A 109,761-nucleotide genomic window follows, 5' to 3' on the forward strand; every position below is an offset into this window, starting at 1 on the left:
CGACTGCTCGACGGTCGCAGCGCGTCGGCCGCCAGACTCGGCAACGCCAGGTTGATCGCGGCTACCAGCGCGATGGTCAGCACCGTGCAGGCCGACATCAGCGCGAGGATCGCGGTGCGCCGGGGGTGGCCCGTCTCCGGCGGTTTCAGGGCAGCGTGAACAGACATCGAGAACCCTTGTGAAGTGGGATGGGATCGCACCGGCGGGGTACCCGGGCCGCGGCGCCGGTGCGTGTCTCCCAACCTAGAAGCGCCGACGACTAACGGCAACTGCAACTTCCGCAGCGGTAAAGTGCACGGCGTGCACTCCAAACTCGACCTGAACCTCCTCGTCGCCCTCGACGCGCTCCTGGAGGAGGGGAGCGTGAACGGAGCCGCCGCGAGGCTCCATCTCTCCGGCCCCGCCATGAGCCGCGCGCTCGGCCGCGTCCGCAAGGCGATCTGCGACCCGGTGCTCGTCCGCTCGGGCCGGACCATGGTCCGCACCCCGCACGCCGAGGCGATCCGCGCCGAGGTGCACGCCCTCGTCGCCCGCGCGACGCGGCTGTTCGATCGGACCGGTCCGCTGGACCTGTCGACGCTGGAGCGCACCTTCACGATCCAGGCCGACGACTCGACCTTCGCCGTCGTCGGTGCGGCTCTGCTCACCCGGATCCGTCGTGACGCGCCCGGCGTGACGATCCGCTTTCTCGGCGAGGGCCCACGCGACAACAACCCGCCGCTGCGCGACGGCACCGCCGATCTGGAGATCGGCGTCATCGACCGCCGCACACCCGAGACGCGGGTCGAGCGGCTGGTCAGCGAGGAGAGCGTCGTCGTGGTGCGCCGCGGCCACCCGCTGGCCACCGGCACCCCCGTCAGCCTGCGCGACTATGCCGCCGCCGAGCATCTCACCGTGTCCCGCCGGGGCATCCTGCGCGGCCCCATCGACGACTTCCTCGCCGGGCACGGCCTCGCCCGCGAGGTCGTCGTCTCGGTGCCGACCGCTTCCATCGCGATGCTCATGGTCGCCGACAGCGACCTCGTCGGCCGCGCGGCCCGGCGCATGCACCGCCCGCTCGTCGACCGCCTCGGCCTCGTCGTGCTCGAAACGCCGCTGGTGCTGCCGAGCCTGGACATCTCGCAGGGGTGGCACGCGAAGTTCGATGCCGACGAGGGCCACGCGTGGCTGCGCGAGCGGGTCCGCGAGGTGTTCGGGGCACTGACGGCCGACGGCCCCGGTCCGCGGGGGACCGGGGCCGTACGAACGAACGAGGGTCAGTCCCGCTTGTAGCCCACCACGAGTTCGGTGGCGAGCTGCTCAAGGAACAGGCCGATGTCGGTGATGACGCCGGTGGCCTGGGCGCTGCCCCGGTCGGCGAGCTTCGTGACCGTCGCCGGGTTGATGTCGACCGAGACGAGCGGCGTGGTGGCCGGCAGCAGATTGCCGGTCGCGATGGAGTGCAGCATGGTGGCGACCATGATCGCGAAGCCGACGCCGGGCAGGGCGGCGCGCATCGCGCGCTGACCGGCGATGACGTCGGTGTAGACGTCGGGGAGGGGGCCGTCGTCGCGGACCGAGCCGACGAGCACGAATTCCTTCTTCTGGTTGACCAGCGCGTGCATGACGCCGCTGGTGAGCACACCCTGCTCGACGGCCTCGCCGATCGAGCCGCAGCGGCGGATGGTGTTGATCGCGCGGATGTGGTGCTCGTGCCCGTGCGGGACGCCGTGCCCTTGCGAGAGGTCGACGCCCAGGGAGGTGCCGAAGAGTGAGGCCTCGATGTCGTGAGTGGCGAGCGCGTTGCCGGCGAAGAGCACGTCGACGTAGCCGTCCTCGACGAGCGCCACCATCGCCGGGGCGGCGCCGGTGTGCACGATCGCCGGTCCGCCGACCCACAGGATCTTCTTGCCGGCCGACTTGACCTCGCGCATCTGGTCGGCGATGCGGCGCACGAGCAGGGCCTGCGGCTTTTCGCTGGAGACCTCGCTGGACATGAACTCGAAGTTGGTGCTGCCGGGCTCGGCGCGCTTCGGTTCGGGGAGCGGCTTGACCTTCACGCCACTGGCGCCGCACACGACGGGGTCGTCGCGGCGGATGTCGGACACGGCGATGGTGCGGGCGTGCCCGTCGACGATGATGACGCCGCAGTCCATCTCGGGGTTGGCGACCTCGATCCAGACGCTGTTGAGGCGCACCTGGGTCGGGAGGTTGGTGGTGGAGTAGAAGTCGTCCGGGAAGACACCGTCGGCCGGAGCCGGTCGCAGGAGCACCTCACCTGGATCGATCTGGTTGGTGCCGTGCGTCTGCAGCCGCATGAGGATCCGGGCGAGCTGCTCGGCGTCTTCGGCGCCGATCGTCAGCTGCGCGTACGTGTCGTCGGTGTGGGTGCGGCCGACATCGAGCTTGTCGATGCGGTAGTCCCCACCGTATTCGAGCACGTCATCGAGGATCCGGGCGAATACTCCGGAGTCGAGGATGTGGCCTCGGACCTCGACGGTCTCGGTGTGCTTCACGGGAAAATGCCTCCTGACAGGTACAACGTAGATCCGCGCTGATCTACACCCGAAGGACGGTAGCCGTCACCGATGATGACGGCCACCGTGGGGGCGTTTCCAGCCGATTACGCGACCGGGGGATCCCGGCCGTGCATTTGTGAGGCGTTCAGGCGCCGCTCAGGCGAGCATGGAGTCGCCGGTGGCGCCCGGCATGGCCCCGCCGACGCGGTCGAGCAGCGAGGTCGCGAGCATGGGCGAGCACAGGTCGTTCGGCGTGTACACCGGCACCGACAGTCCGGCGGCGGCTTCCCGCATCGCCAGCGGCGAGCAGGTGAGCAGGCCGCTGACGGCGAGTACCGGCAGGCCGAGGGCCTGGAGCCGGGCGACGCCGAACAGGGCGCCGGCGGCCTCACCGGAGGCGAAGACCATTCCGTCGACGAGGCGCCGCATCTCGGGCCGGTCGAGCAGGGCGGCGGTCTCGGCCTGGAGCACGCCGTCGGCGATCTCCAGGACCACCGCGTCGACCGCCTGTGCCGCGAGGTGCCCGTGCAGCAGCTGCGAGCTCTCGACGAGGTCGTCGAGGGGCACGCGGAAGGTCGTCGGGTAACCGGCGTCGGTGAAGTCGTAGGCGGCGACCGCCCCGGCGTCGCGGAACAGCCACGGGTCCCCGCCGGCACCGGTGCCGGTCAGCTTCGCCGTGCCGACACGCAGGCCGGCCAGGGTCAGTCCGCGCACGATCGCGGCGACCGTGGTGGTCTTTCCGGAGTTCATCGACGTGCCGACCACGACGATCGTCGTCGGCGGGCGCAGTGCGGTCGGCGGTTCCGGCAGGCGGAAGTCGCGCAGGTTGAGGACCCGGCCGTCGGCGTCGCCGAGCAGGCCGATCGGGTCGAGCCGCGTCGGCGCGCCGATCGCGGAGTGCCGGCTGTGCACTTTGCCGAGCACGCCGCCGGCGGCGACGAGGTCGGCGGGGCCGAGGTCCTCGGGGAGTTCTGCCTCGAACTGGTCGGGGGCGTAACGTGCCCCGCAGGCGAGCAGGAGTTCGTCGCCGACGTACAGCGTCGCGCGTCGGCCGCTCGGCAGTTCCACCCACGTGTGGTGTCCGAGCGCGCTGACCCTCGCGATGACGAGATCCCCGCGGCCGGGGATGGCGTCTTCGATGAGGGTGTACTCCTGGCTGAGGTCCACGTGTCGGACCGTGTAAGCGGCCTTTAGGTGAGCAGCACGCTCGGCCGGAAGAACATTGACGTACACCGACGCTCCTTGAGAATGCGCATGTGAGGGCCGCCGGAATCGGCGAGGTGAGCGAAGCTTACGACCCGACTCGACGTTACGGAAGAGCGCGGGTCGGTAATTCTTCGGCGTGTTGCGGGGGATTCTATTCAACGCCCGGGGATACGGGCGGTATCCGCGCGCTGACCAGCCGCGAGGCCTGCTCGAGGAGGTGTGTTCCGGTCGCTATGACGTCGGTGAACGCCGAGATCGTCGCCAGTTCGGGCGCGGTGTACCACCCGAACGGGTGAGCCCCTTTCGTAGTGGGTCGCGGGTCGTCGGCGACGGCGACGAACTGGTGGTCGACGTGGACGTGGCGCTCGGGGAGCGAGCGGTCGCGAGGGATGTCGAATTCGACGATCCACCAGGGCAGTGGCACGTGGCCGGTGTAGTCCTCGTGGCCCGCGGGCGGAAAGTCGGCGGGGACTTCGGGGGAGTGCGGCGACAGCAGGCGCAGTCCGGTGAGTCCGGTCTCCTCGGACGCTTCGCGCAGCGCGGCCTCCGCGGCGTTCTCGTCGTTTTCGACATGTCCGCCCGCGGGCACCCATTTGCCCCACAGGGGGTGTTCGATCAGCCCGACCTTCCATTGAGAGTCATCGAACCGGTGCAGTACGTACACGGTCGCGGTCGAGTGTTTGATCATGTCCGTGGGCCTCCAGGGATCCGTTGTGGGCGAACGAAACCGTGCCGCGCGGCCTCGCTATCCTCGCACTCTCCGGCGGGGCGCCGCGACTTTATCGTGCACGGTTCTTTCAATAGCATGGCCGCTGCCGGGATCACTGAAACGGCGGGTGTCGCGCGGGCATGCGCCAGGCAGGGACGGAGAGTCAAGTGTCCGAGGGCCAGTTCGACGCCTACAGCGTGGACGCCGCATACGACCGTGGGGAGGCAGTCTGCGTCATCGGCGCGGGCATGGCCGGCCTCCTGGCGGTGAAGAACCTGCGCGAGCAGGGGTTCACCGTGGACTGCTACGAACGCGAGACCGCCGTCGGCGGCTCGTGGAACTGGAGGCACGACCGCAGTCCGGTGTACTCGAGCACGCACCTCGTCTCCTCGCGTACGCACACCGAGTTCCCCGACTTCCCGATGCCCGACGACTGGCCGGACTATCCGCACCACAGCCAGGTACTCGCCTATCTCGAGCGCTACACCGACCACTTCGGCCTGCGTGAGCACATCTGGTTCGGCAGCGAGATCGCGCGGATCGAGCCGACCGGTGAGGGCCGCTGGGACGTGATCGTCAAGCCGGTCAGCGGCAACGCGGCGCGGCGACTGCGCTACTCGGCGGTCGTCATCGCCAACGGGCACAACTGGGATCCGCGGATGCCGTCCTACAAGGGCCAGGAGGAGTTCCGGGGAGAGATCGTGCACTCCTCGGCCTACAAGGACCCGTCGAAGGTGCGCGGACGCAAGGTCCTCGTCGTCGGCGCGGGCAACTCCGGCTGCGACATCGCCGGCGAGATCGCGGTCAACGCCGAGAAGTGCTGGCACTCGACCCGCCGCGGCTACTGGTTCATTCCGAAGTACATGTTCGGGCGCCCCGGCGACCAGACGATGGCGCGCCTGTCGTGGCTGCCTTTCGGACTGCGGCAGAAGGTCTCCGAGTTCGCCATCCGCCGTGTCGTCGGCGACCCTCGGCGTTTCGGCCTCAAGCGGCCCGAGCACGCCCTGTTCGCCTCGCACCCGATCGTCAACAGCCACCTGCTGCACCACATCGGGCACGGCGCGATCACCCCGAAGCCCGACATCGAGTACTTCACCGAGGACGCCGTCCACTTCACCGACGGGACCAGCGTCAAGCCGCAGACGGTGGTCATGGCGACCGGTTACCGGACGACGTTCGACTTCTGCGACCCGGCGCTGCTGGGGATGCAGGGCGCCGACGCGGCGCCGAGCCTCATCGGCCACATGTTCGCCTCCAAGACGCCGACCCTGGCCGTCGCGGGCCTGCTCCAGGCCGACGGCGGGATCTTCCCGCTGGTGCACTGGCAGACCGTGGCGATCGCCAAATGGCTGCGCCTGCGGCAGAGCGACCCCGAGGCCGCCCGGCAGTTCTGGGCGAAGGTCTCTCCCGACGCCGGCCGCCGCTACGTGCACGGGAAGCTCAACGACAGTCCCCGCCACCGCCTGGAGATCTCCTACGAGGTCTACCTGAAGGCGCTCGGGCGGATGATCGAGGAACTGGACGGTGTGAAATGAGTCGGCTCGACCTGCTGCGCCTGAGCGATCGGCGCGAACCGGTCCCGCACGCGGCCCGCGAACTGCTCACCAGCGAACCCGACGAACCGGCCGGGAAGCCGACGCTGCTGTTCGTCGGCGGCGACAGGCGGGGCGCCCAGATCTTCGCCGAGCACTGGCTCGCCCACGCCGCCGGCCGCGGTTTCCCCGCCTACGCCCTCAGCGTGCGCGGTCAGGGCAAGTCCGCCGGAATCAAGGGCGACCTGCGCGCCTGGGCCAGCGACGTCGCCCAGACCGCCGCCTCGCTGCCCGCGCAACCGGTCCTCATCGGCCACTCGAAAGGCGCGCGGATCCTTGCCGAGGCACTCGGCCGATACCCGGCACGCGCGGCGGTGTTCGTCGCCCCGCGTCTCGGCCGCCTCGTTCCGCCCACCCCGGCGGGCTCCCCGCCCACCCTCATCGTGGGGGACCCCGACGACAAGCGCGCCCCGCGCCAGTCGCTGGAGAAGGCCGCCGCGCACTACGGTGTCGCGCCCCTGTTCTTCCAGGGCGCCGGGCACGAGATGATGCTCGCCGCCGCCTGGCGTGAACCGCTCGACGCGATCCTCGACTGGCTGGACGGCACCGTGGTCAAGGAGTGAGTACCACGCACATCGAAGCGCCGCCGGTCTGTGACCGGCGGCGTTTTCGCGTCACGAGCTAGACCACGGCCCCGTCGTCGGGATCGTAGGGATCCTCCTCGTCGCCCGGCCGCAGCCGCCAGATCAGCACACCGACGCCGGCCAGGACGGTCGCCGCCCCCAGCAGGATCCCCACGTCGGAGCCGAGCCCCAGCAGCGTCGGCTGAACGAACAGCACGACGCCCACCGCGATCAGCACCAGACCGAACACGGCGGGCCGGGAGGGCTTCGGAACCGGCGGGGGCGGAGGCGGCTCGTACTTGGCGGCCTTCTCCTCCTCGTCCTCCGGGAGATCGGCGTCCCACAGCTCCAGGAGAGTCGGCTCCTCCTTCGGGGCAGCCGCGGCGGGACGCGGTTCGGGATCGGGTTCGTCCTCGGGCCACTTGGGCGTCTCAAGGCCGGCGATCAGTTCGGAGAAGCGGCGCTTCAGGTTGTCACCGCTGAGGTCGGCGTCGGTGAGGCCGTCCTCGGACTTGTGGTCCGGTTCCTCGTCCGGGCGCTCGGTGGTCATCGTCCCGGCCCGGACTCGGCCGCGCCGAGCGCGGCGAGCCGTTCGGCTATGAACGACGCGCTGCCCTCGAACAGGGCGGGAGCGTCGTTGTCGAGGGTCATCACGTGGTAACTGCGGTCCATGACGTACTCGGCCACATCCTCACTGGCGATGCCGGCCAGCAGCATCTTCGAGTTGGCCGGTTCGACCACATGGTCGACGGCGCTACGGTAAACGCGCACCGGCACCGTGACCTTCCCGAGGTCGGCACGTGTCAGGCGCCACAATTCCGTCAGTGAGCGCAGCGCCCCGAGCGGCACCTTGTCGTAGGCGACCTCGACGCTTCCGGGCTTGGCGATGTCGCTGCTGATCCCGGCGGCCGTGCGCCGCACCCGCGACAGCAGGGGCAGGAGGTGGTTCACCGCGAAGCGCTGCGACATGATCGAGGGATTCGACAGCACGATCCCGGCCAGTTCGGCCCCGCGCTGCTGCGCCAGGCGCAGCACGAGCGTCCCGCCCATGGAGATGCCCATCGCGAAGACGGGTTTCCCGCGTCCGAGAGCCTCGTCGAAGGCGCGTTCGAGCTCGCCGTACCAGTCCTGCCACCTGGTGACGGCGAGATCCTGCCAGCGCGTGCCGTGGCCGGGGAGTCTCGGCCCGATCGCGGTGTAACCCGCCTCGTGCATCGCCTCACCCCAAGGACGCACGGTCTGCGGCGATCCGGTGAAACCGTGCGAGAGCACCACGGTGGCCGGAGCGTCGGCTCCGGCGTCGAGAAGGAAAGATTGGGCACCGGGAAGGACGGGCACCGGACACCTCCCAGAAGGGGACAGCGATACTCCGTAATCCTGGCACGAGCCGGGCCGAATGGCACGGCGGTCCCGGAGTGCCCGTGCCGGGATGCGCACTCGTGCCCGATGACGCAATACTTAGACGACAACGTGACCGGGCTCATGCTGCGGAGGTGCCGGTGCTCTACTGGTGGTTGAAGTATGTCTTCGTCGGTTGGTGGCTGCGGCTGATCTACCGCCCGAAGGTGGAGGGCCTGTCGAACATCCCGAAGACGGGACCGGCGATCGTGGCCAGCAACCACCTGTCGTTCTCCGACTCGATCTTCCTGCCCCTCGTGGTGCCCAGGAAGATCACGTTCATCGCCAAGGCCGAGTACTTCACCGGCAGTGGCGTCAAGGGCCTGTTCAGCAGGTTCTTCTTCACCGGCGTCGGGGCCATCCCGGTCGACCGGACCGGCGGCCGCGCGGCCGCCGGCGCCCTGGAGACCGGCAAACGGGTCCTGGCCGCCGGCGAACTCTTCGGCATCTACCCCGAGGGCACGCGCTCGCCCGACGGGAAGCTCTACCGGGGCAAGACCGGCGTGGCGCGCCTGGCGCTGGAGTCCGGCGCGAAGGTCATCCCGGCGGCGATGATGAACACCGGTGAACTACAGCCGATCGGCAAGAAGCTGCCCAAGATCGGCCGGGTGCACATCAAGATCGGCGAGCCGATCGACTTCCAGCGCTACGCGGGCCTGGCCGGCGACCGGCTCGTCGAGCGGGCCATCACCGACGAGATCATGTACGAGCTGATGGACCTGTCGGGCCAGGAGTACATCGACACCTACGCCGCCAAGCTCAAGACCGTCGCGGCGGCCGAGCCCGAGCAGAAGGGCACTCCGGCGGCCTCGTAGCCCGAACGGCACATCGCCGGCGCGTCCGACGGGCGCTTCGGTGCCGTTCGGCACCTCCTCACGCTCCTCGCCGCCACCAAGGATGGACACGACAAGACGTCCACCGGTGTGAAGGAGCGGTAATGGTTTCCCGTGTGCTGCGAGCCTGGCCGGCCTGGTCGGGGTACGCGGCGGCCGCGTGGTCGCTGCTGTACGGCCTGGCCGGCCTGTACTGGTCCCTGGGAGGCGCCGCGTACCCGTACGCGGCCGAGGTGGAGGACCTCTCGGCCGGATCGGTGCTGGAGCCCAGCCGCGCCGAGGTGGTCGGCCCGTTCATCGCCGCGGTCGGCGCCGTCGGCGCGATCTGCGGTGTCCTGGCCGCACGCCGGTGGGGGAGCGGCGTGTCGCGCCGGGTCCTGCTCGGCCTGGCCTGGGCGCAGGCGGTGGCCTTCACCGCCCTCATCCCCGACTACACGATCATCGCGCTGATCGCGTTCGCCCCGGCACTGCTCGTCTTCGCCTTCACCGGCGTGCCCGGCCCACAAGAAGGCATCGGCGACATCATCTACTGGCACCGCGGGAACCTGATCATCGTCTTCATCGGCGGTCTCCTGTGGGCACTGGCGGCCCTGTCCTACCAGCGCCGCACCCGCCACGCCTGCGAGCGCTGCGGCCGCGACGACCGGCCCGCCTCACACCTGACGAGCCCGGCCTCGGCGATGCGCTGGGGAAGGTGGGCGGTGTGGATCGCGCTCGCCGCGACCATCCCCTACGACCTGACCCGCCTCGCCTGGTACTTCGGCTACCCGCTGGGCATCACCCCGGAGTTCCTCACCGACATGCAGAACACGCCGGGCATGCTCGAAATGGGCCTCGCGCTCGGAGTCGCCTCCGGCATCGGCAGCGTCCTCTCGCACGGTCTCGTGGCCCGCTGGGGCGAGGTGTGGCCACGCTGGGTCCCCTTCAAGGCCGGCCGCCGCATCCACCCGGCGACCGTGATCATCCCGGCTGCGACCGTGTCGATCGCGCTCGTACCCGGCGGCATGATGGGCTTTCACCAGCTCACCTCGTGGGAGACTTGGGGCGTCGTCGGACCGGTGCTGCTCTGGGCCGTGTGGGGCCTCGCGCTCGGCGCGGCGACCCTCGGCTACCACCTGCGCCGGCGAGGGAGGTGCCACGCCTGCGGACGCGGATCGACGCCCGTCGAGAGACTCGTTCAGGCGGCCTGAACCGGCGGGAAAAGGGCACCGGGCTCCCACGTTCGTGGTGGCCCGGCGCCGTCGTCTACTTGTCCTCGAGCCCCGCCCTGCGACGCAGCGCGGGCACGTCGGTGACCACGATGCGGCGGCCCTCCGTACGCAGCCAGCCCCGGCCGGCGAAAGAACCGATGGCCTGGTTCACGCTCTGCCGCGACCCTCCCGCCATCTCGGCGAGCTGGCTCTGGTTGAGCTCGATGGTGACCATCGCGGCCGTCGAGTTCCCGGCCAGCCGCACCAGGGTCTTGGCCACCCTGCCGGGCAGATCCAGGAAGACATGGTCGGCGTTCTGGTCGGTCAGCCGCCGCACCAGCACGCCCATCGCGCGCAGGACCACGTCGACCATCCGGGGGTTGGCGTGCACGAGGTCGATGAACGCGACCCGGGACAGCGCCAGCGCCGAGGTGTCCTCGATCGCCTCCGCCGAGGCCGAGCGCGGCGAACCGTCGAGGAGCGACACCTCGCCCAGCACGTCCGGCGGACGCATCACGTTGAGCATCGCGCGCTCACCGGTCGGGGCGGTGCGGAACACCGAGACCGCGCCGGAGCGGATCATGATGAGCGACTCGCCGGGGTCTCCCTCGACGAAGACGAGCTGTCCGCGCCGGTACTGCCGCGGCACCGACACCGAGGCGATGCGCTTGCGCGCCTCGGGTTCGAGACCGGAGAACATCGCTACACCGGCGAGCGGATCATCGGACGAACGGTTGTCCACCTGCACACCCCCTACCGGGAGGACCGTCTCCACGGGCACCCCCGATCATGGCTGGAATTACCTCGCTTGTACAGCCCCGCAATCGTCTGTCCGATGTTGTCGGCTCCCTCACCGCACGCGTTCGATGCACACCTGAGACCGTTTCCGGCGACGTACGGTAAGCATCCATGAGAGCTTTATACCCTAGTGTCCGCATTGACGCCAGACCCTGTTCGGTCCCGCCCGGTCGCCCGGTAAGACGGTGGCGCGGTCGCGTACCGTCGGGTACGGGTGTGAGCCGCGATCGGGGGCGGGTGGGACCGACCGATCGACCGAGCCGCCGCTCACCGAAGTAGACGGTCAGCTCCTCTGAAAGGGCAGGGCTCCCTTGAACTGTCAAGGCGTGGAAGGTCGACGGCACCGATGACCTACCGATACTTCTACGACTGCGAATTCATCGAGGACGGCCTCACCATCGACCTCGTCTCGATCGGCGTCGTCGACGAGCACGGCCGCGAGTTCTACGCCGTGTCCACCGAGTTCGACCCCGACAAAGCGATCCCGTGGGTGCGCCGCAACGTCCTCGACAAGCTCCCCTCGCCCGCCGACCCCGCCTGGCGCAGCCGCGAGCGAATCCGCGAGGACCTCTACGAATTTCTCGTCGCCCCACTGCGCGGCCGCTCGCAACTGCGCATGGAACTGTGGGCCTGGTACGGCGCCTACGACCACGTCGCCCTCGCCCAGCTCTGGGGCGCCATGCCCGCCCTCCCGCGCGCACTGCCCCGCATGACCAAGGACCTCAAGCAGATGTGGGACGACCTCGGCCGACCCTCCCTGCCCAGCATCGAGGGCAGCCAGCACGACGCGCTCGCCGACGCCCGGCACAACCTGGCGCGCTGGAACACCATGCGGCCGGGTCCCACTACCTGATCGTCGGCGGTCCTCCCGAGAGTCGCCGGGCCGAGCGGCTAAAGTGCACCACGTGGCGGCACGCCCGGACCGGCAATGAGGCCGCAGGTCGCATATGGACCGGCGTCCGAGGCAGACAGCCCCGCACAACACACAGGGAGTGAGAGCACATGCGCGTTGGCGTGCTCACCGGCGGGGGCGACTGCCCCGGTCTCAACGCGGTCATCCGCGCCGTCGTCCGCAAGGGCGTGTCCACCTACGGCCACGAGTTCGTCGGCTTCCGGGACGGATGGCGCGGTCCGCTGGAGAACGTCACGATGCCCCTGGGCATCAAGGAGGTGCGCGGCATCCTTCCCCGCGGCGGCACCATCCTGCGGTCGTCGCGCACGAACCCCTTCAAGATCGACGGCGGGGTCGAGCGCATCAAGGAGAACCTGGCCGCCACCGGCGTCGACGCGCTGGTCGCGATCGGCGGTGAGGACACCCTCGGCGTCGCCAAGAAGCTCGCCGACCTCGACGTGCACGTCGTCGGCGTCCCCAAGACGATCGACAACGACCTGGGCGCCACCGACTACACCTTCGGCTTCGACACCTCGGTGAACATCGCCATGGAGGCCATCGACCGCCTGCACACCACCGCCGAGAGCCACCACCGCGCGGTCGTGGTCGAGGTCATGGGCCGCCACGCCGGCTGGATCGCCCTGCACTCCGGCCTGGCCGGCGGCGCCAACGTGATCCTGCTGCCCGAGCGGCGCTTCGACCTCGACCAGGTCGTCGCGCACGTTCGCTCGCGCTTCGAGATCGACTACTCGCCGATCATCGTCGTCGCCGAGGGCGCCATGCCCAGCGAGGGCGAGATGGTCACCCAGACCGGCGAACTCGACGCCTTCGGGCACGTCCGCCTCGGCGGCATCGGCAACTGGCTCGCCGGGCAGATCGAGAAGCAGACCGGCAAGGAGGCCCGCGCGGTCGTCCTCGGCCACGTCCAGCGCGGCGGCACCCCCACGGCCTTCGACCGGGTCCTGGCGACCCGCTTCGGCCTGCACGCGATCGACGCGGTCAACGACGGTGACTGGGGCAAGATGGTCGCCCTGCAGGGCACCGACATCGTCCGGGTCCCGCTCGAGGACGCCACCCGCGAACTCAAGACCGTGCCGGTCGAGCGCTACAAGGAGGCCGAGGTCTTCTTCGGCTGACACCCGACTGGATGAAAATCCAGGAGAGTGACGATTTATACGGGCCGGGTACGCGACCAAAGCGTGTCCGGCTCGTTGTACGTGGTGTGAACACCGCTTTGCCGGATCTGGCCGGTTTCGTCCTGAACAAGGTCGTCGAGAACATCGACTTCGAAGGTGTGGCGGTCCCCGGTCTCGACGGGTGGTTCTATCGCCGGCAGGAAGGCGAACGGGTCGCCTCCGCGGGTATTTACAAGTTCTCCGGCGACGAGCTCTTCCGTGCCTGGGGTTTCGTCGGCGAGAGCCACTGTCGTGCCAGCGCCCTGCTCCGCGATGACGGGGAGTGGGAGGGGCCGCACGGAGACTGCCCCGAGATCCGCGTGCACCGGCGCGGCCAGGACGTCATCGGCTTCTCGGTGCGGGTGGGGGAGGCCGAACCGCGTTACGTCCGTGTCGAGGGCGTCCGCGATGGCGAGCCCGGCCCGGCTCGCTACGCCCACGCCGCCGGCTAGACATGCGACTGCCGTCGGCCCGGGTGCCACCACACACCGGGGCCGACGGCAGCGCTTCGGCAGGGTCTACGAGGTCACCGGTCGGTGGAGCGGTGACCGATCATCGTCATCGATCGGCGACGGGCACCGGCCGGCGCGCACGCGCGGCCGCGCGGACGTACCAGATCGAGGTCGCTGTCACCGTCAGGCCGGCCGAGAGGGCCACGACGTGCAGGACCGGGTCGGGGATCGGAACGAACGCGAAGACCGCTGCCGGGATCTGCACGATCCCCATCAGCGCGAGCATCAGCGTCCGGCGTTCCTTCCCCCAGAAGTAAGCCGTCCACAGTGGCGCCGTCACGATCGCCAGGGTCAAGACGTCCAGGACTGCGTGCATGGCCGGGTTGGCCACCCTGTCGTGGGCGTAAGCCTGAGCGGGTGATGAGACGGCGAGAACTGTGAGGACGGCGCCGAGGATCAACGCAACTCTCCGCATGCCGCACCTCCATTTCTGGCATGGTCGTGTGTTCACTCCCTGTGCCGACCGTACGGGTGGATTCGGCCCGCGGGTGTCGTGTAGTTGCCAGAAGGGACAGATTTCGCGGCTTCGCCCGTTTACGGCCCGAGCCGGGTGGTCTCGACCCGCCGCCGCGCCTGTTCGCGCCTCCGCCGGCACCGTTCGGCCCGGTGTGACCGCTTTCATCTGTTGAGATGGCCCACCTGCCATCTGAGACGCCGAACCGCGACCGTAAGCTTTCCCCGTGACACTCCAGTGGCAGCATCTCCGCAACCCAGGCCTGACCGCAGACGGCGCCCCCGTCGACGCGACCTCGCTCGGACTGGACCGTTGGCGCGATCTTCCGCGCGACCAGATGCCACCGTGGACCGACTATGCCGCCGTGGACGAGGTGTGCGACACGCTCTCCAGCGTCCCCCCGATCGTCGCGCCCCATGAGGTCGACCAGCTCCGGGAACGGCTCGCACTCGTCTGCGAGGGCAAGGCGTTCCTGCTCCAGGGCGGCGACTGCGCCGAGACCTTCGACGACAACACCGAGGCGCACCTGCTGGCCAACGCCCGCACGCTGCTCCAGATGGCCGTCGTTCTTACCTACGGCGCCAGCCTCCCGGTCATCAAGGTCGGCCGGGTCGCCGGGCAGTACACCAAGCCCCGCTCGGCGGCGCTCGACGCGCTGGGCCTGCCGGTCTACCGCGGCGACATGATCAACTCGCTGAAGGCCGATGCCGACGCCCGCGTCGCCGACCCCCAGCGCATGGTCCGCGCCTACGCCAACGCCGCGGCCGCGATGAACATGCTCCGCGCGTTCCTCACCGGCGGCATCGCCGACCTGCGCGCGGTCCACGACTGGAACAAGGACTTCGTCAAGCAGTCCCCGGCCGGCGAGCGCTACGACGCCATCGGCCGTGAGATCGATCGCGCGCTCGCCTTCATGGCCGCCTGCGGCGTCGACGACGAGGCCCTGCACACGGTGACCGTGTACGCCAGCCACGAGGCCCTCGCGCTCGAGTACGACCGGGCGCTGACCCGCGTGGTCGGCGAGGAGGCCTACGGCCTGTCGGGCCACTTCCTGTGGATCGGGGAGCGCACCCGCCGCCTCGACGGCGCCCACATCGACTTCATCTCCCGCATCGCCAACCCGATCGGCGTGAAGATCGGCCCGGGCACCAGCCCCGAGTGGGCCGTCGAGGCCTGCGAGAAGCTCAACCCGGACAACGTCCCCGGCCGTCTGACACTGATCAGCCGGATGGGCAACCAGAAGATCCGCGACGTGCTCCCGGCGATCGTGGAGAAGGTCGACGCCGCCGGGCAGAAGGTCATCTGGCAGTGCGACCCGATGCACGGCAACACCATCGAGTCGGCGAGCGGGTACAAGACCCGCCAGTTCGACCGGATCGTCGACGAGGTCCTCGGCTTCTTCGAGGTGCACCGCGGCCTGGGCACCCACCCGGGCGGCATCCACATCGAGCTCACCGGCGAGGACGTCACCGAGTGCCTCGGCGGGGCCCAGGCCATCGCCGACGCCGACCTCTCGACTCGTTACGAGACCGCCTGCGACCCGCGACTGAACACGCAGCAGTCGCTGGAGCTGGCCTTCCTCGTCGCCGAGATGCTGCGCCACTGACGCGCGGACCCACCGATCATCACGGGCATGCGGCCCTCACTAAGCTGGGCCGCATGCCCGTTGATCTACGCAGCGACACCGTCACCAGGCCCACTCCCGAGATGCGGGAGGCGATGGCCCGAGCCGAGGTCGGCGACGACGTGTACGGCGAGGACCCCGCCGTCAACGCCCTGGAGAACGAGGTCGCCGAGCTCTTCGGTCACGAGGCGGCCGTGTTCTGTCCCTCGGGCAGCATGGCCAACCAGGTCGCCGTGCAGACCCTCGGCGGTCCCGGTGGCGAGCTCCTGTGCGACTCCGACGCGCACGTGGTCACCTTCGAGGGGGGAGCGGCCGCCGCTTACGGCGGCATCTCCTCGCGCACCTGGCCGACCCGCGGTGGGCACCTCGACGTCGACACCGTGGCCGCGTTCATTCGGCCCGGCGGCGGCTACGCCGTGCCCACCGTGGCGATCGCGGTGGAGAACACCCACAATCTGGGCGGCGGGCGTGTCATCCCGATCGCGAAGCTGCGCAGGCTCCGCGAGATCGCCGACGAGCGCGGGATCGCCCTCCACCTCGACGGCGCCCGCATTTGGAACGCGCACGTCGCCGACGGTGTGCCCCTCCACGAGTACGGGGAACTGTTCGACACCGTCTCGGTGTGCCTCTCGAAGGGACTGGGCGCCCCCGTCGGCTCCCTGATGATCTCGAACCGCGAGCGCGTGGCGGCCGGCCGTGTCGTCCGCAAGCGTCTGGGCGGCGGGATGCGGCAGGCGGGGATCCTGGCCGAAGCGGGCCGTCACGCGCTGCGGCACCACATCGCACGCCTCGCCGACGACCATGTCCACGCGCAGCGGCTGGCCGAGGCTCTGGCGCCCTACGGCGTCTGCGAAGCCTCCGACACGCAGACGAACATCGTGGTGCTGACGGTCCCCGATGCGGGGGGTCTGGCCGCGGCGGCGAGGGAGGAGGGCGTCCTCGTGTCGGCTCTCGGCCCGAACCTGCTGCGGATGGTGACCCACATGGACGTCGACGAGGCCGGTGTCGCGCACGCTGTGAAGGTCCTCACATCCCTGCTCAGCAGGGGTGAAAGGGCCGCCGAAAGCTGACAGCACGGACTATGGCGGTCGGACGAACGGTCGGTTATGTTAGGCAAGCCTTCGTTAGGGCAGGCTTTCCTTGGAGGACCGTTGTACGTCTGTATCTGCCACCGTGTGCGCGAGTGCGAGGTTCGCGACTCCATCCGCGCCGGCGCGCGCACCGAAGAGGCCGTCGGGGACGCATGTGAGGCCGGCACGAGCTGCGGCACGTGCCTCGACCGCATCTGCGAGATGATCGAGTCGGAGTCCCCGGTCGCGGCCCTCGTCGGCGGCGCCTGAACCCCGCATGGGTCCACGCAGCCTTGCCTAAGAGAGCGCAGGCTGACCTTATTTAGGCGTTCCTGACTAAGCGTCCGATTTCTCCCGGTAATACGCTCAGGTGATTACCTTTAAGACCGGGAGGCATGGCTATGCAGGGCGACAAGAAGGTCATCGAGTTCCTCAACGAGCAGCTCACGGCCGAGCTGACCGCGATCAACCAGTACTTCCTGCACGCGAAGATGCAGGAGAACTGGGGGTACAACAAGCTCGCCGCGCACACCCGCGCGGAGTCGATGGACGAGATGCGGCATGCCGAGGTCCTCACCGACAGGATCCTCTTCCTCGACGGCATGCCGAACTACCAGCGGCTCTTCCCGCTGCGGATCGGCGAGAACGTCCCCGAGCAGTTCCGCTGCGACATGAAGATCGAGGCGGAGGCCGTTGACCGCCTTCGACGCGGCGTGGTCCACATGCGCGAGGTCGGCGACATCACCTCCGCGAAGATCTTCGAGGCGATCCTCGCCGACGAAGAGGAGCACATCGACTACCTGGAGACTCAGCTCGAACTCATCGAGAAGCTGGGTGAGCAGCTCTACCTCCAGACCCTCATCGAGCCGCCGAAGTAGCGGCGCATGCGAAAAAGCCCCCTCGGCCACCGGCCGAGGGGGCTTTCGGTCGCTTGCTCAGCAGACGCACTCGCTGTCGTCCTGGCAGCCGACCTGGTTGCCGTTGCAGTCGTAGTAGCAGTACTTCTGGCAGCGTCCGGTCCGCAGGCCGCTGCAAGCGGTCCAGCGGGGCGTGATCGCGCACGCCGAGGCGTCCTCGGCCGGAACGATGCTGTCGAGCAGACGGTCACTGAGCTTGGCCACCAGTCGGATCATGGCGTTTCCCCTCTAGAGCGATCGGCGTCGATCGGCTGCTGCGAAATCTCGCATCTGCCCCAGGGGAAGTCAATGAGCCCGGACCCGGTTATGCGCTCGTATATGCGGACGCCGTACAGGAGACCGGCATGATCGGGATAGACCGGTGATCAGTACGTGTAAAGGGTGATCTTGCTGCCCTTGGGCTGCGTCGTGCCGCCGTCGGGGCTCATGTCCCACACCGAGTCGTCCCCCAGCGGCAGATCGAAGCGGTCGACCTCGAAGCCGAGCCGCTGCAGTTCGCTGCGCGCTTCGTCGAAGGACATGCCCGTCACGTCCGGCAGAGCCACCGGCTCGGGCCCCTTGCTCACGGTGAGAGTGACCGTCGTGCCGGATCCGACACCCGTGTCCGGCGCGGGGTCCTGGGCGAAGATCTCGCCGGCGTCGACCTGGTCGTGATAAGCCTCGACGACCGAGACCCCGAGGCCCAGCGCCGCCACCTGCGCCCGACCCTCGTCGGCCTTGAGACCGACGAGCTTGGGGACCTTCACCGGCGCGGGGCCGAGGCTGACGACCAGCTCGACCGCCGAGTCGCGGCGGACCTCGGTGCCCGGTGGCGGCGAGACCGCGACGACCTGGTCGGCGGGCACGGTGTCGTCGTAGCGCTCGACCACGCCGACCCGCAGGTGCATCGACTCGAGCTGGTCGACCGCGGTGACGCCGTCGGTGCCGCTCAGGGCCGGGATGATGTAGCGCTCCGGTCCCAGTGACAGGGTCAGGGTGATCGGCTCGCCGTCGAGGATCTTCTCGCCCGGCTGCGGGTTCTGGCCGAGCACGGTGTCCTTGGGGACGTTCTCGGAGAAGCCGCCACCGTCGAAGCGGACCGTGAAGCCCTCACCGGCGGCGAAGTCCTCCGCCTCGTCGGCGGTCATGGTCAGCAGGGACGGCGTCTGCTCGTAGCGGCCGACGGAGAACCACCAGCCGGTGGCGCCGACGAGCAGCATCGCCACCGCGACCGCCCCGAGCGCCAGCGCCGTCCGGTGCGGGATGTTGCGCAAGCGGAGCAGCGTCTTCGGCGGGGTTCGCGGTGGCGGGGGAGTGGGAGTCGCGCTGCGCCCTTGGTAGACCGGCTCGGTGGGCAGGGCGGTCGTGGCCCGGTCGGGCCTGCGCGCGATCGGTGTCGGCGCCTGTTCGGGTAGCTCGGCGAGGCGCGCGGCGAACTCGGTGGCGTCGGCGGGGCGCGCCGCGCGGTCGCGGCGGGTCGCCGAGACCACGAGCGCGTCGAGGCCGGGCGGGATCCCGGTGGTCAGCGCCGACGGCGGCGGGATGTCCTCGTGGAGGTGGCGACCGGCGACCTCGGCGGCGTCCGGGCCGTCGTAGGGCACGGTCCCGGTGAGCAGTTCGAACAGCACGATCCCGGCGGAGTACACGTCGGAGCGGGCGTCGGCCACACCATCGGCGACCAGCTCGGGCGGCACGTAGGCGACCGTCGCCAGCAGCTGACCGCCGTCCTCGTCGGACTCGGCCTCGCCCTCGACGATGCGCGCCAGGCCGAAGTCGGCGACCTTCACCGCGCCCGACTCGGCGATCAGCACGTTCTCGGGTTTGACGTCGCGGTGGACGAGCCCGATCCGGTGCGCCGCCGAGAGCGCATCCAGCAGCTTCCCGGCGATGCGCATCGAGTGCCGCACGGGGAGCCGTTCGTGCTCGTTGAGGACGTCGCGCAGGGTGCGTCCGGGCACGAACTCCATCACCAGGTACGGCAGCCCGTCGTGACTTCCGGTGTCGTATACGCCGACGACGTTGGGGTGGGACAGGCGCGCGATGATCTTCGCCTCGCGCTCGAAGCGGGTCAGGAAGGCGGCGTCGTCGGCCTGGGAGCGCTGGATCATCTTCACGGCGACCACGCGGTCGAGGCGCTCGTCGACGGCCCGGTAGACCGTGGCCATGCCCCCGGTGGCGACATGCTCGGTCACTCGGTAGCGCCCTTCGAGGGTCGCTCCGATCAGCGGGTCGGTGACGGTGGTGTCCATTGCACCCGAGTGTACGAGTGGCATGCGAGGGTTGCGGGCCGCCGCGCGGGACCGCGACACGCCGCGTGACGTGGGACACCATGACACGCGGCGGCCGGCGCGGGTTTCGGCCGCCCGCCTCTCGCGCAGAACTACGTGGAGCTCCCCTTCGGCTCTCGGACCCGTGCGGTGAGCCAGCGCGCGATCCGGTGCACGACCGGTGGCGTCATGCCCGCCTCGGCGTGCCCGACGCCCTTCTCGATCCACAGCTCCTTCGGCTCGGCGGCCGCGTCGTAGAGCTCGTGGGCGTGGCGGACCGGGAAGTACTTGTCGGCGTCGCCGTGCACCACGAGGAACGGGATCGGCGAGATCCGCGCGGCGGCCTGCCACGGAGGCAGCGGTTCCTCGGCCCAGCCGCCGTCGGCGATCCGGGTCCGCAGCACCGTCCGGCTCACCAGCCGGCCGAGCCGCAGTTCCACCGCGCGGTGCAGCCACCGCATGGGCGGGGTCCCCTTGTAGTACCAGCGGCTGGGCCCGCTGACGGCCGCTACGGCGTCCACGTCGCCGTAGAGACCGGCGTAGCGAACGACCACCGCCGAGCCCATGGAGAACCCGAGGAGCGCGACCTTGGTGTAGCCCAGCCCGCGCGCGTGGACGACGGCGGCGTCGAGGTCGAGGACCTCCCGGTCGCCGAGCGTCGAGAGGCCCGTCGAGCGGCCGTGCCCGCGGAACTGGAAGCTCATCACGCCGCCGTAGCCGCGCAGGACCTCCATGATGTTGCGGAAGCGCGGGCTGCGCCAGGTCCCGGTGAACCCGTGCGCGGCCACGATGACCAGGTCGGAGTCCTGGCGGGGCGGAAGGTGCACCGCGTCCAGGCGGACCCCGTCGTCGGTGTGGAGGGTCAGCGCCCCCTCGTCAGGCCGCCTCAACACGGCATCGCCCGGATCATGCCGAGGTGGTTGCTGAAGGTGAACGCCCCCTCGCGCGCCACGATGTCGGTGACGATCTCGGCCGCGCGGTCGCGGACGGCGTCGAAGGCCGGGGCGCTGTTCAGGTGACGGGTCGAGTCGATGAAGGCGATGACCGGGCCGGGATCGGGCACGACCGTACGGCCGAAGTACTCGATGCGCTCGACCGTGGGGAAGACCTCGCCGGCCAGCTTCTCCATGCCGCCGAAGTGCAGGATGTGCGGTCCGAAGATGCCGACCTCGTCGCGGCCGGTGACCTCGCGGGTGGCGCGGCTCCAGACCTCGTTGAACTCGACCTTGTCACCGGGACCGTTGCCGATGATCAGGCAGCTGCCGTCGGCGCGCAGGACTCGCCCGTACTCGGCGACGGCGGCAGCCGGGTCCGGCACGTGGTAGAGCATGTGCAGTGCGAGGACGGCCGAGCAGGAGTCGTCGGCGAGCGGAAGCGTCATGGCGTCGGCGACGAACCCGGGCTGACCGGCGACGCCGACCATGCCGGAGGACAGGTCGACGGCGAGCACGTCGAGGTCGGCCCGCGCGGCGCGCAGCGCCTTCGTGTAGGCGCCGGAGCCGCAGCCGACATCGGCCACGACCCCGGCTGGGATATCGCGCAGACGGTGGACGACCTCACCGACCAGGTCGAGGCGAGGGCGGCGGTAGTCGTAGATCGCCCGGCGCGTCTCCAGTGGACGCTCGTCGACGTATGCGGCGGTGCTCAGTGCGGTCCGGTCGGTGAAGGCGGTCGTCATGGTCCACAACCTACCGGGCGGAGCTCAGTTCCCGGGGGCGCTCGGTGCCGGATCTGACGGTGACGGCGACTCCGTGGGGGAGGCCGAGTCGGTCGGTGTCGGGCTCGGCGAGGACGTCGGTGTCTTCGACGTCTCGGTCGGGCGCGGGCCGGGGCTCGGCCTGTGATCCGAGGGCAAGGCCGAAGGCCGCGACGACGAGCGCGAGGGGGAGGAGGCGGGGGAGCCCAGGTAGGGGAACCCCGCGCTGGCCTGCGGGTTGAGGTACTGCTCGGCCATGCCCGCGGGTTGCCCGCTGTGGCCGTTGCCGTCCTCGGCCGCCTCGTTCGTGGCTCCACCACCGCTGAGCCTGCCGAGCAGTCCGGTGGCGATGACGAGCGCGGTCGCGGCCACCAGCACCACGACGGCGCCGAGCAGGCGGATCGAGCCGCGGCGGTTGCGCAGGTCGTAGCGCAGCGATCTGCCCGCGACGCGGAACTCCCTGGTCAAAGTGCGCAAAGGTCTCACGAGTGTCCTTCCAGCATGGATCGTCCGGAGTCCACGGGCCGGGAGGAGTGCCGCCGAGTTCTGCGAAGGATGGTGACGGCCGACCGTGATATACGACGGTCCACTCGCGACGAGCGCGAGTGGACCGACAGGAGGTATGTAACTGACGTCGCCGCGCGAACGTGATCGCCCGGAGAGGGGGTTCGTGGTGGGCACCTGCGTCGCCTCGACCGGTGCAATCCCCTCAGATGCACAGGTCCGGCGCCGCGCGGGTGCCCACCGTCCCCCGCCTCTCCGCGCAATCACGTTCTTGCGCGACACTGAGTTCAACGAGCCGCGGCGGGATAGGTCGCTGGTGTGAGGGCAAAAGAACGGGAATCAACGTGATGGATGAGGCTGCATCGTCTGAACGGGCGAGGGAGTAGTCATGCGGTCACTCATCTATCTCGGAGTCCTGCTCGGATGCCTCGCCTGCGCCGGATGGCTCGAACCGGTCCTCAAGGTCGGTGTTCTCGCGCGCCACCGGCGCGTGCTGCGCACGATTTCGCTGGTGGCGGTGCCGTTCCTGCTCATCGACGTCGCCGCGATCCTGGCCGGCTGGTGGTGGTTCGACACCGGCGCGGTCCTCGGACTCGTCCTCCCGGGCGGCATCCCGCTCGAAGAGGTCCTGTTCTTCCTCGTCGTGCCCGTCTGCGCGATCCTCGGCTTCGAGGCGGTCCGTACGGTGCTCGGCCGGCTCGGGAAGGCCGGGCGATGACGGCCGCCTACACCGTCACCGCCGCCGCGATGGTCCTCGTTGCGGTCGTGGTCGACCTCTTCGTGCTGCGGACCCGGCTCCTGGGCAGCTTGACGTGGTGGCTGACCTACCCGATCGTGCTGGTCTTCCAGCTGCTGTCGAACGGTGTGCTGTCCTCGGCCGGCGTCGTCCACTACCGGCCGGACACGATTCTCGGCCTGCGCGTGTTCCACGCGCCGGTCGAGGATCTCGGTTTCGGTTTCGCGCTGGTGCTGGCGACCCTGTCGGTGTGGGTGTGGCGCGAACGCCGTGAGTCGAAGGCCTGAGCCCTAGAGGACCCGCTGGATCGCGGCGGTGGCCAGGTGCTCCAGCACAGGGCGGGCGGCGTCGTCGACGTCGGCTCCGGCCAGCGCCGATGCGGCCTCCTCGGCGAGGCGGGTGATCCGGTCCTCGGTGCGCGTCAGGGCGCCGGTGTCGCTGATGACCTCGCGCAGCGCGGCCACGCCTTCGGCGTCGAGCCCCGCGTCGCCCAGCCTCGCGTCGAGCAGGGCGCGCTGGGGCGCGTCGGCGGTCTGGTAGGCGGCCGCGATCAAGTAGGTGCGCTTGCCCTCGCGCAGATCGTCGCCGGCGGGCTTGCCGGTGCGGACCGGGTCGCCGAACACGCCGAGGACGTCGTCGCGCATCTGGAAGGCCTCGCCCAGGGGGAGTCCGTACGCCGAGTACGCCGCCGACAGGGTGGGCGGGGCGTCGGCCAGGGCGGCGCCGATCAGCAGCGGCCGCTCGACGGTGTACTTCGCCGACTTGTAGCGCGCCACCTTCCCCGCGCGCTCGAGGGTCGTGTCCCGCGAGGCCTGCGCGAGCACGTCGAGATACTGCCCCGCCATGACCTCGGTGCGCATCGCGTCGAAGACCGGCCGTGCCCGCATCACCGCGTCGACGGGCAGGCCGGCGTCGCAGAACAGCTCGTCGGACCACGACAGGCACAGGTCGCCGAGCAGGATCGCCGCGGCCGCGCCGAACTCCCCGGCCGAACCCGACCAGCCGTTGGCGACGTGCTGGCCGGCGAAGCGCCGGTGCAGCGCCGGTTCGCCGCGGCGGGTGTCGGAGGCGTCGATCAGGTCGTCGTGGATCAGGGCGGACGCCTGCAGGAGTTCGAGGGAGGCCACACAGGCGACCAGCTGCTCGCTGTCGGTCCCGCCGGCGCCCCGGAAGCCCCAGTACGCGAACGCCGGGCGCATGCGCTTGCCGCCGCCGAGAACGAAGCTCTCGAGGGCTTCGGCGACAGGGAGGAGCGCGCCGTCGATGTCGGTCAGGCGAGGACGCTGCCGCGCGAGGAACTCCTCGAGGGCCTTCTCGACACGGGCGCCCAGGTTGGCGGTGTCGAGGGGGGAGGAAGGCCGTCCGGTGCCTGCGTTGGTCACGTATTGACGCTATCCGTTGCGATCACGACCGCCGCAGCGGGTGGCGCCAAGATGAAAGCGGCGTCACCGAACGGCGACGGCGAGGCGAAGCGCTCACCCGGACCTGAACGCGAGGTTCCGCCCGGCGCGGTGAGAACGCCGGGCGGAAAGGCGTGAGCTTTCACTGGTCTAGGATCCCGCCTTCAGCGCGGCCATCCGGGCCTCGATCTCGGCCTCGTCGCCGAGCTTGTCGAGGCTCTCGAACTGAGAGTCCAGCGACGACGCCGCCAGCTCCTGCGCGCCGCGGGCCTGCGCCTCCTCGCGGCGGATCTTGTCCTCGAAGCGGCTGATCTCGCTCGTGGGGTCGAGGATGTTGACGCTCTTGACGGCGTCGTTGACCTTGTTCTGCGCCTGTGCCGACTTCTGCCGCGCCACCAGGCTGTCGCGCTTGCCCTTGAGCTCGGTGAGCTTGATCTTCATCTGCTCCAGGCCCGACTTGAGCTTGTCGACCACGTCGCGCTGCGCGGCGATGTTCGGCTCGGCGGCCTTGACCTCGTTCTCGGCGTCGATCTGGCGGCCGAGGGCGACCCGGGCGAGGTTGTCGAACTTGTCGGCCTCCTCGGTCTTGCCGGACGTGCGCAGCTCGTCGGCCTTCGAGCTGGCCGAGCTCGCCTTCGCGCCCCACTCCTTGGCGGCCTGCACGTCGGCGTTGTAGTCGTCCTCGGCGAGGCGCAGGTTGCCGATGGTCGTGGCGACGGCTTGTTCGGCCTCGCTGATGTTGTTGGAGTAGTCGCGGATCATCTGGTCGAGCATCCTGGCCGGATCCTCGGCCGAGTCGAGCAATGCGTTGATGTTGGCCTTCGCCAGCTGCGCGACGCGCCCGAAGATCGTCTGTTTCTCACCCATGTCCTCATCCTCTGTTCGTCGAGTGCTCAGAAACGTCCACCGGCGCCGCGGCGGCCACGCGTGCCGCCACCGCCGAAACTGCCGGGCGTCATCCGCGGACCGCCGCCCGAACCGCCGCGACCCCCGCCGCCACCGCCGAGGAGACCGCCGATGAGGATCCCGCCGAGAACGGCCGCGGTCGAACCGCCGCCGCTCCCTCCGCCGCCGAAACCGCCGGGCATCGACGGGGTCTGGTAACCGCGCACGTCGCTTTCGGCCAGGTCGCGGGCCGAGGCGGCGAGTTGGTCGGCCTGCTGTGCGGCGGCGAGTGCGGCCATGGGGTCGGTGCCGCTGAGTTCCACGGCCCGGTCGTACTGGCGGCGGGCTTCGGCGAGGCGTGTGCGGGCCTCGGAGCCGACGCCGCCGCGGTTGGTGTTGATGAAGTCCTCGGCGGCGGCGATCTGGCTGCGCGCGGCCAGGGCGGCCTGTTCCAGGCTGGTGCGGGCGCGCTGCCGGCGGGCTTCGAGGTCGCGGATGTCGGCGAGCGCCTTGTCGAGGGCGGTGTCGGCCTCCTCTAGACGGCGGAGGGCGTCGAGCGGGTCGTAGGAGCCCGAGGCGACCTCCCTCCGGACGCCTTCGGCGACGCTCTCGGTGCGGGCCAGCGACTGGGCGAGCCCGGCGCCTTCCTTTCCGGCGGCCACGGCGGCACGGGCTTCGGCGAGGTCGCTGTCGGTCTCGGTGAGCAGCCCGCTCAGCCCGGTCTCGGCCTGCTCCAGTTCGGTGACGCGGCGCTCGACGGCCTCGATGAGCTGCCCGGTCTGGCCGAGCGCCTCTTCGGCGGCGCGAACGAGGACGGCGGCCTTGTTGCCGTCTCCGGTGCCGAGCGCCTTTCCGGCGAGGTTGAGCTGCTCGTCGGCGAAGGCGAGTCGGGCGGCGGCCTGGTCGGGGTTTTCCGCGACGGTGGCGACGGCGCCGGGCGGGTAGCGGCCGGTGAGCGTGGCGAGGGTGCCGCGAGCGCCTTCGAGTCGTTTGGTGAGCGTCTGCGCGGTGCCCTCCAGTTCGCCGATCGCCTCGGGCGCGCGTCTGCCGAGGTCGCGGAGGCGGTCGAAGTCGGCGGCCTCGGCGTCCAGTTGGGTGTTGGCCTCCTGGCAGCGGGCGATGATCTCGGTGAGCATCTGGCGCCGGGCGGCGTCGTCCTCGGGTTCGGAGTCGTCGAGGCGCTGGCGCAGGCGGAAGGAGACGTTGAGGTGCTCCTTGGCCGCGGCGACGGTCTCGCCGAAGCGGGCGGTGGCCTCCTCGCCGAACTGCGCGGTGGCGAAGCCGAGTTCCTGTTCGCTGGTGCGCACGGCGTCGTCGGTGTCGATGAGCAGCTGGCTGGCCTGCTTGTCGAGTTCGGGCAGCGGCACGCCGGTGAGGTCGGCGGTGCCGGTCGCGGCACGGGTGGTCTGGGTGGTGCGCTTGCGCATGAACCACCAGATGAGCGCGGCGAGCACGGCGATCACCAGCACCACGAGCAGGCACAGCCAGGCACTGGCGGCGCTGTCCCCGCCGCCTGGGTCGGCCTCGCCGGGCTGGATGGCCACGCCCGGCACGGGCAGGCCGGAGAGGGTGGCGTCGTAGCCGTTGGCGGCGCCGATCGCCGCGCCCGCCCAGTCGTTCTGCTGGAGGGGAGGCTCGATCGCGACCCGCGCGACCTCGTCGAGCTGGGCGTCGCTGAGCGCGAAGTCGGCGTCGACGGAGACGGCGTACTGGCGCACCGAGGTGCCCACCGCCATGAGCATGTCGCGGCGGCCGAGGCCGTTCTGCGTCGCGGTGTCGTCGGCCCACGTCTGTGCGTTGCGCCCGGAGAAGTCGGCGACGTAGACGACGAAGAGCTGGACGCCGTGGGCCGCGTTGAGCCGGTCGAGGGCCGAGGTGACCTCGCCCTCGCGCGACCCCAGTGCGTCGACCTTGTCGGTGATCTGGCCGGAGGACAGCGTCACGGGCTCCTCGGCCGACGCGGCACCCGTGGGAATGAGCGTCGACAGGACGAGAAGAACCACCGCGACCAGCCTTATTAGCCCGCGCAGCGCCATAGCTCCCCTTCACCCGCACACGAGCGGACAATTCCGAATGAGACTAACAATTCGGTCATGTCCCGGACGGTGAAACGAATGATCACTCCACCCGGTGCGGACCGGACGAGGGCGCTCGGGACCACCGGAAACGCCCCGTCCCACCAGTTGACCAAGTCCTCACCGGTCGCCTCGCCGCGGCGCCCCGCCCGTTACTCTCAGTGGGTGACACTCGGTGCCCCGTCGGTGATGCCCGGCCAGCCCCCCGCCATCGGGGATCTGGTCGCCGCAGCCGAGCCCACATTCTCCTTCGAGTTCTTCCCGCCGCGCAGCGAGAAGGGCGAGACGACACTGTGGACGGCGCTGCGCGAACTCGAACCGCTTCAGCCGTCCTTCGTCTCGGTCACCTACGGCGCCGGCGGCGGCAACCGCGTCAAGACCGTTGAGACCACCGACCGCATCGCCACCGAGACCACCATGCTCCCCATGGCGCACCTGACGGCCGTCAACCACAGCGTCGCCGAACTGCGCAATCTCATCGGCCACTTCGCCGCGGTCGGCGTCCGCAACATCCTCGCGCTGCGCGGCGACCCGCCCGGTGACGTCCGCGGCGAATGGGTCGAACATCCCGACGGTCTCGCCCACGCCCACGAACTCGTGTCGCTCATCAAGGAGTCGGGCGACTTCAGCGTCGGCGTCGCCGCGTTCCCCGAACGCCACCCGCGCTCACCGGACTGGGACAGCGAGATCCGCCACTTCGTCGCCAAATGCCGCGCCGGCGCCGACTTCGCCATCACCCAGATGTTCTACAACTGGGCCGACTGGGCCCGCCTGCGCGACGCCACCGTCGCCGCCGGCTGCGACGTCCCGATCGTCCCCGGCGTCATGCCGGTCATCAACGTCCGCAACCTCGAACGCATCGCCGAACTCTCCGGCGCCCACATCCCCAAGACCGTCGGCGACCGTTTCCACGCCGTCGCCGACGACCCCGTCGCCGTACGCGAGATCGGCGTCGAGATCGCCACCGAACTGTGCGAACGGCTCCTCGCCGAAGGCGCGCCGGGCATCCACTTCATCACCATGAACCGCTCGCCCGCCACGCGCGAGATCTGGCAAAACCTGCGTTCGGTCGCCCACGTCTGATATCCAAATGCCATGAGTGCGTTGGCGGCCGCGGGCAGCTTGACCGGTCGAGCCCTATCGGCGATGCGGATACGACCGGGAACCCTCACGGCGATCGGGGTGACCGCCGGGATCGTCACACCACTGATAACGCGCAGAGGCGGCGTCTTCGTCGCCGTCGCCGCGGTACTCGTGCTGACCACCGCCGGCACCGACGTCGCCCGCAGCGCCCTGACGGTCCACACCGGACGCCGCGGCGCCCGCGGCCAGGTCTTCGACGCCCTGGGCGCCCGGATCGCCGAAGGCGCCTGGCTGTGGGCCTTCTACGTCCTGGGCGCCATGGGCGGCGTCGTGGTCCTCGCCGGCGCCTTGTCCTGGATGCACGAGTACGTCCGCGCCAAGGCCGTCGGCGAAGGCATGACCGAACCGGGCATGCAGACACTCGGCGAACGCAACATGCGCGTCCTCATCGCCGTCATCGGCTTCGTGGTCGCCGGAGCCGCGGTCGTCCTCGGCGACGGCATGTCGGCCGGCTTCGCCACCGGCATCGCCAGCCTCGCCGCGACCGCGTGGGCACTGCTCGGCGCCCTCGGCTTCGTACAGCTGCTGATCGTCGTCGGCTCGACCTTGCGCTAGAGCGCGGCCGGCGGACCCACGAGACGAGCCTAGAGGTCGCGCCCCAGGATCGCGAACGGCCGATCGTCCCCCGGGAACAGGCGGTGCCTGGCCAGGTCGACGAAACCCGTCCGCCGGTACAGCCGCCACGCCCGCGACTTCGACTCGTCGGCCTCCGGCGTCGACAGCACCACCGTCGACCCCGGCGCGTCCCCGAGCAGCTCCGCCAGCAACCGCGCGCCGAGCCCTCGGCCCTGAGCCTCCGGACGCACCTGCAACTCCACCAGCTCGAACACGTCGCTCATCCACCGCCGGTACTCCTCCGGCGTCAGCCACTCACCGACCTGATCGTGCCACCACTGCCCGGGCCCGCCCAGATAGCCGTAGCCGAACCCGAGCAGCCGGTCGTCGGCCGCCGTCACCGCCACCGCCCGCAACCCCTCACGCTGCGAATGCGACACCACGAAACCCTGCCGCATCCGCGCCACCTCGGCCGGATAACCCATGGCCTCGGCGTACACCGAGAGCACCTCGTCGACCCGCGACGAGAGGTCCTCCGGTGTCCAATGTGTCAGCGTCATCAACGTACGGCTCCTCACCAGCTACCCCAGGTCTCGGCTGCACGCTACGCGATGGCCGCCCGCGTCACCCACCGGCCGGATCGGTGACGAGCACCCGCGACCGTCGGGTAGAACAGACCCCGACCGCAAGATTTCGCCGACCCTGGAGCCCGACGTGTCCACCCACATCCTCGCCCTCACCGGCGGACGTGTCCTGCCGATCGACGCCGAACCCATCGACGAAGGCGTCGTCGTCATCACCGACGGCCGCATCACCGCCGTCGGCGACTCCGGAACACCCGTCCCCGACGGCGCCGACATCGTCGACGCCACCGGCAAATGGATCGTCCCCGGCCTCATCGACGCCCACGTCCACCTCGGCGTCCACGAAGAAGGAGAAGGCTGGGCCGGCCAGGACACCAACGAGATGACCGACCCGGTCACCTCCCACGTCCGCGCCCTCGACGCGATCAACCCCGCCGAGATCGGGTTCGCCGACGCCGTCGCCGCCGGAGTCCTCGCCGTCAACGTCAACCCCGGCAGCGGCAACCCCATCGGCGGCCAGACCGTCGCCATCAAATGCGTCGGCCGCACCGTCGACGAGATGGCCATGCGCGCCCCCAGCGGCCTCAAGTCCGCCCTCGGCGAGAACCCCAAGCGCGTCTACGGCGACAAGAAGCAGACCCCCTCCACCCGCCTGGGCACCGCCGCCGTCATCCGCGGAGCCTTCGTCGACGCCGCCAACTACAAGGCCAAACTCGCCGCCGCCGAAGACGGCAAACCCGTCGACCGCGACCTCAAACTCGAAGCCCTCGTCCGCGTCCTCGACCGCGAGATCCCATGGCGCCAGCACTGCCACCGCGCCGACGACATCGCCACCGCCATGCGCATCGCCGAGGAGTTCGGCTACGAACTCGTCATCGACCACGGCACCGAGGCGCACCTGCTCGCCGACGTCATCGCCGGCAAGGGCATCCCCGTCATCATCGGCCCCCTCATGGTCTCCCGCAGCAAGGTCGAGGTCCGCAACCGCTCCATCCAGAACCCCGGCCTCCTCGCCGCCGCGGGCGTCACCATCGCCATCACCACCGACCACCCCGTCGTACCCATCAGCCACCTCGTCCACCAAGCCGCCTTCGCGGTCAAGGAAGGCCTCGACCGCACCACCGCGCTGGAGTCGCTCACGATCAACCCGGCGCGGATCATGGGCGTCGACAGCCGCCTCGGCTCGCTCACCGTCGGCAAGGACGGCGACCTCTGCGTCTGGTCGGGCGACCCGCTCGACGTCTACTCACGCGTCGAGGTCGCCTACATCGAGGGCGAAGAGGTCTACCGGCACCAGCCCTGAACAGAACACGAAACGGCCCCCACCGTGGCGGTGGGGGCCGTTTCCGTGCCGATGTCTAGCGGGTGCGGTCGTTGTAGCTCGGACGGTCCTTGCGACCGCCCTGACCCCGGTAGCCGCCCGACGTACGCGGGTGGCCGTCACGCGGGTGACGGTCGTCGCGCTTGCCGTGGCCACCGCGCTCGCCGCCACCATAGGACGAGCTGCGCTCGCCGTAGCCGCGACCGGTCCCACCGCGCTGCTCACGTGGCTTGCGGTCCCAGCCACCGCTCTTGCTCTGCGAGCGGTGCGGGCGGTGCTCACGCTCGACCTCGGGCGTGATCGTGCCGTTGCGAACGCCCTCGGCGTATTCGGCGGCGCGACGCGCGCGGTCCTGAAGGTCGATGAGGCGGTCCTCGGCGGCCTGCAGCTTGCGCGTCAGGGCCACGATCTCGCCCTCGGCGTCCTCGACCGCCCGGGTGGCCGCGTCGGCGCGCATGTCCGCGATCGAACGGGCACCGGTGATCTTGGTCAGCTCCGGGGTGAACGCGCCTTCGACCCGGTGGCGGACGGCGTCGACGCCGGCCTCCTCCAGGAGCTTGAACATCCCGCGGCGCTGGTGGGGGAGCACCAGGGTCGCCACGGTGCCGCTCTCACCGGCACGCGCCGTACGGCCCGCGCGGTGCAGGTAGTCCTTGGCGGTACCCGCCGGGTCGATGTGCAGCACCATGTCGACACCGTCGACGTGGATGCCGCGCGCGGCCACACCGGTGGCGACGAGCAGCGGAACCCGGCCGTCCTTGAAGTCGGCGAGGGTCTTGGTGCGCGCGGCCTGGTTCATGCCGCCGTGCAGGGCCAGCGCCCGGACACCGCCGGCGTTGAGCTCCTCCACGACCCGCTCGCAGCCCAGCTGCGTACGCACGAACGCGATCGTCCGGCCGGTGCGGGCGGCGACCATGGCCGTCACCGCGGCCTTGTCGCCGGGCTTCACGACGAGGATGTGGTGCTCCATCGTCGAGACCGCCCCGGCGGACGGGTCGACCTCGTGGGTGACCGGCTCGCGCAGGTAACGCTTGACGAGCGTGTCGATCTCGTTCTCGAGGGTCGCCGAGAACAGCATGCGCTGCCCACCGGGCGGGACCTTGTCGAGGATCTCGATGACCTCGGGCAGGAAGCCCATGTCGGCCATCTGGTCGGCCTCGTCGAGGACGGCGATGTCGACCTCGGAGAGGTCGGCGACACCGCGCGCCATGAGGTCGCGCAGGCGGCCCGGCGTGGCCACGAGGACGTCGACGCCGCGCTGGAGCGCGAAGATCTGACGCTGCATGGACGTGCCGCCACAGACGACCTTGATGTCGAGGTTGAAAACGTTGCCGTAGGGCTCCAGCGCGTCGGCGACCTGCATCGCCAGTTCACGCGTGGGGACCAGGACGATGCCCCGCGGCTTGCGGGCCTTCGAGCGCTTGCCGTTCAGGCGCGTCAGCAGCGGCAGGCCGAAGCTGAGCGTCTTGCCGGAGCCGGTACGGCCACGGCCCAGGATGTCGCGTCCCGCGAGAGCGTCGGGGATGCTGGCGGCCTGGATCGGGAAGGGGGTGGTCACGCCTCGCTCGGCGAGCGCGTCGACGACACCCTGCGGCAGACCCAGTTCGGAGAACGTGGGCATGTCGGTATTGACAGTCAAGAATGAACCTTTCGGGATCTAAAGCACGCGCCAAAGTCCCGTCCGGTTCCCAATCCCATTGGGAAGGACCGCCTGTATGCGATCAGCGACGGATGCTCGGTACGCGCCTGGGCGCCACCGGCATGGTGATACCCAATCGAATGCGGCCGCGATGGCGGCCGGAATCAAAGTGTACGGGCAGGACGCGGCAAACATGACACGCAGGGGGATAAGCGTGGGGGAGCACACCTTTTCGGGTATGGCCCGCACGACCGCCGGCGGCTGTGGGCAGGCATCCTGACCAGGGGATGAACAATACTCGGCGTCCCGGGTGAACGGCCGGCGTACTTTCGCCGGCGGCCCTCGGCAGCGCTCGCGCGCGCCATCGCAGGTCCGCGCCGGTACCGTGTCGGTGTGGAGGAACTGGACCGCTTGATCGTGGCCGCACTCACCGAGGACGGCCGCATGTCCTATACCGAACTCGCCGAACGCGTAGGACTGTCGACCTCGGCGGTTCATCAGCGCGTGAAGCGCCTGGAGGAGCGCGGGGTCATTCTCGGCTACACCGCGCAGCTCGACTACGAGAAGGCCGGTCTCCCGCTGACGGCCTTCGTCGCCATACGCCCGATCGACCCGGCCGCCGACGATGACGCGCCGCTGCGACTTTCCGCCCTGCCCGAGATCGAGGACTGCCATTCGGTGGCGGGGGAGGACTTCTATCTGCTGAAGGTCCGGGTGTCCGGACCGACCGCGCTGGAACGCCTGCTCGCCCGCATCCGATCCGAAGCGGGAGTCACCCACCGCACGACGATCGTTCTGTCGACCCCTTACGAAGGCCGGGTGCCCAACCTGGCGGGGGCTAAGAAGACCGCGTCCTGAGGGCGAGGATCTGGCAGAAGCCCTGCTCAGAGGCTAGATCCGAACCAATATAAAGAGGCAGCCGAAGGGCTGCCTCTTTCAGGTTGAACTTCTAGAGTGATAAGCCTATATTATGTCATTCCGCAGCGCGGGAAGCGACACCTGACAGGCAAACCCTTCTCCAAAGAACAGGGCGCCTGGCGTTGATCTTGCGCTGCCGGGGGCGACGGGCGGTCATGGCCTTTAGTGAGGGATGCACTGCCGGCCGGCTCAGCGTGGCGGTCGGGGGCCGCGGGGGCGTTCCAAGCCGGGCGGTCCGGACCTTCGTCGACACCTGAGCTCCTCGATCGCTACAAGCGCTGACCGGCTTCGTGGCCCTGTTACCTTCTCCTGCCGGCGCTCGTCATAGGTGCGAGGACCGAGAACCGACGGTCCACGCACACACGGGTGAATGGAGAACAGGATGCTCAGCGACATCATGTACGCGACGATCTACGTCACCGATCAGGACCGCGCGCTGGAGTTCTACACCGGGGGACTGGGGCTGGAGAAGCGGCTCGACTTCCCCGGCCCCGACGGCCGGTTCCTCACCGTCGGGGTCCCCGACAGTCCGGTGCAGATCATCCTGTGGTCGCACCCGGCCGCCGCCGGGCAACCGGGTGGCACCGGCGCGCCCGGACCGGTGATCCTGGAGTCCGGCGATCTGCGCAACGACTTCGAGATCATGCGCCGGCGGGGCGTCGTCTTCGAGGAGTCCGAGCCCGTGGAGTACCCGTTCGGGGTTCGCGTCGAGGCGGTCGATCCGGACGGCAACCGGATCTCGCTGCGGCAGCGGCCCCGGCCGTGACCCCGCAGCCCTCCGACCTCATCGCCGAGGCGTTCGAAGCCCAGCGCGATCGGTTGCGCACCGTCGCCTACCGCGTGCTGGGCTCGCACGCCGACGCCGAGGACGCCGTCCAGGAAGCCTGGATGCGCCTCGTCCGGCAGGACGAGACGGCGATCGAGAACCTGGCGGGCTGGCTCACCACCGTGGTCGGCCGCATCAGCCTCGATCTCTTGAGGTCCCGCAAAGCGCGTCCCGAGCCCGTCTTCGAGCACGAGTTCGCCGAGCTCGTGGTGACGCCCGCCGACGAACCCGCACCGGACGAGCGGGCGGCGCTGGCCGATTCGGTCGGACTCGCCCTGCTCGTCGTGCTCGACTCCCTCACCCCGAGCGAGCGCCTGGCGTTCGTGCTGCATGACATGTTCGCGGTCTCGTTCGCCGAGATCGGGGAGATTTTGGGCAGGTCGGCGGACGCGGCGAAGATGGTGGCGAGCCGGGCCCGTCGGAAGGTGCGGTCTGCGGATCGGGTGGTGGGTGCGGGGCGGGAGCATCGGGAGGTGGTGCGGGCGTTCAGTGCGGCGGCTGTGGGTGGGGATTTCGAGGCGCTGTTGCGTGTTCTCGATCCGGATGTGAAGTTGACGGTCGATACGGCCGAGGGGGTGGTGGTGACGCTGGGGGCGACGCGTGTGGCGGCGGGTGCGCGGATGTTCTCCGGTGCGGTCGCGGTGTCGCGGGCTGTGCTGGTGGACGGGGTGCCGGGGCATATGTCGTGGGGGCCGGACGGTTCGCCTTTGTCGGTGATCTCCTTCGCTGTCGTGGGGGGTCGGATCACGGGGATTCGCATCGTGGTGGATCCGGTGAAGCTCGCGGCGATCGGTGTGGCGCCGCCGGTGTGAGGCGGCGTGCTCGGGCGGTGCGGTGCCTGGTTGTGGGTTGGGTGCCGTGCGGGCCGCACAGGGCGGTACAGAGGGCCGATTCAGGGGAGGTGTTATTCCCTAAGCTTCTCTATCTGCCGCATGTTAGGGTGCGATAGAGAAGCTTAGGGAATGTTCGCGTCGTGAGAGGGATCCGTGTCCGCACCGCTGTACTCCGTCGACCAGGTCGCCGATCTGCTCGGGTTGCACGTCAAGACCATCCGCAACTATGTGCGCGACGGTCGACTGAAGGCCACGCGGATCGGCAAGCAGTACCGGATCGCGAGCGCCGACCTCGAGGCTTTCACCGGTCAGCCGGCCCCGGCGTCGCCCCGTGAGGGCGTGTCGCGGGTTAGGACGGTGGAGGTGTCGGCGGTGGTGCAGGTCGAGGCGATCGGCCGTGAGGAGGTCTCGTGGCTGGCTAACGCCATTACCGGCTTCACCTTCGGTCCGCCTCCCGACGAGGAGAGGCTCCGCGTGGAGAACGTCTACGACGAGGAGCGGGCCGTCCTGAGGATCATCGTGCACGGCGGCGTGGGCCGCTGCGCCGAACTTCTCGGGGTCGTCGAGAGTCTACTGAAGGAGCGCCGTCATGCCTGATCGTTTGGAAGTCATCGGGGGAGTCCGTGTCCTCGCCTGCGCCGCCGACGGTGAACACGTCGCGAGCGCTCGTGACGCGGCGGATCTGCTGGGTGCGGCGTATGGGGTGGAGGCGGACTGGATCGTGTTGCCGGTGGAGCGGTTGAGTCCGGATTTCTTCGTGTTGCGGACGCGGGTGGCCGGTGAGGTGTTGGGGAAGTTCGCGGACTACCGGATGGGGTTGGTGGTGGTCGGGGACATCTCGGCGTGGGTGGAGGGGAGTTCGGCGTTGCGGGATTTGGTGCGGGAGTGCAATCGGGGGCGTCAGGCGTGGTTCGTGGGGGACATGGGGGAGGCGGAGCGGCGTTTGGCGGTGGTGGGTGCGGCTTTGGCGAAGGTTGAGGAGAACGGCAGGTAGAAGAAGAGCTGAACCTCTACTTGAGGGTTAGGTTGAGGGTTCGTCATTGCTCCGGCAGCCTCGAAGGCCCTCGGTGGGGGTCTGAGCGTGTTTCGGCGCGCGGTTTCCCGTGGGGGCCGCGCGCCGGTTCGTGTCAGGCGGTGGGGAGCGCTCGGGCGGCGTCGGTCGCGGCACGGACGAAGGCCGCGATGGCGGGGCCGCGGGAGCCTTCGCGCCAGATGGCGGCGATGACGTAGGGGCTGGCGACGGCGAGTTCGCGGTAGGCGATGTCCTCGCGCTGGTTTGTGGCGGCGAGGGAGGCGGGGACCAGGGCGGCGATTTGGCCGAGGGCGACGGCTTCCAGGAGGTGTGAGGTGTCGCCGGTGAGTGGGCCGGGTGTGGCGCGGGTGGTGAGGTTGACGGCTGTGGTGAGGGCTTCGAATACGCGAGGTGCTTCGACTTGCAGGGTGAGTCCGGCGGGGGTGAGTGTGAGGCGGCCGCCGGTTGGTGTACGCCAAAGCGCTGTCGACGCGGCCCGCCTCGCCTCGGCGGGAACCATCGACCTGCGGTTCGAGCCGCCCACCCCGGTCCTCGCTCCCGGCCAGGTGAACATCGCTTACGGGCTCTATCCGGACTGGCGCGGGCACGGTTTCGCCACCCGCGCGGTCGGACTGGTCTGCGCCTACGCTGCCTCCCAGGGCGCCGCCCAGGCCGTGATCCGCGCCAGTCGCGAGAACTTGAGTTCGCAGGCCGTCGCGCGCAGGGCGCGCGCCGGTGACGGAAAGCGCGGTGTCCCCGCCCTCACCGGGCTGGGGACACCGCGCGCTTTCTCGCCTGTACGACGTGCGGCTCGCCGTGTGCCGGCCGTCGTGGTCGTGCTTTCTACAAACTGGCCTTGCGTGAGGCCGCCGCGGCCTTCTTGGCCTTGTCGGCGACGTCGGCCGGGACGTGCTCGGCGCGCCAGGTGGCCTGGCCCTCTTCGGGGAGGGTGTCGATCGGGTCGTAGTACGGGTATTCGCGGGTGAGTGCCTCGGGGTCTTGCATCTCGATGGAGGTGCGGTAGTTCTTGGTCCAGTAGGACACCCCGTTGAGGGTGTCGTAGCGCGTGACCTGGTGGACCCAGCGTTTGCCGACGAAGGGCACGTCGCAGACGATGCGGGGTGTGGCGTAGCCGGGCAGGTATCCCATGATCGAGGTCTGGAGCGCCTGCGCGGTGGCCAGTGAGGTGCGCCAGTGCTCGGCGTTGGGGATCATGTCGCACATGTAGAAGTAGTACGGCAGGATGTTGGCCTCGCCCTGGAGGGCGAAGCACAGGTCGAGCAGGGCGGCGGGGGTGTCGTTGACACCGCGCAGCAGGACGCCCTGGTTGCGCACGTCGCGCACGCCGGCGTCGAGCGCGGCGCGGGCCGCGCGGGCGACCAGTGGCGTCACCGACTGCGCGTGGTTGACGTGGGTGTGGATGGCGAGGTTGACGCCGCGTTCGCGGGCGGCGGTGGCGATGCGTCCGAGCCCGTCGACGACGTCGTCTTGCAGCCAGTGCTGCGGCAGCGCGGCCAGGGCCTTGGTGGCCAGGCGGATGTCGCGGATCGTGTCGACTTCGAGGAGCCTGGCCAGGAAGCTCTCGAGGTTGCGCCAGGGGACGTTGGCGACGTCGCCGCCGGATACGACCACGTCGCGCACGCCGGGGTGGTCGTTGAGGTAGTCGATCATCGCGTCGTAGCGGTCCTTGGGCTTCAAGGTCAGCTTGAGCTTGTCGACGGTGGGGGTGGAGTTGCCGACGAGGTCCATGCGGGTGCAGTGGCCGCAGTACTGCGGGCAGGTCGACAGCAGCTCGGCGAGGACCTTGGTCGGGTAGCGGTGGGTGAGGCCTTCGGCGACCCACATGTCGTGCTCGTGGAGCGAGTCACGGGTGGCGTAGGGGTGCGAGGGCCAGTCGCGGCGCCGGTCGGAGGCGACCGGGATCATGTAGCGCCGGATCGGGTCGGCGTAGAACGCCTCGGTCCAGTCGCCGGCGCTGTTCCCGGGCGGGTCGACGACCATCGTGTTGATCATCTGCGGTGGGATGAGCATCGACATGGTGGCCAGGTGCTCCTGGTCGTCGGCGAGGTCCTTGTAGAACCGTTCGTCGACGAGGTCGCCGAGCAGCGTGTTGAGCTGCTTGATGTTCTTGACGCAGTTGACGCGCTGCCACTGCGCCGACTCCCACTGCTCGGTGGTGACGTCACGCCAGCCGGGGAAGCGTCGCCAGTCCGGCTCGACGAGTTCGTTTCGCCGGTACAGGTAAGGCTGTTCTGCCACGACCGGTGCGGCGATGTCCGTCAACGACGACACGTTAACCCCTCCTCGGCATTGAGATACGCGATTCGACAGAGGCTACTAGCGGAAACCCTCCTGATGTCAAGCTACCCCGCCGGAGAATCTTCGGTTATCCTGCTGGAGATCTTCGTCGGCACTCAAGGAGGAATCCATGTCGTCACCTGCGGGTTTGCACCGGGTAATGGAGCCTTCGGGCGTTTTGCCCCAGGCGGCCTGGCGACTCGACGCCTCCCCCGAGATCGCCGAGGACGAGGTGCGCATCAGGGTAGAGCGGCTCAACCTCGACGCGGCGAGCTTTCGCCAGCTCAGCGTCAAGTTCGGCGGCGACGGCGACAAGGTGCGTCAAGAGGTCCTGCGCATCGTCGGCGAGCGCGGGAAGATGCACAATCCGGACACGGGTTCGGGTGGGATGTTGATCGGGGTGGTGGAGGAGGTCGGTGCGGGGTCTTCTCTGGGTTTGGTGGTGGGGCAGCGGGTGGCGACGTTGGTGTCGTTGACGTTGACGCCGTTGGTGATCTCGGATGGGCTTGTGGGTTGGGACGGGTTGGGGGAGCAGGTTCCGGCGGCGGGTCATGCGGTGTTGTTCGGGCGGTCGATCGCGGCGGTGTTGCCCGATGATCTGCCGGCGGATTTGGCGTTGGCGGTTTTCGATGTGTGCGGTGCGCCGGCGTTGACGGCGCGGGTGGTGTCGGAGTTCATCGCGGATACGGGTCGGGCGCCGCATGTGGTGGTGTTGGGTGCGGCGGGGAAGAGTGGTGCGTTGTCGTTGGCGGCGGCGCGGGCGACGGGGGCTGGGCGTGTGACGGGTTTGGTGCCGTCGGCGTCGGAGGCGAAGTTGCTGGCGGATTCGGGGTTGGCGGACGCGGTGGTGGTGGCGGATGCGACTGATCCGGTGGCGACGGCGGCCGCGGTGGAGGGTGTGGGGGCTTTGGGGGATGTGACGGTGGTGTGTGTGGATGTGCCGGGGTGTGAGCATGGGGCGATCTTGGCGACGGGTGGGGGTGGGACGGTGGTGTTCTTTTCGATGGCGACGTCTTTTCCTGCGGCTGCTTTGGGTGCTGAGGGGTTGGCGGCGGATGTGCGGATGTTGATCGGGAACGGGTTCACGCCGGGGCATGCGGAGTTGGCGTTGCGGTTGGTGCGGTCGGTGCCGGGGGTCCGTGCGATGTTCGACCGGCGGTTGGCCGAGACTAGGTAGTCATGACGACTCTTTTTCGTGGTGGGCGGGTTTTTTCGGCGGCTGTTCCGGCGGCTACGGCGTTGTTGGTCGATGACGCGGGTGTGGTGGCGTGGGTGGGGGCTGACGCTGATGCGCCGGGTGCGGGTGCGGTGGTGGATTTGGGTGGGCGTTTGGTGACGCCTGCGTTCGTGGACGCGCATGCGCATGTGGCGGCTACGGGTGTGTTGATGGTGGATCTGTCGTTGTTCGGGGCTCGTTCGGCGGGGGAGGTGCTGGATCGGGTCGCGGCTTATGTGCGGGATCTGCCGGGGGATGCGGTGGTGACCGGGCAGGGGTATGACGAGTCGGCGTGGGATGACCCGCGGGTGCCTGGTCTGGGTGAGCTGGATCGGGCGTTGGGTGGCCGGCGGGGTTATTTGTCGCGGGTGTGCGGTCATGAGGGGTTGGCGTCGTCGGCGTTGCGGGCCGAGGTTCGTGAGGTGGAGGGGCTGGAGGGGTTTTCGGCGGAGGGGCCGTTGACGTTGTACGCGCATCGTCGTGCGCGGGCGGTGGCGGCGGAGTCGATTCCGTTGTCGCAGCGGGTGGTGTGGCAGCGGGCTGCGTTGGAGCGGGCGGCGTCGTTGGGGGTGGCGTCGATTCACGAGTGCGGGATGCCGTCGGAGGGGACGTCGGTGGGGGAGGCTGATTTCTCTTCGCTGCTGAGGTTGTCGGCCGAGGGTGGTGTGCCTCGGGTGGTGGGTTATTGGGGTGAGTTGTGCGCGGCGGAGAAGGCGCGGGATCTGGGGGCGCACGCGTGTGGTGGTGATCTGTCGGCGGACGGGTCGATCGGGGCGCGGACGGCGGCGTTGCGGGAGGATTACGCCGACGCGTCGACGGCGGGGCATGCGTATTTGTCGGCCGAGGATGTGGAGAACCATGTTCTCGACTGTCATCGGCACGGGTTGCAGGGTGGTTTCCACGCGATCGGGGATCAGGCGATCGCGAATGTGGTGTCGGGTGTGGCGGCGGCGGCGCAGGCGCTGGGTGTGGAGGCGGTGCGGTCGATGCGGCATCGGGTGGAGCACGCGGAGCTGTTGGACAAGCAGTTGATCGCGGGGTTTGTGGCTTTCGGGTTGCACGCGAGTGTGCAGCCGGCGTTCGATGCGGCCTGGGGTGGGGCCGAGGGTATGTACGCGTCGCGGTTGGGGCGGGCGCGGGCGTTGTCGGCGAATCCTTTCGCGTCGTTGGCGGGGGTGGGTGTGCCGTTGGCGTTCGGTTCGGATTCGCCGGTGACGCCGACGGATCCGTGGGGTGGGGTCGCGGCGGCGGTGGGGCATCACAATCCGGCGCAGCGGTTGTCGTTGAAGGCGGCTTTCGCGGCGGCGACGCGTGGTGGTTGGCGGGCGATGGGGGATGACGTGGCGGGTGTGCTGGCGCCTGGGGCGCCGGCGACGTTCGCGGTGTGGAATCACCTGTCGGGGGAGTTGCCCGATCCTGCGGCGGCGCCGGGGTGTCATCGCACGGTGTTGGCCGGTCGCACGATTTTCGCGGAGGAGTGAGTGGTGGGTCATCAGACGCGGCTGCATTTGGACGCCGGGCTCGTGGCGCGGGCCAGGAGGCTGGCGGCGCGTGCGGGTCAGCCGGTGGTGGACATGGCGCGCAGTCATACGACGGTGTCGGTGGAGCGTGCGACGTTGCGGCTGGCGGGTTTGTCGGGGGCTGATCCCGACGGGATTCCGTGGGTGAATCGTCTGGTGGACGCGGTGCGCGACGATGTGGGCATCGGGCATGGTGTGTCGTTGCCGGTGTTCCACGCGCTGGGTGATGGCGGGCATGGTGATCTGCTGGCGTTGGCGCAGAAGGCGGCGGCGGGTGCGGTGCGGTTCGAGGTGCCCGAGGGTGCTGCGGCGGTGCGGGCGCGTGAGCTGGCCGCGGCCGGTGTGGGCGCGGGGATCGCGGCGGTGGATGCGCGGCGGGTCGAGCGTGATGGTCTGGTCGCCGAGATCGGTGATCCGCCGCAGCGGCCGTGGATCTACCTGATCGTGGCGACCGGTGACATCTATGAGGACATTCCGCAGGCGCAGGCGGCGGCGCGGGCGGGTGCCGATGTGATCGCGGTGATCCGGTCGACGGGTCAGTCGCTGCTGGACTATGTGCCCGAGGGTGCCACGCGGGAGGGGTTCGCCGGTACCTACGCCACGGGTGAGAACTTCCGGTTGATGCGGGCGGCGCTGGACGAGACGTCGCGGGAGCTGGGGCGCTACATCCGGTTGACGAACTACGCGTCGGGGCTGTGCATGCCCGAGATCGCGGCGCTGGCGGGTCTCAACCGGCTCGACATGATGCTCAACGACTCGATGTACGGGATCTTGTTTCGTGACATCAACCCGATCCGCACGTTCGTCGATCAGCGGTTCTCGCGGCAGATCCACTCGCGGGCGGGGATCATCATCAACACCGGTGAGGACAACTATCTGACCACCGCCGACGCCGTCGAGGCGGCGCACACGGTGACGGTGTCGCAGTTGCTCAACGAGTTCTTCGCCCATGAGGCGGGCCTGCCCGATGAGCTGCTGGGGCTGGGTCACGCCTTCGAGATCAACCCTGAGGTGCCCGAGTCGTTTCGGCTGGAGCTGGCGCACGCGCTGCTGGCGCGTGAGCTGTTCCCCGACGCGCCTTTGAAGTGGATGCCGCCGACCAAGCACATGACCGGCGACGTGTTCCGCGGCTACCTCCTCGACGGGTTCTTCAACCTGGTGGGCGCGATGACCGGGCAGGGGATCTTGCTGGTGGGGATGATGACCGAGGCGGTGGTGACGCCGTGGCTGTCCGACCGTGACCTGGCGCTGCAGAACGTCCGCTACGTCCTCAACGCCTGCGGTGGACTCACCGAGGACTTCCATCCCCCCGCTGACGGGTTCATCGCCACGCGGGCCCGGACGGTGCTGGGTGAGGCGATCGACCTCCTCGAACGCGTCGGCGACGACGGGCTGCTCAACGCCATCGGCGTGGGCACGTTCGGGATCATGAAACGCCCCGCCGACGGCGGGCGCGGACTCGACGGCGTCGAGGAGCACGCCGAGGGGTACTTCAACCCCGCCACCGACATCCTGGAAGGGCGGGCATGAGCGACGACGGTCCCCGCATCCTGCGGCCCTACGGCGACACCACCGGCGACGGGATGGTGCAGGTGTCGTTCACGCTGCCCGTCGCCCACGACAAACGCGCCGAGGGCGCCGCGGCGCAGCTGGCGTCGAAGATGGGTCTCGACCCGGTCATGGTCGTCCACGCCAAACAGATCGGCACGTCGCACACGTTCTTCGTGGTGTACGGGTCGGTCAAGCATCTGGTGAACACCGCCGACGTGCAGGTCGTCGAGCGCGACTACCCGCTGCTGTCGAGCAAAGAGGTCAACGACGCCGTCAAGGAGAACCTGGGCCGCAAACTCGTCGTCGTCGGCGCGTGCATCGGCACCGACGCCCACACCGTGGGCATCGACGCGATCTGCAACATCAAGGGCTTCGCCGGCGAGAAGGGCCTGGAGTACTACCGGGAGCTTCGGGTGGTCAACCTCGGCGCGCAGGTGCCGGTACCCGACCTCGTCAACCGCGCCGTCGACGAGAAAGCCGACGCGGTGCTTGTCTCGCAGGTCGTCACCCAGCGCGACGCGCACCTGCACAACACCCGGGAGATGTCGGCGGCGTTCCGGGAGGCCTTCGGCCCGGCCGAACGTCCCCTCCTGATCGTCGGCGGCCCCCGCTTCGACGAGATGATGGCCGGCGAGCTCGGTGTCGACCGGATCTTCTCGCGGGGGACGACGCCGGGTGACGTCGCGTCGTATCTCGTGCACGCTTTGGCCAGTGATGTGAAGGAGCCGGTGGGTTGAGCGCCGTGGAAGGTCTGACCGTGCGGCATCGCCGCTACATCCCCTACAGTCACGCCCATTACGCCGGCGATCTCGTCGACGGCGCCTACGGTCTGGGGTTGTTCGGGGACGTGGCCACGGAGTTGTGCATCCGCTCCGACGGTGACGAGGGGCTGTTCGCGTCCTACAGCGATGTGCAGTTCCACGCGCCGATCCGGGCCGGTGACGTGGTGGAGGCCACGGCGGTCTTGGTGCGGGTGGGTACGCGCAGCCGCACGATCGAGTTTCGGGTGCACGTGGTGTGCCGGGGGCGCGCCGATCTGGGCGAGTCGGCCGCCGAGGTGTGCGATCCGCCGATTCTGGCGACGAGCGCGGTGGGGACGGTCGTGGTTCCGGCGAAGTCGTGACGGGCGAGGTGATCGTGTGCGGCGATGTGGGGTCGACGTACACGAAAGTCGCGGCGGTCGAGGCTGGCACGGGTGCGCTGCTGGGGACGGCGGCGCACGCCACGACGATCGGCACCGATGTCCTCGAGGGCCTCTACGCCGCGCGTGACGCGGTGGTGGCGGGCCTGCCGGGCGGTGCGGTGGTGACGGAGTTGCGGGTGTGCTCCTCGGCCGGTGGTGGCCTGACGTGCGCGGTGGTCGGCAATGAGCCCTTGGTGACGGCCACCGCGGCGCATCGGGCGGCGTTGTCGGCCGGGGCGCGGATCGTTCACGTGGCGGCCGGGACCTTGGGCGCGGGCGACTTCGCCGCGCTGGGCGCGGCGGTGCCCGACACGGTCTTGTTCGCCGGCGGCACCGACGGCGGGGACGCCTCGGTCCTGCTCGAACACGCCCGCCAGTACGCCGAGGCCGCCGGCCGCGACGAGCGGCTGAGGGTGCCGGTGGTGCTGGCGGCCAACGCGCGCGCCGCCGGCGAGGTCGAGGCGATCTTGGCCACGGCGGGACTGCCGGTCGCGGTCGTCGGCAACGTCTTGCCCCGCATCGGGATGCTGCGGCCGCAGGAGGCGCGCGCGGCGCTGCGGGAGGCGTTCTTGCGCCACGTCATCGCCGGCAAGCACCTGTCGGCCGGTGAGGAGTTCACCCGCCTGGTGCGCGCGGCCACCCCGGACGCGGTCTTGGCCGGTGTGGAGCTGTTCGCCGACGGGCACGGCGAGATCGCCGGCCGCGGGGACCTGCTCCTGGTCGACGTGGGCGGCGCCACCACCGACGTGTACTCCGTGCTCACCCCCGACGCCGAACTCGAAGGGCCCCGCGCCGAGGTCGCCGGCAGCCAGTGGCGTTCACGCACCGTCGAAGGCGACCTCGGGGTGCGCTGGAACGCCCCCGGTGTCGTCGAGGCCGCCGCGGCCGAAAAGCTCCTCGACGCCGAGGGGGTTTCCCGCCTGGAAGGCCCCGCGGCGACTCGCGCGGCCACGCCGGGTTTCCTGCCTGACAGCCGCACCGAGGCCCGCGTGGACGTCGAACTGGCCTCCCTGGCGATGAAGGTCGCCCTGCGACGCCACGCCCGCGGCGAGCGCTTGGACGCGCAGGGCCCGTTTCGGGGTGGGAAGGATCTGCGGGGAGTGGGGTTGGTGATCGGTTCGGGGGGTGCGTTGCGGTACGCGGGTGCGGGTGCGGCGCTTGAGGTCTTGGGTGAGGCGGTGGCCGATCGTTCGGGTGGGTGGCCGTTGCCGGAGTCGGCGGGTGTGGTGGTGGACTCTCGGTATGTGCTGGCGGCGGCGGGGTTGCTGGCGCAGAGTCATCCGGTGGCGGCGCTGGGGCTTTTGCGGGGGCAGTTCCAGGCGGTGGGCGGTCCTTTTTTCGGTTGATTTCCCGGACCCGGTTGACAGCCCCCGCATGGCACGCCTTACCGTTGCCAGTGTCCGTAATCGGGGGCGGCTCGGCTCGCTTCGTTCCTTCGCAGACTGGGCAATCGGCGGTGGTCGGCCGCATCACCGCCGGCGGCCAGGCTCAGCACGCGGGGGTCGGCGGGGCGGTGCGAGACGGTCGCCGTGAGGTGGGTTCGGTGCGTGTGGTGGCAGGCCAGTAGACAACAGTTGCGGCGTCGGCATCCGGTCGGCTCCGAATTGGTCCGAAGGTCCTGCGACGACTGCTTCGAATTCACCCGCCGAAAGGGCCTGGGAACGCAAGGGGCGTGGCATACACCACGCCCCTTCGCTTTGCCCGGTGGCGGGTGCCCGCGCGTATCGGTGATACTGGGTCTCCCCTCGTGTAAGGAGCTGTTGGGCTGTGGCGATCGCACCTGTGGAAGACGCCGTGGGGTCTCGTGACGGCCGCGCCGGTGGGGTCGTGTCCGGTGGTGGGTGGGGGTTGGTGACGGGCGTCGGTGACGGGCGGCGGTTGTCGCTGTGGGCGGCTGTCGTGGTGTCGGTGGTGTCGGGGCTGGGGTTGTGGTTGTCCTTCCCGCCGTTTGGGTGGTGGCCGCTGGCGATGCTGTCGGTGGCGGGCCTGGCCGCGGCGGTGCACCGCCGGCGGGCGCGGGCGGGTTTCGGGCTGGGGTTGCTGGCGGGGCTGGCGCTGTTCGTGCCGCTGCTGGACTGGACGGGTACGCAGGTGGGTGCGTGGCCGTGGCTGCTGCTGGCGGCGTCGCAGGCGGTGTTCGTGGGGCTCTTGGGTGCTGTGTCGGCGTGGGCGTCGGGGGTCTTTGACCGGTGGCGGTGGGCGTGGCCGGTGGGTACGGGCGCGTTGTGGGTGGCGGCCGAGGCCTTGCGCGACCGGTTCCCGTTCGGTGGTTTCCCGTGGGGGCGGTTGGCGTTCAGTCAGGCAGATTCGCCGTTGCTGGCGCTGGCGTGGCTGGGTGGGGCGCCGCTGGTGACGTTCGCGGTGGCCCTGGCCGGTGGTCTGCTGGTCGCGGCGGTGTGGGCGGGTATTCGTGACATCAAGCGCGCCGGGGCGCTGACCGCGGCGGCGGGCGTGGTCGTGGCGGTGGGCCTGGTGGTGCCGACCAGTAGCCCCGATGCCGGTTCGGCGGTGGTGGCCGTCATTCAGGGCAACGTGCCCAGGCTCGGCCTGGACTTCAACGCCCAGCGCCTGGAGGTCCTCAACAACCACGTCGAGGCGACCGAGGAGCTCGCCGCGCGGGTGCGCGGCACCGACCGGCAGCCGGATCTGGTGATCTGGCCGGAGAACTCCAGCGACATCGACCCCACCCGCAACGCCGACGCCGCCGCGGCCATCGACCGCGCGGCCACCGCGATCGGCGCGCCGATCCTGGTCGGCGCCCTCGTCCGCGGTGAGGACGGGCGTTCGCGCAACTCCGGGCTGGTGTGGCCGGCCGACGGCGGCGAACCCTACGTGGGATACGTCAAACGCAACCTGGTGCCCTTCGTGGAGCAGGTGCCGCTGCGGTCGCTGGTGGAGATGGTCACCGACAAGGTGAAACTGGCCGGGAACTTCGCGCCGGGCACGCAGCCGGGGATCGTGGAGATGAACGGCGTGGCCGTGGGCGATGTCATCTGCTATGAGATCGCCTTCGACGACGTCGTCCGCGAGACCGTGGCCGAGGGCGCGCAGCTGATCGCGGTGCAGACCAACAACGCGACCTTCAACAACGCCGAGGCGTTGCAGCAGATGGCGATGGTGCGTCTGCGCGCTGTCGAGCATGGGCGCAGCGCGCTGATGGCGTCCACGGTGGGCGTGTCGGGGTTCGTCGACGCCGACGGGACCGTACACGACGCCACGGCGTTCAACACGCAGGCGGCGCTGGTCAGGTCGGTCGACCTCGGTGAGGGCGCGACCCCCGCGCACGTCCTCGGTATGCTTCCAGAGTTGCTCATCGCCGTGGTGGCGGCCGTGGTGGTGGGGGCGGCGGTGGCGCAGACGCGCGCCCGCCGCAAAAGGAATGTTGCCGTGACCGAAGAGGGGGCCGTGTGACGGCGCAGCCGGACACCACGCAAGCCGACACCGACAGCCGCGACGAGCGCGGGTCGGACACCTACCCGCACATCGGGCGGGTCGTGGTGATCATCCCGACGTTCAACGAGTCGGAGAACATCGAGTCCATCGTCGCCCGCGTCAGAGACAGCGTCCCCGCGGCGCACGTCCTGATCGCCGACGACAACAGCCCCGACGGGACCGGCGAGCTCGCCGATGGTCTCGCCGAGGGCGACAAGCGCGTCCACGTTCTGCACCGGGCCGGTAAAGAGGGCCTGGGGATGGCGTATCTGGCCGGTTTCGCCTGGGCCAAGGCCAACCGTTTCGACGTGGTCGTCGAGATGGACGCCGACGGTTCACACGCGCCGGAGCAGTTGTCGAGGCTCCTCGACGCGCTCGCCGGGGCCGACGCGGTCATCGGGTCGCGGTATGTGCCCGGTGGCAAGGTCGTGAACTGGCCGCTGCATCGTCTGCTGCTGTCGCGGGGCGGGAGCCTGTACACGCGGATCCTTCTGGGCGTGTCGGTGCGCGACAACACCGCGGGGTACCGGGCGTACCGGTTGTCGGCGCTGGATCGTTTCGATCTGGATTCGGTGGCCTCGGCGGGGTACTGCTTCCAGATCGACCTGACGTGGCGTGCGGTGAAGGCGGGCCTTCGGGTGGTGGAGGTGCCGATCACGTTCAGCGAGCGTGAGCGGGGGGCGTCGAAGATGGGCGGCCCGATCGTTCGTGAGGCTCTGCTGCGGGTGGGGTCGTGGGGTGTGCGGCACCGGGCGCGGCAGGTCGCGTCGCTGCTGGGCAGAAGGTCGTGACCACGGGCCCGGCCCCGCGCCGGCGGAGGCGGTTGCCGTTCTTGACGATCCTGGGGATCGCCGAGCTGGTCGCCTATGTCGCCGTGGTGCAGTGGATCGGGCTGGGGTGGGCGATCCTGGCGACGCTGGGCACGTCGATGGTCGGGATGTCGCTGATGCGGTATTTCGGGGCGAAGGCGATCCGGGCGTACCAGGCCGATCAGGCCGCCGGTCGCCCGCCGGGACCGCAGATCGTCGACGGGACGATCGCGTTCTTGGGCGCGGTGGGCCTGATGCTGCCGGGGTTCGTGTCGGATGTGATCGGTCTGCTGTGCGTGCTGCCGCCCACGAGGGCGCTGCTGCGGCCGGTGGCGCGCAGGCTGCTGGAGTCGAGGATGGGTTCGGGCTCGGCGCAGAACATGTTCGGGCCCCGGCGGGTGCGGACCGAGGCAGGTATGCCCGAGCAGGCGCCGACCGGTGAGGTCATCGAAGGCGACGTCATCGAGGGAGAGGTCATCGACCCCGATGACGACAAAGGGCCACGGTCACCGAAGTGACCGCGGCCCTCAAGACCCCGTAGCGGTAACGGTGTGGTCTTTACGCCTTTCCGCGCCGGGCGCGTACCTCTTCGAGGCGCTCGTTGAGGATCTCTTCGAGATCGTCGACGCTGCGCCGCTCAAGGAGCATGTCCCAGTGCGTGCGCGGAGGCTTGCCGGCCTTGGCCTCCGGTTCGGTGCCGTCGACGAGACGGGCGACGGTGCCGTCGAGGCGGCACTCCCACGTCGATGGCACTTCGGCGTCCACCGCGAAAGGCACCTCGAAGCGGTGCCCTCGCTGGCAGACGAAGTCCCTGGTCTGCCGCGGTGCCAGCTCGGTGTTGCGATCAGACTCGTAGCTGATCGCGCCCAGTCGACTTCCGCGCAGCATGCGCTCACCCATAAACCTGGCTTCCCCTCTGAACCCTTGACAGCCACATCTGCGACATCTGTCCGGTGTAACGACGCAGCCAGCTGAATGTTTCCCTATTCGGGGGCGATACGTCCACCGAGGAAAGGATGGCATCCCCTCCACCGTTGAGACGCTTTAGACCACCCGGTTGTGACGCTGATCTTGACGCTTTCCGTGTTCTGAGTGTTTACCCAGGTCAGCAGGGGTGAACCCCGGGGTGTGGGGTGATGGGCGGGTGGGGCGGTCATCGGGGCCGGGGAGGGCGGGGGAGTGTCGGGAAGGTGACGAGGCACACGCCCGGTGCCATCATGAGGGACATGTCGACGACCAATGAGGATCAGGCCACCGGTTCCTACGTCAGCGGTGAGGGCGAGTTCACCCGCGATCAGCGCTACATCGCCACGCGTATCACCGCCGACGGGCGCGACGGGTATGCCGTGGAGGCGGGGCGCTACCGGCTGGTGGTGTCGCGGGCGTGCCCGTGGGCGAACCGGGCGATCATCGTGCGGCGGCTGCTGGGGTTGGAGGGGGCGCTGTCGATGGGGATCGCGGGGCCGACGCACGACGCGCGCAGCTGGACCTTCGACCTCGACGAGGGCGGGCGGGATCCGGTGCTGGGGATCGAGCGGCTGCAGGAGGCGTACTTCGCGCGGTTCCCGGGCTATGAGCGGGGCATCACCGTCCCGGCGATCGTCGACGAGGTGACGGGCAAGGTCGTCACCAACGACTACGCGCAGATCACGCTGGACATGTCGACGGAGTGGTCGGCGCTGCATCGCCCGGGCGCGCCGGAGCTGTACCCCAGTGAGCTGCGCGCCGAGATCGACGAGGTCAACGACGGGGTGTTCCGCGACGTCAACAACGGTGTGTACCGGTGTGGGTTCGCGGGCAGTCAGGGCGCCTACGAGAAGGCCTACGGGCGGTTGTTCGCGCGCTTGGACGCGCTGTCGGAGCGGTTGAGCGCTCAGCGGTACCTGGTGGGCGACACGATCACCGAGGCCGATGTGCGGTTGTGGACGACGCTGGCGCGCTTCGACGCGGTCTATCACGGGCACTTCAAGACCAACCGGTCCAAGCTCAGTGAGATGCCGGTGTTGTGGGCCTACGCGCGTGACCTGTTCCAGACGCCGGGGTTCGGTGACACCACTGACTTCGTGCACATCAAGCGGCACTACTACGAGGTGCACCGCGACATCAACCCCACCGGAATCGTCCCGGTGGGGCCGGATCTGTCGGGGTGGCTGGAGCCGCATGGGCGCGAGGAGCTCGGGGGGCGGCCTTTCGGTGACGGGACTCCGCCGGGACCGCCGAGCGCGGCCGAGACCGTCCCGGCGGGGCACACCCCGCTGGGGTAGTTGCACCTCGCCGAGCACCGAGCTGTGGGAGCGGTTCAGCCACTGCGGATGCGCGCGATCCTGGTGCTGTTCCTGGTGGCCTCGCCGGCCAACGGCGGCTGGGGCTGGAGCGACGCCGACGCCGACGCCATGGCACTCTACGGCGTTCGGCGCGGCCGGCGACGGGATGGTGTGGGTGCGGCTGGGCCATCGCCTGGCCACACCCACCAAGTCCGCCCTCGGCCTGGTCTTCAACGGCCTGTCCTGCATCGTGATGATGTTCGCCGCGCCGGCCGACGTCGGAGCGGAGAAGGTCTCGCCCCTGTGGCTGGTGGCCGCCTACGCCGTCGAGGTCACCGGTGAGTTGTGTCCGAGCCCGGTGGGCCCGTCGACCCCGACGAAGCCGGCGGTGAAGAACCTGCGCCGCCTGATGGCCGGCATCCACTAGCTCGCCTCGGTGAACGCCTCCACGGCCGCCAGCTCACCGGCGCGGTAGTGCTTGCGGCACAGCACCTGGTAGTGGACCTCGGCGTCGTCGGTGTCCCCTATGACGACCTGCTGCCCGGCGCGGGCGACGTCACCGTCGATGACGCGGGCGTTGAGCTGCCCCTCCGAACCGCACCAGCACAGCACCTCCACCTGCAGGCGCAGCGCCTCGTCGGACAGCTCCAGAAGCCGCTGCGTCGAGGGGAACAGCACACTGCGGAAATCGGTGGCCAGACCGAAGGCGTAGACGTCGACGTCGTCGCAGTCGACGAGGTCGGCCATCTGCTCGATGTGGGCCACCGGGTAGAACTGCACCTCGTCGCAGATGACGTAGTCGGCGTTGTGGAGGCGGGCCAGGGCCCGCACGTCGCTGTCGTCGCGGAGTTCGGTGGCGTCCTTGGCCAGACCGATGCGGGTGGTGATGCGCGGCGTGCCGGAACGGTCGTGGCGGGTGAGCAGCAGTCCCCTTCTACCCGAGCGGGTGTGGTTGTGGTGGATCTGCAAGGCCAGAGTGGACTTGCCGCAGTCCATGGGTCCGTAGAAGAACTTCAGTCGCGCCGTCACGGGCGATGAGCTTATGTGGCGGCCCGTGATCAAAGCTTCTCGGGTGGGGTGTTGCCGGCCGCGCGGATCGCCTCGGCCATGGGCACCCGGATGAGGAGCACGAAACCGACGACGAAGAAGATCACCAGCGAGATGATGGCCAGCCGGTTGCTGCCGGTGATCTCGTTGGTCACCGCGAACACGATCGGCCCCAGCCAGCTGGTGCCCTTGTCGCTGATCTCGTAGAGCCCGAAGTACTCGCCCTCACGGCCCTTGGGGATCAGCTGACTGAACAGCGAGCGCGACAGGGCCTGCGAGCCGCCGAGGACGAAGCCGATCCCGGCGCCGACGGCCACGAACAGCGGCGCGTTGGCGTAGGGCAGGAAGAACGCGGCGATGAGGATGAACACCCATGCGACGAGGCTGCCCAGGACGGTCTTCCAGGCCCCGTAGCGGCGTGCCAGGCGTCCCAGGGCGAGCGCGCCGCCGAAGGCGACGAACTGGACCACGAGGATGGTGGGCATGAGGATGTCGTTTTCGAAGCCGAGTTCCTCTTGGCCGTAGGTGCCGGCCATGGCGATGACGGTTTGGATGCCGTCGTTGAAGATGAGGAACGCGATGAGGAAGGCCAGCGTCTTGGGGTAGGCGCGCAGGCTTTTGAGGGTGCGGAAGAACTGTTTGAAGCCGTCGGTGAGGACCGAGCCTTGTGCCTGTCCGGCCAGGGCGGGGCGGTTTTGGAGGCGGGCCATGGTGATGGTGGTGAAGCCGGCCCACCACAGTCCGGCCGAGACGATGGAGTAGCGGGCGGTTTCGGCGAGCATGTCGTCGCCGCCGACGAGGACGGCGATGACGTTGAGGAGCAGCAGGGTGCCGCCGCCGAGGTAGCCGAAGGCCCAGCCGCGGCTGGAGACGGCGTCGCGTTCTTCTTCGGTGGAGATCTGGGGGAGGAAGGAGTTGTAGACGACGACGCTGGCGCCGAAGGAGACGTTGGCGATGATGAACAGCACCGCGCCGAGTTCCCAGCGGTCGCCGGTGAGGAAGACCAGGGCGCAGGTGGCCGCGGCGCCGGTGTAGGCGAAGGCGGCGAGGAGTTGTTTTTTGCGGGGGGTGCGGTCGGCGATGGCTCCGGCGACGGGGAGGACGAGGACCTGGAGGATGACCGACAGGGCGGTGGTGAAGGCCCATAGGGAGTCGGCGCGGAAGTTGAGGCCGATCAGGGAGATCTGGCCGACGGTGTCGGTGCCGGTGACGTCGTCGGCGGCTTTGGCGATGTTGGTCAGGTAGGGGCCGAGGAACGCGGTGACGACGGTGGTGGAGAACGCCGAGTTCGCCCAGTCGTAGATGTACCAGCCGGTGCGTTCACGGCGGGAGGAGTGACCGTAGGCGGGGGCCGAGGTGGTCTCGGTGGGGCCTGTCATCGCGGGCTTACCGTCCAGGGGTGGGCTCGGGCCAGTGGCCGCGGGCGGCGTAGGCGTCTCGAAGGACTTCGAGGCGGTCGGTCATGATGCCGTCGACGCCGAGGTCGAGCAGCGTGTTGATGGTGGCGGTATCGTCCACTGTCCACACGTGTACGTCAAGCCCGAGTTGGTGGGCGTATTCGACGAAGCGGCGGTCGACGACGCGCAGGCGGCCGTAGTGGTGGGGGACCTGCAGGGCGATGGCGCCGCGGGTGTAGCCGAGGCGGGCTCGGGGCCATAGGCGGCCGGTGTAGGTGGCGGCTTTGAAGGTGGCGACTTCGCGGGGGCCCATGGAGGTGGCCAGGCGTGGTCCGGCGAGGCGGCGGACGCGGGCGAGGCGGGCGTCGGAGAAGGATCCGATGAGGGCTCGGTCGAAGGCGTCGGCGGCGCGCAGGGCGGTGAGGGTGGCGTGGACGGCCTGGTCGGATTTGACGTCGATGTTGAAGCGGATGTCGGGCCAGGTGCCCAGGACGTCGTCGAGGCGGGGGACGAGGGTTTCGCCGTTGACGCGGATGGAGGCGAGGTCTGTCCAGGTGACGTCTTCGACGCGGCGGGCGTCGCCGGTGAGGCGTTCGAGGGTGGTGTCGTGGAAGAGGACGGGGATGCCGTCGGATGAGACGTGGACGTCGGTCTCGATGTAGCGGTATCCGGTGGCGATGGCTCGTGCGAGGGCGGCGGTGCTGTTCTCGTCGCCGTGGGCGGCTCCGCCGCGGTGGGCGAAGGCGATGGGGCGGGGGGTGTCGAGGTAGGGGTAGGGGCCCAGGGGTGGGGTGGGCCTTGGGGCGGACATGCTTTGAGTATCCAGGTGGGGGCAAGGGGTGTACGGGCACTTCAGGGTGCCGGTGGGGGTGGTGTGGAGTTTCGACCGCATGGCCGACCCGTGGGGGTGGTGACGGCAGGCAGTATGGTGTGCGGTCGGGGAAGGAGAAATCTCGCATGCGCGTGCTCGGCATTGACTTCGGTACCTCCAACACGGTGGCCATTTTGCGGATGCCCGACGGGCGGACGCGTCCGTTGCTGTTCGACGGTTCGCCTCTGCAGCCCTCGGCGGTGTATCTGGCTCCTGACGGGCGGATGCTCGTCGGTCGTGACGCCGAGCGCAACGCGCGTGTGGATCCTTCGCGTTTCGAGCCCAATCCGAAGCGTCGTATCGATGACGGTTCGGTGTTCCTGGGTGATCAGGAGATTCCCGTTCCGCGGTTGATGGCCTATGTCCTCGAGCAGATCCTGACCGAGGCGCGGCGTCAGATCGGTGGGCAGCCGGAGCATGTGCGGATGACGCACCCGGCGCGTTGGGGTGAGCGTCGGCGGTCGTTGCTGGTGGAGGCGGCCCACATCGCGGGGTTGCCGAAGCCGCAGTTGATTCCCGAGCCGGTGGGGGCGGCGTCGTATTTCGCGACGGTGCTGGGTACGTCGGTGCCGGTGGGTCGTTCGCTGGCGATCTATGACCTGGGTGGCGGGACCTTCGACGCGACGGTGGTGCGCCGTACGCAGACGGGTTTCGAGGTGTTGAGCGAGGAGGGGCTCAATGATGTGGGTGGTCTCGATTTCGATCACTCGATCGTTGAGCACCTGGGGCAGACCTATGGGCACAGCAGTGCGGGTACGTGGCAGCGGCTGATCAATCCGGTCGATGACAAGGACCGGCGTTACCGGCGGATGCTGTACGAGGACGTTCGCGGTGCCAAGGAGATGCTGTCGCGGACGGCGAGCGCGGATATTCATCTGCCGGCCTTGGACGTCGACGCGCATTTGACGCGTGAGGAGTTCGAGTCGCTGGCGCGTCCGCATTTGGAGCGGACGGTGGCGTGCATGGGTCGCGCGATCGGTGCGGCGCGGTTGACGCCGAAGGATTTGGTGGGGATCTTCCTGGTGGGGGGTTCGAGCCGGATTCCGTTGGCGGCGCATCTTCTGCACAAGGAGATGGGTGTGGCGCCGCGGACGATCGAGCAGCCGGAGACCGTTGTGGTCGAGGGTGTGCTGGCCGTTGGTGGCGGGCCCGGGGGTGCGCCGGCGCGTCCGGTGGGTCCTCCGGTGTCGGGTCCGGCGCGTCCGGCGGTGATTCCGAATCGTCCGGTGTCGACTCCTCCGGGTGCGCAGCAGCAGCCGCGTCCGCCGGTGATGCAGCAGGCGCCGATTCAGCCGGTTCCGCCGCGTCCGCAGCCGGTGATGCGGCCTGCTCCGCAGCCGCCTCGGGTGATGCAGCAGCAGCCGATCGTGCAGCGTCCGGCGCCGGTGCAGAAGAAGGCGTGGCATCAGGAGCCGGCGGTGGTGGCCACGATCGTGGTGGCGGCGATTCTGGTGCTGGGGTTCGTCGGGTTGCTGATCGTGGCGTTGAGCAAGTAGTAGGTGGGTCATGGGTGTGATGGCGATGGGCGTGACCGATGGGCGTGTGGCCCTGGTCGCGCCGCATGTGAGGCCCCGCGGAGCCTGACCGGCTCTGCGGCGCGCGTGTAGTTCTCTTCGGCGGCATTCGTCTTCAGTGACGGTGCTGTGCCGTTTTCTTGCGGTCGGCAGGGCTGGTCTCCACGTCTTCTTTTCGACGTGGACGGGCTCGCCTTTCGGTGTCGTGCCGTTTTCTCTTCTTCTGGTGCCTGCCGTCGCGGCCTGTCCTTGGCCGCCCCGCTGTGTGCGGGGGGACGGGATCTTTTCGTGCCGAGCCGTTTTCGCGGTGGCGATGTGCGCCGTCGTGTTCTTTCGCAGAATTTTCTGGTCGACGCCGGTGTGGTGCGCCGGTTGGTGGAGTGTTCGGGTGTGGGGCCCGGTGATGTGGTGGTGGAGCCGGGCCCGGGGGAGGGGGCGGTGACGGGGGTTTTGGCTCGTCGGGTGGGGCGGGTGCTGGCCTATGAGCGTGATGCGGGGCTGGCGGCTCGGTTGAGTCGGCGGGGGTGGGGGAACGTGGTGTGCGTGCGCGCCGACTTTCGGGGGGTGGCGCCGCCGGTGGGTGCGTTTCACCTGGTGGGGAACATTCCGTTCGGGGCGACGGCGGGGATCGTGGAGTGGTGTCTGGCGGCGCGGTCGCTGCGGTCGGCGACGATGGTGACGCAGTGGGAGTACGCGCGTAAGCGCAGTGGGGATTTCGGGCGGTGGTCGTTGTTGACGGTGTCGACGTGGCCGGAGGTGGAGTGGGGTCTTGCCGGGCGGGTGGACCGGTCGGCGTTTCGGCCGGTTCCGCGGGTCGACGCCGGGATCTTGCGGTTGGTGCGGCGGGAGCGGCCGTTGCTGGGGCCGGAAGAGCTGGCGTGGTGGCGGGAGTTGGTGGCCGCGGGGTTCGGTGGGGTGGGCGGGAGCCTGTCGGCGAGTCTGTCGCGGGTGGTGGGGAGGCGGCGGGTGGCGTCGGCGTTTCGGCGGGCGGGGGTGGACGCGCGGGTGCCGGTGGGTCATGTGCCGCCGTGGGTGTGGCTGGAGCTGTTCGGGTGGTTGTGAGCACCCGGGGTCGCGCGCGGGTAGGTTCTCGGCGGTGCACCTGACGCAGACGCAAGGCCCTGGCGCCGATGACCGACGGCGCTCACATCGGCTGGACGGCGCTGGGGGACACCAGGCGCAAGCCACCGGTGGTCATGCTTCACGAAGGTCCGGGTCTGCCGGACTATCTCGGCGACGTCGCCGCCATGGTCGCCGACCTCGCGCCCGTGTACCGCTACGACCAGCGCGGCACCGGCGGGTCCCCGCGGCAGGGCCGCCCCGTCAACTGAGTGATGAACAGTGAACTCGGCGAGGAAGGCTGCGCGGACCCGCTCGACCGGCACCTCGACCGGCTGCGCGAGTGCCTGCCGGTAAAGGTGGAGATCCTGGGCGGTGTGAGTGATCCTCGCTCGCGCTCCGGCTCGATGTGCCGCTGACCTCGATCGACGAAGCCGGACACGAACCGTGGCTGGAGCGGCCCGAGGCCACGCGCGCACCTTCGCGGATTCGTGCGAGGCGCGCTAGCCGGCGTCGCCGATCGCGCTTGACATCGCAGGTTCCGGGCAGGCCCGTGACCGTCCATTGTGGACGGCAGGCTCGCCGCGAGTCGGGTGGTAATGTACAACTCCCCATCCAACCCCTTACCTAAGTGTGGTCGGCATGCAACATCGCGCGCTCGGTGGCAGCGGTTTGAAGGTCAGCGCCCTCACGTTCGGCAACTGGCTCACCGGGGGTGCCCCCGAGGACGCCGCGGAGTGCATCCGCGCCGCCCTCGACGCCGGGATCACCACCTTCGACACCGCCGACGTCTACGGCGCCCCCGAGTTCGGCGCCGGCGAGCGCGTACTCGGTGAGGCCCTGGCGGGGCGGCGGCGCGACGGTCTGGTGATCGCCACGAAGGTGTGCCTGCCCACGGGGCCGGGCCGCAACGACCGCGGCCTGTCGCGGAAGCACGTCATGGAAAGCTGCGCGGCGTCGCTGCGCCGGCTGCGCACCGACCGCATCGACCTGTACCAGGCGCACCGCTTCGACCCGGGCACGCCGCTGGAGGAGACGATGGTCGCCTTCGCCGACCTGCACCGGGCCGGCCTGATCGGCTACCTGGGCGTGTCGGAGTGGACCGCCCCGCAGATCCGCGCAGCTCACGCCCTGGCGCGCGAGCTGCGGGTGCCGCTGGTCGCCGCCCAGCCGCAGTACTCGATGCTGTGGCGGGTCGCGGAGGCCGAGGTCGCCCCCGCCTGCGCCGAACTCGGCATCGGGCAGATCGTGTTCTCGCCGCTGGCGCAGGGTGTGCTCGCCGGACGCTACCGGCCCGGGCAGGCCACACCAGGCGACAGCCGCGCCGAGCACGAGCGCGGCGCGCGCTTCGTCGGCCGCTACATGTCCGAGGCGGTCCTTCGCGCCGTCGAGCGACTGCGTCCCATCGCCGCCGACCTCGACGCGACCCTGGCGCAGCTGGCCCTGGCGTGGGTGTTGAGCAGGCCCGGCGTGTCGAGCGCGATCATGGGCGCCTCGCGGCCGGCGCAGATCGCCGACAACGTCACCGCCCTCGACCTCGTCCTCGACGACGAGACCCTCGCGCGCATCGACGCCGCCTTCGTCGACGCCGAACACGGCGACCTCGTCGAGCGCGACGGCGCGAAAGTCGCCAAGCCCTTCGACGTGATGCCCGCCTGGCGCAGATGACCGCGCGCGGCGAATTCGCGGCGGTGACACCGTGAACGGCCTGGCACGCCTGATCCGCGCCGCCGCGCCCGACATCAGCCCGCTGCGCGACTCCGCGCCATACCGGCGCCTGTTCGCCGGGCAGGTCGTCTCCCTCATCGGCGCGCAGATCACCCAGGTCGCCGTCCCGCTGCAAGTGTGGGAGGCGACCGGCTCGACCCTGGCCGTCAGCATGCTGGGCGTGGCCGGCCTGGCGCCCCTGATCGTGTTCGGCCTCTACGGCGGGGCCATCGCCGACGCCGTCGACCGCCGCAAACTCGCCCTCGTCACCGGCGGGGTCATGCTCCTGGTCAGCGTCGTCCTGCTCGCCCAGGCCACCGCCGGCGGCGGACCCCTGTGGCTGCTGTTCGTGTGCGTCGCCGTCCAGGCCGGCGCATCGGCGGTCGACTCCCCGACCCGCTCGGCGATCCTGCCGCAGCTCGTCGGCCCCGGCAAGCTCGCCGCGGCCAACAACCTGCGCCAGGCCGGGTTCCAGTTCGGGGTCATCACCGGGCCGCTGATCGCCGGAGTCGTCGTCGGTGCCGGCGGCTACGGCTGGGCCTACGGCCTCGACGTCATCTCATTCGCCGCGGTGTTCTACTCCGTCCTGCGACTGCCGTCGCTGCCGCCGGGCGACGGCGGCCGCCGTGCGGGACTGGCCTCGGTCATGGAGGGCCTGCGCTTCCTCGCCGGCAACCGCACCCTCTTGATGACCTTCCTCGTCGACATCAACGCCATGGTCTTCGCCGCGCCCCGCGCGCTGTTCCCGGCGCTCGCCTACGGCGTCTACGGCGGCGACGCGACCACCGCCGGACTCCTCTACGCCGCACCCGCCGTCGGCGCCCTGGCCGTCACCCTGGTCGGCGGAGCCGTCGCCCGCGTCAACCGCCAGGGACTCGGCGTGGTCGTGTCGATCGGCGTGTGGGGCGCGGCGATCGCGCTCCTGGGCGTCAGCGACGTCTTGTGGATCGGCCTGGCCGCCCTGTTCGCCGCGGGCGCCGCCGACACCGTCAGCGCCATCTACCGCTCCACCATGCTCCAGGCCGGTACGCCCTCGGGCATGCAGGGACGCCTCCAAGGCGCCCATATCGTCGTCGTCACCGGCGGTCCACGTCTGGGAGACGTGCGCACCGGCGCCGTCGCCGGCGTGTTCGGCCCCGGCGCCTCCCTCATCTCCGGCGGCCTCATCTGCGTCGCCGGGATCGTCACCCTCGCCTTGGCGGTCCCCTCCTTCATGCGCTACGACGCCCGGGCGCCTTTGCGTGAAGACGCCTCGGCCCCTCGGAGCCGACGGTAGGGTCACCGGCAAAGGGGGATCCCATGGCATTGCACCAGGTCACCAGCGGTCGTGACGAAGGATTCGACGACATCTACTCCGGCCTGCTCAGCCGCAGACCGCTGCCGAAGTACCGGCTGCCGGAAGGCCCCAACGACCCCCACGCCGTCCATCAGCTCCTCCACGACGAGCTGACCCTCGACGGCGACGCCTCGCAGAACCTCGCCACCTTCTGCACCACCTGGACCGAGCCCCAGGTCGCCGCGCTCATGGCCGAGAACATGGCCAAGAACATGATCGACAAGGACGAGTACCCGCAGACCGCCGAGATCGAGTCGCGCTGCGTCCACATGCTCGCCGACCTGTGGCACAGTCCTCACAGCCACAACACCGTCGGCTGCTCCACCACCGGCTCCAGCGAAGCCGCGATGCTCGGCGGGCTCGCCCTCAAATGGCGGTGGCGCAAGGCCCGCGAGGCCGCCGGGAAACCCGCGGACCGCCCCAACCTGGTCTGCGGGCCCGTCCAGGTCTGCTGGGAGAAGTTCGCCCGCTACTTCGACGTCGAACTGCGCCAGGTCCCCCTCGAGGCCGGCGCCACCGGGCTGCGGCCACACCAGCTGCGCGCGCACGTCGACGAGAACACCATCGGCGTGATCGCCATCCTCGGCGTCACCTACACCTGCGACTACGAACCCGTCGCCGACATCGCCGCCGAACTCGACGCCATGGCCGCCGACGGCGGACCCGACGTCCCCGTCCACGTCGACGCCGCCTCCGGTGGCTTCATCGCACCCTTCCTGCGTCCCGAACTCGAATGGGACTTCCGCCTCGACCGGGTCGCCTCCATCAACACCTCGGGCCACAAGTACGGCCTGGCGCCCCTGGGCGTGGGATGGATCATCTGGCGCACCGCCGACCTGCTCCCCGAGGAGCTCATCTTCGACGTCGACTACCTCGGCGGAAGCATGCCCACCTTCGCGCTGAACTTCTCCCGCCCCGGCGGGGAGATCATCGCCCAGTACTACAACTTCCTGCGCCTGGGCCGCGAAGGCTACCGGCGCGTGCAGCGCGCCTGCGCCGACACCGCCGCCCACCTCGCCGACGAGATCGCCCGGATGGGGCCGTTCACGCTCCTCTACGACGGCCGCGGAGCGCTCCCGGCGGTGTCCTACACCCTCGACGGGGACCCCGGCTTCGATCTCTACGACCTGTCCGAGGCCCTGCGCGTCCACGGATGGCAGGTGCCGGCCTATCCGCTGCCGCCCGACCGCGAGGACACCGTCATCCACCGTGTCCTCATCCGGCACGGCATCAGCCGCGACCGCGTCGACCTCCTCGCCGCCGACATCCGCACCTGCGTCAAGACCCTGCGCTCGGGCCACCACCCCCAACGCGTCACCTTCCACCACTGACCCCGCGACGCCGCCGGGCCTAGCAGAACTCGTCGAGAAGGCGGTAGAGGGCGACCTTGCCCGCGTCGGGCTCGCCGACGCCGTAGCGCCACCAGAAGCGGGCGACGTGCTCGGCGCCGAACTGGGGGTTGAGGCCGGTGTCGCCGGCGCTCCTGGTCAGCAGCGCCAGGTCGGTGTAGGGATCGGCGACGCCGAAACGGCCGACGTCGATGACGCCGGTGACGCGCAGGGTCCGCGGGTCGAGCATGACGTTGGGCAGGCAGAAATCCCCGTGGCACAACGCCGCCCGCTCGGGCTCGACGCCGCGCAGGGCGGCGTCGAGTTCGGTGAGCAGACGCTGGGCGTCCCAGCCGCTGCGTTCGTCGTCGAGGTCGTCGAGATCGACCTGGCCGAGGGCGACGGCCACCCCGGCGTTGGAGGCCGTCACGCGCAGGCTTCTGTCGAAGGGACAACCGGCGGTCGGCAGGGAGTGCAGGTCGCGGGCGAAGTCGGCGACGGCGTCGATGACGTCCATGCGCTCGTGCGCGGCCCACGGCTGGGAGGCGTCACGGCCGGACATGGTGGTGGTGACCAGGTAGGTGTGCTCGTCGACGGTGTCGCACTCGACGACCTCGGGAACACCGACACCGGTGGTGGCCAGCCAGCGCAGCCGGTCGCATTCGGCGCCGACGTCGAAGCCGGGATCGGGGTGCAGCGACTCGGCGGCGTACTTGAGGTGGAGGTCGGCCGGTCCGGTCAGCCGGTAGACGTGACCGCCGGACAGGCCGAGCGTGACCGGCTGCCAGTCGTAGTCGCGGTAGCGGTGCCGCAGGTGCTTTTCGACGAGTGCGTTGTCGGGTTCCACCGCGTCATTGTCGGCCACCCCGGCACCGGTCTGTCAATCGCGTTGTGCCCATTGACTGGCGCTGATGCGATATAGGACGTGCAGGGAAACGCGGTTGGTGTGGTCGCCGACGGAGGGGTGGTGGAAGTCGCCGTGCGGATCTTTGGTCAGGCCCAGGCGGGTCATGACCGCCTGGGAGCGGACGTTGCCGACGGCGGTGAACGACACGACCTCGGCCAGGCGCAGGAAACCGAAGGCGTGGTCGAGGGCGGCCGTGGCGGCCTCAGTGGCGTAGCCGTGGCCCCATGCCTTGCGGGCCAGGCGCCAGCCGATCTCCACGGCGGGGGTGAAGTGAGCGTCGAAGGTGGCGGTGCTCAGGCCCGTGAAGCCGAGGAACTCGCCGGTCTCGGTCAGTTCGACCGCCCACAGACCGAAACCGTTGTCGTTGATGGCGCCGGCGATGCGAGTGGCGAGGGCGTCGCTGCGCTCGCGGGTGAGGGTGGAGGGGAAGTGCTCCATCACCTCAGGGTCGGCGTTGAGTTCGGCGAAGGGTGCGTAGTCCTCGCGACGCCATTGACGCAGGCGCAGGCGGGCGGTGGTCAGCTCGGTGATGTCGGGCTGGTCGGAGAGGGGGAGGTCGTCCACCCGCAGGATCCTAGCGGCCCCGTGCCGCCGGTGCGGGCTCATGACCTGACGGTGACCCCCTCATGACGTAGCAGTGCGATCTTGGTATCGGTGCCGAAGATGTACTGGCCGCCGCTCAGGTCGGCTTTGACGACGCGGTGGCAGGGAATGAGCAGCGGGACGGGGTTGTGGCCCAGGGCGGAACCGACCGCCCGGACGGCGCGGGGGTTGTCGATGCGCTCGGCGATCCAGCCGTAGGGGTGGATGCGGCCTTTCGGGATGGCCTGGGCGGCGCGCAGGACGGACACGGCGAAGGGGGTGAGTCCGGTGAGGTCGTAGCGCAGCTTCGTGCCGTCGCAGGTGGCGAGGGCCTCGGCGAGTTCGGCGGGCGGGTGCTCGGTGCGCACGAGAGGGCGCACGAAGCGGGCGCGGAACTCCTCGGCGAGCGTGCCCAGGCACGCGGGGCGCAGGAAGGCCACGCCGTTCTCGGTGTAGGCGACGTCGACGTCGCCCATCGGGCTGGGCTGGCGGGTCCAGCGCGCGGCGACACGGTCGAAGAGCGCCGCAGGCGGGGCGGCCGTCAGGGAGGCGAGCGCGTTGGTCAGGTCGGTGTCAGGCATGGTGCACCTCGATGGTGGGTGTGCTGATCGGGTGAGGGCCGGTGGTGTGCCCGCGGGCGCGGCGAGTGGTGGGCTCGGGGCGTGGGCGCTCGTGGGGGTGGGGCGTTTGTGGCCGGTCGGTGCAGGCGAGGCGGCGCAGTGTGGCCAGTCCGCGGGAGATGTGGGATTTGGCGGTGCCTTCGGCGGTGCCGAGGATGGCGGCGATCTCGTCGATGGGGAGGTCGAGGACGTGGCGGAGGATGACGGCGTCGCGTTGGGCGGGGGTGAGTGCGGCGAGGTGGGCGGCGAGGGCGCGGTTGGTCTCGTGGAGTTCGGCGGTGCGGGCGGGGTCTTGGGTGTGGTCGGCGCGTTCAGGTGCGGCGTCGATGTCGCCGGGTGGTGGTTTGCGGGCTTTGCCGCGGCGGTCGTTGCGGACGGTGTTGAGCAGGATGGTCAGCAGCCATGCGCGTGGGCGCAGCGTCGGCAGGGGCGGTGGCCGGTCCGAGGCGAGAGAGCGGTAGGCGCGCAGGAAGGTCTCGGCGGTCAGGTCCTCGGCGTCGCTCCAGGATCCGGTGGCGCGCAGGGCGGTGGTGAACACCGGGGTGCGGTAGGCGTCGTAGAGGGCGGTGAAGCCGTTGTCGAGGTCCTCGTCGAGTGCGGCGAGGAGGTGGCTGGGGTCGTCGGGTCCGCTCACATGTGTATGAACACCGTCGGGGTGTGCGGGGTTGCGGTTCGCCGGGGAGCGTGCGGGCTCGTAGGCTGAGTTGTATGTCACGGTCTGGTGCGGTGGTGCTGTCGCGTGTGCACGGACGGCAGGGCGAGCTGGTCTTGCGTCGAGTCGACGGGCATTTCGAGATCATAAGTAACGGCGTGTTCTTGATGGACACGCGCAATGGCGAGTCGGAGCGGGTGTTGGTGGGCGCTGCCGTCGACGCGGTGAAGGCCGATGGGGTGCGGTTGCTCATCGGTGGACTGGGGGTGGGGTTCTCGCTTGCCGAGGCGGTGTCGAATCCGCGGGTGGGGGAGGTGACGGTGGTGGAGTGCGAGCCGTCGGTGATCGCGTGGCACGGGTCGCATCTGTCGGACTTCTCGGCGGGTGCGGTGGGGGATCGGGAGGTGACGGTGGTGTGCGCCGATCTGCTGGCGTGGCTGCGGCAGGCGCCCGATGACCTGTTCTTCGACGTGATGTGCCTCGACATCGACAATGGTCCTGATTGGACGGTGACGCCGGCCAACGCGGCTCTCTACGGGGAGTCGGGGCTGGAGTTGCTGGTCTCGCGGTTGGCGCCGGGTGGGGCGGTGGCGTTTTGGAGCGCGGCGGCCAGTGAGGTCTTCGCCGAGCGGCTGGCGAGCCGTTTCGCGTCGGTGCGGACGGTGGAGGTCTCGGTGCCGCGCGGTCCGGCGGACGTGGTGTACGTTGCCTGCGCGAGCTGACTGAGGCCGCGCGCCGGTACCGGGCGCCGGGTCATCTGTGCGCGTCTGATGGGAGCCCGGATGAGTGACGGGACCGCCGCTTTGCGGTTGTCGGGTTTGTCGAAGTCCTTCGGTGAGAAGCGTGCTGTCGATGGGGTGAGCCTGGAGGTCCCGGCGGGGTCTTTCTTCGGGCTGGTCGGGCTCAACGGCGCGGGTAAGACCACGTCGTTGTCTATGGCGGTGGGGTTGTTGCGGCCGGATGCCGGTGACGCGTGGGTGTTCGGTGTGGACGTGTGGGCCGATCCGGTGCGCGCGAAGGCGCTGCTGGGGGTGCTGCCGGACTCGCTGGGTCTGCCGGAGCGTTTGACCGGGCGTGAGGTGCTGACCTATCTGGGGTTGCTGCGAGGGCTTGAGCGTTCGGTCGTCGACGAGCGGGCTTCGGAGTTGCTGGAGGTTTTGGAGCTGGCCGAGGCCGAGCGGACGTTGGTGTCGGAGTACTCCACGGGGATGCGCAAGAAGATCGGGCTGGCGGTGGCGCTGCTGCACGCGCCGCGGTTGCTGGTCCTCGACGAGCCGTTCGAGGCGGTCGATCCGGTGTCGGCGCTGACGGTGCGGCGGATTCTGCGGCGTTTCACCGAGGGCGGCGGTTCGGTGATCATGTCGAGCCATGTGATGGCGCTGGTGGAGCAGTTGTGCGATCACGTCGCGGTCATCGACCGTGGGCGGGTCGCGTTGGCCGGTCCTTTGGAGATGGTGCGCGGTGAGCGTGCTCTGGAGGACGTGTTCGTGGAGTTGGTCGGCGGGCGCGTCGACGGTACGGAAGGCCTGTCGTGGCTGGCGTCCTGATCGCGATGCGCGTGGCGGTGCTGCGGCACTCGATGCGCGGACCCCGCGCGTGGTGGTCGGTCACCGGGGCCGTCGTGGGCCTGGTGCTGGCGCTGGGCACGATCTGGGCCGGAGCGGGCGGCATCGGTCCCGCCGCCGGTACGGGGACGCTCCTGGCGATGCTGTGGGGCCTGTGGGCTCTGGGATGGGCGATCGCACCGCTGATCAGCGGCGGCGGGGAACCGCTCAAGCCGGAGAACTTCGCCGCGCTGCCGGTGCCGCCGGGGAGGCTGGCACGAGGGCTGCTGGCGGCGTCGTTCGTGGGGTTCGGCGCGGCGGTGACATTGGTGGCTTTGCTGTCGCTGGTCGCGTACGCGGTGGTGACCGGGCCGCTGACGCTGGTGGTCGCCGTGCCGGGCGTCGCGCTGCAACTGGGATTCGTGGTGATGCTGGCGCGGCTGGTCAACGCCGTGGCGGGGGTGCTGCTGCGCACGCATGCCGGTGCGGCGCTGGTGGCGATCGTGTGGGCGGGTTCGATGGCTCTCTTGGCGCAAGGCTGGGCGCTGATCGCGGCCTTGGCCATCGCCTGGGGACCGGCGGGACCGGAACTCCTGGACGACATCGTCGGACTGTTGCCGTCGGGATGGCCGGTGCGGGCCGTGGAGGCCGCCGGCCGTGGCGAATGGCTGCTGGCGGTGGGTTACCTGGCCGGTACGGCCGTCTTGATCGCGGCGATGCTGCTGGTGTGGTCGCGGATGCTGCAGCGCAGGCTGACATCACGGGCCACGGCTCCCCGCCCGCGCCGCGCGTCGGCGCCGGGACTGGGGCGCCTGGCCTCGGCCGGGCCGGTGGGGGCGGTGGCGGCCAAGGAACTGCGCGCCTGGTCGCGTGATCTGCTGCGCGTCAACCACCTGTGGTTCGCCATCACCTACGGGGTGGTGTTCTGCCTCCTGCCGCTGATGATCGGCTGGTGGGGGATGGCGCCCTACACGGGCCTGGCGATCCTGCTGATGAGCTCGGGCATGGCGGCCAACATCTTCGGCTCCGACGGGACGGCGCTGTGGCTGACGCTGCTCACGCCCGGCGCGGCGCGCGCCGACGTGCGCGGCCGGCAGCTGGCGTGGCTGCTCGTGCTCACCCCGATCGTGCTGGCCTTCACCGTCGGCCTGACGATCCCCAGCGGCCAGGGGTTCGCCTGGCCGATCGTGCTCGCCCTGGTACCGGCGATGCTGGGAGGCGCCGCCGGCCTCGCCTCGGTGGTATCGGTGTACATGCTCGTACCGCTGACCGACCCGCACAAGCGCGGCGCCAACCCGCTGGGCGTCGGCGACAACGAGGGCTCGGTGGCGGGCCTCACCTACGTGATGCTGCTGGGGGTACCGGTCACCGCGGTCCCGGCGGGGGCGATCGTGGCGGTGGGGCTGGTGGCGCAGCAGCCGTGGCTGTCCTGGCTCGGTGTGCCCGTCGGTCTGCTCACCGGCGCCCTGTGCGCCTGGGCATTCGGGCGCATGGCCCACCGCAGGCTCGACGCCTACGGTCCCGAACTGCTGCAGACGATGCGCACCGGCGTGGCGGTGACCTCCCGGGAGGTCACCGGCACCGACGGCGTCAAGCGCCTGCGCGCCGACGTGAAGACCGGCCAGGACCTGCCGAAGTGGAAGTCGGTCACGGTCGCCGTCTGCTACTCGACCGGGTGGCTGCCGCTGTTCCCGCAAGGACTGGTGGCCCTGGGCTTCGCGCTGTTCGGCGCCGAGCGCAAGTCGTGGTTCCTGGCGACCTATCTGGGGCCGTGGGCGGTGCCCTTCGCGGTCCTCATGGTCGTCTTGGGCCTGTCGATCTACGGCGTGGGGCTCTATCTCCCCTGGGACGAGCGCCGCAAGAAGCGCGCTGCGGAGGAGACCGAGGCCGCCGAGACGCCGACCGGTGTCGAGGCGGGCGTCTGAGCGCCGGTCACAGGTCCGCTTCGAGCGTCAGCTGGTAGGGCTCGAAGCCGCAGCGGCGGTAGAAGCGGATCGCGGCCTCGTTGGTGGCGTAGGCCGTGACGGCGATCCGGTCGGCGTCGATGGTGCGCGCCCAGTCCTTGAACGCCGCGACCAGCTGTGCGCCGAGACCGCCGTCGCGGGCTTCGGGCCGCACGTAGAGGCTCACCAGGGTCGCCACCCGCACCGGGCGGATCGCCACCGCTTCGGCGACCTTGCCCGACAGCTGGCCCACGACTTCTCCGTCACGGACGGCGGCCAGGATCAGGCGTGCGGGGTCGTCGATGCCGGCGCGTATCGAGTCGGCCGAGAACTCCTTGGGCCAGTCGACGTTGAGGGTCGCGTCGCGCGTTCCGCCGTCCTCGGCGAACAAGGCGACGCTGCACTCCACCAGGCCGGCGACGTCGCCGGGGACCGCTTCGCGGATCATCGTGTCGCTCATGGCCGCGAGCCTATGCCGCACGCCTGTACGAATTCAACAGCGGGGCCGGGCGTAGTGTCGGCAGGCATGGAAACCGTCTTCCGCCGTGCCGTTCGCGTCGTGTGTCTCGACAAGGGCGGCCGTGTGCTCCTCATGCGCTGGCGCGATCCCCACGACGGGTCGCTGCTGTGGGAACCGCCCGGTGGCGGTGTCGATCCCGGTGAGGACTACCTGACCGCCGTTCGCCGCGAACTCGTCGAGGAGACCGGCCTCGACCCCGACGCGGTGTCCCCGCTGTACGTCACCGTCGAGCGCGACCTGGTCTGGATGGGACGCAACCACGCCGGGCCGGAGGCGTTCTTCCTCGCCCGCTTCGACACCGACGAACCGCAGGTCAGCGGCGAAGGGCTCCTCGACTACGAGACCAAGATGCTCCAGCACCACCGCTGGGTCCCGCGCTCGGAGTTCGGCGCCCTGGAACGGCTCGAACCGCCCGGTCTCGCCGAGACCGTCGACGACCTCATCGCCCGCACCGCGCCCGACGCCGAGGCCGAGCGCTTCATCACCGACCGCTACGGGCCGCGCGCGTCGCCGCCGGTCCTGCTCGGCGCCGGTGAATGGTCGCGGGCCTACGCCTTCACCCTCGACGGGGCCGAGGTGATCGCCAAGATCGGCGAGCACGGTGAGGACTTCGCCAAGGACGCCGCCGTCGCCGTGCTCGCCGACGGGGTCGGTGGTGTCCCGAAGGTCGTGGAGACCGGTCGTGCCGGGTCGCGGCATTTCGTCGTCGCCGAGCGGGCGCACGGTACCTACCTCGATGAGCTCGACGGTGACGGGATGCGCCAGGTGCTGCCCTCGTTGCTGTCGACGATGCGGGCGGTGCGCGCGCTTCCCGCGCCGGGCAGCGGTTACGGCGCGTGGTTGCCGGACTTGACGGCCCCGCACGCGACCTGGGCGCAGACGCTCACCGCGATCAGCGGGCCGGAGCATCCGCGCGTGGCGGGCTGGCAGCGAGCGCTGGCGGAGTCCCCGACCGGGCGCGGGCCGTTCGACGAGGCTTCGGAGGTGTTGGCCGAGTTGGCTCCGGCCTGCCCGGACGTGCGGCAGCTGGTGCACTCCGACCTGCTGTACCGCAACGTGCTGGTCGCCGGGGGCCGGATCAGCGCGGTCCTCGACTGGGGCAACTCCCTCTACGGCGACGGACTGTACGACCTGGCGTGGCTGATCTACTGGTGGCCGTTCTACCCCTCGTGGCGTGACATCGACATCGAGGCCGAGGTCATGGCGCACCTGCGGGAGACCGGTGAGTACGGCGACGACACCCGCTTGCGGTTGCGCTGCTGCCTGATCCACATCGGTCTCGACGCGCAGTCTTACAACGCCTTCACGGGAAGCTGGCACTACCTGGCGCTCAACGCCGAGCGGGCTCTGGTTTTCGCGCGCGGGTTCTAGGACACGGCCCTAGGTCTCGTGGCCGGCGTCACGCAGGTCGCCCAAACGCCTCGCCGGGATCAGGACGAGTGTCACGGTGGCTCTTCGTGGCCGGTGGGGCGACGGTCTGGCAGAGTCTTCGGCGTGCCGCCAAACCGCTGCGACGGGTATATCGGAGCGGTAGCGTGGCCGATTTGGGAGGAGCGACGATGAACGAGACCTTCACGATCATCGATGGACGGGGTGTCCTGTCGACCGAGCGCCGGCTGCCGCAGCCGGTCGAGGCGGTGTGGCGGGTACTGACCGAGACCGAGTCGCTCGACGAGTGGTTTCCCGCGCACGTCGAGGCCGAGCCGGCCGTCGACGGGGCCATCACCTTCGTATTCCCCGGTGAGGAAGGCCCGCCCCTGACCGGGCGCGTGACGGCCTACGAGCAGCCGCACCGCTTCGCCTACACCTGGGGCGACGACCATCTGGAGTGGACGGCCGAGCCCGACGGCGGCGGTACGCGCCTGACGCTGAAGCACACCTTCGACGACATCGCCGGCGCGGCGAGCTTCGCCGCGGGCTGGGAGACCTGCCTCGACGCCGCGGCGCAGGTCCTCGACGGTGTGGGCGTCGTCGTCGACGCCGGTGCCTCCGCCGCCGCACACGAGCGCTTCGTCGAACTCTTCGGCCTCGACGAGGGCACCATCGAACGCGACGGCGAGCAGTGGCGGGTGCGTTTCGAGCGGCAGCTGCGCGCCGGTCTCGAAGAACTGTGGGAGCACCTGGGCGGACCGGGCTTCGCCGACGCCGGCGGGGAGGTCCCCGAGGGCTTCACCGTCGCCGGTTTCCCGCCCGGGCCGGTCTCGGCGGTCGAGGCGCCGTTCTTCCTGACCTACCACTGGCTGAGCGCCGACGGCGAACCCGCCGGCGATGTGCGCCTGGAGTTCGCGCCCGGACCCGGTGGCGCGAGACTCCTGCTGACCCACACCGGTACCGGGGAGCGCGCCGAGGCCGCCCTGGCGGCCTGGCACGACCGGATCGCCGAGCTGGGCGCCGAGGCGGCTGCGCTGTCGAAGTAGCCGGCTACACGTCGTAGTGGACGGTCACCGGCGCGTGGTCCGACCAGCGGGCGGCGTGCTCGGTGGCCCGCTCCACCTCGGCGAACGTCGCCGTCGACGCCAGGCCCGGCGTGGCGATCTGGTAGTCGATGCGCCAGCCGGCGTCGTTGTCGAAGGCGCGGCCGCGATAGGACCACCACGAGTACGGGCCGGGCCCGTCGGGGTGCAGGCCGCGGAACACGTCGACGTAGCCGGCCTCGTCGAAGACCGACCCGAGCCAGGCGCGCTCCTCGGGAGTGAACCCGGCCTGCTTCTGGTTGGTCTTCCAGTTCTTCAGGTCGATCTCCTTGTGCGCGATGTTCCAGTCGCCGCACACGACCGCCTCGCGGCCCTCGGTCTCCACGCGGGCGCGCAGCCTGACCAGGTGGCCGTAGAACTCCTTGCAGAAGCGCTCCTTCTCCTCCTGCCGGGGCGTGCCCACCTCACCCGAAGGAAGGTAGAGGCTGGCCACGGTCAGGCCGGGAAGGTCCACTTCGACGTAGCGGCCCGAGGTGTCGAACTCGGCCGACTCGAACCCGACCTTGAACGCCACCGGCTCGGTGCGCGTCAAGACCGCGACACCCGCGCGTCCCTTCGCGGCCGTCGAAGGGGCCACGACCTGATGCCAGCCGCTGTCGGCGAGCACCTCCTGGGGCCACTCCTCGGGTGTGGCGCGAACCTCCTGGAGGCAGACCACGTCGGCCTCGGTGGTGCGAAGCCACTCCACCAGGCCCTTCTTCGCCGCCGCGCGGACTCCGTTGATGTTCACCGTCGACACTTTCAGCACGTCGGCCACGCTACCTTCCGCCCTTCGAAGGCCGTAAGGCCGGACCGACGCCCTCGGGTGGCGAGGAGGGGGCCCGGCCGGAAACGGCCGGGCGTCGCGGTTTCAGTGGTCGACGGCCTTGCCGGTGAGGTGGCGGCGGTTGGCCGTTCGGGCCATCTCCTGACGCTCCCGCATCCAGCCGCGCTCAGCGGTCCCTCGCCACATGGACCGAGTGCGGGTCACTCCTCATCGGCGAATCCGTGCCCCCCTATTCCGCTCGCACGAACCCCACCGTGATCTCCAGCCCACCTTCTCGGCGCGCATCGGCGCCGACGGTGGCGTGGTGGGCCTGGACGACGGCGGTGACGATGGCCAGGCCCAGTCCGTAGCCGTCGCGGCGCTGGTGGCGGTCGGGGGCGAGGCTCTGGAAGGGCTCGAAGAGCCGGTGGATCTGGTCTTCGGGGATGACGGGTCCGCTGTTGGTGATCGTCAAGGTCGCCTGTGTGCCGGTGACGCTCGTGGTGACGGAGACGTGCCCGCCGGGATGGTTGTGCCGCAGAGCATTGTCGACGAGGTTGGCGACCAGGCTCTCGACGAGCCCAGGGTCGCCGGTGGTGGGCGCCGGTGCGAGGCGGTCGGCGAGGTCGATGTCTTTCTCGGCGACCTGGTCGCGGCGGGAGGCGAGGACGCGGCGGGCGGTTGCGGCCAGGTCGATGGGTTCGTGGCGGGTGAGGCCGCCTTCGCTGGTGGCCAGGGCCAGCAGTGCCCGGATGAGCCTTTCCTGGTGTCCGCCGAGGGTGAGGGCCTCCTCGCAGGCGGCGCGGAGGGTGGCTGCGTCGGAGTGAGGGTCGGCGAGGGTGACTTCGAGGAGGGTCCGCTGACCGGCCAGGGGTGTGCGCAGTTCGTGGGAGGCGTTGGCGACGAAGTGCCGCTGAGCGTCGAAGGACGCCTGGAGGCGGGCGAAGAGGTCGTTGAGGACGGCGCCGAGTTCGGTGAGCTCGTCGGTGGGTTCGCCCAAGGCGAGGCGGCGGTGGAGGTTGCCGGCGGAGATGGCCTTGGCTGTGGTGGTGATGGCCCGCAGCGGCCGTACGAAGCGGCCCGCGGCCCACCAGCCGCCGGCGAGGGCGATGGGGATGAGGACGGCCAGCGCGACGGCGGATGCGGCGAACAGCTGCTGCGGGCCGATCCCGTCGCCGGTGCCGGTGATCGCGCCGGTGTCCTGCTCGCCGACGGCCACGGTCGACTGGAGTCCGGCGAGGGGGAGGGTGACCACGGCCAGGACGACGATCCCGGCGCCGTAGATGCCTGCGGCGTAGAAGAGCGTGAGCCTGGCCTGGAGGGATCGCCGGAGGGGAGTCATGCCTGCCCGATCCGGTAGCCGCCTTCTCGGACGGTCTCGATCACCGGCGGCTCACCGAGTTTGGCGCGCAGCCGGTGCATGGCGTGCTTCACCGCAGAGGTGAACGGGTCGGCCGCTTCGTCCCAGACCTTTTCGAGCAGTTCCTCTGCCGACCAGACGACGCCGGGCGCGGCGAGCAGGCGTTCGAGGAGCGCGAACTCCTTGGGGCTCAGGTCGAGTCGGCGTCCGGCGCGAAACGCCGTGCGGCGGGCCGGGTCGAGGGTGATGTCGCCGCACACGAGGGTCGGGGGCAGTGGCGGAGCGGTCCGGCGGGCGAGTGCCCGCACGCGGGCGACGAGTTCGGCGAAGGCGAAGGGTTTGGGCAGGTAGTCGTCGGCGCCGAGGCTGAGGCCGCCGACGCGGTCCTCGATCGTGCCGGCGGCGGTGAGCATGAGTACGCGCGTGTCGTGGTGGGCGTCGGCGAGGCCGCGGCAGATGTCGTCGCCGTGGACGCCGGGCAGGTCGCGGTCGAGGATCACGACCTCGTAGCGGGTGGCGGCCAGGTGGTCGAGGGCGGCGTGGCCGTCTAGGACGACGTCGACGGCCATGCCCTCACGGCGAAGGCCGGTGCCGATGGAGCGGGCGAGGATCTCGAAGTCCTCGACGACCAGGACTTTCACCATGGAGCTTCACCGGGTCGGGTTGGCATGTCCTTCACGATGCCAGACCGGTGGTCTCAGCCCGGTCGCGGCGAACGCGACGGTGCTGGAACCGGTCGCGGCGTAGAACTGGCGGCATGAGTCCATTTCGAACCGTGAGCGGCCCGGGCATCGTCGTGTCCGGGCTGCGCAAGAGGTATGGGGCCGCCGTGGCCCTCGACGGTATGTCCTTCGCCGTCCCGCCGGGTGTGGTGACCGGGTTCGTGGGCCCCAACGGGGCCGGGAAGTCGACCACGATGCGGGTGATCCTGGGCCTGGCCGCCGTCGAGGCGGGCACCGCCCTCGTCGACGGGGAGCCCTACCGCGGCCTCCGGCGCCCGCTGAGCCGCGTCGGTTCACTGCTCGACTCCTCGGCGGTGCATCCCGGCCGCAGCGCCCGCGACCACCTGCTCTGGCTGGCGCACTCGCAAGGCCTGACCGCCCGGCGGGTCGACCAGGTGATCGAGCGGGTCGGCCTCGCCCCGGCGGCGCGACGCAAGGCCGGCGGCTATTCCCTCGGCATGCTCCAGCGGCTCGGAATCGCCGCGGCCCTGCTGGGCGATCCGCCGATCGTCATGCTCGACGAGCCCTTCAACGGCATGGACCCCGAAGGCATCATCTGGATGCGCGGGTTCCTGCGCTCGCTGGCCGCGCAGGGCCGCGCGGTCCTGGTGTCCAGTCACCTGATGAGCGAGGTGCAGGGCACCGCCGACCATCTCGTCGTCGCCGGGCGCGGCAGGGCCATCGCCGACGCGCCCGTCGCCGACCTGATCGCGGCGGCCTCCAGTGGCCGGGTGGCGCTGCGGACCGCCGCCCCCGAGCACGCGATGAGGGTGCTCGCGCGGGCCGGTGCGTCCGTGGCGTCCACCGGCGGCGACACCGTCACCGTCGCGGGGCTGCCCGCCGAGAGGGTCGTGGCCCTGCTCGGTGAGCACGCCGTGCCGTTCTCGGAGGTGTCGGCGCACCGCGCCACCCTCGAAGACGTCTACCTCGAACTCACCCGCGACGCCGTCGAGTTCCGCGCCGCGACTCCCGAGGAGGCGCACCGGTGACCACCGTTCTCACGTCCGGCCGGCGCGCCGGGTTCGTGTCCCTGCTGCACGCCGAGTGGACCAAGTTCCGCACCGTCGCGGGGTGGGGGCTGGGCATGGCCGTGGGATCGCTGATGATCGTGCTGGTCGGCGTCCTCGCCGGTGTCAGCAGCGACCAGCAAGGCGCCCCGCCGGTTCCGGTCGGTCCCGGCGGTGCGCCGGTCGCCGACAGCTTCTACTTCGCCCACCGGCCGCTGACCGCCGATGGCGGCATCACCGTGTCGGTCACCGCGCTGGAGAGCAGCGTCCCCGCCGGGCCGGGCGACCTGCGGCCCGGCCAGGTCGCCTGGGCGAAGGCCGGACTGATCATCAAGGAGAGCACCCGCCCGGGCTCGCCGTACGCGGCGATCATGGTCACCGGCGGGCACGGCGTGCGGATGCAGTCCGGCTTCGTCGACGACATCGCCGGACCCGCCGGCACCGAGCCCGTCCACTGGCTGCGACTGCTTCGCTCCGGCGACACCGTCACCGGCTACTCCTCGGCCGACGGGACACAGTGGACCGAAGTGGGCACCGTGCGCGTCCGCGGGCTCGGTCCGCGACCGCGAGGCGGGCCGTTCGTCGCCTCCCCGCCCTCGGTGGACGGCATGGGCACCCGCAGCAGCGTTTCCACGGCCGTCTTCGGCGACCTGCGCGTCGAAGGGAGCTGGGCCGACGACGCCTGGACGGGCGAGCAGGTGGGCCCCGAATCCCCCACCTTCGCCGGCTACCCGCCGGGCACGTCGGGGTCGTCGACGGCGTCCGGCGGCGAGCTGACCATCACCGGCGCCGGCGACATCGCCCCGGCCGTGCGCGAGACCCTGGCGACCGGCGGGACCGTCAAGGACATCCTCACCGGTACCTTCGCCGCGCTCGTCGTGATGGTCGTCGTGGGGACGCTCTACATCACCACCGAGTACCGCAAGAACCTGATCCGGGTCACCCTGGCCGTTACTCCCGGACGCGGCCGGGTGCTGGTCGCCAAGGCGATCGTGGTGGGGTCGTGCGCATTCGTCGCCGGCCTCGCCGGTGCGCTCGCGGCGGTGCCGCTCGGCGAGCGCCTCGCCGAGGTCAACGGCGTCTACGTCTTCCCGGTGTCGTCGGCGACGGGACTGCGGGTGGCGTTGGGGACGGCCGCGCTGCTGGCTGCCGCGGCGGTCCTGGCGCTGTCGGTCGGCGCGATCCTGCGGCGCGGGGCGGGTGCGGTCACGGCGGTTCTCCTGGTGATCGTGCTGCCCTATCTGCTGATCGCCAACCCGTTCATGCCCGCGGGCGTGGCGGGATGGCTGGCGCGGGTGACCCCGGCGGCGGCCTTCGCGGTCCATCAGACGCTTGAGCCGTACGAGCAGGTGGCGAGCGTCTATACGCCCTACAACGGCTACTTCCCGCTGCCGGCGTGGGCGGGGCTCGCGGTGCTGGCGGGCTATGCCGCGGTGAGTCTGGCCGTGGCGGTCGTCCTGCTGCGCAGGAGGGAGGCGTGAGGCGGGCGGTGCACGCCGAGTGGACGAAGCTGCGGACGGTCGCCGGTCCGCGGTGGCTGCTGGCCGGCATGGTCGCGGTGACGGTCGCGTTGAGCGCCGCGGCGGCCTCGGTGTCGACGTGCGTCTCGCCCGGTTGCGGCGGTGACCCCGTCGAGCTCAGTCTCACCGGCGTCGACCTCGGCCAGGCGCTCGTGGCGATCCTGGCCGTGCTGGTCATCGGCGGCGAGTACGGGTCGGGCATTTTCGGCGTCACGCTCACGGCGGTGCCTCGGCGGCGCGTGGTCCTGGCCGCCAAGGCCGCCGTTGTCTCCGGTGTGGTGGCCGTGGCCGGGTCCGTGGCGGTTTTGGGCTCGCTGCTTGCCGGGCGGGTGGTTCTGCCCGGCGGTCAGCTGGTCTTGTGGCCGGTCGGCGGGCCGACGTTGCGCGCGGCGGCGGGGTCGGTCGTCTACCTGGTGCTGGTCGCACTGCTGGCTTTCGGTGTCGCCGCCGTCGTGCGCGACTCGGCGACCGGCGTCGGGATCGTGCTCGGGCTGCTCTACCTCGTGCCGATCATCGCGCAAGTGGTCGGTGATCCGGGCGTGCGGCGGGTGCTTCAGCAGGTCGCGCCGATGAGCGCCGGCCTGGCCGTCCAGGCCACCACCGGCCTCGACCAGCTGCCGATCGGTCCCTGGGCCGGTCTGGCCGTGACGGCGGCGTGGGCGGCGGCCGCGCTGCTGGCCGCCGCCGTGCGGGTGGGGGTGCGCGATGACTGAGGAAGCCGGGAGGCCGCTAAACCGATCCGGCGGCGGACCGCGCGAAGGATGCGCTTGAGGCCGGTCGGGGCCGCGGGCTTGACGGCAGCGGCCTTCGGGGCGGGCTTGGGCGCGGCGAGGGCCCGGCGGCGGGCTTCGATGGCCTCGACGACCTGGTCCTCGCGGTCGTCGAGGAGGTGCTGGGCGAGTTTTCGCCAGCGGGCCGGGGCCCATTCCAGGATCTGGGGCGTCGCCCACACGGCGAGGAGGTCGCGCGCGGCTTTGTAGGTGGTGATCTGGGCGTCGGGCGCCAGGTCGAGGTAGAGCCGCTCCATGCGGCTGAAGACGTCGATGCGCAGGTGCCGGTAGATGAGCCTGTCGCGCACCCGCCCGGGCTCGACGCGGGAGGCGATCAGCTCCATGACCTCGCCGACGACCTGGTAGACCTCCTCGGCGGTGGCGCCTCCGCGCTGGGTGACGCTGGTGCCGTCGGCGCGTTCGTTCCAGTAGTAGCACTCGTAGTCGGCCAGCACGGAGATCGCGGCGGCGTTGAGGTAGGCACCGACGACGAAGAGCTGGTCCTCGTGGGCGAGCATGCCCTCACCGAAGCGGAGCCGCGCGCGGTCGATCAGGGAGCGCCGGAACAGCTGGAGCGGGGCCAGCGACATCTGGTGGTAGATCCGGCAGTCCTGGTCGGCGAGGTCCATACGTGGGAGGGTCTCGGCGAACAGCTTCGCGGGGACCTTCCGGCCGCCGACTCCGACCATCTTTCCCAGCACGACGTCGGTGCCCTCGCGGTCGGCCATCGCGCACATGCGCTCCAGCGCCTCAAGGCCGAGCCAGTCGTCGGCGTCGAGGAAGAACACGTACTCGCCACCGGCCAGGCGAAGGCCGGTGTTGCGGGGCGCGCCGGGCCCACCGGAGTTGGCCTGATGGACGACGCGCAGACGCGGCTCCCGGGCGGCGAGGAGATCGAGGTCCTCGGCACTGCCGTCGTCGGACCCGTCGTCGACGACGATGATCTCGATCAGCTCGGCAGGCATCGTCTGGTCGAGGACCGACCGCAGGGTGCGCTGGAGCGTGGGGCGGCAGTTGTAGGCCGGTATGATCACACTGACTTTCGCGCCGGTCAACGGCATCCCCGTTTCTGTTCGGGCACGGTGCGGACCGGGCGTCACGGTGTGAGCGGTCGGCGGCCGCGGGGCAAGGACGAAGAATGATCATAACTGGGGACGATCCACTCGTCTCGTGACTCTTGTCATGCTCCACGGCGCGGTGACCGGCGCGGTCAGGCGTGGATGGAGTTGTAGCCCGCGACGAGCCACCGGCCGTCGTCGTCGGACGGTTCGTCCTCGGGCGCCGGTCCTGTTCCGTGCGCGGTCACATCACCCCACACCTCCTCGTCGGCCAGGACCCACACGTGTCCGTCGGACGGGAGCAGTGGTTCGGTGAGCGCCGGGATGGCGGCCTTCGGCCAGTCGACGGTGACGTCGATGTCGCCGGGTTGTTCGGAGGCGATCTCCTCGAACTCTGCGGCAAAAAAGTCCTCAAGCCACTCGCCGGGATCCTCGGTGTACTCGTCGCGGCGATCGGCGAACTCACCACCGGCCTCGGGCGCGCCACCGCGCGGCTCACCGTGTTCGTCGAAGGTGATCGCTTCGAGCCCGGCGACTTTCACCCGCAGCAGGGGGTAGAGGCTCGTCTCGACCGTGAGCCGCCCGCCCTGGTAGACCCTGAACAGGAGATCGTCTCCCTCCGCCGAGGCCCAGTTCCCCATCCGGACGTAGTCGACGGCGGCCCGCTGGATCGCCGCGAGGTCACAGCCGACCTCGATGTCCTCCCAGCCGCCGCCTCCCTGGTGGAAGGAACCCTCGAACACGTAGAAGCTGTACACGCCGCCACTCCCGCACGATCCCCAGCCGGCCCGGCCGGCCACCGCCGCCTGTCGAACACAGGCAGGACTAGGTTCTACCAAGGCCGTGAAACAGTCGTTCGAACGGCCCTCGCGCCGGGAATCCACTGTGGAACCCGAAAGCACGGCCTGTCGCACCAGGGCACGACCCTCGCCGACCATGATGAGTCTCGGCCTCCGGCCTGACAGACCCGGCGAGTTCGCCGGGCATCACGCGATCGCTCTTGCCCGTTCGCTCGGGCACTCCACGATCTGCGCCGGCACCGGCCACGTCGTATCGAGGGGCTCCGGTGGATCAGGCGTCAGTGCTCTGCGGCCAGGAACCGTTCGACAACCTGCTGGATGACCGGGGGTACATCGGCCAAGCCCGCAGCGATCAGGCGAAGCTCATCCCTGAGGTCGGGGAAGTCCTCCCAGGCCGCGGGGTCGCAGGTGATGACCGCCGACAGCAGCACACCCGGATACATGTCGCCTTCTGCCATCGGGTCCTCTCGCAACACCTCGACTGCCAGCGGCAGGAGGTGGCGCAGCCCGATGTCCTGTCGGATCAGCAAGCGCATGTCCTCGACGGTCAGCTCGCCAATCGGTTGTCGGCGAAGCGCATGCGCCGTTGCGACCAGGCGGGTCGTGTCGGCCGGAGGATCCGGCGAGCGATCACCCTCGAGGTCCTCAAGTGAGCGGTCACGGTTCACCGGGCTCAGGCCTCTGCATCGTCTTCCTCGGGTCCCCACCAGTAGAGGACACCGTTGTCGTAGTCACGGTCGGGATAGGCGACGACGACCGCAGTAAGCCCTGAGCTTCGGCCAGCGGCGCAAGCGCCCGTCGTGCCCCGGCTAGGAAGTCCCCGAACGCACCCACTCCGGCAACTTAGCCTGTTCCTGGCACCGCCCTTGGTGCGCCCTCGCCGCCCGGCAAGCAACATGCCGAGCTGTATCACGCAGGCTCCCTGCCTATAGGTCTTCCCTCGCGGCCATCACCGGGGTAAGGTCCGAAGCCATGATCACCCCTAAGCGTTGGCGCATCGCCGTAGGCGGAATCCACATCGAGTCCTCGACCTTCTCACCGCACCGCGCGGGCCACGACGACTTCACCGTCACCCGCGGCGCCGAACTGCTCGCCCGCTACTCGGCCCTCGCCGAGCACGTCGAATGGGTCCCCCTCGTGCACGCGCGAGCGCTTCCCGGCGGCGCGGTCACGGCCGACTTCTTCCGTGAGACCACCGCCGAGCTCATCGACGGTCTCACCGCCGCCCATGCCGAGGCCCCCCTGGACGGCGTCTACCTCGACATCCACGGCGCCATGAGCGTCGAGAACGTCCCCGACGCCGAAGGCCACCTCGCCAAAGCCGTCCGCGACGTCATCGGCGCCGGCGTGCTGGTCTCAGCCTCGATGGACCCCCACGGCAACGTCTCACGCCGGCTCGTCGACAACGTCGACCTGCTCACCTCCCACCGCATGTCGCCGCACGAGGACTCGCCGCTGACCATCCAGCGCGCCCAGGACAAACTCGTCGCCTGCCTCGACGACGGCGTCCGCCCGCAGCGCGCGTGGGTCACCGTCCCCGTCCTGCTCCCCGGCGAGAAGGCCTGCACCCGCGACGAACCCGCCAAGGGCCTCTACGGCCGCCTTCCGGCCATCGAAGCCCTCGACGGCGTCATCGACGCCGCCATCTGGATCGGGTACGCCTGGGCCGACGAACCCCGCTGCCGCGCCGCCGTGGTCGTCTCCGGCACCGACACCGACCTCATCGCCGCCAAGGCCGAAGAACTCGCCGCCGCGTGGTGGGCCGCCCGCGGCGACTTCGCCTTCTCCACCACCTCCGCCGACGCCGACAGCGCCATCAGCGCCGCCCTCGCCGCCAACGAACGCCCCTTCTTCATCTCCGACTCCGGCGACAACCCCACCGCCGGCGGCTCCGGCGACGTCCCCCACACCCTCACCCGCCTGCTCGCCCACCCCGCGCTCGCCTCGGGCGAGGCCACCGCCGTGTGGGCCTCCTGCGTGGCCCCGGCCGCCGTGGCGACCTGCGTCGAGGCCGGCCTCGGCGCCCGCGTCGACGTCCGCGTCGGCGGCGAGCTCGGCTACGACGGCGGGGCGAGCGTGGCCCTGTCGGGCGAGGTCACCTCGATCCTGCGCGACGACCCGACCGGCGGTGACATCGTCGTGGTCACCAGCGGCGGGGTGCACGCCGTGCTCACCGCGCGCCGCAAGCCCTACCACTACATCTCCGACTTCACCGCGCTCGGCCTCGACCCCTCGGGCGTCGACGTGACCGTCGTCAAGATCGGCTACCTGGTGCCCGACCTGTTCGACGCGGCGAAGGGCTGGATCCTCGGCCTGACGCCCGGCGGTGTCGACCAGGACATCGTGCGCCTGGGTCACGTGGGCGTGGAGCGCCCGATCTTCCCGCTCGACGAGACCATGACCGACCCCGACTTCACGCCGGTGGTGCTGTCGTCATGAACGGTGAGCGGCTCGCCGGGGGCGGCGTCAACGAGGTGGTGCGCATCGGCGCGACCGTGCGCCGTCCCGCCGGGCCGCACACGCCTGCGGTGCACGCCCTCCTCGGCCACCTGGCCGGGAAGGGCTACCCGGGTGCGCCACGGGCGCACGGGTTCGACGACGAGGGCCGCGAGATCCTCGACTTCATGCCCGGGGAAGTCGCCCATTACCCCCTGCCCGGCTACGTCGTCGCCGATGCGGGCCTGACCGCGGCCGCGCGGCTCATCCGGGATCTGCACGACGCCACCGAAGGGTTCAGCACTGCGCCCGGAGCGGTGTGGATGCTCCCTCCGCGCGAACCGGCCGAGGTCATCTGCCACGGCGACCTCGCGCCCTACAACTGCGTCTACGTCGCCGAGCGGCCGGTGGCGTTCATCGACTTCGACACCGCCCACCCCGGGCCGCGCGTGTGGGACTTCGCCTACGCCGCCTACCGGTTCGTGCCCCTGACCGACCCCGGCGGGCCCGAGGGAAGCGCCGAAACCGGCGAGCAGGCCCGCAGGCTGCGGGTCTTCGCCGACGCCTACGGCCTGTCCGCCGGTGACCGCGAGGTCCTCGCCGCGGCGGTCGTGGCGCGGCTGGAGACCATGGTGGCGTTCATGCGCGGGCGCGCCGCCGACGGTGACGCCGCCTTCGCCTCGCACATCGAGCAAGGCCACGACCGGCTCTACCTCGGCGACATCGACTACATCGGCGCGGTCGCCCCGGTCCTCACCGCTGCGCTGCTCGCCCCGGACAAGCCTTAGCGCAGCGGCTTGGCCTCGGGCAGCGTCAGGCGGTCCACCGCCGCGCGGCGCTGCCGCTCCGGGCGCCGGTCGTAGCGGGCGGTCGTGGCCGGTGAGGCGTGCCCGACCAGGCCCTGCGCGGTGGCCAGGTCGACACCGGCGTCGAGGAGCTCGCCGATGAAGGTGCGGCGGAAGTCGTGCGGGCTGCGCGCGGGCGCCTCGGCCTGCGCGAGGCGGCGGGTGAGGATGTCGGCGACGGCCTGACCCGACATCGCCGCGACGGCGCCATCGCGCAGACGCAGCTTCCCGCCTTTGCTGATCGGCCCGAACAAGGCGCCGGGGGCCTTCCCCCGAACGGCGAGCCACGCTTCGAGGCGTGCCACGGCCTGCGAGGTCAGGTAGACCAGGCGCTGTTTGTTGCGCTTGCCGGTGACCTGGAAGGAGCGGCCGGCGCCGTCGTAGTCGCCCAGGGCGAGCGCGGCGAGTTCCGCGCGGCGGCATCCGGTCGAGTAGAGGACGGCCAGGATCGCGGCGTCGCGGCGCCCCGCGGGCGACTCGTCGGCGTCGCAGACGGCCAGGGCGGCGCCGAGCACTTCGCCGGGGACGTGCTGCCCGTGAGGGAGGCGGTGCTGTTCGACGGTGGGCAGGTCGGCGGCGCGCTGGTAGTCCTCGGCGGTCATCAGGCCCAGTCGCCAGGCTTCCTTGAGGACGCGGCGCAGGGCGACGAGGTGCTTGTTGACGTAGGCGGCGGCCCAGCCCTGTTCGCACAGGATGGTGCGGATGCGGGTGGTGTGCTCGTAGCGCAGCAGGTGCCAGGGCTGTCCGGCGCCGGTGTCCTCGTCCTGGCCGGTCATCAGCCGTGCTACGCGGTCGAGGCAGCCGCGCATCGAGCGGCGCGACTCGGCGCTGTCGAGGCTGTCCAGATAGGTCGTATAGGGGTCGGCGCCGACCGCCGCGTCACGCTGCCGGGGTAGCTCCATCATGGACGACACGCGCCCAAGCCTAGGCCAGCGGCTGCCTGGCGTGCTCGGACACACGGGTCCGGCTGTCGCCGACGCGGCCCGCCGGGCCGTGCGGCTCTGACAGGATCGGGTGATGGCAGATTCGCAGGCGTCGCGTGATCCCGAACTCGCCGAGCGGGCCGGTGCGGTGTTCGACATGGCCCGCACCGGCGACACCGCGCGGCTGGCGGCCTACGTCGACTCCGGGGTCTCGGCCGATCTCGCCGACGGGAAGGGCGACACGCTGCTGATGCTGGCGGCCTATCACGGTCACGTTTCGGCGGTGCGGATGCTCCTGGAGCACGGCGCCGATCCCAATGTCCTCAACGGGCGCGGGCAGAGCCCGCTGGCGGGGGCGGTGTTCAAGGCCGAGGCCGAGGTGGTGCGGACTCTCCTCGACGGGGGCGCCGATCCCGAGATCGGGGTCCCTTCGGCCACCGAGACGGCGCGGATGTTCGAGCAGGCGAAGTTCCTCGCCTGGTTTCGGCCCTCATCCTGACAGGCGGCGGGTGCCTGCGTCACGGGCACTTCCTCGGGTGGGGCCCGGTGGTCGGGAGTGTCTACCGTAGGGGACATGACTGACCTACCCCCGCCGGTGATCCCGGATTCAGGGCCGCGCAGGCGGCTGCCTTCCGGGACGTTGTCGGGGATCGTGGGCCTGCTGGCGGCCACAGCCCTGCTGTGGGTCCTCGAAGGCGTCGACTACGTCCTGCCCGGCGACATGGACTCTCTCGGCATCGTCCCGCGCGACGTCGACGGACTCCCCGGGATCGCGCTGGCACCGTTCCTGCACGCCGGCTTCGACCACCTGGCCGCCAACACGGTGCCGCTGCTGGTGCTGGGTTTCCTGGCGGCCCTGCGCGGGCCCGGCCGTTTCGTGCTCGCCACGGTCATCATCGTGCTGGTCAGCGGGATCGGCGTGTGGCTGACGAGCCCGCCGTTGACGGTGACGGTCGGCGCCAGCGGCGTGGTGTTCGGGTACTTCGGCTACGTCCTCGGGCGCGGGTTGTTCGACCGGCGCCTGCTCGACATCGCCGTGGCGGCGGTGGTGCTGTTCGTGTACGGGTCGATCGTGTGGGGAGTGCTGCCCGGCCAGGCCGGCATCTCCTGGCAGGCGCACCTGTTCGGGCTGGTCGGCGGGGTCCTGGCGGCGTGGGTGCTGCGCGGGCCGCGCAAGGCGCCCGTCAACATGAGCTGACCGGCGTTCAGCCGCCGTGCCAGGAGCGCCACAGCGCGGCGTAGGTACCGCCGGCGGCGGCGAGCTCGTCGTGGCTGCCCAGCTCGGTGACCACCCCGTTCTCCATGACCGCGACACGGTCGGCGTCGTGGGCGGTGTGGAGCCGGTGGGCGATGGCGATGACGGTGCGGCCTTCGAGGACGGCGGCCAGGGACCGTTCGGCGTCGCGGGCCGCTCGCGGGTCGAGCATCGAGGTCGCCTCGTCGAGGATGAGGGTGTGCGGGTCGGCGAGGACGAGCCGCGCGAGGGCCAGCTGCTGCGACTGGGACGCGTCGGGCCGCATGCCACCGGCGCCGAGCATCGTGTCGAGACCGCCGGGAAGCGCCTCGGCCCAGGTCGCGCCCACGGCTTCGAGCGCGTCGAACATGCGACGGTCGTCGGCGTCGGGGGCGGCCAGGGCGAGGTTGTCGCGGAGGGTCCCGAGGAAGACGTGGTGCTCCTGGGTGACCAGGGCGACGCGCCTGCGCAGCTCGGCGGGGTCGAGGTCGGTGACGTCGACGCCGCCGATGGTGACGCGGCCGGTGCCGGGCGCGTCGATGCCGGCCAGTAGCCGCCCGAGAGTGGACTTGCCCGCGCCCGAGGGACCCACGATGGCCAGGCGCTCGCCGGGACGGACCGACAAGGTCACCCCGCGCAGGACGTCGTGGCCGGGAAGGTAGGCGTAGCCGACGTCGGTGATGTCGAGCCGGTCACCGTCGGGGGTGCGGCCGGAGGGAGCCGGGGCCGCGGGTGCCTTGCCGACGCCTTCGATGCGCGCGAAGGCCGCGCTGCCGCTTTGCAGGTTCTCGATCCAGATCAGGATCGTGTTGATCGGGTCGACCAGCTGCCACAGATAGAGGGTGGCCGCCGCGACGGTGCCGAGGGTGACCTGGTCGTTGAGGTAGAAGGCGCCGCCCACCAGCAGGGTCGCGGCCACGGGGAGAGTGTGGGCGATGTCGATGCTGGGGAACAGGACGCTGCGCAAGGCCAGGGTGCGCACGCGAGTGGCGAAAGCGGCGCCGATGTGGGCGTCGTTGCCGCCGATGCGGTCGGCGCGCATGCGCAGCACCTCGACGGTGCGGGCACCTTCGGCGGTTGCGGCGAGATCTTCGGCCAGTTCGGTGTTGGCGGCGCCTTCGGCGAGGTAGGCGTCGCGGGCGCGGCGCAGGTACCAGCGCGTGACCAGGGCCAACGCGGGCATGGAGATCAGCGCGCACAGCCCCAGCACGGGGTCGAGGAAGAAGATCGCGCCGATCATGAAGGTCATCTGGACGAAGCCGAGGAAGATCTCGGGCAGGGCGTCGCGTGCGCTGTTGCCGACGGTGGCCACATCCGACGACGCGCGGGTCATCAGGTCGCCGGTACCGGCGTGCTCGACGGTGGACATCGGCAGGTCGAGGGCGCTGTCGAGGAAGCGTTCACGCAGGCGGGCCAGGGCCCGCTCGCCGAAGCGGTGCCCGGCGTAGCGGGCGAAGCGGGTGAGCAGGACCTGGGCGAGGACGAAGGCGCAGGCGGTGGCGGCCAGGGCGTCGACGGTCGTGGTGGTGGTGCCGGACTCGACCTGGTCGATGATGCGGCCGACGATCCAGGGCCCGGCCAGTCCGGCGGCGGCCGAGGCGCAGTAGAGCACCAGGACGGTGATCATGGCGCGGCGGTCGTCGGTCAGCAGCCGCCAGGTGGCGCTGCGGACGTCGCGGCGGTCGGCGACGGGAAGGCGTGCGGTGGTCATCGGCTCGCCTCGGCGGGCTGGTCGTCGCCGGTGCGCCGGTCGACGAGGGCGTGATAGGCGGGGGCGGTGCGCAGGAGCGTCTCGTGGTCGCCGGTGTCGGCGGTGCCGTCGTGGAGGTGGGCGACGAGGTCGGCGGCGGCCAGGAACAGCGGGGAGGTGCTGACCACGATGGTCGTCAGCCCGGCGCGGGTGTCGCGCAGGCGGTCGGCGATGACCGACTCGGTGTGGCTGTCGACGGCGGAGGTGGGCTCGATGAGGATGAGCACGTCGGCGCGGGTGAGGACGGCCCTGGCCAGGCGCAGGCGCTGCCGCTGACCGCCGGAGAGGGTGCGGACCTGGTTGCCGACGTGCGTGTCGAGGCCGTCGGGAAGCGCTTCGACGACGTCGTCGGCAACGGCGGTGTGCACGGCCTCGGCGACGCTCTCCTCATCGTGGTCGCCTGGTGGGGTGAGGGTGTCGCGCACCGATCCGGCGAACAGGTAGGCGTCGTTGTCGGCGACGACGACGCGGCGGCGCAGCTCGTCGAGCGGCATCGAGGCCAGCGGCGCGCCGCCCCAGGTGGCCTCGGAGTCGGTGAGGCGGGCGAGGCGGTCGGCCAGCGCGAGCGCCTCGGCGGGTTCGGCGGCGGCGATGACGGTGAGGACGCCGGCGGGGACGGTCAGGCCGGTGGCGGGGTCGTGAAGGTCGGCGGGCCCGGTCGGCGCGGGTGTGGACGCTGGGGCCTCGGTGACGTCGGGTTCGATGTCGAGGATGTTGGTGACGCGCCGGGCGGCGACCAGGCCGCGGGTGAAGTCGTAGGCGGTCTCGATGAAGAAGTAGACCGGCGTGGTGAGCATGGCGACGTATCCGTAGACGGCGACGAGCTCGCCGACGGTGATGTCGCCGGCCGCGGCGGTGCGGGCGCCGAGCCAGATGACGGCGGCCAGGAAGAGGGCGGGGGCACCCACGGCACAGGCCTGGATCCAGCTGGCGACGGCGCCGACGCGGTAGCCCTCGTCGCGCAGGGCGGCCGAGCGCTGCCGGTAGCGGGTGGAGAAGAGTTCCTTGCCGCCGATGCCGCCGAGGACGCGCAGGCCGGACACGACGTCGCCGGCCAGGGCGGTGAGGATGCCCTGCTGTTCGCGGTACTCGGTCTCGACGCGCTGGAGGCGGCGCAGGAGCGGGCTGACGAGCAGGACCATGGCGGGGACGCCGATGAGGACGATCGCGGCGAGCAGCCCCGAGACGTTGAGGAGCAGGACCGCAACCACGACGTAGGCGATGATCGAGCCGACCCCGGGTCCGACGAAGGTGAGGACCTGGGCGATGCGGTTGACGTCGGTGGAGCCGACGGCGATGACCTCGCCGGTGGACATGCGGCGGGGGAGTGCGGCGCCGAGGCGGGTGGCGTGGCGGACGACGACCTGGACGGTGCGGAAGGACGCGTCGAGGCGGATGAAGGTCATCGTGCGGTGGCGCATCATGCCGAGCAGGGCGTTGGCGGCGCCGACGGCGACGATGGCGGCGGTCCACCACAGCAGGGCGGTGGTGTCGCGGGCGCGCAGGCCGTCGTCGATGGCGCGGGAGGTCAGATAGGGCGGGAGGGTGAGGCCGACCATCCAGACGGTGCCGAAGAAGGAGCCGCGCAGGACGCGCAGGGGCTGTCGGACGACGAGCCACCAGAGGTAGCGGCCGGGTCCGCGGGCGTCGGGGGTCCCCGGGTCGGCGAGGGGCATGATCGGCATGATGCGAGCGACGCTACCTGAACGTCTTTCGTGATCTTCGCCCCGGCGTCGCGACGCCGGGGACGTGACGCGGGCGTCACTCCCACGTGGCCGTTTCGGGGTCGACGCCGTGGGCGGCGGCGTTGGCGAACACCACGTCGCGCAGCCACGGCGCCAGGCCGGCGGCGACCTTGTCGTAGTTCGCCGCGAAGCCGGGGTCCTCGACGAACATCCGGCCGAGGCACGCCTGCATCGCGTGGGTGCAGTCGAAGTACGTCGACATCATCGCGCGGTGCCGTTCGGCGAGGGCGTTCGCCTCCGCCGAACCCGGCGCGACGCCCGAACGCATCGCCGCGGCGAGGTCGGCGTTCAGCGCGTCGGTCTGGGCGGCGACCTTCTCCCAGTCCGCGGGCGACAGCTCGGCGGCCCGCTGCGAGTACTGCGCCCACTGGGCCGTGCGCCCCCAGCGCTGCTCGGCCTCGTCCACCCACTCCGGCCGCCAGTCGTCGCCGAAGATCTCGACCTGCTGCCGAGGACTCAGCCGCATTCCCGTCGTCGACGCCTCCAGCATCCGGTCGACCGCGCCGACCATCCGGCGCAGGCGCTCGATCCGCTCGACGAGCTCGCCGCGCTGCCTGCGCAGGTGAGCGCCTGCGTCGGTGGCGGGGTCGTCGAGGATCCGGGTGATCTGGGCCAGCGGGAACCCCAGCTCCCGGTAGACCAGTACCCGGTGGACGCGGGCCACGTCGTCGCCGGAGTAGACGCGGTGTCCGGCCCAGGTGCGGCCGCTGGGCCGCACGAGTCCCACGGCGTCCCAGTGATGCAGCGTGCGGACGCTCACACCGACCAGCTTCGCGGCCCGGCCGACGGTGAGGCCGTCGGTGTCGTCGGGGTCCGGCGTGGAGCGGTCGGCGTCGCTGGTCATCACACCAGTGTCGCCGACCGGAGTGACTCCCAGCGGAGACACCCGCGATGCGACTTCCCGGGGGTGCGGCCGGACCCGGGAGTGTCGTATCGTGGACGAGTTCCTGTGCCGGTGGCAGTGACCGGCTCTTGTTCCGTCTGCGTCGATGTCGAGGTGACGTCCTATCTCCCAGGCCGGGTAGTCGTCCGTGTTCCCCGCGTGCTGAGTTGTCGCACGTGTCCGGGGGCGGACGTCGCGTTGGCCTGAGTTGCCTCACCTTTCGTAGCTTTCCCGGGTGCGGCTCTGTCGTCTGCCCCGGGTTTGCCGTGTTCTGCGGCCCCGATGCGACTGTCGGCAGGGCTTTCCCGGTTCCTTTGGATCAGGAGTTCCTGTCGTGTCTTCTTCCGCGCTCGGCAACGAGCCGCAGCCCACCGTCCCACCGGCAGCTCACCCTTCGAAAATGGCCCTGGCGGCCCGGATCGCCCTCTTGGTACTGCTGACCGCCGAGCTGATGAACATGCTCGACCAGTCGGTCGTCTTGACCGCCCTGCCGGCGATCCAGGAATCGACCGGTGCCGGACCGGTCGCGGTGCAGTGGCTGACCACCGCCTATTCACTGCCCGTCGCCGTCGGGCTGATCAGCGGGGGGCGCCTCGGCGACATCTACGGCCGCCGCAGGATCCTGCTCATCGGCACCGTCGTGTTCACCACCGCCTCGCTACTGTGCGGCCTGGCCACCGGCCCAGGGGTGCTGATCGGCGCCCGCCTGGTTCAAGGCGTCGGTGTGGCCCTGATGATCCCGCAGGTCCTGGCGACCATGCACGTCACCTTCGAAGGACAGAACCGCAGCAAGGCATTCGGCCTGTACGGGGCCGTTCTGGCCATCGCCAACGTCCTGGGCCCGGTCCTGGGCGGCGTGCTCACCCAGGCCGACCTGTTCGGGCTGTCCTGGCGGCCGGTCTTCCTGGTCAACGTGCCCGTCGGCCTCGCCGTACTTCTGCTGGGACGCAGGTTCATCCCCGAGTCGGCCGTCCGCGAGGCCGACCGGCTCGACCTGGTCGGCATGCTGCTGTCCGGCCTGGCCATCGTGCTGATCCTCTTCCCGCTCACCGAAGGCCATGCCCACGGATGGCCGCTGTGGTGCTTCGCCCTGCTCGCCGCCGGGGTCCTTGTTCTCGGTGTCTTCCTGCGCCAGCAGCGGCGCAGGCAGGGCAAAGCCCCGCTGGTGACCTTGTCCCTCTTTCGGGTCAGGCAGTTCTCCGGAGGCATGGCCGCGGACCTGCTGCACGGCCTGTTGTGCGGCCTGTTCTTCATGACCTGGACGCTGTACCTGCAGCGCGGGCTGGGCCTGAGCCCGCTTGAGGCGGCCGTGGCCTTCGTGCTGCTCTCCGTGGGGGAGCTGGGCGGCGCGACGGTCGCGGCGAAGTCCGCCGGACGTTTCGCCCGCCGTCTGCCGCAGGCCGGAGTTCTCGTCGCGACCGCCGCGATGGTCGCCTACGGGCTCCAGGTCGGCATGCACCGGGCCGATCTGTCGCTGCCGGCGATGACGGCTCCGGTGGTCCTGATCGGCTTCGGCCTGGGCATGGTCGCCGGTCCGCTCGCCGACCTGTCGCTGGCCAGGGTCTCCCACGAGGACGCCGGCTCGGCCTCGGGCTTGTTCAACACCGCCATTCACCTGGGCATCGCGCTGGGCACCGCGTTGACCGCCGTGGTGTTCTTCGCGGTCACCGGCGGCTCAGCCGACGCCGGACTCAACCGTGAGGCGTTCGTCGGCGTGCTGTGGTGGGCGGGCGGGATCCTCGGGTTGATGTGGGGCCTGATGTTCTGCCTGCCCAAGCGGGCGGACAGGGCGGGGGCGTGAGGTGACCGGGCGGCGCATCGCGACGCGGGTCGCCGGGTCGAGGAAGACGGCCTCATCGGCGAGGATCCTGGCCAGGGCGAGGGCTTCAGGGTCGTCGGCGGTGATCTCGGTGAAGCCCAGGCGGGCGTAGTAGGGGGCGTTCCACGGGACCTCGCGGAAGGTGGTGAGCGTGAGAGCGGTGTGGCCTCTCGCCGTCGCCCAGACCTGGACATGGTCGAGAAGGCCTGCTCCGATGCCCCGGCCGGCGTGGGCGGGGTCGACGCTGACCTGCTCGATGTGCGCGGCGGTCGTGAGGTCGTCGACCAGGACGAACGCGACGACGGTGTCGCCTTCCTCCGCGACCCACGAGCGGCCGGCGGCGGCGTAGTCGCCGAAGGCGGCGACGCTGGTCGGCGCGTTGTCGGCGATCTCGGACATGCCGACGGTGCGGAACGCCGCACCCGCGAGGAGCTGAAGCGCCTGGAGGCGGAGGGAATCCACCAGAGTGGCGGGGCGGATGTTGAGGCGCACAGGGTGATCTTGCGGCGGAGCGGGCGTCAGTGTCGACCGGTTTAGCGCGGAGGCCTTCGAGACCTGGTCAAGCGCCGCAAACATTACATCGAGCCGACCGAGCCCGGAAGTACGTCCAAGACGTGCAGTCGTGCGGAGTCGGCGTGGGCGCCGCAGGCGGGGCAGTGCGTCTTGCGGGCAACGTCGCCCCGTTCGAGGCTGTTGTCGGGGTACACGACGGTGAACCAGGTGGTGCACTCAAAGCAGACCTGCCGGGTCACCATCGCGAGGACCAGGCCGTCAAGCTCGGCAAGGTCTCCGGTGAGCGTCAGTGCCGGGTCGGGCCACACCGCCATCATTGGATGGCTCTTGGTTCGACTCCGAAGCTCGATGAGCGAGGGCCGATAGCGGGGACCGAGCGCTTCGGCGGCGAGGAAGTACTCGGCGGGCACATCCGGGTGCATCTCGCCTGGCGCGAGGATGTGGAGCAGGCCGTAGCGCCTGGGGTAAGTGGGCACTGCCAGAGGCTATAGGCCGGCCGCGGGGCAAGACTCTGACCTGCGGTGCGCCAGGTTCGCCAGACACCGGGGTGGCGGTTGCGGCTCGTTTTAGTTGGCGCATCGTCTGCTGGGATCGCAGACTTCTTGCCATGACCACATACCCGGATCCGGCCGAGCTCTTTCCCGATGTCGCGGCGCTGGGAAGCCTTGCGGCCGCACTGCGGAAGATCGCCGCCGAGCACGGTCTGGAGCTGGGCGATGTGCGGGCGAACGAGCGCAGCCCGATCAGCGACGCCACCGTCGAAAGCACCACACCCCGGCGAGAAGCACTCGGCATCGGCGCCGCCGCGCTGAAACGAATCTGGTGCCCCACCGGCTGGGGAATGGGCATCAGCCTGATCAGCGGCGGCTGGACCGACGACCTCGTCCAGGTCGCACGAGTAGCGCACGAGTGGCGGGCCGGGACGCCGCTGACCGAGATCCGGCAGGCCCTGCCGTTCGTGAAGGTGACCCGCCGCGGTGAAGCCGCCGAACACGGCGGTCCGGCAGCGGTGGTCGACGTCCAATGGGAGTCGATGCTAATGCGAGAGGCCGGCACCGACGAGTGGCCTCAGCACCGTGCCTTGATCGAGGCTGCGCACGCCGCACCCACACTGCGGCAGCTCTACCCGTATACGAGCATGTGGACGCTGCACTTCTCCACCACGACCGGTTACCCGTTCTCCCCGGGCATGGTCGCCCTGACCGCACCACGCGGGAAAGGGCCCTACCGGCTGAAGGCGTCCTGGAGAGGTCCGGTCCTGGCGGAGACCGCCAGCCCTGAAGAAGCCGTCGCATTGGCCGTCGCCATGATCCCCGACCACATCGGGCCAGCCATTGAAGGCCCATACCCCTATCCCGAAGATCACGCCTGACCCCACACCGCATTCTCTGCGCCAACTTGCTGAGACACACCGACGGATGCGCCGGGTTAGCTGGGACCTCGCCGGATGAAACAGGACCGGACAGCTGACTGGGCACTGCCACGGACGACGGCCGCGCTGCAACATCCACTGCCAACTCGGGTGCGCCACTGCCATAATCGCTGCCTTTCCACAGTCACACGGTCGGCCTCCGAGAATCGTGGCTTCACAACCGGCTTGACCAGGCTAAACGCTCTCAGATCGCCATAGAGGCTCGAAAGTGGTCCACCGCGGCTCGCGGTATGGGCCGAGCACGGTTCCGAACGGTTTCCGGGTGCCGCCGGCGACCGGGTCGGCCGAAGTTCCGTCGCCTTCCAGTCGGGGTCTTTTTCGTGACCGCGCTTCCCGGGGCCGCGGCTCCTCGTGGGGTCGCGGCCCGGCCGGCCGGTTCTTTCTTCGGCCTCTCGCTCCCTGATCGCTTCTCCAGGGCTGCGGTCGGTCGATCCCTCCACTATTACTTGCGGGAATCTTCATTCCCGTGAGTTACACACCAGAACCCCGACACGCCCATTAAGTATTTTTGATTTAGCTTTTCCAGTAATTCAATAATTCTGCTAGGCTGAGCCGGTGAAAACCGACATTCTCTGCAAGCACTGCGGCGCGATCGTCCCGCAGCGCGCCGGCCGCGGGCGTCCCCGGCAGTACTGCCCCGAAGGCACCTGCCAGGGCGCGGCGAAACGTGACCGGGATCTTCGGCGGGCCGCACCCGGGCTAGAGGGTGCCCTCGCACGGGCCGAGGACCTCTACGACCGCATGGAATCCGGCCTGGCGCAGGCGATCGAGCCCCTCGCCCGCGTTCTGGCCGACGAGATGAGCCCCGCCGGGGTCGAGGCCAAGATCAGCGCGGTCACCGCTGAGGCGGCCGCGCAGGTCGCCACCGCCAAGACCGACCGCGAAGACGCCTTCCGGCGCCTGCGCGACGCCCAGGCCGAGGCCACCCGACTGGCCAGAGAACACGCCGAGGAACTATCCACCCTGCGCGCCGAACTCGACGCGGCTCGCAGCGCCGCCGGCACCGCCGCCGACCAGGCTCAACGCGCCACGTCCGAACGCGAGGCCGCCGAACAGCAGGCCGAACTGGCCGAAGCTCGCGCCGCCGAGGCCGAGACGGCCGCAGCACGTGACCGGGAACTGGCCGCCGTGGCGGCCCGCGAGCGCGACGAGGCCGTCAGCGCCGCCGACCTGGCCGAGACCGCCCGTGCCGCCGCCGCACGAGCGGTCGTCGCCGCGCAGACCGAACGCGACATGGCCGCCACCGCCGCCGAGCGCGCGGCGACCCGCGCCGACGAGGCCGTCGGCCAGGCCGCCGCCGCCCGGCAGGACGCCGAACGCGCGCGCACCGCGCTCGCCGAAGCCGAGGAGTCCCGACAGCATGAGGCAGAGGAGTCGCGCGCGGCTCATCAGCGTGAGCTGGACGCGGCGCGCTCTGCCGCCGATGCGCGTGTCGCCGAGGCCGAGGCCGAGGCGGGCCGTGCGCGGACCGAGGTCGCCGGGCATCTGCGCCGGGCGCAGCAGCTCGAAGACCGTCTCGACGATCACCGTGAGCGTCTTGAGGTCGCCAAGGTGGAGGCCGCGGCCCTGCTGGAGCGCGCGGTGACCGCCGAGTTGCGCGAGCGTGCCGCGACGGCGGCGCTGGAGGCCGCCGGCGACGACGGCAAGTAGTGATCCATGGGCGGCCGCCGTGTGTTCCGACGCGCGGCGGCCGCCGGGGTCAGGTGGTTTCGGGCAGGCGCACCATCTCCACCGGCGACAGTCAGCGAAGCGCGTTCAGCTCGTCGGGGGTGCGATGGCCGCGCTCGACGTCGACGAAAGTGGTCTGGACCATGCCCGCCGGTCGTGCGAAGATCGTTCGCGCCACGCCTCATCCCCCGGGAGCAAGCATGAACGCACGGGTACTCGTGTTCGGACTCGACGGTATTCGCTTCGATCGGCTGCGGTCGGCGAAGACCCCGCACCTCGATGCGATCGCCGCGGCCGGGTTCTTGGCGCCCACCCGCATCCGCGACGTCAATCCGACCATCTCGGGGCCGTGCTGGGCGACGATCGCCACCGGCGTCCACGCCGACGAGCACGGCATCCTCGGCAACGACCTGAGCGGTCACCGCCTGGCGTCCCACCCGTGCTTCCTGGCCCGGGCGACCGCCGCCGGGCTGACCTCCTACGCCGTGGCGGCCTGGCCGCCGCTGCTGACCGGCGACTCCGGTGGCCCGATCTTTCGCCCCGAGCTGTCCTTCGTGCCCGACCCGCGTCCCGGTGAGCCCGCCGGTGGTGACCCGTTCACCGACCAGGCCGCCGCCGACCACGCCTGCGAGGTCCTGGCCGGCACCGACGTCGACGTCGCCTTCGTCTACTTCGGCGCCGTCGACGAGGTCGGCCACCATGTCGGGACCGGCCCGGAGTACGACGCCCAGATCGAGGAGACCGACGCGCGCGTCGGGCAGGTCCTGGCCGCGATCGAGGGGCGTGCGCACTACGCCGAGGAGACCTGGACGGTCCTGGCGGTCACCGATCACGGGCACGTCGACGGCGGCGGGCACGGTGGCGATTCCGACCTGGAGCGCACCGCGTGGATCGCCGGCCGCGGACCCGGTCTGCGCGGCAACGGCGTTTACGAGCACGCCGACATCCCCGTTTTGGTACTGTCGGCCCTCGGCGTGGCTCGACCTGGCTGACCGGAGGGGCGCATGTTCACCACCATCACCATCGGCGTCACCACGGGCACGTCACCGGTCGCCCACGACATCACCGTCGAGTGCGCCGCCTTCCTCAACGACAAGGCACCCGGGCGCGACGGGCTGCTCAACATCTTCGTCCCGCACGCCACGGCGGGCGTGGCGATCATGGAGACCGGCGCGCACAGCGACGACGACCTCCTGACCGCCCTGGAGGACCTGCTGCCCACCGACGACCGCTGGCGCCACCGCCACGGCAGTCCCGGCCACGGCCGCGACCACGTCGTGCCGGCCTTCATCTCCCCGCACGCGACCCTGCCGGTGGTCGCCGGGCGCATCGCGCTGGGGACCTGGCAGTCGGTGGTGCTCGTCGACACCAACGGCGACAACCCCCAGCGCACTGTCCGGCTGTCATTTCTGGGCTGAGAGCGCTTCGCGCACGGCGGGCACGACCTCGCCCGCCCAGCGCGCCAGGGCCGTGCCGGGCGGGGTCGCCCCGGCGGGGAAGTACACGAACCCCGCCGCGCCGTGCTCGACGACAGCGCCGGTGAGCTCCTCGGCCCACTGTCCGGCCGAGCCGCCGATCCAGCGCCCGTCGTCGCCCCTGGTCCGCGCCCGCGGCTTGGCGGTGATCTCACCGGGCATGTTGTAGACGGTGGCGATGTCGCCGGGGACGCGCCCGGCGGCGACGGCGGCGGCGTCGATGACCGGACGCGACTGGTGATAACGGGAGCTGAGCCAGTCGGCGGCGTGCCCGGGGATCCACCCGTCGGCGACCCTGCCGGTGGCCGCCAGCGACTTCGGCCCGACCGAGCCGGTCCAGATCGGCGGCGTCGGCGCTGGTGAGGGTTCGAGGTCGGTGACGCGGTAGTGCTCGCCGTCGAAGGTGACCGGCCGCCCGCCGCCGGTCAGCGCGCGGATGAGGGTGACGGCCTCTTCGAAGGCGGCCACGGCCGCGCCCGGTGTCAGCTTCTCCACGCCGAGGCGTGCGATGTCGTCCCACAGTCCGCCGGCGCCCATGCCCAGCACGACGCGCCCGCCGCTCAAGGCCGACAGGGACGACACCGAGCGGGCCAGCATCGGCGCCGGGCGGCTGGGCAGGTTGGTGACGCTGACCAGGCCGCTGATGCGCGAGGTGGCGCCCAGGGCGAAGCCGACGATGGAGTAGGCGTCGAGGCGGTCGGCGAAGTAGGGGTGGTCGGAGACGGTGAACAGGTCGAGACCGAGCCGGTCGGCCTCGGCGACATGCCCGATGGTCGTCTCGGCCTCGGTCACGGCCGTCGAGACGCCGATCCCGAACAATGCGCCGCGGGTCATGGGGCTTCCTTTCGATTCGGTTTCACGTTAGTTCGGTCAGCGAATCAACGCGCGCTATTCTGGCCGCATGAGCGGCGGCGGCGATGCGGAGACGATGGGCGTGGTCACCGCGCTGGTGCGCTCGACGTTCCTGGTCAACGCCGTCTACGCCGAGTCGGGCCGCGAATACGGCATCACCTCCCAGCAGGGGCAGCTGCTGTGCGTGCTGATGGCCCAGCCGTTCGGGATGAGCGAGCTCAGCGCGATGCTGGGCCTTGCCAAGTCGAGCCTGACGGGCCTGGTCGACCGCACCGCCAAGCTCGGCCTGGTGCGCCGCGAGCCGGACCCCCGCGACGGCCGCGCGGTGCGGGTCGCGCTGACCCCCGAGGGCGCGGTGCTCGCCGAGGACTTCTACGCCGAGACCTGCCGCCGCGTCGACGCGCTGTCGGCCGGGCTCGCCGAGGACGAGCGGGAGCGGCTGGCGGCGCTGCTGGGCCGCGTGGTGCGCGACAACGAGGTCCCGGTGGTGTTCCTCGAACTCGACGAGCAGCCGCCCCGGCATCGCCGATACGCCTAGCCCTCGACGCCGAACAGTTCGGCGAAGCGACCGGTGAACAGGTCTGCCCCCTTGTAGGCGCTGACGGTCGCCGCGTCGAGGAGCACCGGCCCGTCCGGTGAGGGGAACTGACCCACCCCGGCCTTCGGCCCCAGCGGCAGCAGCACCGACGGGATCGGTGAGGGCCGGTAGACCGCCTCGGGGGCGGCGCCGTCGAGACCGGCGCGGATGTTGGCGGCGACGACCTCGGCGTGCTGCATCGCGTAGCCGGCCATCTTCGCCTCGGCGAGGTCGGTGATGTCGCCCAGGGCGTAGACCTTGTCGTGGCCTTCGACATTGAGGTGCTCGGTGACCGCGACCTGCCCGGCGGCGTTGCGCGCGGTCAGGCGCCCGTCGGCGAGGTAGTCGCCGTTGACGGCCACGCCGTGGGCACGAAACCAGATGTCGGCGGTGAGCTGTCCGCCGCTGGTGGCGACGGTGAAGGTCGAGGCCCGGCCGGGCTCGACCGGCGGCTCCTCGCTCAGGGAGTGGCCGAGGAGGACTTCGATGCCCAGTTCGCCGAGCTGGTGGTGCAGGTCCTCGCGCAGGCGCTCGTCGAAGGCCGGCAGCAAGGTCTCGGCAGGGTCGATCAGGGCCACGCTCTTGCCCGGCCACACGGCCTTGATCTCACCGGCGAGTTCGAGTCCGACGGGGCCGGCTCCGACGATGAGCACGCGCGCGGCGGTGTCGAGTTCGCCGTGTGTGTCGCGCAGCCGGGCGAGCGCTTCGCGGTGGTCGTCGGTGTCCATCTTTGCGGGGTAGGGGTAGCCCGAGCCGCTGGCCAGGACGATGTAGTCGGCCTCGACCCGTTCGCCGGTGGCCAGGGTGACGCCGGCGGGGTCGACCGAGGCGGCGCGTTGCCGGATGAGGCGGCCGTGGGTGAGGAGAGTGTCGAAGGGGAAGAACATGTTCGGTGCCCAGTCGGGGCGCACGAGGGCGCGCAGGGAGCCCGCGGAGTGGACGAAGGCGTCCTTGGGGTCGATGAGGACGACGTGGGCGTGCTCGTCGAGGGCTTTGGCGAGTGCCGATCCGCCGTAGCCTCCGCCGATGACGGCGACGGTCTTGGTCATGGGTGTACACCTCTTCAAAAGTCTGTTGTTCGTACTGCGAACCATATTGGTTCGCAGTACGAACCGCAAAGGGGTGTGGGCGGCGCCACTGACCGGTTCGCATAGGGTTGGCCGATGACGACCGCCGCGCGGACCACCTGGGACGGCCTCGAGATCGCCGCCAACGAGCCGCACGGCGCCACCATCGCCGTGCGCCGCCCCGCCGGTGCCGGCGAGTTCGACTACCTCCTGCTGCACCGCGCTCATCAGGGCCCCGACTTCGACGGGCCGTGGGCGTGGACTCCGCCGGCCGGTGCCCGCCAGCCCGGCGAGGCCGTCGAGCCGGCCGCGCTGCGCGAGCTGGCCGAGGAGGCCGGCATCGGCGGCGTGGACATCCACCCGGTCGACCTGTCGGGCAACTGGGCGCGCTTCTACGCCGAGGTCCCCGCCGACGTGGCCGTCGACCTCGTCGACGCCGAGCACGACTCCTACCAGTGGGTGAGCGCCCCGCGGGCCGGGCGCATCTGCCGTCCGGCGGCCGTGGCGCGCCAGGTCCCCATCGTCGACACCATCCCCAGTGTGTCGTTCACGTTCCGCCCGGCCGGTGCCGGCGACCGCGCCGACCTGCTCGCCTGGCGCGCCGCCCCGCACATCGCGCCCTGGATCTGCGATGAGCCCACCGAAGACGCCGAGGAGCACATCGTCGTGGCCGACGGGCGCGCCGTCGGCTACGCCGAACTGCTCGGCGCGGGCGACCCGCGACTGGCGGGCGTGGCGGCCCTGGCCGGGTCGGTGTCGGTCACCTTCTATCTCGCCGACGCCGACGTGGTCTCGCGCGGCCTGGGCGCGACCTTCCTCTGGGCGTACCTGCGTCAGGTCGTCCTGCCCGCCCACCCCGGCGCCGCCTACGTCACCGCGCTTCCGGCCGCCGGTAACCGCCCCGCGCGGCGGGCTCTGGAACGCGCCGGTTTCCTCCACGCCGCCGACGTCCCCGACGGCTCGGCGATCCTGGCCGTCCATGCCATCGACCGCGCCCACTGGTTCGGCTGAACCGCGCTCGCCGAAAAACCCGGTGCGGGCGAGTGCCGGGGGTGAACATCATGGGCCATGAACGAATCGACCCTGGCTCCCGAAGTCCTCGAATACTACGACCGGGGCGGTGAGGTCACGCGCCTGACCGCTTCGGCCACCGGCCGTCTGGAGTTCCTGCGCACCCAGGACATCCTGCGCCGCCTCATCGGCCCCGAACCCGCTTCCGTCCTCGACGTCGGTGGCGGTACCGGTATCCATTCGGGCTGGCTGGCCGCCGACGGGCACGCCGTCACCCTCATCGACCCCGTCGCCTCGCAGGTCGCCATCGCCGCGAAGCTGCCCGGCGTGGACGCCCGTATCGGCGATGCCCGCGACCTGCCCGTGGCCGAGGCGTCCTTCGACGTCGTGTTGCTCATGGGTCCGCTCTACCACCTGCAGACCACCGCCGAGCGTGTGGCGGCCCTGGCCGAGGCCCGCCGTGCCGTGCGTCCGGGCGGGCTGGTCGCCGCGGCCGTGATCGGCCGCTTCGCGCCCTGGCTCGACGCGCTGCGCTGGGACCTGTTCCAGCGGGAGGGGGCCACCGGCCTGCTCGACCACGTCGCCGCCACCGGTGAGCTGCGGCCGCGCGAGAACGGCCTGCGAGACGTGTTCACCACCGCCTATACCCACCGCCCCGAGCAGGTCGCCGAGGAGTTCGCCGCCGCCGGGATGGCCGCCGAGGTCTATGCCGTCGAAGGGGCCGCCTGGCTGCCCGACACCCTCGCGGCGCTCCTGGACGACGACTCCTCCCGCGTCCGGCTCATGTCGGGGCTGCGCGACTTCGAACGCGAGGCGTCCCTGCTGGGTGCCAGCTCCCACCTGCTCGGCGCGGCCCGCGTCGCCTAGACCTTCCCCGCGCGGTGGGCGCGTGTCCACCGCGCGGGGCTGTTAGGCAGCACCGAAGGGGTTGTCGATGACGTACCTCCAGTTCCCGTCGGCGCCGCGCCTGGCCACGTCGGTGGCCGTACCGCGCACCTTCTCGTCGCCGATGACCCAGTCGACGATCAGCAGCGCCAGATCCCCGGCCTCGAACACCTTGCGCGGTGTCACCGCGATCGGCTCACCCAGTGCCAGGTGCCCGGCCAGGACGGCCGCCAGGCCCTCACCGGTCGCGGGGGCACCGTCGGCGCCGACGAGGACGGCGGTCTGTTCGTAGACCTCGGCCACGGCGGCGGGGTCGCCGTGGTTGAAGCGGGCGGCGAAGACCGCCGGGACGTCGGCGGCTCGCCGTGCGAGGGGCATGCTCATCGGGAGTTCTCCGGTCTGGTGTCATGGACGTGGCCTGCCCCGCCGACGCTAGGAGACGCGCTCGTGGCTCACCAAACCGAAACCCACGCCCCCGGTCTTCCCCCGCACGCTCTGGCGAAGGTGAACGCCCCGGCGATCGACTGCCCCGTCGAGATCGCCATGAACGCGCTGTCGGGTCGCTGGACCACCCTCGTGCTGCGCGAACTCCTCGGCGGCGAGCGCGGCTACAGCCAGCTGGCCCGGGCGTTGCCGGCCTTGTCCGACAAGGTCCTCACCGAACGGCTGCGGCACTTGGAGAGCACCGGCGTGGTGGTCCGTGAGGTGACGGCGGGGTTCCCGGTGCGGGTGTCCTACGCCCTCACCGACAGCGGCCGGCGTCTCGGTCCGGTGCTGCAGGGCCTGTGGGACTGGGGCAGCGCGCACCGGTCCTAGGAGACGGCCTCGCGGCGGGAGGCCAGCCAGCGGCGTTCGGTGTCGGTCCCGGCGAGCGCGATCGCGGCGGTGTAGGCGGCGTGGGCCTGTGCGCGCTGCCCCAGGCGGGTGTGGAGTTCGGCGCGCGCGGCGGGGAGCATGTGGTGCCCGGCCAGGGCGGTGTCGAGGCCTTCGAGGAGGGCCAGGCCGGCGGCGGGTCCTTGTGCCTCGGCGACGGCCACGGCGCGGTTGAGGCGCACCACGGGTGAGCCGGTGCGCTGTTCGAGGCGGGCGTAGAGGGCGCTGATGCGGTCCCAGTCGGTGTCGTCGGGCGTGGCGGCGGTGGCGTGGGCGGCGGCGATCTGGGCTTCGATGAGGAAGCGGCTCTCGCCGGTGCCGCGCCGGGCGTGGGCCAGCAGCCTCAGTCCTTCGTCGATGTCGTGGCGGTGCCAGGCCGAGCGGTCCTGCTCGGACAGGCGCACGAGGTCGCCGTCGGTGTCGGTGCGGGCGTCGCGGCGGGCGTGCTGGAGGAGCATCAGGGCGCGCAGGGCCGACACGTCGCGCTCGCCGGGCATGAGTTCGGCGACGACCGCGGCCAGGCGGATGGCCTCGTCGGCGAGTTCGTCGCGGGTCAGGGCGGCGCCTTCGGTGGCTTTGTAGCCTTCGGTGAACACGAGGTAGACGACGTGCAGGACGGTGTCGAGGCGTTCGTGGAGGTCGGCGGCGGCCGGGACGCGGTAGGGGACGCCGGCGGTGGCGATCTTCTTCTTGGCGCGGGTGAGGCGGGCGGCCATGGTGGCCTCGGTGACCAGGAACAGCCGGGCGATCTCGCGGGTGCGCAGGCCGGTGATGTAGCGCAAGGTGAGGGCCACGCGCGCGGCGGGTGCCAGGGCGGGGTGGCAGCAGGTGAAGATCAGGCGGAGGCGTTCGTCGGGGACGGGTCCGGTGCCGCTGGGGGCGGTGGTGTCGTCGTCGGTGATGAGCAGGGGGAGTTTGCGCATGGCGGTGGCCTGCCGGCGCCACCGGTCGGTGGCCGCGCGGCGGGCGACGGTCAGCAGCCACGCGGCGGGGTTGTCGGGGGCGTGGCCGGGGCGCCAGGTTGCCACGGCTTTGGCGTAGGCGTCGGCGAGGGCCTCTTCGGCCACGTCGAGGGAGCGGTGCTCGCCGGCGAGGAGGGCGAGCAGGCGCCCGTAGTGCGCGCGGTACGCCTGCTCGGCCGGGTGGGTCATTGGGCGGGGTGGTCCACGACGGGGCGGACTTCGACGACGGCGCCGGGCAGGGCCTTGGCGTACTCGATGGCCTCGTCGAGGTCGGCGGCCTCGACGAGGTAGAACCCGCCGAGTTGTTCGCTGGTCTCGGCGTAGGGGCCGTCGGTGAGGATGAACTCGCCGCCGCCGTCGTCGCGGACGGTGGTGGCGGCGTCGGTGGGTGCCAGTTCCTCGCCGCCGCGGACGGCGCCGCGTTCTTCGAGCATGGCGGTGAAGCGGCCGTGCTGGGCGTAGGCCTCGGTGCGGGCGGCGTCGTCGGCCAGGGCCCAGTTCTTCTCGTTGTCGTAGATGAGCAGTGCGTACTTCACGGTGTCGTCTCCTCGTGTGCGCCTGGGGTGGCTGTCACAGGGTTGACGTGCCGGGGGCGGCGGGATCGACAGGCGGCGGAGTCCTTTTTCTTCTCCGCCGCCCGCCGGGTGGTCACTTCCCGAAGGTGTCGGGGTCGGGTCCCAGGCGGCGGCCGCTGTCGAGGGCGGTGATGGCCTGGGTGTCGGCGGTGTCGAGTTCGAAGTCGAAGACGTCGATGTTCTCGGTGATGCGCGAGGGGGTGACCGACTTGGGGATGGCGACGTTTCCCAGGGTGATGTGCCAGCGCAAGACGACCTGGGCGACGGTCTTGCCGTGCTTCGCGGCGATCTCGGTCAGGGTCGGGTCGGCCAGGAGGTCCCCGCCTTGCCCCAGGGGGCTCCACGCCTCGGTGGCGATGCCGTGTTCGGCGTGGTAGGCGCGCAGCCGGCTTTGCGACAACTGCGGGTGGAGTTCGATCTGGTTGACCGCGGGCACGGTCTGGGTCTGTTCGGCGAGGCGTTCGAGGTGGGGTACCTGGAAGTTCGACACGCCGATGGCCTTCGCGCGGCCGCTCGCGGCGATCTCCTCGAAGGCCTTCCACGTCTCGACGTAGAGGTCCTTGGCGGGGATGGGCCAGTGGATGAGGTACAGGTCGACATAGTCGAGGCCGAGCTTGGCCAAAGACGCGTCGAAGGCGGCAAGGGCCTTGTCGCGGCCCTGGTCGGGGTTGGCGAGCTTGGTGGTGATGAACAGTTCGCCCCGGTCGAGGCCGGCGGCGGCCAGCGCTCGCCCGACGCCGGGTTCGTTGTGGTAGCCCGCGGCGGTGTCGATGCTGCGGTATCCGGCGTTCAAGGCGGCGGTCACGGCCGTGGTGGCCTCGTCGTCGCCGACCTGCCACACACCGAAGCCGAGCTGGGGCATGCGGGTGCCGTTGTTCAAGGTGATGCCGGGTACGTCCACTGCTGACCCCTTGGTTCGTCGATGATCGTCAAAGGCCAGGATGCCATCAAGCGTGGACGTCGGGGTCCGGTCCGTGACGCAGGTCGGCGTTCATGCCGTCGATGAGGGCCATGTCGGCCTCGGTGAGGCTGAACTCGAACACGTCGAGGTTGGCGCGCATGCGTGAAGGTGTGACGGTCTTGGGGATCAGGGCGTGGCCGGACTGGACGTGCCAGCGCAGGATGATCTGGCCGATGGTGCGTTCGTGGCGTTCGGCGAGGCCGGCGAGGGTGGCGTCGCTCATCAGGCCGCGGGCCTTGTCGAGAGGGCTCCACGCCTGGGTGACGATGCCGGCCTGGGCGTGGTGGGCGCGCAGTGCGGTCTGCGTGAGCCACGGGTGGAGTTCGATCTGGTTGACCGCCGGGACCGTCTGGGTCTGTTCGGCGAGGCGTTCGAGGTGAGGGATCTGGAAGTTCGACACGCCGATGGCCTTCGCGCGGCCGCTCGCGGCGATCTCCTCAAGCGTCCGCCACGTCTCGACGTAGGCGTCACCGGAGGGCACCGGCCAGTGGATCAGGTACAGGTCGACGTAGTCGAGGCCCAGGCGCTCCAGCGACGCGTCGAAGGCGGCCAGGGTCTTGTCGCGGCCGTGGGAGTCGTTCCAGACCTTGGTGGTCACGAACAGTTCACCCCGCTCGACGCCCGAGGCGCGGATGCCGCGCCCGACACCGGTCTCGTTGCCGTAGACGGTGGCGGTGTCGATGAGCCGGTAGCCGTACTCGATGGCCGTGGCGATCGTCGACTCGAGCGAGTCGTCGTCGCCGGCACGAGACGTGCCCAACCCGAGCTGGGGCATGCGCGAGCCGTTGTTGAGGGCCACAGTGGTCACGAGTGTTCCTTCCGGTCGGCGAGCTGACGGGCCTGCGCGGCGACGAACGCGGCGTCGACGAGAGCCCCGTGCCCGGGCACCACGATGCTGCCCGACAGGTCCGGCGCCAGCGCCGCCAGGGCCGCCACCCACCCAACGAGGTCGGCGTCGCCGGTCTGCGGTTCGGCGCCCTCCTCGACGATGTCGCCGGCCACCACGACACCATCGGTGACGACCACGACGTCGCCGGGACTGTGGGCGTGCCCCACGTGCCGCAACCGCACCTCGCGTCCGCCGAGGTCGAGTGTCGTCTCACCGGTGACGAAACGGTTCGGGGCACACGGTTCGATACCCGGCAGCTCGGCGGCCATGACCGCGTCGAGGTGCCCGTAGGCGGCCACGATCCGCTCGATCAGGCCACCGACGTCACCATTGAGGACCGCCGCGACACTGCGGTGGGCGTAGAAGTCGGCCACACCCAGCTCATCGCGCATCACGGCGTTGCCGAAGCAGTGATCGAAGTGCGCGTGGGTGTTGACCACCGCCACCGGCAGCGACGTCACCGCGCGCACCCCGGCGGCCAGCTCACGCGCCTGCGAGGGCCCCGACAGCGTGTCGACCAGCAACGCGCGCGCACCACCGGTGATCAGCGTGCAGTTGACATCGAGGACGGGGTAGCGCCACACGTGCACCCCGTCGGCCACCTCGGCGAACCCCATCCTCGAACCTCCGTCTAGTACGTCGCGGTGATCGTGCGGGCCGGACCGTCCACACGCACCCGTCCACCGTAGGGGAGCACCAGCTGCGGGTCGGTGTGACCGAAGTCGACACCGCTGACCACCAGCGCACCCGGCCGGTACTGCCCGACCGCGCGCAACACCGCCTCGGCCTGCTCGGCCTGGTAGACACGCTTGGCCTCGACGTCGTTGGGGGCCTCGAACGACCACGCCCGGGCCCGGCCGTGCAGCACGGCGTCGAAGCGGGCGAGAAGACCGCGCTCGCCGATGTTGCGCATCATGCGGTAAACGTGTTCGGCCTCGGGCATCTCCTCACTGGTCTCCACCAGCAGCACCCCGCCGTCGCCGAAGGCGCCGTCGTCGACCCGGCCGGCGGCCAGCATCATCTCGAGGATCTCCAGGCACCCGCCCCAGGTGACTCCTTCGACGACGCGGTCGGCGTGGTGCCACTGCCACGGCTCGGCCGCCTCGCTGTGCGGTTCGAGCTCGAAGGTGCCCGGGTCGGCCCAGTCGCGGCTGACGTCGTTGTAGGTCTCCGGCTCGGTCAGCGTGAACTCACCGGTGGAGAACATCGCCGCGCGCAACGAGGACTCGCTGACCGGGTGCATGGCCATCGGCCGCCCGAACTCCACCATCACCGAACCCCCGTGGAAGGCCACGATCCCCTGCCGCCACACGAAGTCGAGGAGGTTGGTGTTGTCGCTGTAGCCGAAGAAGCGCTTGGGATTGGCCGCGATGACACCTGCGTCGAGGTGCCCGGTCACGGTGATCTGGTCGTCACCGCCGATGCTGGCGATCACGCCCTTGATGTCGGGGTCCGCGAAGGCGGCGTTGACATCACGCGCCCGGTCACGGGGGTCACTGCCCATGACACGAGTCGTGGGGTACTCCACCGGCTCCAGCCCGAACGCGCGCAGCCGCTCCAGTCCCAGATCGAAGGGGAGCGGCAGAACGCCCGGAAGGCCCGCCCCCGCCGAGATCACGGCGATCTTGTCGCCTGGCTGCAAAGGTGGAGGGTACTGGTGTTCGATCATGGGCCAGACCCTAACCCGCCCACCTCCTGCGGGGCACGACAATAAACCCATGCTCGACTACGACACCGAAGCCGCCGTCTACGACGCCACCCGAGGCGGCCCACAACGCGCCGAGCAAGCCGCCGCAGCCATCGCCGGCCTCATCGGCGAACAAGGACCCGTCATCGACATCGGCGGCGGCACCGGCATCGTCGCCGCCGCCCTGACCACCCCCGGCCGTCCCGTCCTGGTCGCCGACGCCTCCACCGGCATGCTCACCGCCGCCCACACCCGCCTGCCCGGCCGCGCCGTACGCGCCGACGCGCTCGCCCTGCCGTTTCGCGACGCGTCGGTACCGGCGGTGATCTGCGTGTGGCTGCTGCACCTGCTGCCACACGCCACCGCCGAGGCCGTCTGCGCCGAGGCCGCCCGGGTCCTGGCGCCCGGCGGGGTGTTCGCCACCACCGTCGACAAGGCCGCCGCCCACGACACCGGCAGCGACCTCGACATCATCCTGCGCGATCTGCGCCGCGCCGCGGGCGCCGACTCCCGCGCCGCAGACGACCACGCCCACCTCGGCCGCCACTGCGCCGCCCTCGGCCTGACCGAGGCGGCCACGACCACCTTCACCGGCACCGGCCAAGGCCGCACCCCCGCCACCCTCATCGCCCACCTGCGCGACGGCCGCCGCTTCGCCTGGATGGGCGACCTGCCCGCCGAGGCCGTCGGCGCCGCCCTTGCCGCCCTGGCCGCCCTCCCCGGACAGCACACCCGGCGCCCCGACCCCCGCTACACGCTCGCCTCCTGGACCACCCGGGTCGGGGCGCCGCCCTTGCCGCCCTGGCCGCCCTCCCCGGACAGCACACCCGGCGCCCCGACCCCCGCTACACGCTCGCCTCCTGGACCACCCCCTAGGGACACCCGCCTCGGGGAACGATCAGGGAAGCGCCCACCCGCAGCACGACGCGCCCCGCCCCCACGCCGGACACCATGGAAGACACAACCGCCGACAAGGGAGCAGCCATGAACAACCTCACCCGCCCCGCAGGAGGCCGCGTCATCGCCGGCGTCTGCGCCGCACTCGCCGACCGCTTCGGCATGAGCCCCACCACCGTGCGGGTCCTGGCGATCGCCTCACTCCTCCTGCCGGGCACCCAGGTCCTGCTCTACCTGGCCCTGTGGATCCTCATCCCCGGCGAGGACACCGCCACCGGACCCGCCACCGCCTGACCACGCGTTCGCCCACCGCGAACGCCCTCGCCGCGGCGAGCCTCCACCGGGCAGGCTCGCCGGCATGACCATCGCCGTGCTGTCCGACATCCACGGGGTCCTCCCCGCCCTCGACGCCGTCCTCGCCGAACCCGACGTCACAGCAGCCGACCACATCGTCGTGACCGGCGACGTCGCCGCCGGGCCCCAGCCGACCGAAGTCCTCGACCGGCTTGCCGCCCTCGGCGAGCGCGTCACCTGCGTCCGCGGCAACGCCGACCGCGAACTGGCCGACTGGCACCCCGACACCACCACCGCCTACCCCGACGCGATCAGCCCATGGGCGGCGGCGCGACTGGGCGAGCACCACCGCGCGTGGATGAACTCCTGGCCGGCGACGGTCACGTTGCCCGTCGAAGGACTGGGGGAGGTGCTGTTCTGCCACGCCACACCCCGCGACGACACCGAGATGCTGCTGGTCGACTCACGCCCCGGGCGCTACCTCGACGTCCTGGCCGGCGTTTCGGCCTCGGTGACCACGATCGTGTGCGGCCACACGCACATGCCCTTCGTGCGACTTGCGGCAAACCGCACGGTCGTCAACCCCGGCGCCGTCGGCATGCCCTATGGGCCGCCCGGCGCCTACTGGGCACTGCTGGGACCGGGCGTGACCCTGCGCAGGACGCCCCTGGACGCCGACGCCGTCTGCGCGCAGGTCCGCGCCGCATCCAGCTACCGCGACGTCGAGGCCTGGACCGATGAGTACCTGCGCGGCCGCTACAGCGACCTCGACGCCCTGGAGGTCTTCGCCCGCCTCGACGGACGCGACTCAGCCGCCGCCTGAACTCGCCGCCGCCGAGGCGGTCACCGACGCCATCACCGCGGCCATCACCGCCGCCTGGGTCGCCTCGATGGCCTTGCGCGTCGCCTCGCTCGCCCACCCGTTCTCGGCGACCGCCTTGATCGCCTTGCGGGCGGCGCTGCCGCTCATGCCCGGCAATGCGGCCTTGTGCAGCGACGTCGCCCGCACCAGCCCCGCCAGCGCCGCCGTGCGCGCGTCGGAGGCCACCCCATTGCCCGCCGCCCGCGTCAACCGCTCACGGGCTTGATTCTCGGCGGCCATGTCCACCGCCGGGTAGTACCGGTAGGGGATCACACCGAGGAACTTGTGCTTCTCCTCGCGCAGCACACCGGCCTCGACCAGCCCTTCGCGCACCCGCGGCAGCAGACCCTTCGACAGTTTGTTCACCCACGCCTGCGCGCTGCGCGGCTTGTCGGCACCGATGACCGCCAAAGCCTCATCGGCGAAGGCGTACCCGATCGGCGAGGCGTCGACGACGGCCACTTTCTTGCCTTCCAGTGCGATCCGCTCCCGCTGCGCCAGCTCCAAAAGCAGCGCCCCGGCCACCCCCAGCTCCAGACTCGTGGCCCGATTGCGGCCGGTGGCGTCGTCGTAGGCGATCAGCGTCAGTTCCTCTGCCAGCCCCAGCGAAATCATGCCGTCAAAGGTACGACACCGCCCGACACGAACGCCAGAACCTCCGCATAGCCCGGTTCGTACCCGTCCACAGTGTCCACACGCAACGTCGGCACGGCCAGACCCAACGGCCCGTACGCCGCGAAGTCCGGCCCACCCCCGGCCAGACGCTCGGCATCGAAATGGCAAGGATGACGCCCACCGGCGGCCACCCGCGCGGCATACCGCTGCGCGCACACCTCCACCGGCGCCACGCACTCCACCACCACACCCGCCGCCACCGCCAGCAACGGCGCCAAATCAGCCCTCGCCCGCCCGGCGTGAAACGCCGACTCCACCACCACCGGCACCCCACGCCCGGCCAACTGCGACGCCACCGAATACAACACCCGCACCGCCGCCAGCCCCACCCGCCCGCTCTCACCCACACCCGACACGCCCACCGCGTCGGCGATCGTCTCCTTCAACGCGTCCTTGGCCAGCAACACCCACCCCAGATCACCCGCCAGCCGACGCGACAACGTCGTCTTCCCCGAACCCGGCGCACCGGCCACCAACACCACCCTCGACATGCGCGCCACCATAATCACCCCATGCCCACCGTCACGCTCATCCGCCACGCCATGCCCCACGTCGACCCCACCACCGACCCCGCCCAATGGCACCTCACCGACCACGCCCGCACACAGGCCGCCGCACTCGCCCTCCCCTCAGGGCCGCGCCACCACGTCGCCAGCGACGAGGCCAAGGCCATCGAGACCCTGCGCGAACTCACCACCGGCCCCATAACCGCAGACGCCCGCTTCGGCGAAGTCCACCGCCCCCGGGCCCGCGACGGCCACACCCACCGCACCCTGGCCGCCGCCTACCTCGCCGGCACCACCCACCCCGGATGGGAACCCCGCGACCACGTCGCCGCCCGCTTCGCCGCGGCGATCGCCGACCACCTGGCCACCGCCGGCACCGCCCACCTGATCGTGGCCACCCACGGCATGGCCATGACCATCTGGCTGGCAACCATCACCGACATGCCCGACCCCGTCGCCTACTGGCGAGCCCTGGCCTTCCCCGACGTGATCACCGCCGCACTACCGGCACACTGGCACCCCCGGCCGCCAGCAACCACCTGATCCGCGAGCGCATCTTGGCCGCCAGCGACGCCATCGCCGCGTCGTCGACGTCCACCGGCCCCTCCGAGACGTCGGCGACACCCGGCTTGACATGCCAGTGGACATGGCCCGCCGCGCCCGTCACCGACACCCGCAGGCCATCGGCCTCCACGTACTCGCCCAGCGCACGGCCCGCCGCGTACAGCACCCGCTGCAACGAGGCGAACTCCTCCATCGAGAAGTCCGACACCACATGCTCGCGATGCGCCACCGGCGCCACCAGCACATGCCCCTCACACCAGGGGAAGCGGTTCAAGAACACGATGGTGGCCGCGTCCCGGTAGGCCACGTGATGGGCGAAGTCCGGGTTACCGGCCACCAGTTCGCACACGAAGCAGGCGCCGGCCACACCCGCGGCGGCCGACACCTCGTTCCAACCTGTCACGGCACTCATCCAAGAATTCAATCGCACCCAAGGCCCCACGCCCATCCTGACCTCGCCCCCGACGCGAAACCGTGACCCGATCACTCCCGCGCAACCCCACCGGGGGAGTCCTCCACCGCACCCGACCACCGCGCCGCCGCACTTCCCGCCTCCGGATCGAGCCCCCGCAGCACACCACGAAACACCGACCGCAACCGATCCACCTCACCGGCCTCCAGCGCGTCGAACAGCAACCGCCGCACCGTCTCCACATGCCCCGGAGCCGCCGCCACCACCACCGCCAGCCCCTCCTCGGTCAACCGCGCCATCGTCGTGCGCCGATCACCCGCACGCCGCTCCCGGCACACCCACCCCGACTCCTCCAAACGCGACACCGCGTGCGACAACCGCGACGCCGAACCCCGCACCGTCCCCGCCAGCTCCGTCATCGTCAACTCCCGCCCCGGAGCCTCCGACAACGCCGACAAGATCATGTAATAGGCGTGCGGAATCCCCGCGTCACGCTGCAACTGCCGATCGAGCTCCTCGAACAGCAAGCGCGAACTCCACAGATAAGCCCGCCACAACTCCTGCTCGCCCTCGTCGAGCCACCGCACATCACCCATGACCGCCACCCTAACCCAATAGTTGAACTCTCAAGTAAACCGCGTTAACCTCACACTTGAACCCTCAACAAAACCCGGAGCACCCCATGCGCACACCCGCCCTCTACCTCAGCCACGGCGCACCCCCACTCGCCGACGACCCCACCTGGACCCGCCAACTCGCCGACTGGTCGACCCACCTACCCCACCCCACCGCCATCCTCATCGTCTCCGCCCACTGGGAAGCCGCACCCCTCACCATCGGCGCCACCCACACCACCCCACTCGTCTACGACTTCTGGGGCTTCCCACAGCACTACTACGACGTCACCTACACCCCACCCGGCGCACCCG

The 109,761-nt window shown here is 70.6% G+C and carries 118 protein-coding genes and 4 pseudogenes (2 of these 122 running past the window's edge); 68 read left to right on the plus strand and 54 right to left on the minus strand.

Going from position 1 to position 109,761, the window contains the following annotated elements; all coding sequences use genetic code 11:
* Positions 1 to 167 carry the start of an MFS transporter gene (locus AB0I28_RS03730; RefSeq protein ID WP_357489133.1) on the minus strand. It extends 1,327 nt beyond the left edge of the window, so the window shows 167 of its 1,494 coding nt (coding positions 1-167); it begins with the start codon at positions 165 to 167; its stop codon lies beyond the left edge, outside the window.
* Positions 168 to 300: 133 nt separating this feature from the next.
* Between AB0I28_RS03730 and AB0I28_RS03735 the strand changes: the two genes are divergently transcribed.
* Positions 301 to 1,272, plus strand: coding sequence for a LysR family transcriptional regulator (locus tag AB0I28_RS03735; RefSeq protein ID WP_357489134.1), 972 nt, complete (start codon positions 301 to 303; stop codon positions 1,270 to 1,272).
* Here the strand turns inward: AB0I28_RS03735 and AB0I28_RS03740 are convergent.
* From AB0I28_RS03740 to AB0I28_RS03750, 3 genes are all read right to left on the minus strand, one after another.
* Entirely contained in the window at positions 1,257 to 2,495 is a 1,239-nt protein-coding gene (locus AB0I28_RS03740; protein ID WP_357489135.1) for a TIGR00300 family protein, read from the minus strand. The two genes, AB0I28_RS03735 and AB0I28_RS03740, sit on opposite strands and share 16 nt — an antisense overlap.
* Positions 2,496 to 2,654: 159 nt before the next feature.
* Positions 2,655 to 3,665, minus strand: coding sequence for a hypothetical protein (locus AB0I28_RS03745; protein WP_357489136.1), 1,011 nt, complete (start codon positions 3,663 to 3,665; stop codon positions 2,655 to 2,657).
* 190 nt (positions 3,666 to 3,855) lie between these two features.
* Positions 3,856 to 4,392, minus strand: a complete 537-nt coding sequence (locus AB0I28_RS03750) for an NUDIX domain-containing protein (protein WP_357489137.1) — start codon at positions 4,390 to 4,392, stop codon at positions 3,856 to 3,858.
* Between the two features lie 188 nt (positions 4,393 to 4,580).
* Here AB0I28_RS03750 and AB0I28_RS03755 point away from each other — a divergent pair, with 188 nt between their 5' ends.
* Both AB0I28_RS03755 and AB0I28_RS03760 read left to right on the plus strand, forming a co-directional pair.
* Complete coding sequence (locus AB0I28_RS03755; protein ID WP_357489138.1) at positions 4,581 to 5,948, plus strand: NAD(P)-binding domain-containing protein; 1,368 nt, start codon at positions 4,581 to 4,583, stop codon at positions 5,946 to 5,948.
* Entirely contained in the window at positions 5,945 to 6,568 is a 624-nt protein-coding gene (locus tag AB0I28_RS03760; protein ID WP_357489139.1) for an alpha/beta fold hydrolase, read from the plus strand. Before AB0I28_RS03755 ends, AB0I28_RS03760 begins: the two co-directional genes overlap by 4 nt.
* A 58-nt stretch (positions 6,569 to 6,626) precedes the next feature.
* Here the strand turns inward: AB0I28_RS03760 and AB0I28_RS03765 are convergent, their stop codons facing one another.
* Entirely contained in the window at positions 6,627 to 7,118 is a 492-nt protein-coding gene (locus tag AB0I28_RS03765; protein WP_357489140.1) for a hypothetical protein, read from the minus strand.
* Positions 7,115 to 7,906: an alpha/beta fold hydrolase gene (locus AB0I28_RS03770; protein WP_357489141.1), complete on the minus strand. Its 792-nt coding sequence runs from the start codon at positions 7,904 to 7,906 to the stop codon at positions 7,115 to 7,117. Before AB0I28_RS03770 ends, AB0I28_RS03765 begins: the two co-directional genes overlap by 4 nt.
* A gap of 161 nt (positions 7,907 to 8,067) precedes the next feature.
* Here AB0I28_RS03770 and AB0I28_RS03775 point away from each other — a divergent pair, with 161 nt between their 5' ends.
* Positions 8,068 to 8,781, plus strand: a complete 714-nt coding sequence (locus AB0I28_RS03775) for a lysophospholipid acyltransferase family protein (protein WP_357489303.1) — start codon at positions 8,068 to 8,070, stop codon at positions 8,779 to 8,781.
* Between the two features lie 122 nt (positions 8,782 to 8,903).
* Complete coding sequence (locus AB0I28_RS03780; RefSeq protein WP_357489142.1) at positions 8,904 to 9,989, plus strand: NYN domain-containing protein; 1,086 nt, start codon at positions 8,904 to 8,906, stop codon at positions 9,987 to 9,989.
* A 55-nt stretch (positions 9,990 to 10,044) separates the two neighbouring features.
* Here AB0I28_RS03780 and AB0I28_RS03785 read toward each other — a convergent pair whose 3' ends face one another.
* Entirely contained in the window at positions 10,045 to 10,689 is a 645-nt protein-coding gene (locus tag AB0I28_RS03785; protein ID WP_184786907.1) for a Crp/Fnr family transcriptional regulator, read from the minus strand.
* 444 nt (positions 10,690 to 11,133) lie between these two features.
* On the opposite strand from AB0I28_RS03785, the gene AB0I28_RS03790 reads away from it, so the two are divergent.
* From AB0I28_RS03790 to AB0I28_RS03800, 3 genes are all read left to right on the plus strand, one after another.
* A complete protein-coding gene (locus AB0I28_RS03790) occupies positions 11,134 to 11,640 on the plus strand; it encodes a polyadenylate-specific 3'-exoribonuclease AS (RefSeq protein WP_357489143.1) in 507 nt (168 codons plus the stop codon).
* A 149-nt stretch (positions 11,641 to 11,789) separates the two neighbouring features.
* Positions 11,790 to 12,815 carry a 6-phosphofructokinase gene (locus AB0I28_RS03795; protein ID WP_357489144.1) on the plus strand — a complete coding sequence of 342 codons (1,026 nt, stop codon included), beginning with the start codon at positions 11,790 to 11,792 and terminating at the stop codon, positions 12,813 to 12,815.
* 86 nt (positions 12,816 to 12,901) lie between these two features.
* The gene (locus tag AB0I28_RS03800; RefSeq protein WP_357489145.1) at positions 12,902 to 13,306 is read left to right on the plus strand and encodes a hypothetical protein; all 405 of its coding nucleotides are present in this window, start codon (positions 12,902 to 12,904) and stop codon (positions 13,304 to 13,306) included.
* Between the two features lie 106 nt (positions 13,307 to 13,412).
* Here AB0I28_RS03800 and AB0I28_RS03805 read toward each other — a convergent pair whose 3' ends face one another.
* Positions 13,413 to 13,781, minus strand: a complete 369-nt coding sequence (locus AB0I28_RS03805; RefSeq protein ID WP_357489146.1) for a hypothetical protein — start codon at positions 13,779 to 13,781, stop codon at positions 13,413 to 13,415.
* Positions 13,782 to 14,082: 301 nt separating this feature from the next.
* On the opposite strand from AB0I28_RS03805, the gene AB0I28_RS03810 reads away from it, so the two are divergent.
* From AB0I28_RS03810 to bfr, 4 genes are all read left to right on the plus strand, one after another.
* A complete protein-coding gene (locus tag AB0I28_RS03810) occupies positions 14,083 to 15,426 on the plus strand; it encodes a class II 3-deoxy-7-phosphoheptulonate synthase (RefSeq protein ID WP_357489306.1) in 1,344 nt (447 codons plus the stop codon).
* Positions 15,427 to 15,479: 53 nt separating this feature from the next.
* Positions 15,480 to 16,514, plus strand: a complete 1,035-nt coding sequence (locus AB0I28_RS03815) for a GntG family PLP-dependent aldolase (RefSeq protein WP_357489147.1) — start codon at positions 15,480 to 15,482, stop codon at positions 16,512 to 16,514.
* An 81-nt stretch (positions 16,515 to 16,595) separates the two neighbouring features.
* Entirely contained in the window at positions 16,596 to 16,784 is a 189-nt protein-coding gene (locus tag AB0I28_RS03820) for a (2Fe-2S)-binding protein (protein ID WP_357489148.1), read from the plus strand.
* Between the two features lie 131 nt (positions 16,785 to 16,915).
* Positions 16,916 to 17,392 (plus strand): bacterioferritin, encoded by a 477-nt coding sequence (gene bfr, locus AB0I28_RS03825; protein ID WP_357489308.1) that lies wholly within the window; start codon positions 16,916 to 16,918, stop codon positions 17,390 to 17,392.
* 57 nt (positions 17,393 to 17,449) lie between these two features.
* On the opposite strand, the gene AB0I28_RS03830 is transcribed toward bfr, so the two are convergent.
* The 5 genes from AB0I28_RS03830 to AB0I28_RS03850 all read right to left on the minus strand — a co-directional run bounded on the left by AB0I28_RS03830 (position 17,450) and on the right by AB0I28_RS03850 (position 21,859).
* Entirely contained in the window at positions 17,450 to 17,647 is a 198-nt protein-coding gene (locus tag AB0I28_RS03830; RefSeq protein ID WP_357489149.1) for a hypothetical protein, read from the minus strand.
* Positions 17,648 to 17,796: 149 nt separating this feature from the next.
* A complete protein-coding gene (gene pknB, locus AB0I28_RS03835; protein ID WP_357489150.1) occupies positions 17,797 to 19,659 on the minus strand; it encodes a Stk1 family PASTA domain-containing Ser/Thr kinase in 1,863 nt (620 codons plus the stop codon).
* A gap of 131 nt (positions 19,660 to 19,790) precedes the next feature.
* The gene (locus tag AB0I28_RS03840; protein ID WP_357489151.1) at positions 19,791 to 20,570 is read right to left on the minus strand and encodes an alpha/beta fold hydrolase; all 780 of its coding nucleotides are present in this window, start codon (positions 20,568 to 20,570) and stop codon (positions 19,791 to 19,793) included.
* Positions 20,564 to 21,355, minus strand: a complete 792-nt coding sequence (locus AB0I28_RS03845; RefSeq protein WP_357489152.1) for a class I SAM-dependent methyltransferase — start codon at positions 21,353 to 21,355, stop codon at positions 20,564 to 20,566. The genes AB0I28_RS03840 and AB0I28_RS03845 overlap by 7 nt, the downstream gene beginning before the upstream one ends.
* Before the next feature lie 24 nt (positions 21,356 to 21,379).
* Positions 21,380 to 21,859 (minus strand): hypothetical protein, encoded by a 480-nt coding sequence (locus AB0I28_RS03850; RefSeq protein WP_357489153.1) that lies wholly within the window; start codon positions 21,857 to 21,859, stop codon positions 21,380 to 21,382.
* Positions 21,860 to 22,265: 406 nt separating this feature from the next.
* Here AB0I28_RS03850 and AB0I28_RS03855 point away from each other — a divergent pair, with 406 nt between their 5' ends.
* Positions 22,266 to 22,595 (plus strand): lycopene cyclase domain-containing protein, encoded by a 330-nt coding sequence (locus AB0I28_RS03855; RefSeq protein ID WP_357489154.1) that lies wholly within the window; start codon positions 22,266 to 22,268, stop codon positions 22,593 to 22,595.
* The gene (locus AB0I28_RS03860) at positions 22,592 to 22,900 is read left to right on the plus strand and encodes a lycopene cyclase domain-containing protein (protein WP_357489155.1); all 309 of its coding nucleotides are present in this window, start codon (positions 22,592 to 22,594) and stop codon (positions 22,898 to 22,900) included. The genes AB0I28_RS03855 and AB0I28_RS03860 overlap by 4 nt, the downstream gene beginning before the upstream one ends.
* A gap of 3 nt (positions 22,901 to 22,903) precedes the next feature.
* Here the strand turns inward: AB0I28_RS03860 and AB0I28_RS03865 are convergent, their stop codons facing one another.
* The 3 genes from AB0I28_RS03865 to AB0I28_RS03875 form a co-directional block, all read right to left on the minus strand.
* Positions 22,904 to 23,995, minus strand: coding sequence for a polyprenyl synthetase family protein (locus tag AB0I28_RS03865; RefSeq protein WP_357489156.1), 1,092 nt, complete (start codon positions 23,993 to 23,995; stop codon positions 22,904 to 22,906).
* A 168-nt stretch (positions 23,996 to 24,163) separates the two neighbouring features.
* Positions 24,164 to 24,880, minus strand: a complete 717-nt coding sequence (locus AB0I28_RS03870) for a PspA/IM30 family protein (protein WP_357489157.1) — start codon at positions 24,878 to 24,880, stop codon at positions 24,164 to 24,166.
* Positions 24,881 to 24,906: 26 nt separating this feature from the next.
* Complete coding sequence (locus tag AB0I28_RS03875; RefSeq protein ID WP_357489158.1) at positions 24,907 to 26,901, minus strand: TPM domain-containing protein; 1,995 nt, start codon at positions 26,899 to 26,901, stop codon at positions 24,907 to 24,909.
* A 237-nt stretch (positions 26,902 to 27,138) separates the two neighbouring features.
* Between AB0I28_RS03875 and metF the strand changes: the two genes are divergently transcribed.
* Positions 27,139 to 28,056 carry a methylenetetrahydrofolate reductase [NAD(P)H] gene (metF, locus tag AB0I28_RS03880; protein WP_357489159.1) on the plus strand — a complete coding sequence of 306 codons (918 nt, stop codon included), beginning with the start codon at positions 27,139 to 27,141 and terminating at the stop codon, positions 28,054 to 28,056.
* Between the two features lie 63 nt (positions 28,057 to 28,119).
* Complete coding sequence (locus AB0I28_RS03885; RefSeq protein ID WP_357489160.1) at positions 28,120 to 28,671, plus strand: CDP-alcohol phosphatidyltransferase family protein; 552 nt, start codon at positions 28,120 to 28,122, stop codon at positions 28,669 to 28,671.
* Positions 28,672 to 28,700: 29 nt separating this feature from the next.
* On the opposite strand, the gene AB0I28_RS03890 is transcribed toward AB0I28_RS03885, so the two are convergent.
* Positions 28,701 to 29,231: a GNAT family N-acetyltransferase gene (locus AB0I28_RS03890; RefSeq protein ID WP_357489161.1), complete on the minus strand. Its 531-nt coding sequence runs from the start codon at positions 29,229 to 29,231 to the stop codon at positions 28,701 to 28,703.
* Between the two features lie 154 nt (positions 29,232 to 29,385).
* On the opposite strand from AB0I28_RS03890, the gene AB0I28_RS03895 reads away from it, so the two are divergent.
* Positions 29,386 to 30,558: an amidohydrolase gene (locus AB0I28_RS03895; protein ID WP_357489162.1), complete on the plus strand. Its 1,173-nt coding sequence runs from the start codon at positions 29,386 to 29,388 to the stop codon at positions 30,556 to 30,558.
* 55 nt (positions 30,559 to 30,613) lie between these two features.
* On the opposite strand, the gene AB0I28_RS03900 is transcribed toward AB0I28_RS03895, so the two are convergent.
* The gene (locus AB0I28_RS03900) at positions 30,614 to 32,215 is read right to left on the minus strand and encodes a DEAD/DEAH box helicase (protein WP_357489163.1); all 1,602 of its coding nucleotides are present in this window, start codon (positions 32,213 to 32,215) and stop codon (positions 30,614 to 30,616) included.
* 393 nt (positions 32,216 to 32,608) lie between these two features.
* Between AB0I28_RS03900 and AB0I28_RS03905 the strand changes: the two genes are divergently transcribed.
* From AB0I28_RS03905 to AB0I28_RS03925, 5 genes are all read left to right on the plus strand, one after another.
* Positions 32,609 to 33,073, plus strand: coding sequence for a winged helix-turn-helix transcriptional regulator (locus AB0I28_RS03905; RefSeq protein ID WP_357489164.1), 465 nt, complete (start codon positions 32,609 to 32,611; stop codon positions 33,071 to 33,073).
* Between the two features lie 442 nt (positions 33,074 to 33,515).
* Entirely contained in the window at positions 33,516 to 33,899 is a 384-nt protein-coding gene (locus AB0I28_RS03910) for a VOC family protein (protein ID WP_357489165.1), read from the plus strand.
* Positions 33,896 to 34,771, plus strand: coding sequence for a sigma-70 family RNA polymerase sigma factor (locus AB0I28_RS03915; RefSeq protein ID WP_357489166.1), 876 nt, complete (start codon positions 33,896 to 33,898; stop codon positions 34,769 to 34,771). The genes AB0I28_RS03910 and AB0I28_RS03915 overlap by 4 nt, the downstream gene beginning before the upstream one ends.
* A gap of 174 nt (positions 34,772 to 34,945) precedes the next feature.
* Positions 34,946 to 35,389: a helix-turn-helix domain-containing protein gene (locus AB0I28_RS03920; RefSeq protein ID WP_357489167.1), complete on the plus strand. Its 444-nt coding sequence runs from the start codon at positions 34,946 to 34,948 to the stop codon at positions 35,387 to 35,389.
* A complete protein-coding gene (locus AB0I28_RS03925; RefSeq protein WP_357489168.1) occupies positions 35,382 to 35,786 on the plus strand; it encodes a DUF4180 domain-containing protein in 405 nt (134 codons plus the stop codon). Before AB0I28_RS03920 ends, AB0I28_RS03925 begins: the two co-directional genes overlap by 8 nt.
* 133 nt (positions 35,787 to 35,919) lie before the next feature.
* On the opposite strand, the gene AB0I28_RS03930 is transcribed toward AB0I28_RS03925, so the two are convergent.
* Positions 35,920 to 36,348 carry a hypothetical protein gene (locus tag AB0I28_RS03930; protein ID WP_357489325.1) on the minus strand — a complete coding sequence of 143 codons (429 nt, stop codon included), beginning with the start codon at positions 36,346 to 36,348 and terminating at the stop codon, positions 35,920 to 35,922.
* Between AB0I28_RS03930 and AB0I28_RS03935 the strand changes: the two are divergent.
* A pseudogene (locus AB0I28_RS03935) lies at positions 36,254 to 36,520 on the plus strand (GNAT family N-acetyltransferase); the annotation flags it as partial. The gene AB0I28_RS03930 and the pseudogene AB0I28_RS03935 overlap by 95 nt on opposite strands.
* A gap of 127 nt (positions 36,521 to 36,647) precedes the next feature.
* Here the strand turns inward: AB0I28_RS03935 and AB0I28_RS03940 are convergent.
* The gene (locus tag AB0I28_RS03940) at positions 36,648 to 38,096 is read right to left on the minus strand and encodes a lysine 2,3-aminomutase (protein WP_357489169.1); all 1,449 of its coding nucleotides are present in this window, start codon (positions 38,094 to 38,096) and stop codon (positions 36,648 to 36,650) included.
* Between the two features lie 136 nt (positions 38,097 to 38,232).
* On the opposite strand from AB0I28_RS03940, the gene AB0I28_RS03945 reads away from it, so the two are divergent.
* The 9 genes from AB0I28_RS03945 to AB0I28_RS03985 all read left to right on the plus strand — a co-directional run bounded on the left by AB0I28_RS03945 (position 38,233) and on the right by AB0I28_RS03985 (position 48,331).
* Positions 38,233 to 39,279, plus strand: a complete 1,047-nt coding sequence (locus tag AB0I28_RS03945; protein WP_357489170.1) for a hypothetical protein — start codon at positions 38,233 to 38,235, stop codon at positions 39,277 to 39,279.
* Between the two features lie 2 nt (positions 39,280 to 39,281).
* Positions 39,282 to 40,799, plus strand: coding sequence for an amidohydrolase family protein (locus AB0I28_RS03950; protein ID WP_357489171.1), 1,518 nt, complete (start codon positions 39,282 to 39,284; stop codon positions 40,797 to 40,799).
* A complete protein-coding gene (locus tag AB0I28_RS03955; RefSeq protein WP_357489172.1) occupies positions 40,800 to 42,368 on the plus strand; it encodes a lysine 5,6-aminomutase subunit alpha in 1,569 nt (522 codons plus the stop codon).
* Positions 42,365 to 43,126, plus strand: a complete 762-nt coding sequence (locus tag AB0I28_RS03960) for an OAM dimerization domain-containing protein (protein ID WP_357489173.1) — start codon at positions 42,365 to 42,367, stop codon at positions 43,124 to 43,126. Before AB0I28_RS03955 ends, AB0I28_RS03960 begins: the two co-directional genes overlap by 4 nt.
* Complete coding sequence (locus AB0I28_RS03965) at positions 43,123 to 43,512, plus strand: hotdog domain-containing protein (protein ID WP_357489174.1); 390 nt, start codon at positions 43,123 to 43,125, stop codon at positions 43,510 to 43,512. The genes AB0I28_RS03960 and AB0I28_RS03965 overlap by 4 nt, the downstream gene beginning before the upstream one ends.
* On the plus strand, positions 43,509 to 44,918 hold the full coding sequence (locus tag AB0I28_RS03970) for a glutamate mutase L (protein ID WP_357489175.1): 1,410 nt from the start codon (positions 43,509 to 43,511) through the stop codon (positions 44,916 to 44,918). The genes AB0I28_RS03965 and AB0I28_RS03970 overlap by 4 nt, the downstream gene beginning before the upstream one ends.
* Positions 44,919 to 45,423: 505 nt before the next feature.
* Positions 45,424 to 46,983 carry an apolipoprotein N-acyltransferase gene (gene lnt / locus AB0I28_RS03975; protein WP_357489310.1) on the plus strand — a complete coding sequence of 520 codons (1,560 nt, stop codon included), beginning with the start codon at positions 45,424 to 45,426 and terminating at the stop codon, positions 46,981 to 46,983.
* Positions 46,980 to 47,795: a polyprenol monophosphomannose synthase gene (locus tag AB0I28_RS03980; protein WP_357489176.1), complete on the plus strand. Its 816-nt coding sequence runs from the start codon at positions 46,980 to 46,982 to the stop codon at positions 47,793 to 47,795. The genes lnt and AB0I28_RS03980 overlap by 4 nt, the downstream gene beginning before the upstream one ends.
* Positions 47,796 to 47,836: 41 nt before the next feature.
* Positions 47,837 to 48,331: an FxsA family protein gene (locus AB0I28_RS03985; protein WP_357489177.1), complete on the plus strand. Its 495-nt coding sequence runs from the start codon at positions 47,837 to 47,839 to the stop codon at positions 48,329 to 48,331.
* A gap of 40 nt (positions 48,332 to 48,371) precedes the next feature.
* Here the strand turns inward: AB0I28_RS03985 and AB0I28_RS03990 are convergent, their stop codons facing one another.
* The gene (locus AB0I28_RS03990) at positions 48,372 to 48,713 is read right to left on the minus strand and encodes an RNA polymerase-binding protein RbpA (protein WP_357489178.1); all 342 of its coding nucleotides are present in this window, start codon (positions 48,711 to 48,713) and stop codon (positions 48,372 to 48,374) included.
* Positions 48,714 to 49,039: 326 nt separating this feature from the next.
* On the opposite strand from AB0I28_RS03990, the gene AB0I28_RS03995 reads away from it, so the two are divergent.
* Complete coding sequence (locus AB0I28_RS03995; RefSeq protein WP_357489179.1) at positions 49,040 to 50,077, plus strand: glutathione S-transferase C-terminal domain-containing protein; 1,038 nt, start codon at positions 49,040 to 49,042, stop codon at positions 50,075 to 50,077.
* Positions 50,078 to 50,252: 175 nt separating this feature from the next.
* Complete coding sequence (locus AB0I28_RS04000; RefSeq protein WP_357489180.1) at positions 50,253 to 50,504, plus strand: hypothetical protein; 252 nt, start codon at positions 50,253 to 50,255, stop codon at positions 50,502 to 50,504.
* Here the strand turns inward: AB0I28_RS04000 and AB0I28_RS04005 are convergent.
* Genes AB0I28_RS04005 through AB0I28_RS04015 form a run of 3 tightly spaced genes read right to left on the minus strand, consistent with a single transcriptional unit; the run spans position 50,501 to position 53,332 of the window.
* A complete protein-coding gene (locus tag AB0I28_RS04005) occupies positions 50,501 to 51,139 on the minus strand; it encodes a thymidine kinase (RefSeq protein ID WP_357489181.1) in 639 nt (212 codons plus the stop codon). The genes AB0I28_RS04000 and AB0I28_RS04005 overlap by 4 nt on opposite strands.
* Entirely contained in the window at positions 51,136 to 52,503 is a 1,368-nt protein-coding gene (locus AB0I28_RS04010; protein WP_357489182.1) for an MFS transporter, read from the minus strand. Before AB0I28_RS04010 ends, AB0I28_RS04005 begins: the two co-directional genes overlap by 4 nt.
* 7 nt (positions 52,504 to 52,510) lie before the next feature.
* Positions 52,511 to 53,332, minus strand: a complete 822-nt coding sequence (locus AB0I28_RS04015) for a glycerophosphodiester phosphodiesterase family protein (RefSeq protein WP_357489183.1) — start codon at positions 53,330 to 53,332, stop codon at positions 52,511 to 52,513.
* 146 nt (positions 53,333 to 53,478) lie between these two features.
* On the opposite strand from AB0I28_RS04015, the gene AB0I28_RS04020 reads away from it, so the two are divergent.
* From AB0I28_RS04020 to AB0I28_RS04050, 7 genes are all read left to right on the plus strand, one after another.
* A complete protein-coding gene (locus AB0I28_RS04020; RefSeq protein WP_357489184.1) occupies positions 53,479 to 54,888 on the plus strand; it encodes an Hsp70 family protein in 1,410 nt (469 codons plus the stop codon).
* Positions 54,889 to 55,194: 306 nt separating this feature from the next.
* Complete coding sequence (gene erm / locus AB0I28_RS04025) at positions 55,195 to 55,968, plus strand: 23S ribosomal RNA methyltransferase Erm (protein WP_357489185.1); 774 nt, start codon at positions 55,195 to 55,197, stop codon at positions 55,966 to 55,968.
* Between the two features lie 68 nt (positions 55,969 to 56,036).
* Positions 56,037 to 56,237 (plus strand): hypothetical protein, encoded by a 201-nt coding sequence (locus tag AB0I28_RS04030; protein WP_357489186.1) that lies wholly within the window; start codon positions 56,037 to 56,039, stop codon positions 56,235 to 56,237.
* A 3-nt stretch (positions 56,238 to 56,240) separates the two neighbouring features.
* Positions 56,241 to 56,384, plus strand: a complete 144-nt coding sequence (locus AB0I28_RS04035) for a hypothetical protein (protein ID WP_357489187.1) — start codon at positions 56,241 to 56,243, stop codon at positions 56,382 to 56,384.
* A 223-nt stretch (positions 56,385 to 56,607) separates the two neighbouring features.
* Entirely contained in the window at positions 56,608 to 57,633 is a 1,026-nt protein-coding gene (locus tag AB0I28_RS04040; RefSeq protein WP_357489188.1) for an aldo/keto reductase family protein, read from the plus strand.
* 31 nt (positions 57,634 to 57,664) lie between these two features.
* A complete protein-coding gene (locus AB0I28_RS04045) occupies positions 57,665 to 58,948 on the plus strand; it encodes an MFS transporter (RefSeq protein WP_357489189.1) in 1,284 nt (427 codons plus the stop codon).
* 23 nt (positions 58,949 to 58,971) lie between these two features.
* Positions 58,972 to 60,339, plus strand: coding sequence for a glutamate decarboxylase (locus AB0I28_RS04050; protein ID WP_357489190.1), 1,368 nt, complete (start codon positions 58,972 to 58,974; stop codon positions 60,337 to 60,339).
* Between the two features lie 19 nt (positions 60,340 to 60,358).
* Here AB0I28_RS04050 and AB0I28_RS04055 read toward each other — a convergent pair whose 3' ends face one another.
* The 4 genes from AB0I28_RS04055 to AB0I28_RS04070 are packed head-to-tail and all read right to left on the minus strand — an operon-like array spanning position 60,359 to position 63,079.
* Positions 60,359 to 61,183 (minus strand): APH(3') family aminoglycoside O-phosphotransferase, encoded by an 825-nt coding sequence (locus AB0I28_RS04055; protein WP_357489191.1) that lies wholly within the window; start codon positions 61,181 to 61,183, stop codon positions 60,359 to 60,361.
* Between the two features lie 33 nt (positions 61,184 to 61,216).
* The gene (locus tag AB0I28_RS04060) at positions 61,217 to 61,807 is read right to left on the minus strand and encodes a GNAT family N-acetyltransferase (RefSeq protein WP_357489192.1); all 591 of its coding nucleotides are present in this window, start codon (positions 61,805 to 61,807) and stop codon (positions 61,217 to 61,219) included.
* Positions 61,808 to 61,845: 38 nt separating this feature from the next.
* On the minus strand, positions 61,846 to 62,406 hold the full coding sequence (locus AB0I28_RS04065; protein ID WP_357489193.1) for an MGMT family protein: 561 nt from the start codon (positions 62,404 to 62,406) through the stop codon (positions 61,846 to 61,848).
* The gene (locus AB0I28_RS04070) at positions 62,399 to 63,079 is read right to left on the minus strand and encodes an RNA polymerase sigma factor (RefSeq protein ID WP_357489194.1); all 681 of its coding nucleotides are present in this window, start codon (positions 63,077 to 63,079) and stop codon (positions 62,399 to 62,401) included. Before AB0I28_RS04070 ends, AB0I28_RS04065 begins: the two co-directional genes overlap by 8 nt.
* Positions 63,080 to 63,171: 92 nt before the next feature.
* On the opposite strand from AB0I28_RS04070, the gene AB0I28_RS04075 reads away from it, so the two are divergent.
* The 3 genes from AB0I28_RS04075 to AB0I28_RS04085 are packed head-to-tail and all read left to right on the plus strand — an operon-like array spanning position 63,172 to position 66,566.
* Positions 63,172 to 63,819 carry a spermidine synthase gene (locus tag AB0I28_RS04075; RefSeq protein WP_357489195.1) on the plus strand — a complete coding sequence of 216 codons (648 nt, stop codon included), beginning with the start codon at positions 63,172 to 63,174 and terminating at the stop codon, positions 63,817 to 63,819.
* Positions 63,820 to 63,879: 60 nt separating this feature from the next.
* Positions 63,880 to 64,644, plus strand: coding sequence for an ABC transporter ATP-binding protein (locus AB0I28_RS04080; RefSeq protein ID WP_357489196.1), 765 nt, complete (start codon positions 63,880 to 63,882; stop codon positions 64,642 to 64,644).
* The gene (locus tag AB0I28_RS04085) at positions 64,629 to 66,566 is read left to right on the plus strand and encodes a hypothetical protein (protein WP_357489197.1); all 1,938 of its coding nucleotides are present in this window, start codon (positions 64,629 to 64,631) and stop codon (positions 66,564 to 66,566) included. The genes AB0I28_RS04080 and AB0I28_RS04085 overlap by 16 nt, the downstream gene beginning before the upstream one ends.
* 7 nt (positions 66,567 to 66,573) lie before the next feature.
* Here the strand turns inward: AB0I28_RS04085 and AB0I28_RS04090 are convergent, their stop codons facing one another.
* The gene (locus AB0I28_RS04090; RefSeq protein WP_357489198.1) at positions 66,574 to 67,044 is read right to left on the minus strand and encodes a GNAT family N-acetyltransferase; all 471 of its coding nucleotides are present in this window, start codon (positions 67,042 to 67,044) and stop codon (positions 66,574 to 66,576) included.
* A gap of 66 nt (positions 67,045 to 67,110) precedes the next feature.
* On the opposite strand from AB0I28_RS04090, the pseudogene AB0I28_RS04095 reads away from it, so the two are divergent.
* From AB0I28_RS04095 to AB0I28_RS04105, 3 genes and pseudogenes are all read left to right on the plus strand, one after another.
* A pseudogene (locus AB0I28_RS04095) lies at positions 67,111 to 67,524 on the plus strand (NUDIX domain-containing protein); the annotation flags it as partial.
* Positions 67,498 to 68,475, plus strand: coding sequence for a phosphotransferase (locus tag AB0I28_RS04100; protein ID WP_357489312.1), 978 nt, complete (start codon positions 67,498 to 67,500; stop codon positions 68,473 to 68,475). The pseudogene AB0I28_RS04095 and the gene AB0I28_RS04100, both read left to right, overlap by 27 nt.
* Positions 68,476 to 68,663: 188 nt before the next feature.
* Positions 68,664 to 69,521, plus strand: a complete 858-nt coding sequence (locus AB0I28_RS04105) for an SRPBCC family protein (RefSeq protein ID WP_357489199.1) — start codon at positions 68,664 to 68,666, stop codon at positions 69,519 to 69,521.
* Positions 69,522 to 69,525: 4 nt separating this feature from the next.
* Here AB0I28_RS04105 and AB0I28_RS04110 read toward each other — a convergent pair whose 3' ends face one another.
* The 3 genes from AB0I28_RS04110 to AB0I28_RS04120 all read right to left on the minus strand — a co-directional run bounded on the left by AB0I28_RS04110 (position 69,526) and on the right by AB0I28_RS04120 (position 72,324).
* Positions 69,526 to 70,326, minus strand: coding sequence for an exodeoxyribonuclease III (locus tag AB0I28_RS04110; RefSeq protein ID WP_357489200.1), 801 nt, complete (start codon positions 70,324 to 70,326; stop codon positions 69,526 to 69,528).
* A gap of 247 nt (positions 70,327 to 70,573) precedes the next feature.
* A complete protein-coding gene (locus tag AB0I28_RS04115) occupies positions 70,574 to 71,665 on the minus strand; it encodes a HAMP domain-containing sensor histidine kinase (RefSeq protein WP_357489201.1) in 1,092 nt (363 codons plus the stop codon).
* Positions 71,662 to 72,324 carry a response regulator transcription factor gene (locus AB0I28_RS04120; protein ID WP_357489314.1) on the minus strand — a complete coding sequence of 221 codons (663 nt, stop codon included), beginning with the start codon at positions 72,322 to 72,324 and terminating at the stop codon, positions 71,662 to 71,664. Before AB0I28_RS04120 ends, AB0I28_RS04115 begins: the two co-directional genes overlap by 4 nt.
* A gap of 116 nt (positions 72,325 to 72,440) precedes the next feature.
* Between AB0I28_RS04120 and AB0I28_RS04125 the strand changes: the two genes are divergently transcribed.
* The 3 genes from AB0I28_RS04125 to AB0I28_RS04135 are packed head-to-tail and all read left to right on the plus strand — an operon-like array spanning position 72,441 to position 75,645.
* Positions 72,441 to 73,394, plus strand: a complete 954-nt coding sequence (locus tag AB0I28_RS04125; RefSeq protein ID WP_357489202.1) for an ATP-binding cassette domain-containing protein — start codon at positions 72,441 to 72,443, stop codon at positions 73,392 to 73,394.
* On the plus strand, positions 73,391 to 74,893 hold the full coding sequence (locus AB0I28_RS04130) for an ABC transporter permease subunit (protein WP_357489203.1): 1,503 nt from the start codon (positions 73,391 to 73,393) through the stop codon (positions 74,891 to 74,893). The genes AB0I28_RS04125 and AB0I28_RS04130 overlap by 4 nt, the downstream gene beginning before the upstream one ends.
* Positions 74,890 to 75,645, plus strand: coding sequence for an ABC transporter permease (locus AB0I28_RS04135; RefSeq protein WP_357489204.1), 756 nt, complete (start codon positions 74,890 to 74,892; stop codon positions 75,643 to 75,645). The genes AB0I28_RS04130 and AB0I28_RS04135 overlap by 4 nt, the downstream gene beginning before the upstream one ends.
* Before the next feature lie 764 nt (positions 75,646 to 76,409).
* Here the strand turns inward: AB0I28_RS04135 and AB0I28_RS04140 are convergent.
* The 3 genes and pseudogenes from AB0I28_RS04140 to AB0I28_RS04150 all read right to left on the minus strand — a co-directional run.
* Positions 76,410 to 76,763 (minus strand): annotated as a pseudogene (locus AB0I28_RS04140) (glycosyltransferase family 2 protein); the annotation flags it as partial.
* A 149-nt stretch (positions 76,764 to 76,912) separates the two neighbouring features.
* Positions 76,913 to 77,518, minus strand: a complete 606-nt coding sequence (locus AB0I28_RS04145; RefSeq protein WP_357489205.1) for a hypothetical protein — start codon at positions 77,516 to 77,518, stop codon at positions 76,913 to 76,915.
* 320 nt (positions 77,519 to 77,838) lie between these two features.
* Entirely contained in the window at positions 77,839 to 78,228 is a 390-nt protein-coding gene (locus AB0I28_RS04150) for a contact-dependent growth inhibition system immunity protein (protein WP_357489206.1), read from the minus strand.
* A gap of 304 nt (positions 78,229 to 78,532) precedes the next feature.
* On the opposite strand from AB0I28_RS04150, the gene AB0I28_RS04155 reads away from it, so the two are divergent.
* Both AB0I28_RS04155 and AB0I28_RS04160 read left to right on the plus strand, forming a co-directional pair.
* A complete protein-coding gene (locus tag AB0I28_RS04155; RefSeq protein ID WP_357489207.1) occupies positions 78,533 to 79,999 on the plus strand; it encodes a M81 family metallopeptidase in 1,467 nt (488 codons plus the stop codon).
* A complete protein-coding gene (locus AB0I28_RS04160; RefSeq protein WP_357489208.1) occupies positions 79,996 to 80,784 on the plus strand; it encodes an aminoglycoside phosphotransferase family protein in 789 nt (262 codons plus the stop codon). Before AB0I28_RS04155 ends, AB0I28_RS04160 begins: the two co-directional genes overlap by 4 nt.
* Here the strand turns inward: AB0I28_RS04160 and AB0I28_RS04165 are convergent.
* Complete coding sequence (locus AB0I28_RS04165; RefSeq protein ID WP_357489316.1) at positions 80,781 to 81,746, minus strand: tyrosine-type recombinase/integrase; 966 nt, start codon at positions 81,744 to 81,746, stop codon at positions 80,781 to 80,783. The genes AB0I28_RS04160 and AB0I28_RS04165 overlap by 4 nt on opposite strands.
* 112 nt (positions 81,747 to 81,858) lie before the next feature.
* Between AB0I28_RS04165 and AB0I28_RS04170 the strand changes: the two genes are divergently transcribed.
* Both AB0I28_RS04170 and AB0I28_RS04175 read left to right on the plus strand, forming a co-directional pair.
* Complete coding sequence (locus tag AB0I28_RS04170) at positions 81,859 to 82,263, plus strand: ankyrin repeat domain-containing protein (RefSeq protein WP_357489209.1); 405 nt, start codon at positions 81,859 to 81,861, stop codon at positions 82,261 to 82,263.
* A gap of 75 nt (positions 82,264 to 82,338) precedes the next feature.
* A complete protein-coding gene (locus AB0I28_RS04175; RefSeq protein ID WP_357489210.1) occupies positions 82,339 to 82,962 on the plus strand; it encodes a rhomboid family intramembrane serine protease in 624 nt (207 codons plus the stop codon).
* Positions 82,963 to 82,969: 7 nt separating this feature from the next.
* On the opposite strand, the gene AB0I28_RS04180 is transcribed toward AB0I28_RS04175, so the two are convergent.
* The 3 genes from AB0I28_RS04180 to AB0I28_RS04190 form a co-directional block, all read right to left on the minus strand.
* Positions 82,970 to 84,709: an ABC transporter ATP-binding protein gene (locus AB0I28_RS04180; RefSeq protein ID WP_357489211.1), complete on the minus strand. Its 1,740-nt coding sequence runs from the start codon at positions 84,707 to 84,709 to the stop codon at positions 82,970 to 82,972.
* Positions 84,706 to 86,433 (minus strand): ABC transporter ATP-binding protein, encoded by a 1,728-nt coding sequence (locus AB0I28_RS04185; protein WP_357489212.1) that lies wholly within the window; start codon positions 86,431 to 86,433, stop codon positions 84,706 to 84,708. Before AB0I28_RS04185 ends, AB0I28_RS04180 begins: the two co-directional genes overlap by 4 nt.
* 76 nt (positions 86,434 to 86,509) lie before the next feature.
* Complete coding sequence (locus AB0I28_RS04190; RefSeq protein ID WP_357489213.1) at positions 86,510 to 87,337, minus strand: MerR family transcriptional regulator; 828 nt, start codon at positions 87,335 to 87,337, stop codon at positions 86,510 to 86,512.
* A 439-nt stretch (positions 87,338 to 87,776) separates the two neighbouring features.
* Between AB0I28_RS04190 and AB0I28_RS04195 the strand changes: the two genes are divergently transcribed.
* Positions 87,777 to 89,177 carry an MFS transporter gene (locus AB0I28_RS04195; RefSeq protein WP_357489214.1) on the plus strand — a complete coding sequence of 467 codons (1,401 nt, stop codon included), beginning with the start codon at positions 87,777 to 87,779 and terminating at the stop codon, positions 89,175 to 89,177.
* A gap of 111 nt (positions 89,178 to 89,288) precedes the next feature.
* Here the strand turns inward: AB0I28_RS04195 and AB0I28_RS04200 are convergent.
* Together AB0I28_RS04200 and AB0I28_RS04205 are read right to left on the minus strand one after the other, a co-directional pair.
* Positions 89,289 to 89,771: pseudogene (locus AB0I28_RS04200) on the minus strand (GNAT family N-acetyltransferase); the annotation flags it as partial.
* Complete coding sequence (locus AB0I28_RS04205; protein WP_357489215.1) at positions 89,771 to 90,184, minus strand: hypothetical protein; 414 nt, start codon at positions 90,182 to 90,184, stop codon at positions 89,771 to 89,773. The gene AB0I28_RS04205 and the pseudogene AB0I28_RS04200, both read right to left, overlap by 1 nt.
* A 131-nt stretch (positions 90,185 to 90,315) precedes the next feature.
* Between AB0I28_RS04205 and AB0I28_RS04210 the strand changes: the two genes are divergently transcribed.
* From AB0I28_RS04210 to AB0I28_RS04225, 4 genes are all read left to right on the plus strand, one after another.
* The gene (locus AB0I28_RS04210) at positions 90,316 to 91,080 is read left to right on the plus strand and encodes a DUF6193 family natural product biosynthesis protein (protein ID WP_357489216.1); all 765 of its coding nucleotides are present in this window, start codon (positions 90,316 to 90,318) and stop codon (positions 91,078 to 91,080) included.
* Positions 91,081 to 91,695: 615 nt separating this feature from the next.
* Entirely contained in the window at positions 91,696 to 92,790 is a 1,095-nt protein-coding gene (locus tag AB0I28_RS04215) for a hypothetical protein (RefSeq protein WP_357489217.1), read from the plus strand.
* A gap of 218 nt (positions 92,791 to 93,008) precedes the next feature.
* A complete protein-coding gene (locus tag AB0I28_RS04220; protein ID WP_357489218.1) occupies positions 93,009 to 93,800 on the plus strand; it encodes an alkaline phosphatase family protein in 792 nt (263 codons plus the stop codon).
* A 12-nt stretch (positions 93,801 to 93,812) separates the two neighbouring features.
* The gene (locus AB0I28_RS04225) at positions 93,813 to 94,226 is read left to right on the plus strand and encodes a secondary thiamine-phosphate synthase enzyme YjbQ (protein ID WP_357489219.1); all 414 of its coding nucleotides are present in this window, start codon (positions 93,813 to 93,815) and stop codon (positions 94,224 to 94,226) included.
* On the opposite strand, the gene AB0I28_RS04230 is transcribed toward AB0I28_RS04225, so the two are convergent.
* Positions 94,212 to 95,117 (minus strand): LLM class flavin-dependent oxidoreductase, encoded by a 906-nt coding sequence (locus AB0I28_RS04230; protein ID WP_357489220.1) that lies wholly within the window; start codon positions 95,115 to 95,117, stop codon positions 94,212 to 94,214. The two genes, AB0I28_RS04225 and AB0I28_RS04230, sit on opposite strands and share 15 nt — an antisense overlap.
* A 67-nt stretch (positions 95,118 to 95,184) precedes the next feature.
* Here AB0I28_RS04230 and AB0I28_RS04235 point away from each other — a divergent pair, with 67 nt between their 5' ends.
* Positions 95,185 to 95,673: a MarR family transcriptional regulator gene (locus tag AB0I28_RS04235; RefSeq protein WP_357489221.1), complete on the plus strand. Its 489-nt coding sequence runs from the start codon at positions 95,185 to 95,187 to the stop codon at positions 95,671 to 95,673.
* Here AB0I28_RS04235 and AB0I28_RS04240 read toward each other — a convergent pair.
* Positions 95,670 to 96,761 carry an FAD-dependent oxidoreductase gene (locus tag AB0I28_RS04240; protein WP_357489222.1) on the minus strand — a complete coding sequence of 364 codons (1,092 nt, stop codon included), beginning with the start codon at positions 96,759 to 96,761 and terminating at the stop codon, positions 95,670 to 95,672. The two genes, AB0I28_RS04235 and AB0I28_RS04240, sit on opposite strands and share 4 nt — an antisense overlap.
* Before the next feature lie 114 nt (positions 96,762 to 96,875).
* Between AB0I28_RS04240 and AB0I28_RS04245 the strand changes: the two genes are divergently transcribed.
* Complete coding sequence (locus tag AB0I28_RS04245; protein ID WP_357489223.1) at positions 96,876 to 97,790, plus strand: GNAT family N-acetyltransferase; 915 nt, start codon at positions 96,876 to 96,878, stop codon at positions 97,788 to 97,790.
* Between the two features lie 57 nt (positions 97,791 to 97,847).
* Complete coding sequence (locus AB0I28_RS04250) at positions 97,848 to 98,657, plus strand: methyltransferase domain-containing protein (RefSeq protein ID WP_357489224.1); 810 nt, start codon at positions 97,848 to 97,850, stop codon at positions 98,655 to 98,657.
* 42 nt (positions 98,658 to 98,699) lie between these two features.
* On the opposite strand, the gene AB0I28_RS04255 is transcribed toward AB0I28_RS04250, so the two are convergent.
* Positions 98,700 to 99,059 carry a DUF4440 domain-containing protein gene (locus AB0I28_RS04255; RefSeq protein WP_357489225.1) on the minus strand — a complete coding sequence of 120 codons (360 nt, stop codon included), beginning with the start codon at positions 99,057 to 99,059 and terminating at the stop codon, positions 98,700 to 98,702.
* Between the two features lie 63 nt (positions 99,060 to 99,122).
* Between AB0I28_RS04255 and AB0I28_RS04260 the strand changes: the two genes are divergently transcribed.
* Positions 99,123 to 99,491 (plus strand): helix-turn-helix domain-containing protein, encoded by a 369-nt coding sequence (locus tag AB0I28_RS04260; protein WP_357489226.1) that lies wholly within the window; start codon positions 99,123 to 99,125, stop codon positions 99,489 to 99,491.
* On the opposite strand, the gene AB0I28_RS04265 is transcribed toward AB0I28_RS04260, so the two are convergent.
* From AB0I28_RS04265 to AB0I28_RS04290, 6 genes are all read right to left on the minus strand, one after another.
* Positions 99,488 to 100,699: a sigma-70 family RNA polymerase sigma factor gene (locus AB0I28_RS04265; RefSeq protein ID WP_357489227.1), complete on the minus strand. Its 1,212-nt coding sequence runs from the start codon at positions 100,697 to 100,699 to the stop codon at positions 99,488 to 99,490. The genes AB0I28_RS04260 and AB0I28_RS04265 overlap by 4 nt on opposite strands.
* Entirely contained in the window at positions 100,696 to 101,046 is a 351-nt protein-coding gene (locus AB0I28_RS04270; protein ID WP_357489228.1) for a YciI family protein, read from the minus strand. The genes AB0I28_RS04265 and AB0I28_RS04270 overlap by 4 nt, the downstream gene beginning before the upstream one ends.
* Before the next feature lie 112 nt (positions 101,047 to 101,158).
* Positions 101,159 to 101,947 (minus strand): aldo/keto reductase, encoded by a 789-nt coding sequence (locus tag AB0I28_RS04275; RefSeq protein ID WP_357489319.1) that lies wholly within the window; start codon positions 101,945 to 101,947, stop codon positions 101,159 to 101,161.
* Positions 101,948 to 102,032: 85 nt separating this feature from the next.
* On the minus strand, positions 102,033 to 102,854 hold the full coding sequence (locus AB0I28_RS04280; protein WP_357489229.1) for an aldo/keto reductase: 822 nt from the start codon (positions 102,852 to 102,854) through the stop codon (positions 102,033 to 102,035).
* Positions 102,851 to 103,552, minus strand: coding sequence for an MBL fold metallo-hydrolase (locus AB0I28_RS04285; protein WP_357489230.1), 702 nt, complete (start codon positions 103,550 to 103,552; stop codon positions 102,851 to 102,853). Before AB0I28_RS04285 ends, AB0I28_RS04280 begins: the two co-directional genes overlap by 4 nt.
* A 14-nt stretch (positions 103,553 to 103,566) precedes the next feature.
* Positions 103,567 to 104,604 carry a S66 peptidase family protein gene (locus tag AB0I28_RS04290; RefSeq protein WP_357489231.1) on the minus strand — a complete coding sequence of 346 codons (1,038 nt, stop codon included), beginning with the start codon at positions 104,602 to 104,604 and terminating at the stop codon, positions 103,567 to 103,569.
* A 49-nt stretch (positions 104,605 to 104,653) separates the two neighbouring features.
* Between AB0I28_RS04290 and AB0I28_RS04295 the strand changes: the two genes are divergently transcribed.
* The 3 genes from AB0I28_RS04295 (at position 104,654) to AB0I28_RS04305 (ending at position 106,636) form a co-directional block, all read left to right on the plus strand.
* The gene (locus AB0I28_RS04295) at positions 104,654 to 105,610 is read left to right on the plus strand and encodes a class I SAM-dependent methyltransferase (protein WP_357489232.1); all 957 of its coding nucleotides are present in this window, start codon (positions 104,654 to 104,656) and stop codon (positions 105,608 to 105,610) included.
* Positions 105,607 to 105,813 (plus strand): PspC domain-containing protein, encoded by a 207-nt coding sequence (locus AB0I28_RS04300; protein WP_357489233.1) that lies wholly within the window; start codon positions 105,607 to 105,609, stop codon positions 105,811 to 105,813. The genes AB0I28_RS04295 and AB0I28_RS04300 overlap by 4 nt, the downstream gene beginning before the upstream one ends.
* A gap of 64 nt (positions 105,814 to 105,877) precedes the next feature.
* Positions 105,878 to 106,636 (plus strand): metallophosphoesterase family protein, encoded by a 759-nt coding sequence (locus AB0I28_RS04305; protein WP_357489234.1) that lies wholly within the window; start codon positions 105,878 to 105,880, stop codon positions 106,634 to 106,636.
* On the opposite strand, the gene AB0I28_RS04310 is transcribed toward AB0I28_RS04305, so the two are convergent.
* Entirely contained in the window at positions 106,622 to 107,290 is a 669-nt protein-coding gene (locus tag AB0I28_RS04310) for a GPP34 family phosphoprotein (protein ID WP_357489235.1), read from the minus strand. The genes AB0I28_RS04305 and AB0I28_RS04310 overlap by 15 nt on opposite strands.
* Positions 107,287 to 107,841, minus strand: coding sequence for an ATP-binding protein (locus AB0I28_RS04315; RefSeq protein WP_357489236.1), 555 nt, complete (start codon positions 107,839 to 107,841; stop codon positions 107,287 to 107,289). The genes AB0I28_RS04310 and AB0I28_RS04315 overlap by 4 nt, the downstream gene beginning before the upstream one ends.
* Before the next feature lie 21 nt (positions 107,842 to 107,862).
* Between AB0I28_RS04315 and AB0I28_RS04320 the strand changes: the two genes are divergently transcribed.
* The gene (locus AB0I28_RS04320) at positions 107,863 to 108,399 is read left to right on the plus strand and encodes a histidine phosphatase family protein (protein ID WP_357489237.1); all 537 of its coding nucleotides are present in this window, start codon (positions 107,863 to 107,865) and stop codon (positions 108,397 to 108,399) included.
* Here AB0I28_RS04320 and AB0I28_RS04325 read toward each other — a convergent pair.
* Positions 108,347 to 108,832 carry an HIT family protein gene (locus tag AB0I28_RS04325; RefSeq protein ID WP_357489238.1) on the minus strand — a complete coding sequence of 162 codons (486 nt, stop codon included), beginning with the start codon at positions 108,830 to 108,832 and terminating at the stop codon, positions 108,347 to 108,349. The two genes, AB0I28_RS04320 and AB0I28_RS04325, sit on opposite strands and share 53 nt — an antisense overlap.
* Before the next feature lie 71 nt (positions 108,833 to 108,903).
* The gene (locus tag AB0I28_RS04330; protein ID WP_357489321.1) at positions 108,904 to 109,428 is read right to left on the minus strand and encodes a MarR family transcriptional regulator; all 525 of its coding nucleotides are present in this window, start codon (positions 109,426 to 109,428) and stop codon (positions 108,904 to 108,906) included.
* Positions 109,429 to 109,514: 86 nt separating this feature from the next.
* Here AB0I28_RS04330 and AB0I28_RS04335 point away from each other — a divergent pair, with 86 nt between their 5' ends.
* On the plus strand, positions 109,515 to 109,761 hold the start of the coding sequence (locus tag AB0I28_RS04335; protein ID WP_357489239.1) for a class III extradiol ring-cleavage dioxygenase. Its footprint extends 515 nt past the window's final position; the window shows 247 of its 762 coding nt (coding positions 1-247); the start codon lies at positions 109,515 to 109,517; its stop codon lies off the right edge, out of view.

This window comes from Phytomonospora sp. NPDC050363 (assembly GCF_040655735.1).
GTDB lineage: Bacteria > Actinomycetota > Actinomycetes > Mycobacteriales > Micromonosporaceae > Phytomonospora.

Bases quoted from the DNA above. Each gene is read 5' to 3' on its own strand.
- AB0I28_RS03750 (WP_357489137.1), bottom strand. From the start codon at position 4,392: ATGATCAAACACTCGACCGCGACCGTGTACGTACTGCACCGGTTCGAT.
- AB0I28_RS03760 (WP_357489139.1), top strand. From the start codon at position 5,945: ATGAGTCGGCTCGACCTGCTGCGCCTGAGCGATCGGCGCGAACCGGTC.
- AB0I28_RS03765 (WP_357489140.1), bottom strand. From the start codon at position 7,118: ATGACCACCGAGCGCCCGGACGAGGAACCGGACCACAAGTCCGAGGAC.
- AB0I28_RS03780 (WP_357489142.1), top strand. From the start codon at position 8,904: ATGGTTTCCCGTGTGCTGCGAGCCTGGCCGGCCTGGTCGGGGTACGCG.
- AB0I28_RS03785 (WP_184786907.1), bottom strand. From the start codon at position 10,689: ATGTTCTCCGGTCTCGAACCCGAGGCGCGCAAGCGCATCGCCTCGGTG.
- AB0I28_RS03790 (WP_357489143.1), top strand. From the start codon at position 11,134: ATGACCTACCGATACTTCTACGACTGCGAATTCATCGAGGACGGCCTC.
- AB0I28_RS03795 (WP_357489144.1), top strand. From the start codon at position 11,790: ATGCGCGTTGGCGTGCTCACCGGCGGGGGCGACTGCCCCGGTCTCAAC.
- AB0I28_RS03805 (WP_357489146.1), bottom strand. From the start codon at position 13,781: ATGCGGAGAGTTGCGTTGATCCTCGGCGCCGTCCTCACAGTTCTCGCC.
- AB0I28_RS03815 (WP_357489147.1), top strand. From the start codon at position 15,480: ATGCCCGTTGATCTACGCAGCGACACCGTCACCAGGCCCACTCCCGAG.
- bfr (WP_357489308.1), top strand. From the start codon at position 16,916: ATGCAGGGCGACAAGAAGGTCATCGAGTTCCTCAACGAGCAGCTCACG.
- AB0I28_RS03830 (WP_357489149.1), bottom strand. From the start codon at position 17,647: ATGATCCGACTGGTGGCCAAGCTCAGTGACCGTCTGCTCGACAGCATC.
- pknB (WP_357489150.1), bottom strand. From the start codon at position 19,659: ATGGACACCACCGTCACCGACCCGCTGATCGGAGCGACCCTCGAAGGG.
- AB0I28_RS03845 (WP_357489152.1), bottom strand. From the start codon at position 21,355: ATGACGACCGCCTTCACCGACCGGACCGCACTGAGCACCGCCGCATAC.
- AB0I28_RS03855 (WP_357489154.1), top strand. From the start codon at position 22,266: ATGCGGTCACTCATCTATCTCGGAGTCCTGCTCGGATGCCTCGCCTGC.
- AB0I28_RS03860 (WP_357489155.1), top strand. From the start codon at position 22,592: ATGACGGCCGCCTACACCGTCACCGCCGCCGCGATGGTCCTCGTTGCG.
- AB0I28_RS03870 (WP_357489157.1), bottom strand. From the start codon at position 24,880: ATGGGTGAGAAACAGACGATCTTCGGGCGCGTCGCGCAGCTGGCGAAG.
- AB0I28_RS03885 (WP_357489160.1), top strand. From the start codon at position 28,120: ATGCGGATACGACCGGGAACCCTCACGGCGATCGGGGTGACCGCCGGG.
- AB0I28_RS03890 (WP_357489161.1), bottom strand. From the start codon at position 29,231: ATGACGCTGACACATTGGACACCGGAGGACCTCTCGTCGCGGGTCGAC.
- AB0I28_RS03910 (WP_357489165.1), top strand. From the start codon at position 33,516: ATGCTCAGCGACATCATGTACGCGACGATCTACGTCACCGATCAGGAC.
- AB0I28_RS03925 (WP_357489168.1), top strand. From the start codon at position 35,382: ATGCCTGATCGTTTGGAAGTCATCGGGGGAGTCCGTGTCCTCGCCTGC.
- AB0I28_RS03945 (WP_357489170.1), top strand. From the start codon at position 38,233: ATGTCGTCACCTGCGGGTTTGCACCGGGTAATGGAGCCTTCGGGCGTT.
- AB0I28_RS03950 (WP_357489171.1), top strand. From the start codon at position 39,282: ATGACGACTCTTTTTCGTGGTGGGCGGGTTTTTTCGGCGGCTGTTCCG.
- AB0I28_RS03960 (WP_357489173.1), top strand. From the start codon at position 42,365: ATGAGCGACGACGGTCCCCGCATCCTGCGGCCCTACGGCGACACCACC.
- AB0I28_RS03990 (WP_357489178.1), bottom strand. From the start codon at position 48,713: ATGGGTGAGCGCATGCTGCGCGGAAGTCGACTGGGCGCGATCAGCTAC.
- AB0I28_RS03995 (WP_357489179.1), top strand. From the start codon at position 49,040: ATGTCGACGACCAATGAGGATCAGGCCACCGGTTCCTACGTCAGCGGT.
- AB0I28_RS04010 (WP_357489182.1), bottom strand. From the start codon at position 52,503: ATGACAGGCCCCACCGAGACCACCTCGGCCCCCGCCTACGGTCACTCC.
- AB0I28_RS04015 (WP_357489183.1), bottom strand. From the start codon at position 53,332: ATGTCCGCCCCAAGGCCCACCCCACCCCTGGGCCCCTACCCCTACCTC.
- AB0I28_RS04020 (WP_357489184.1), top strand. From the start codon at position 53,479: ATGCGCGTGCTCGGCATTGACTTCGGTACCTCCAACACGGTGGCCATT.
- AB0I28_RS04030 (WP_357489186.1), top strand. From the start codon at position 56,037: ATGACCGACGGCGCTCACATCGGCTGGACGGCGCTGGGGGACACCAGG.
- AB0I28_RS04035 (WP_357489187.1), top strand. From the start codon at position 56,241: ATGAACAGTGAACTCGGCGAGGAAGGCTGCGCGGACCCGCTCGACCGG.
- AB0I28_RS04040 (WP_357489188.1), top strand. From the start codon at position 56,608: ATGCAACATCGCGCGCTCGGTGGCAGCGGTTTGAAGGTCAGCGCCCTC.
- AB0I28_RS04050 (WP_357489190.1), top strand. From the start codon at position 58,972: ATGGCATTGCACCAGGTCACCAGCGGTCGTGACGAAGGATTCGACGAC.
- AB0I28_RS04065 (WP_357489193.1), bottom strand. From the start codon at position 62,406: ATGCCTGACACCGACCTGACCAACGCGCTCGCCTCCCTGACGGCCGCC.
- AB0I28_RS04080 (WP_357489196.1), top strand. From the start codon at position 63,880: ATGAGTGACGGGACCGCCGCTTTGCGGTTGTCGGGTTTGTCGAAGTCC.
- AB0I28_RS04090 (WP_357489198.1), bottom strand. From the start codon at position 67,044: ATGAGCGACACGATGATCCGCGAAGCGGTCCCCGGCGACGTCGCCGGC.
- AB0I28_RS04105 (WP_357489199.1), top strand. From the start codon at position 68,664: ATGAACGAGACCTTCACGATCATCGATGGACGGGGTGTCCTGTCGACC.
- AB0I28_RS04115 (WP_357489201.1), bottom strand. From the start codon at position 71,665: ATGACTCCCCTCCGGCGATCCCTCCAGGCCAGGCTCACGCTCTTCTAC.
- AB0I28_RS04125 (WP_357489202.1), top strand. From the start codon at position 72,441: ATGAGTCCATTTCGAACCGTGAGCGGCCCGGGCATCGTCGTGTCCGGG.
- AB0I28_RS04155 (WP_357489207.1), top strand. From the start codon at position 78,533: ATGATCACCCCTAAGCGTTGGCGCATCGCCGTAGGCGGAATCCACATC.
- AB0I28_RS04160 (WP_357489208.1), top strand. From the start codon at position 79,996: ATGAACGGTGAGCGGCTCGCCGGGGGCGGCGTCAACGAGGTGGTGCGC.
- AB0I28_RS04165 (WP_357489316.1), bottom strand. From the start codon at position 81,746: ATGATGGAGCTACCCCGGCAGCGTGACGCGGCGGTCGGCGCCGACCCC.
- AB0I28_RS04170 (WP_357489209.1), top strand. From the start codon at position 81,859: ATGGCAGATTCGCAGGCGTCGCGTGATCCCGAACTCGCCGAGCGGGCC.
- AB0I28_RS04175 (WP_357489210.1), top strand. From the start codon at position 82,339: ATGACTGACCTACCCCCGCCGGTGATCCCGGATTCAGGGCCGCGCAGG.
- AB0I28_RS04180 (WP_357489211.1), bottom strand. From the start codon at position 84,709: ATGACCACCGCACGCCTTCCCGTCGCCGACCGCCGCGACGTCCGCAGC.
- AB0I28_RS04185 (WP_357489212.1), bottom strand. From the start codon at position 86,433: ATGCCGATCATGCCCCTCGCCGACCCGGGGACCCCCGACGCCCGCGGA.
- AB0I28_RS04190 (WP_357489213.1), bottom strand. From the start codon at position 87,337: ATGACCAGCGACGCCGACCGCTCCACGCCGGACCCCGACGACACCGAC.
- AB0I28_RS04195 (WP_357489214.1), top strand. From the start codon at position 87,777: ATGGCCCTGGCGGCCCGGATCGCCCTCTTGGTACTGCTGACCGCCGAG.
- AB0I28_RS04210 (WP_357489216.1), top strand. From the start codon at position 90,316: ATGACCACATACCCGGATCCGGCCGAGCTCTTTCCCGATGTCGCGGCG.
- AB0I28_RS04220 (WP_357489218.1), top strand. From the start codon at position 93,009: ATGAACGCACGGGTACTCGTGTTCGGACTCGACGGTATTCGCTTCGAT.
- AB0I28_RS04225 (WP_357489219.1), top strand. From the start codon at position 93,813: ATGTTCACCACCATCACCATCGGCGTCACCACGGGCACGTCACCGGTC.
- AB0I28_RS04230 (WP_357489220.1), bottom strand. From the start codon at position 95,117: ATGACCCGCGGCGCATTGTTCGGGATCGGCGTCTCGACGGCCGTGACC.
- AB0I28_RS04235 (WP_357489221.1), top strand. From the start codon at position 95,185: ATGAGCGGCGGCGGCGATGCGGAGACGATGGGCGTGGTCACCGCGCTG.
- AB0I28_RS04240 (WP_357489222.1), bottom strand. From the start codon at position 96,761: ATGACCAAGACCGTCGCCGTCATCGGCGGAGGCTACGGCGGATCGGCA.
- AB0I28_RS04245 (WP_357489223.1), top strand. From the start codon at position 96,876: ATGACGACCGCCGCGCGGACCACCTGGGACGGCCTCGAGATCGCCGCC.
- AB0I28_RS04250 (WP_357489224.1), top strand. From the start codon at position 97,848: ATGAACGAATCGACCCTGGCTCCCGAAGTCCTCGAATACTACGACCGG.
- AB0I28_RS04255 (WP_357489225.1), bottom strand. From the start codon at position 99,059: ATGAGCATGCCCCTCGCACGGCGAGCCGCCGACGTCCCGGCGGTCTTC.
- AB0I28_RS04265 (WP_357489227.1), bottom strand. From the start codon at position 100,699: ATGACCCACCCGGCCGAGCAGGCGTACCGCGCGCACTACGGGCGCCTG.
- AB0I28_RS04275 (WP_357489319.1), bottom strand. From the start codon at position 101,947: ATGCCCCAGCTCGGCTTCGGTGTGTGGCAGGTCGGCGACGACGAGGCC.
- AB0I28_RS04285 (WP_357489230.1), bottom strand. From the start codon at position 103,552: ATGGGGTTCGCCGAGGTGGCCGACGGGGTGCACGTGTGGCGCTACCCC.
- AB0I28_RS04290 (WP_357489231.1), bottom strand. From the start codon at position 104,604: ATGATCGAACACCAGTACCCTCCACCTTTGCAGCCAGGCGACAAGATC.
- AB0I28_RS04295 (WP_357489232.1), top strand. From the start codon at position 104,654: ATGCTCGACTACGACACCGAAGCCGCCGTCTACGACGCCACCCGAGGC.
- AB0I28_RS04300 (WP_357489233.1), top strand. From the start codon at position 105,607: ATGAACAACCTCACCCGCCCCGCAGGAGGCCGCGTCATCGCCGGCGTC.
- AB0I28_RS04305 (WP_357489234.1), top strand. From the start codon at position 105,878: ATGACCATCGCCGTGCTGTCCGACATCCACGGGGTCCTCCCCGCCCTC.
- AB0I28_RS04310 (WP_357489235.1), bottom strand. From the start codon at position 107,290: ATGATTTCGCTGGGGCTGGCAGAGGAACTGACGCTGATCGCCTACGAC.
- AB0I28_RS04315 (WP_357489236.1), bottom strand. From the start codon at position 107,841: ATGTCGAGGGTGGTGTTGGTGGCCGGTGCGCCGGGTTCGGGGAAGACG.
- AB0I28_RS04320 (WP_357489237.1), top strand. From the start codon at position 107,863: ATGCCCACCGTCACGCTCATCCGCCACGCCATGCCCCACGTCGACCCC.
- AB0I28_RS04325 (WP_357489238.1), bottom strand. From the start codon at position 108,832: ATGAGTGCCGTGACAGGTTGGAACGAGGTGTCGGCCGCCGCGGGTGTG.
- AB0I28_RS04330 (WP_357489321.1), bottom strand. From the start codon at position 109,428: ATGGGTGATGTGCGGTGGCTCGACGAGGGCGAGCAGGAGTTGTGGCGG.